Annotated in this window: 84 protein-coding genes, 1 tRNA gene and 3 pseudogenes (2 of these 88 only partly in view); 42 read left to right on the top strand and 46 right to left on the bottom strand. The window is 41.5% G+C overall.

Annotated features, from left to right (window positions below; genetic code table 11):
• The 3 genes from thrC to thrA form a co-directional block, all read right to left on the bottom strand.
• Window positions 1-942, bottom strand: the 5' portion of a protein-coding gene (thrC, locus tag K8P02_RS21665) for a threonine synthase (RefSeq protein ID WP_025867970.1). It extends 360 nt beyond the left edge of the window; 942 of the gene's 1,302 nt are visible here — the first part of the coding sequence; it begins with the start codon at window positions 940-942; its stop codon lies off the left edge, out of view.
• A 128-nt stretch (window positions 943-1,070) separates the two neighbouring features.
• Window positions 1,071-2,294 (bottom strand): cofactor-independent phosphoglycerate mutase, encoded by a 1,224-nt coding sequence (locus tag K8P02_RS21660; protein WP_025867969.1) that lies wholly within the window; start codon window positions 2,292-2,294, stop codon window positions 1,071-1,073.
• A 100-nt stretch (window positions 2,295-2,394) separates the two neighbouring features.
• The gene (gene thrA / locus K8P02_RS21655) at window positions 2,395-4,830 is read right to left on the bottom strand and encodes a bifunctional aspartate kinase/homoserine dehydrogenase I (protein ID WP_002559174.1); all 2,436 of its coding nucleotides are present in this window, start codon (window positions 4,828-4,830) and stop codon (window positions 2,395-2,397) included.
• Window positions 4,831-5,224: 394 nt separating this feature from the next.
• Here thrA and K8P02_RS21650 point away from each other — a divergent pair, with 394 nt between their 5' ends.
• The 6 genes from K8P02_RS21650 (at window position 5,225) to K8P02_RS21625 (ending at window position 11,290) form a co-directional block, all read left to right on the top strand.
• A complete protein-coding gene (locus tag K8P02_RS21650) occupies window positions 5,225-6,262 on the top strand; it encodes an asparaginase (RefSeq protein ID WP_007483874.1) in 1,038 nt (345 codons plus the stop codon).
• A 231-nt stretch (window positions 6,263-6,493) separates the two neighbouring features.
• On the top strand, window positions 6,494-7,861 hold the full coding sequence (gene radA / locus K8P02_RS21645; protein ID WP_002559172.1) for a DNA repair protein RadA: 1,368 nt from the start codon (window positions 6,494-6,496) through the stop codon (window positions 7,859-7,861).
• A 51-nt stretch (window positions 7,862-7,912) separates the two neighbouring features.
• Window positions 7,913-8,287 carry a GxxExxY protein gene (locus tag K8P02_RS21640; RefSeq protein ID WP_007483873.1) on the top strand — a complete coding sequence of 125 codons (375 nt, stop codon included), beginning with the start codon at window positions 7,913-7,915 and terminating at the stop codon, window positions 8,285-8,287.
• Between the two features lie 42 nt (window positions 8,288-8,329).
• Complete coding sequence (locus K8P02_RS21635) at window positions 8,330-9,946, top strand: NAD(P)/FAD-dependent oxidoreductase (protein ID WP_025867968.1); 1,617 nt, start codon at window positions 8,330-8,332, stop codon at window positions 9,944-9,946.
• A 17-nt stretch (window positions 9,947-9,963) separates the two neighbouring features.
• On the top strand, window positions 9,964-10,692 hold the full coding sequence (locus K8P02_RS21630) for a hypothetical protein (protein ID WP_007483871.1): 729 nt from the start codon (window positions 9,964-9,966) through the stop codon (window positions 10,690-10,692).
• 4 nt (window positions 10,693-10,696) lie between these two features.
• Window positions 10,697-11,290 carry a response regulator transcription factor gene (locus K8P02_RS21625; RefSeq protein WP_007483870.1) on the top strand — a complete coding sequence of 198 codons (594 nt, stop codon included), beginning with the start codon at window positions 10,697-10,699 and terminating at the stop codon, window positions 11,288-11,290.
• On the opposite strand, the gene K8P02_RS21620 is transcribed toward K8P02_RS21625, so the two are convergent.
• Entirely contained in the window at window positions 11,287-12,030 is a 744-nt protein-coding gene (locus tag K8P02_RS21620; protein WP_223381818.1) for a phosphatase PAP2 family protein, read from the bottom strand. The genes K8P02_RS21625 and K8P02_RS21620 overlap by 4 nt on opposite strands.
• An 820-nt stretch (window positions 12,031-12,850) precedes the next feature.
• Here K8P02_RS21620 and K8P02_RS21615 point away from each other — a divergent pair.
• The 3 genes from K8P02_RS21615 to K8P02_RS21605 all read left to right on the top strand — a co-directional run bounded on the left by K8P02_RS21615 (window position 12,851) and on the right by K8P02_RS21605 (window position 18,344).
• On the top strand, window positions 12,851-14,287 hold the full coding sequence (locus K8P02_RS21615) for a polysaccharide lyase 6 family protein (RefSeq protein ID WP_002559166.1): 1,437 nt from the start codon (window positions 12,851-12,853) through the stop codon (window positions 14,285-14,287).
• 86 nt (window positions 14,288-14,373) lie between these two features.
• Window positions 14,374-16,788: a TonB-dependent receptor gene (locus tag K8P02_RS21610; RefSeq protein ID WP_025867967.1), complete on the top strand. Its 2,415-nt coding sequence runs from the start codon at window positions 14,374-14,376 to the stop codon at window positions 16,786-16,788.
• A gap of 545 nt (window positions 16,789-17,333) precedes the next feature.
• Window positions 17,334-18,344 (top strand): IS110 family RNA-guided transposase, encoded by a 1,011-nt coding sequence (locus tag K8P02_RS21605; RefSeq protein WP_025868355.1) that lies wholly within the window; start codon window positions 17,334-17,336, stop codon window positions 18,342-18,344.
• 543 nt (window positions 18,345-18,887) lie between these two features.
• Here K8P02_RS21605 and K8P02_RS21600 read toward each other — a convergent pair.
• The 4 genes from K8P02_RS21600 to porT all read right to left on the bottom strand — a co-directional run bounded on the left by K8P02_RS21600 (window position 18,888) and on the right by porT (window position 23,505).
• Complete coding sequence (locus K8P02_RS21600) at window positions 18,888-19,820, bottom strand: hypothetical protein (RefSeq protein WP_369880925.1); 933 nt, start codon at window positions 19,818-19,820, stop codon at window positions 18,888-18,890.
• 80 nt (window positions 19,821-19,900) lie between these two features.
• Window positions 19,901-21,730 (bottom strand): peptidase U32 family protein, encoded by a 1,830-nt coding sequence (locus K8P02_RS21595; RefSeq protein WP_007483868.1) that lies wholly within the window; start codon window positions 21,728-21,730, stop codon window positions 19,901-19,903.
• Window positions 21,727-22,644, bottom strand: coding sequence for a homoserine O-acetyltransferase MetA (metA, locus tag K8P02_RS21590; protein ID WP_007483867.1), 918 nt, complete (start codon window positions 22,642-22,644; stop codon window positions 21,727-21,729). The genes K8P02_RS21595 and metA overlap by 4 nt, the downstream gene beginning before the upstream one ends.
• Window positions 22,645-22,803: 159 nt before the next feature.
• Complete coding sequence (gene porT, locus K8P02_RS21585) at window positions 22,804-23,505, bottom strand: type IX secretion/gliding motility protein PorT/SprT (protein WP_007483866.1); 702 nt, start codon at window positions 23,503-23,505, stop codon at window positions 22,804-22,806.
• Between the two features lie 153 nt (window positions 23,506-23,658).
• On the opposite strand from porT, the gene K8P02_RS21580 reads away from it, so the two are divergent.
• On the top strand, window positions 23,659-23,829 hold the full coding sequence (locus tag K8P02_RS21580) for a DUF362 domain-containing protein (RefSeq protein ID WP_002559159.1): 171 nt from the start codon (window positions 23,659-23,661) through the stop codon (window positions 23,827-23,829).
• A gap of 169 nt (window positions 23,830-23,998) precedes the next feature.
• Window positions 23,999-26,272, top strand: a complete 2,274-nt coding sequence (locus tag K8P02_RS21575; protein WP_025866821.1) for a CotH kinase family protein — start codon at window positions 23,999-24,001, stop codon at window positions 26,270-26,272.
• Window positions 26,273-26,400: 128 nt separating this feature from the next.
• Here K8P02_RS21575 and K8P02_RS21570 read toward each other — a convergent pair whose 3' ends face one another.
• The 4 genes from K8P02_RS21570 to K8P02_RS21555 form a co-directional block, all read right to left on the bottom strand.
• Complete coding sequence (locus tag K8P02_RS21570; RefSeq protein ID WP_002559157.1) at window positions 26,401-27,594, bottom strand: pyridoxal phosphate-dependent aminotransferase; 1,194 nt, start codon at window positions 27,592-27,594, stop codon at window positions 26,401-26,403.
• A gap of 82 nt (window positions 27,595-27,676) precedes the next feature.
• Window positions 27,677-28,891, bottom strand: coding sequence for a bifunctional 3,4-dihydroxy-2-butanone-4-phosphate synthase/GTP cyclohydrolase II (locus K8P02_RS21565; protein ID WP_007483864.1), 1,215 nt, complete (start codon window positions 28,889-28,891; stop codon window positions 27,677-27,679).
• An 11-nt stretch (window positions 28,892-28,902) separates the two neighbouring features.
• Window positions 28,903-30,804 (bottom strand): LptF/LptG family permease, encoded by a 1,902-nt coding sequence (locus tag K8P02_RS21560; protein WP_002559155.1) that lies wholly within the window; start codon window positions 30,802-30,804, stop codon window positions 28,903-28,905.
• Between the two features lie 79 nt (window positions 30,805-30,883).
• Entirely contained in the window at window positions 30,884-31,270 is a 387-nt protein-coding gene (locus K8P02_RS21555) for an START-like domain-containing protein (RefSeq protein ID WP_002559154.1), read from the bottom strand.
• 223 nt (window positions 31,271-31,493) lie between these two features.
• Between K8P02_RS21555 and K8P02_RS21550 the strand changes: the two genes are divergently transcribed.
• Window positions 31,494-31,567, top strand: a tRNA-Met gene (locus K8P02_RS21550).
• 255 nt (window positions 31,568-31,822) lie between these two features.
• On the opposite strand, the gene guaA is transcribed toward K8P02_RS21550, so the two are convergent.
• Entirely contained in the window at window positions 31,823-33,130 is a 1,308-nt protein-coding gene (gene guaA / locus K8P02_RS21545) for a glutamine-hydrolyzing GMP synthase (RefSeq protein WP_002559153.1), read from the bottom strand.
• A 425-nt stretch (window positions 33,131-33,555) separates the two neighbouring features.
• Between guaA and K8P02_RS21540 the strand changes: the two genes are divergently transcribed.
• The 4 genes and pseudogenes from K8P02_RS21540 to K8P02_RS21525 form a co-directional block, all read left to right on the top strand.
• Entirely contained in the window at window positions 33,556-36,378 is a 2,823-nt protein-coding gene (locus K8P02_RS21540; protein ID WP_223381816.1) for a TonB-dependent receptor, read from the top strand.
• Window positions 36,379-36,439: 61 nt separating this feature from the next.
• Window positions 36,440-37,372, top strand: coding sequence for a metallophosphoesterase (locus K8P02_RS21535; RefSeq protein ID WP_025866820.1), 933 nt, complete (start codon window positions 36,440-36,442; stop codon window positions 37,370-37,372).
• Between the two features lie 514 nt (window positions 37,373-37,886).
• On the top strand, window positions 37,887-38,285 hold the full coding sequence (locus K8P02_RS21530) for a bactofilin family protein (protein ID WP_025866819.1): 399 nt from the start codon (window positions 37,887-37,889) through the stop codon (window positions 38,283-38,285).
• A 33-nt stretch (window positions 38,286-38,318) separates the two neighbouring features.
• A pseudogene (locus tag K8P02_RS21525) lies at window positions 38,319-38,668 on the top strand (outer membrane beta-barrel protein); the annotation flags it as partial.
• 271 nt (window positions 38,669-38,939) lie between these two features.
• Here the strand turns inward: K8P02_RS21525 and K8P02_RS21520 are convergent.
• From K8P02_RS21520 to K8P02_RS21440, 17 genes are all read right to left on the bottom strand, one after another.
• Window positions 38,940-39,869 (bottom strand): hypothetical protein, encoded by a 930-nt coding sequence (locus tag K8P02_RS21520; RefSeq protein ID WP_025866818.1) that lies wholly within the window; start codon window positions 39,867-39,869, stop codon window positions 38,940-38,942.
• Between the two features lie 176 nt (window positions 39,870-40,045).
• Window positions 40,046-40,987 (bottom strand): hypothetical protein, encoded by a 942-nt coding sequence (locus tag K8P02_RS21515; protein WP_025866817.1) that lies wholly within the window; start codon window positions 40,985-40,987, stop codon window positions 40,046-40,048.
• Between the two features lie 293 nt (window positions 40,988-41,280).
• Entirely contained in the window at window positions 41,281-43,263 is a 1,983-nt protein-coding gene (locus K8P02_RS21510) for a hypothetical protein (protein WP_025866816.1), read from the bottom strand.
• Between the two features lie 26 nt (window positions 43,264-43,289).
• Window positions 43,290-44,291 carry a T9SS type A sorting domain-containing protein gene (locus tag K8P02_RS21505; RefSeq protein WP_025866815.1) on the bottom strand — a complete coding sequence of 334 codons (1,002 nt, stop codon included), beginning with the start codon at window positions 44,289-44,291 and terminating at the stop codon, window positions 43,290-43,292.
• Complete coding sequence (locus K8P02_RS21500; protein WP_195348871.1) at window positions 44,288-46,000, bottom strand: T9SS type A sorting domain-containing protein; 1,713 nt, start codon at window positions 45,998-46,000, stop codon at window positions 44,288-44,290. Before K8P02_RS21500 ends, K8P02_RS21505 begins: the two co-directional genes overlap by 4 nt.
• Window positions 46,001-46,053: 53 nt before the next feature.
• The gene (locus tag K8P02_RS21495) at window positions 46,054-46,452 is read right to left on the bottom strand and encodes a DUF3244 domain-containing protein (RefSeq protein WP_025866814.1); all 399 of its coding nucleotides are present in this window, start codon (window positions 46,450-46,452) and stop codon (window positions 46,054-46,056) included.
• Window positions 46,453-46,592: 140 nt separating this feature from the next.
• Window positions 46,593-48,284: a tetratricopeptide repeat protein gene (locus K8P02_RS21490; protein WP_025866813.1), complete on the bottom strand. Its 1,692-nt coding sequence runs from the start codon at window positions 48,282-48,284 to the stop codon at window positions 46,593-46,595.
• A 27-nt stretch (window positions 48,285-48,311) separates the two neighbouring features.
• Entirely contained in the window at window positions 48,312-50,012 is a 1,701-nt protein-coding gene (locus K8P02_RS21485; protein ID WP_025866812.1) for a T9SS type A sorting domain-containing protein, read from the bottom strand.
• Between the two features lie 55 nt (window positions 50,013-50,067).
• Window positions 50,068-50,670, bottom strand: coding sequence for a T9SS type A sorting domain-containing protein (locus tag K8P02_RS21480; RefSeq protein WP_025866811.1), 603 nt, complete (start codon window positions 50,668-50,670; stop codon window positions 50,068-50,070).
• Window positions 50,671-51,072: 402 nt separating this feature from the next.
• Entirely contained in the window at window positions 51,073-52,512 is a 1,440-nt protein-coding gene (locus K8P02_RS21475) for a HAMP domain-containing sensor histidine kinase (protein ID WP_025866810.1), read from the bottom strand.
• A gap of 57 nt (window positions 52,513-52,569) precedes the next feature.
• Complete coding sequence (locus K8P02_RS21470; protein ID WP_025866809.1) at window positions 52,570-53,697, bottom strand: sensor protein KdpD; 1,128 nt, start codon at window positions 53,695-53,697, stop codon at window positions 52,570-52,572.
• Between the two features lie 198 nt (window positions 53,698-53,895).
• The gene (locus tag K8P02_RS21465; RefSeq protein WP_025866808.1) at window positions 53,896-54,654 is read right to left on the bottom strand and encodes a TorF family putative porin; all 759 of its coding nucleotides are present in this window, start codon (window positions 54,652-54,654) and stop codon (window positions 53,896-53,898) included.
• Window positions 54,655-54,666: 12 nt separating this feature from the next.
• Entirely contained in the window at window positions 54,667-55,236 is a 570-nt protein-coding gene (locus tag K8P02_RS21460) for a K(+)-transporting ATPase subunit C (RefSeq protein ID WP_025866807.1), read from the bottom strand.
• An 11-nt stretch (window positions 55,237-55,247) separates the two neighbouring features.
• Window positions 55,248-57,296 carry a potassium-transporting ATPase subunit KdpB gene (gene kdpB, locus K8P02_RS21455; RefSeq protein WP_223381814.1) on the bottom strand — a complete coding sequence of 683 codons (2,049 nt, stop codon included), beginning with the start codon at window positions 57,294-57,296 and terminating at the stop codon, window positions 55,248-55,250.
• A 9-nt stretch (window positions 57,297-57,305) separates the two neighbouring features.
• The gene (gene kdpA / locus K8P02_RS21450; protein WP_025866806.1) at window positions 57,306-59,012 is read right to left on the bottom strand and encodes a potassium-transporting ATPase subunit KdpA; all 1,707 of its coding nucleotides are present in this window, start codon (window positions 59,010-59,012) and stop codon (window positions 57,306-57,308) included.
• A 7-nt stretch (window positions 59,013-59,019) separates the two neighbouring features.
• Window positions 59,020-59,100: a K(+)-transporting ATPase subunit F gene (gene kdpF, locus K8P02_RS21920; RefSeq protein WP_081504715.1), complete on the bottom strand. Its 81-nt coding sequence runs from the start codon at window positions 59,098-59,100 to the stop codon at window positions 59,020-59,022.
• 610 nt (window positions 59,101-59,710) lie between these two features.
• Entirely contained in the window at window positions 59,711-61,054 is a 1,344-nt protein-coding gene (locus K8P02_RS21440; RefSeq protein ID WP_025866805.1) for a sigma-54-dependent transcriptional regulator, read from the bottom strand.
• 266 nt (window positions 61,055-61,320) lie between these two features.
• Between K8P02_RS21440 and K8P02_RS21435 the strand changes: the two are divergent.
• From K8P02_RS21435 to K8P02_RS21430, 3 genes and pseudogenes are all read left to right on the top strand, one after another.
• Window positions 61,321-62,979 (top strand): annotated as a pseudogene (locus tag K8P02_RS21435) (FAD-dependent oxidoreductase); the annotation flags it as partial.
• 78 nt (window positions 62,980-63,057) lie between these two features.
• Window positions 63,058-63,780, top strand: a pseudogene (locus tag K8P02_RS21915) (DsrE/DsrF/DrsH-like family protein); the annotation flags it as partial.
• 16 nt (window positions 63,781-63,796) lie between these two features.
• Window positions 63,797-64,153, top strand: a complete 357-nt coding sequence (locus K8P02_RS21430) for a MarR family winged helix-turn-helix transcriptional regulator (protein ID WP_002559125.1) — start codon at window positions 63,797-63,799, stop codon at window positions 64,151-64,153.
• 125 nt (window positions 64,154-64,278) lie between these two features.
• On the opposite strand, the gene K8P02_RS21425 is transcribed toward K8P02_RS21430, so the two are convergent.
• The gene (locus K8P02_RS21425; RefSeq protein ID WP_025866804.1) at window positions 64,279-65,577 is read right to left on the bottom strand and encodes a S28 family serine protease; all 1,299 of its coding nucleotides are present in this window, start codon (window positions 65,575-65,577) and stop codon (window positions 64,279-64,281) included.
• Window positions 65,578-65,754: 177 nt separating this feature from the next.
• Here K8P02_RS21425 and K8P02_RS21420 point away from each other — a divergent pair, with 177 nt between their 5' ends.
• Both K8P02_RS21420 and K8P02_RS21415 read left to right on the top strand, forming a co-directional pair.
• Window positions 65,755-66,387 (top strand): DUF4136 domain-containing protein, encoded by a 633-nt coding sequence (locus K8P02_RS21420; RefSeq protein WP_007483825.1) that lies wholly within the window; start codon window positions 65,755-65,757, stop codon window positions 66,385-66,387.
• Window positions 66,388-66,405: 18 nt separating this feature from the next.
• Window positions 66,406-67,035 carry a porin family protein gene (locus K8P02_RS21415; RefSeq protein WP_002559122.1) on the top strand — a complete coding sequence of 210 codons (630 nt, stop codon included), beginning with the start codon at window positions 66,406-66,408 and terminating at the stop codon, window positions 67,033-67,035.
• 97 nt (window positions 67,036-67,132) lie between these two features.
• On the opposite strand, the gene K8P02_RS21410 is transcribed toward K8P02_RS21415, so the two are convergent.
• Genes K8P02_RS21410 through K8P02_RS21395 form a run of 4 tightly spaced genes read right to left on the bottom strand, consistent with a single transcriptional unit; the run spans window position 67,133 to window position 74,791 of the window.
• On the bottom strand, window positions 67,133-70,132 hold the full coding sequence (locus tag K8P02_RS21410; RefSeq protein WP_394373215.1) for a glycoside hydrolase family 3 N-terminal domain-containing protein: 3,000 nt from the start codon (window positions 70,130-70,132) through the stop codon (window positions 67,133-67,135).
• A 14-nt stretch (window positions 70,133-70,146) separates the two neighbouring features.
• Window positions 70,147-73,161, bottom strand: a complete 3,015-nt coding sequence (locus K8P02_RS21405) for a glycoside hydrolase family 3 N-terminal domain-containing protein (RefSeq protein WP_223381810.1) — start codon at window positions 73,159-73,161, stop codon at window positions 70,147-70,149.
• On the bottom strand, window positions 73,158-73,991 hold the full coding sequence (locus K8P02_RS21400; protein WP_182416604.1) for a bifunctional metallophosphatase/5'-nucleotidase: 834 nt from the start codon (window positions 73,989-73,991) through the stop codon (window positions 73,158-73,160). The genes K8P02_RS21405 and K8P02_RS21400 overlap by 4 nt, the downstream gene beginning before the upstream one ends.
• A gap of 32 nt (window positions 73,992-74,023) precedes the next feature.
• Window positions 74,024-74,791, bottom strand: a complete 768-nt coding sequence (locus K8P02_RS21395) for a 5'-nucleotidase C-terminal domain-containing protein (protein ID WP_025866803.1) — start codon at window positions 74,789-74,791, stop codon at window positions 74,024-74,026.
• 155 nt (window positions 74,792-74,946) lie between these two features.
• Here K8P02_RS21395 and rplS point away from each other — a divergent pair, with 155 nt between their 5' ends.
• From rplS to K8P02_RS21355, 8 genes are all read left to right on the top strand, one after another.
• Window positions 74,947-75,300: a 50S ribosomal protein L19 gene (gene rplS, locus K8P02_RS21390; RefSeq protein WP_002559117.1), complete on the top strand. Its 354-nt coding sequence runs from the start codon at window positions 74,947-74,949 to the stop codon at window positions 75,298-75,300.
• Window positions 75,301-75,486: 186 nt separating this feature from the next.
• Window positions 75,487-76,047, top strand: a complete 561-nt coding sequence (locus K8P02_RS21385; RefSeq protein WP_025866802.1) for an RNA polymerase sigma-70 factor — start codon at window positions 75,487-75,489, stop codon at window positions 76,045-76,047.
• A 263-nt stretch (window positions 76,048-76,310) separates the two neighbouring features.
• Complete coding sequence (locus tag K8P02_RS21380) at window positions 76,311-77,246, top strand: FecR family protein (RefSeq protein ID WP_025866801.1); 936 nt, start codon at window positions 76,311-76,313, stop codon at window positions 77,244-77,246.
• Between the two features lie 200 nt (window positions 77,247-77,446).
• A complete protein-coding gene (locus K8P02_RS21375; protein WP_223381807.1) occupies window positions 77,447-80,944 on the top strand; it encodes a SusC/RagA family TonB-linked outer membrane protein in 3,498 nt (1,165 codons plus the stop codon).
• 24 nt (window positions 80,945-80,968) lie between these two features.
• On the top strand, window positions 80,969-82,825 hold the full coding sequence (locus K8P02_RS21370) for a SusD/RagB family nutrient-binding outer membrane lipoprotein (protein ID WP_155921410.1): 1,857 nt from the start codon (window positions 80,969-80,971) through the stop codon (window positions 82,823-82,825).
• 31 nt (window positions 82,826-82,856) lie between these two features.
• Window positions 82,857-86,651: an endo-beta-N-acetylglucosaminidase gene (locus tag K8P02_RS21365; RefSeq protein ID WP_223381805.1), complete on the top strand. Its 3,795-nt coding sequence runs from the start codon at window positions 82,857-82,859 to the stop codon at window positions 86,649-86,651.
• An 82-nt stretch (window positions 86,652-86,733) separates the two neighbouring features.
• On the top strand, window positions 86,734-87,783 hold the full coding sequence (locus K8P02_RS21360; RefSeq protein ID WP_025866798.1) for a hypothetical protein: 1,050 nt from the start codon (window positions 86,734-86,736) through the stop codon (window positions 87,781-87,783).
• A 311-nt stretch (window positions 87,784-88,094) separates the two neighbouring features.
• Complete coding sequence (locus tag K8P02_RS21355; RefSeq protein ID WP_223381803.1) at window positions 88,095-90,392, top strand: LamG-like jellyroll fold domain-containing protein; 2,298 nt, start codon at window positions 88,095-88,097, stop codon at window positions 90,390-90,392.
• Window positions 90,393-91,056: 664 nt separating this feature from the next.
• Here the strand turns inward: K8P02_RS21355 and K8P02_RS21350 are convergent.
• Window positions 91,057-92,034, bottom strand: coding sequence for an ROK family protein (locus tag K8P02_RS21350; RefSeq protein WP_002559109.1), 978 nt, complete (start codon window positions 92,032-92,034; stop codon window positions 91,057-91,059).
• Window positions 92,035-92,210: 176 nt separating this feature from the next.
• Here K8P02_RS21350 and K8P02_RS21345 point away from each other — a divergent pair, with 176 nt between their 5' ends.
• The 6 genes from K8P02_RS21345 (at window position 92,211) to K8P02_RS21320 (ending at window position 99,842) form a co-directional block, all read left to right on the top strand.
• Window positions 92,211-92,927: an ABC transporter ATP-binding protein gene (locus K8P02_RS21345; RefSeq protein ID WP_002559108.1), complete on the top strand. Its 717-nt coding sequence runs from the start codon at window positions 92,211-92,213 to the stop codon at window positions 92,925-92,927.
• Window positions 92,928-93,059: 132 nt separating this feature from the next.
• On the top strand, window positions 93,060-94,319 hold the full coding sequence (locus tag K8P02_RS21340) for an ABC transporter permease (RefSeq protein WP_025866795.1): 1,260 nt from the start codon (window positions 93,060-93,062) through the stop codon (window positions 94,317-94,319).
• A gap of 154 nt (window positions 94,320-94,473) precedes the next feature.
• On the top strand, window positions 94,474-95,718 hold the full coding sequence (locus tag K8P02_RS21335; RefSeq protein ID WP_002559106.1) for an ABC transporter permease: 1,245 nt from the start codon (window positions 94,474-94,476) through the stop codon (window positions 95,716-95,718).
• 64 nt (window positions 95,719-95,782) lie between these two features.
• Entirely contained in the window at window positions 95,783-96,886 is a 1,104-nt protein-coding gene (locus tag K8P02_RS21330; protein ID WP_025866794.1) for an efflux RND transporter periplasmic adaptor subunit, read from the top strand.
• Between the two features lie 18 nt (window positions 96,887-96,904).
• On the top strand, window positions 96,905-98,218 hold the full coding sequence (locus K8P02_RS21325; protein ID WP_025866793.1) for a TolC family protein: 1,314 nt from the start codon (window positions 96,905-96,907) through the stop codon (window positions 98,216-98,218).
• A gap of 43 nt (window positions 98,219-98,261) precedes the next feature.
• Complete coding sequence (locus K8P02_RS21320) at window positions 98,262-99,842, top strand: ExeM/NucH family extracellular endonuclease (RefSeq protein WP_223381801.1); 1,581 nt, start codon at window positions 98,262-98,264, stop codon at window positions 99,840-99,842.
• A gap of 84 nt (window positions 99,843-99,926) precedes the next feature.
• Here the strand turns inward: K8P02_RS21320 and K8P02_RS21315 are convergent, their stop codons facing one another.
• Entirely contained in the window at window positions 99,927-100,427 is a 501-nt protein-coding gene (locus K8P02_RS21315; protein ID WP_195349811.1) for a DUF3836 domain-containing protein, read from the bottom strand.
• Window positions 100,428-100,689: 262 nt separating this feature from the next.
• Between K8P02_RS21315 and K8P02_RS21310 the strand changes: the two genes are divergently transcribed.
• From K8P02_RS21310 to K8P02_RS21300, 3 genes are read left to right on the top strand one after another with little or no spacing between them, the layout of a single operon-like run.
• Window positions 100,690-102,117: an O-antigen translocase gene (locus K8P02_RS21310; protein WP_002559100.1), complete on the top strand. Its 1,428-nt coding sequence runs from the start codon at window positions 100,690-100,692 to the stop codon at window positions 102,115-102,117.
• Between the two features lie 17 nt (window positions 102,118-102,134).
• The gene (locus K8P02_RS21305; RefSeq protein WP_025866791.1) at window positions 102,135-103,019 is read left to right on the top strand and encodes a glycosyltransferase family 2 protein; all 885 of its coding nucleotides are present in this window, start codon (window positions 102,135-102,137) and stop codon (window positions 103,017-103,019) included.
• Window positions 103,016-104,113: a glycosyltransferase gene (locus K8P02_RS21300; protein WP_007483802.1), complete on the top strand. Its 1,098-nt coding sequence runs from the start codon at window positions 103,016-103,018 to the stop codon at window positions 104,111-104,113. Before K8P02_RS21305 ends, K8P02_RS21300 begins: the two co-directional genes overlap by 4 nt.
• Before the next feature lie 20 nt (window positions 104,114-104,133).
• Here the strand turns inward: K8P02_RS21300 and K8P02_RS21295 are convergent, their stop codons facing one another.
• From K8P02_RS21295 to K8P02_RS21260, 8 genes are all read right to left on the bottom strand, one after another.
• The gene (locus K8P02_RS21295) at window positions 104,134-105,234 is read right to left on the bottom strand and encodes a DegT/DnrJ/EryC1/StrS family aminotransferase (RefSeq protein ID WP_025866790.1); all 1,101 of its coding nucleotides are present in this window, start codon (window positions 105,232-105,234) and stop codon (window positions 104,134-104,136) included.
• Complete coding sequence (locus K8P02_RS21290) at window positions 105,227-106,207, bottom strand: GNAT family N-acetyltransferase (RefSeq protein WP_025866789.1); 981 nt, start codon at window positions 106,205-106,207, stop codon at window positions 105,227-105,229. The genes K8P02_RS21295 and K8P02_RS21290 overlap by 8 nt, the downstream gene beginning before the upstream one ends.
• The gene (locus K8P02_RS21285; RefSeq protein WP_002559095.1) at window positions 106,204-106,590 is read right to left on the bottom strand and encodes a sugar 3,4-ketoisomerase; all 387 of its coding nucleotides are present in this window, start codon (window positions 106,588-106,590) and stop codon (window positions 106,204-106,206) included. The genes K8P02_RS21290 and K8P02_RS21285 overlap by 4 nt, the downstream gene beginning before the upstream one ends.
• 329 nt (window positions 106,591-106,919) lie before the next feature.
• The gene (locus K8P02_RS21280; RefSeq protein ID WP_044157973.1) at window positions 106,920-108,029 is read right to left on the bottom strand and encodes a hypothetical protein; all 1,110 of its coding nucleotides are present in this window, start codon (window positions 108,027-108,029) and stop codon (window positions 106,920-106,922) included.
• 10 nt (window positions 108,030-108,039) lie between these two features.
• Window positions 108,040-108,711: a DUF4476 domain-containing protein gene (locus K8P02_RS21275; protein WP_025866787.1), complete on the bottom strand. Its 672-nt coding sequence runs from the start codon at window positions 108,709-108,711 to the stop codon at window positions 108,040-108,042.
• The gene (gene bamE, locus K8P02_RS21270) at window positions 108,708-109,037 is read right to left on the bottom strand and encodes an outer membrane protein assembly factor BamE domain-containing protein (protein WP_025866786.1); all 330 of its coding nucleotides are present in this window, start codon (window positions 109,035-109,037) and stop codon (window positions 108,708-108,710) included. Before bamE (K8P02_RS21270) ends, K8P02_RS21275 begins: the two co-directional genes overlap by 4 nt.
• Window positions 109,038-109,082: 45 nt before the next feature.
• A complete protein-coding gene (bamE, locus tag K8P02_RS21265; RefSeq protein ID WP_025866785.1) occupies window positions 109,083-109,388 on the bottom strand; it encodes an outer membrane protein assembly factor BamE domain-containing protein in 306 nt (101 codons plus the stop codon).
• Window positions 109,389-109,511: 123 nt separating this feature from the next.
• On the bottom strand, window positions 109,512-110,345 hold the full coding sequence (locus K8P02_RS21260) for a CvfB family protein (RefSeq protein WP_025866784.1): 834 nt from the start codon (window positions 110,343-110,345) through the stop codon (window positions 109,512-109,514).
• A 568-nt stretch (window positions 110,346-110,913) separates the two neighbouring features.
• Here K8P02_RS21260 and K8P02_RS21255 point away from each other — a divergent pair.
• From K8P02_RS21255 to K8P02_RS21240, 4 genes are all read left to right on the top strand, one after another.
• Window positions 110,914-111,915, top strand: a complete 1,002-nt coding sequence (locus tag K8P02_RS21255) for a malate dehydrogenase (protein WP_223381799.1) — start codon at window positions 110,914-110,916, stop codon at window positions 111,913-111,915.
• A 105-nt stretch (window positions 111,916-112,020) separates the two neighbouring features.
• Entirely contained in the window at window positions 112,021-112,824 is an 804-nt protein-coding gene (locus K8P02_RS21250; RefSeq protein ID WP_223381798.1) for an AraC family transcriptional regulator, read from the top strand.
• A gap of 102 nt (window positions 112,825-112,926) precedes the next feature.
• Complete coding sequence (locus K8P02_RS21245) at window positions 112,927-113,298, top strand: VOC family protein (RefSeq protein ID WP_025866783.1); 372 nt, start codon at window positions 112,927-112,929, stop codon at window positions 113,296-113,298.
• Window positions 113,299-113,472: 174 nt separating this feature from the next.
• A complete protein-coding gene (locus K8P02_RS21240) occupies window positions 113,473-114,780 on the top strand; it encodes an MATE family efflux transporter (RefSeq protein WP_025866782.1) in 1,308 nt (435 codons plus the stop codon).
• A 158-nt stretch (window positions 114,781-114,938) separates the two neighbouring features.
• On the opposite strand, the gene K8P02_RS21235 is transcribed toward K8P02_RS21240, so the two are convergent.
• Window positions 114,939-115,343: the final stretch of a DMT family transporter gene (locus K8P02_RS21235; protein ID WP_223381796.1), read on the bottom strand. It continues 528 nt past the right edge of the window; 405 of the gene's 933 nt are visible here — the last part of the coding sequence; its start codon lies beyond the right edge, outside the window; its stop codon occupies window positions 114,939-114,941.

Raw genomic sequence — 115,343 nt, 5'->3', positions numbered from 1 at the left:
GGCAAAGTTACTCGGATCGCCCACATCCATGGCATTTGCAATAGTGGCAACGGATGGACGCGGATTATACTTACCCGTTTGCAGATACTGATAGAAAATATCATTCTTATTATTAGCAGCGATAAAGCGTTTCACGGGTAACCCCATCTTTTTGCCAAAGAGTCCGGCTGTGATATTACCAAAGTTACCACTGGGCACACAGATCACGGCATTATCCGCTTTCCCAGCTTTCTTCAATTGTGCATAGGCATAGAAATAATAGAACGCCTGAGGCAGAAAGCGGGCCACATTAATAGAGTTGGCACTGGTCAGTTGCATATGTTCATTCAGTTCCTTATCCATAAAGGCAGACTTCACAAGCGCCTGGCAATCATCAAAAGTACCATCCACTTCGAGAGCGGTAATATTCTGTCCTAAGGTAGTGAACTGCTTTTCCTGTATTTCACTGACTTTCCCTTTGGGATAAAGCACATAGACATGAATACCGTCTACTCCGAGGAAGCCATTGGCAACCGCACTACCGGTATCACCGGAAGTAGCCACAAGTACATTCACCTGCTTTTTACCCTCTTTACGGATAAAGTAACCCAGCAAACGTGCCATGAAGCGGCCACCTACATCTTTAAAGGCAAGCGTAGGACCGTGGAACAATTCGAGTGAATAGATATTATCTTTCACATGCACCAACGGCACATCAAAGTTCAATGTATCATAGACAATCTGTTTCAACGTATCTGCCGGAACGTCTTCTCCAAAGAAAGCATCGGCTACGCGATAGGCTATCTCCTGAAAAGTAAGCGTATCAATGGTGTCATAAAACTCCTGAGGCAGTGGTTTAATCATTTCGGGCATAAAGAGCCCTTTATCGGCAGCCAAGCCCTTCACTACAGCTTCTTCAAGAGTAGCAACAGGAGCCTGACGGTTAGTGCTGTAATATTTCATAAGTGGTATTTTAAATTTAGTTTATACTGAGTTAGTGATGAGTGATTAGTGATGAGTGATTAGTGCTGTGCAGCGTCAGTGCCATTGCGCAAGCCCACTGTCAATTGTCAACTGTCAACTGTCAATTGTCAACTCTTCACGGGTAGTGCCATAAATTCGTTAATAAATTCATCTGCCTTCATCAGCCCATACACCCCGTCACAAGCGGCCACTTCGTCATAGGTCTGCACTTCGTCCGGTGTAATGCCCGGATACCAGATAAGAAACGGAATAGGTTCGTTGGTATGGGTACGAAGTTCGCAAGGGGTAGGATGATCGGGCAATACAGCAATGGCTACCGGTTCGTCCCAATCCTTCACAGCTTCATAGATAGGGCCAACAGCACGGCTATCCAGGTTTTCAATTGTAAGAAGCTTCAACGAAATATCTCCTTCATGTCCCGCCTCATCACTGGCTTCGATATGGAGATAGACGAAGTCATCCGTCTTCAATGCTTCCAGTGCAGCTGCCACTTTGTTTTCATAATTCGTATTATAGAGTCCGGTTGCTCCTTCCACCGCAATGCGGCGAAGTCCGGCATAGTATCCGATTCCATTTATCAGATCGACCGCCGAAATAACAGCTCCTCTTTTCACTTGAGGGAAAGTATCGGAAAAAGTATCCATTTGCGGACGGTATCCCGGACTCCAGGGCCAGATACTATTGGCAGGGTCTTTGCCTTCGGCCATACGTTTCAGATTCAGCGGATGATTCTTCAGCAGTTCCTGCGACTTTAAGATCAGTTCATTAATAAGATCTGCTGTCTCCCGGGCTTCCGGCACTAACGGTTTCACCATCAATGGGCGAAAAGGCTTTAAAGGTACGTCATGAGGCGGAGTACAATCCAGCTGTTTATTTCCGTCTTTGATGACCAACAGATGACGATATTGAACACCGGTATGGAAACGTACGCGATCATTGCCTAAATGTTCCTGCAGATATTGAATCAGCACATCGGCTTCTTCAGTAGAAATATGTCCGGCGGAATGATTTTTTATATTATCTCCTTCAATACAGATGATATTGCAACGCATCGCCATCTCTCCCGGTTGGAGTTCCACACCGATACTTGCTGCCTCGAGCGGACCGCGTCCTTCATATACCTTCGGAAGATCATATCCCAATACCGACATATTGGCTACTTCACTGCCAGGATGAAAACCATCCGCTACAGTCATCAGCCGTCCATTACGCCCCATACGGGCGAGTTTATCCATATAAGGCGTTTTTGCATATTGCAGGAGCGTCTTGTCTCCCAATGACTTTACAGGCCAGTCGGCCATGCCGTCACCTAATATAATGATATGCTTCATTTTCTTAATTGACAATTGACAGTGGACAATTGACAATTAACAAACCAACTGCAACAAAGCGCAGCAACTGTCAATTGTCAATTGTCAACTGTCCACTAAATTAAACATTCGCTATACTCATAATATCCGCAAAGACTCCCGCTGCCGTCACACCTGCACCGGCACCATATCCCTGAATCATCATCGGATACTCTTTATAACGCTCTGTTGTGAGCAGGATAATATTGTTACTGCCTTCCAGTCCGTAGAACGGATGATTGGCCCCTACTTCCTGTAAGCCCACAGAAGCCTTCCCGTTTTCGAGCGTAGCAACAAAACGCCAGTGTTTATTTTCTTTCTCCAATACCTGACGACGGGCTTCAAAGTCTGCATCCAGACTCGGAACACGCTTCCAGAAATCATCCAACGATCCTTCAAAGAAATCATTCGGGACAAAAAGATTCTTCTCTACATCTTCCTGCTCCAGTTTATATCCGGCTTCACGTGCCAGAATCACCAGCTTACGAATCACATCTTTACCACTCAGGTCGATACGTGGGTCCGGTTCGGAATAACGCTCTTCCTGTGCCATCTTTATCGTACGGCTAAATGGGATATCAGCACTGATCTTATTGAATATATAGTTCAACGTACCGCTCAGCACAGCTTCAATCTTTAATATCTTGTCGCCACTATGAATCAGGTCATTGATTGTATTAATGATAGGAAGCCCTGCCCCTACGTTCGTCTCAAACAGATATTTCACACCACGCTGACGGGCTATCTGCTTCAATTCGCGATAGTTCTCGTATTTGGAGGAAGCAGCAATCTTATTGGCAGCCACTACCGACACATTGTGCAGCAACAGATCTTTATAAAGCGAGGCTACATCCGGACTGGCAGTACAATCCACAAATACAGAATTGAAAATATTCATGCCGATAATCTCATCACGAAGAGACTCAAGCGTACTTTCGGTACCTTTCGCTTCCAACTCTTCCCGGTAATTAGCCAGGTCAAAACCCTGACGGCTGAACATGGCTTTCGTAGCGTCGGCAATACCTACCACATGGAGTTTCAACCCGTTTTCTACTTTCAGCTTTTCCTGCTGACAGCGGATCTGTTCTATCAGGCTACCTCCTACCGTACCAATACCACAGATAAAGAGATTCAGCACCTGATATTCGGACAGGAAGAATGAATCATGAATCACATTCAATGATTTGCGCAATGATTTAGAGTCAACTACAAATGAAATATTTGTTTCCGAAGCTCCCTGTGCACAAGCTATCACATTAATACCATTACGTCCCAATGTACCGAACAATTTACCGGCAATACCCGGTGTGTGCTTCATGTTCTCACCCACAATTGCTACGGTAGCCAGATTTTTCTCTGCCTGAATAGGAGATATCTCACCCATTTCTATCTCTTTGGCGAACTCCTCATTCAACACTTCACAAGCCAGATCGGCGTCGGCATTACGCACACCGATGGAAGTACTGTTCTCAGAAGAAGCCTGAGACACAAGAAATACGCTGATACCATTCTTTGCCAGAGCCTTAAAGATACGATAGTTAACACCAATAACACCCACCATACCAAGACCTTGCACAGTAATCAGGCTGGTGTCATTGATAGAAGAGATACCTTTAATCGCTTTCGTTTGCGGATCGGAAACCTCTTGTTTGATAACCGTGCCCGTACCTTCGGGATTGAATGTATTCTTTATTAATATAGGTATATTCTTATGACAAACCGGGTAAATAGTAGGCGGATATACCACTTTGGCACCGAAGTTACAAAGTTCGGTAGCTTCCACATAACTCAGTTCGTTGATAGTATAAGCAGTAGAAATCACACGTGGATCGGCTGTCATGAATCCATCTACATCGGTCCATATCTCCAGGCTATCAGCATCCAGAGCAGCAGCAATGATGGCCGCTGTATAATCCGAACCACCCCGTCCAAGGTTGGTAACATCCCCCGTCACCTTGTCCGATGAAATGAATCCCGGTACCAGCGATACTTGCGGAATCACCCGGAAAGCCTCTTTCACCAATTGATGCGTCAGTTCAGTGTCAAGTGTGTGTTTGGAATGTTTTCTTTCTGTCTTTATAAAAGTGCGCGAGTCAAACCATTGGGCACCTTCAATCAGCTGCGCTACAATGATAGAAGAGAGGCGTTCGCCATAACTAACAATGGTATCCGATGTTTTTGCAGAAAGGTCTTTTATCAGATAAATACCCTGAAAAATATCTTTCAGCTCATTGAGCAGTTCACCTACCTGACGTTGCAACGAAGCCTGATATTCACCTGCGGGAACCACTTCTTTAATCATCTCCACGTGGCGATAAACAATTTCGCGGAACTCACCTTCGTAGGCCGAATCACCTACAGCGGCCATTTTAGAGGTATTAATCAACTTATCGGTAATGCCGCCCAATGCGGAAACAACTACAATAACCGGTTCTCCGGCCGACTCTACTATTCTCTTTACGCTTAAAATGCTGTTCACGGAACCTACGGATGTTCCGCCGAATTTCATTACTTTCATGCAGATACTTTATATTTTCAATGCTTCCTTTTCCGGAAACAATGGTTTATTTACAACTAAAATACTAAATTTGAATTTGCTTACTTCCTGTAAGCGTGATTCACGTAGAAACACAAATACTATCCCTCAACCCCTAAGGGTCATGGTGCACATGGATGTGACTGTATGCGGATAGTACTTCATCATAGTCATTGTTTCTCGTTACTATTTGATAAGATGTCGCAAAAGTAACAATAAAAACATTCAATCTATCACTTTTTGCGATAATTTTCTAATAAAAAGATTTTCCCTGTGGAGCAGTGACAAATTAGCGCGTTGTACTTTTCTGACATTTTGTTATAAAATATAAGATATATAATTATCTTTGCAGTATTCAATTGCATAAAATACGCTTATGAACCCTTCAAATACTTCCGTATTGTTAATATACACCGGTGGCACGATTGGAATGATAGAAAATGCCGAAACCGGAGCACTGGAGAACTTCAACTTTGAACAGTTGCAGAAGCACGTCCCCGAACTTCAGAAATCAAACTGTAGCATTGATTCTTACCAGTTTGATCCTCCAATGGACTCATCGGACATGGAACCCGAAGCATGGCGGAAGCTGGTACGAATCATTTACGATACATACGAGCGGTATAATGGTTTCGTTATCCTGCATGGTACGGACACAATGGCTTTCACAGCCTCAGCATTGAGCTTCATGCTCGAAGGATTAAGTAAACCGGTCATTCTCACAGGCTCACAACTGCCTATCGGAGTATTGCGTACAGACGGTAAGGAAAACCTGATGACGAGCATAGAAATAGCTGCTGCTCAGGACAAACATGGTAATCCACTTGTACCTGAAGTATGTATCTTCTTTGAAAATCATCTGATGCGGGGCAATCGTACTACCAAAATGAATGCTGAAAACTTCAATGCTTTCCGTTCTTTCAACTATCCGATACTGGCAGAGGTGGGAATACATATCAAATACAATTATTCTGTTATCCATACCATTCAGGAAAAGCAGGAACTGAAACCACATTATTTGCTCGACACCAACATTGCCGTATTAAAACTCTTTCCCGGCATACATGAGAATGTAGTAGCAGCCACACTTACCATCGACGGATTAAGAGCCGTGGTATTAGAAACCTATGGCTCGGGCAATGCCCCCCGTAAGCAATGGTTCCTCCGCCTGCTACGTGAAGCAAGCACACGAGGAATTGTGATAGTCAACGTCACTCAATGTAGTGCCGGAACGGTGGAAATGGAACGATATGAAACCGGTTATCATTTGTTGGAATCGGGCATTGTCAGCGGATACGACAGCACCACCGAGTCCGCTGTCACCAAACTGATGTTCCTGCTGGGACACGGCTACAGCCCTGAGGAAGTGAGAGAACGAATGGCACGCCCCCTAGCGGGAGAGATTACATTATAGCCCACTACCGTTTTCACTACAGAGGACGCAGAGGACACAGAGTTATTAAAATCTTAACGGTTGTTAGGGACTAATGATTCCAATACTTAAAACTCTGTGTCCTCTGCGCCCTCTGTGGTGAAAACGATGGTGAATTTATGACTAATATTAAATAAAACTCTGTGAGACTCTGCATTTTTCTGTGGTGAATTTATTACTTTTGTCCATCTTATAAAGTAAAGGACAAAAAGAATGGCCAAAGAGAAAACCGTATATGTATGCAGCAATTGTGGACAGGACTCTCCCAAATGGGTAGGAAAATGTCCTTCGTGTGGCGAATGGAACACCTATGTAGAAGAGATAGTCCGGAAAGAACCTACAAACCGCCGCCCCGTATCGGGCATAAATACAGCCAAAGCCAAACCTATTACTTTAAATGAAATAGAAGCAGATGACGAGCCACGTATCGACATGCACGACGAAGAGTTAAACCGTGTGTTAGGCGGTGGTCTTGTCCCAGGTTCACTGGTACTGATAGGTGGTGAACCGGGCATTGGGAAATCGACTCTTGTGCTCCAAACAGTACTACGTATGCCCGAAAGACGTGTCCTTTATATCTCCGGTGAAGAAAGCGCCCGACAATTAAAATTACGTGCCGACCGTCTGACAACTGCTTCCAGTGACTGCCTCATCGTTTGTGAGACCTCTCTGGAGCAGATCTATGTACATATCAAAAATACCAATCCCGATTTAGTCATCATAGACTCTATACAAACCATTTCTACAGAAAATATCGAATCTTCTCCCGGCAGCATTGCACAGGTACGTGAATGTTCGGCATCCATTCTCCGTTTTGCCAAAGAGACCCATACGCCGGTACTGCTTATCGGACATATCAACAAGGAAGGCAGTATTGCCGGACCAAAGGTTTTGGAACACATCGTAGATGCCGTACTTCAGTTTGAAGGCGATCAGCATTATATGTATCGTATCTTGCGAAGCATAAAAAACCGCTTTGGGAGTACAGCAGAATTAGGCATTTATGAAATGCGGCAAGACGGGCTCCGGCAAGTCAGTAACCCATCGGAATTGCTCCTTTCGCAAGACCACGAAGGTATGAGCGGAGTAGCTATTGCCTCTGCCATCGAAGGGGTACGCCCATTTTTGATTGAAACACAGGCATTGGTCAGTTCTGCTGTATATGGTAACCCGCAACGCTCTGCCACAGGGTTTGATCTTCGCCGTATGAATATGCTGTTGGCTGTACTCGAAAAACGGGTAGGCTTTAAACTGGCACAAAAAGACGTGTTTCTCAATATTGCCGGAGGGCTGAAAGTAAATGATCCCGCCATTGACCTTGCCGTTATCAGCGCTATCCTCTCCTCCAACATGGATGCATCTATCGAACCGGAAGTTTGTATGGCCGGTGAGATCGGACTATCCGGTGAAATACGCCCGGTAAACCGGATCGAACAACGCATCGGTGAAGCAGAAAAGTTAGGATTTAAACGCATTCTGTTACCTAAGCATAATCTGCAAGGAATTGATACAAAGAAAATAAAGATAGAATTGGTGCCGGTTAGGAAGGTGGAAGAAGCATTCAGGACACTATTCGGATGATTCACCACAGAGGACACAGAGGGCACAGAGTTCAATTTAGAAAACAAAGAAATGGAAGATATTAATATACTCACTAATAAGGTTCTTGGTCTTGCTTTTGAAGTACACACACAATTGGGAGCGGGATTATTGGAAAGTACATATGAAACCTGTCTATATCACGAACTTATAGAAACAAATATACAAGTAGAAAGACAAAAAAAATTGCCAATCATTTACAAGGGTATCAAACTGGACACCGACTACAGGATAGACTTATTAATTGATAAGCGGCTTATTATAGAGTTGAAAAGTGTAGAGACATTACAGCCTGTACACTCAGCTCAAATATTAACATATATGAAGCTTAGTAAGCTCAAATATGGATTATTACTGAACTTCAATGTACCAAGACTCAAAAATGGCATTAAACGTTTTATATTATAAACTAATTAAACTCTGTGACCTCTGCGTCCTCTGTGGTGAATCATGATACAAGAATACCAGTTACGTCTACTCCCCGAAATTGCTGCCAACGAGCAACGATTAAAGGAATATTTGTCCAAAGAAAAAGGATTAAGTTTAAAGAATATTACCGCTATACGTATTCTGAAACGAAGTATTGATGCGCGGCAACGTACTATTTTTATCAATCTGAAGGTACGGGCTTATATTAATGAAATGCCTGCGGATGATGAATACGAACGAACCGTATATAGTAATGTGGAAGGTAAGCCACAGGTTATTGTAGTGGGCGCAGGACCTGGCGGACTATTTGCAGCTCTGAAACTTATTGAATCAGGACTTCGCCCCATTGTAGTAGAGCGTGGAAAAAACGTACGTGAACGTAAAAAAGATCTCGCACTGATAAGCCGGGAACACGCTGTGAACCCGGAATCAAATTATAGTTTCGGAGAAGGAGGTGCAGGAGCCTATTCTGACGGAAAACTTTATACCCGAAGTAAAAAACGGGGAAATGTAGACAAAATACTAAATGTATTCTGCCAGCATGGAGCTTCTACTGCAATTCTTGCCGACGCACATCCGCATATCGGTACAGACAAACTGCCACGGGTTATTGAAAACATGCGTAATACCATTATCAATTGTGGAGGTGAAGTGCATTTTGAGACACGAATGGATGCACTGATCATCGAGAACGAGGAGGTAAAAGGCATTGAAACAAATACAGGAAAAACTTTTCTCGGTCCGGTAATACTGGCTACAGGACATTCGGCACGTGATGTATATCGCTGGCTGGCAACCAACAACGTAACGCTTGAGGCAAAAGGAATAGCTGTTGGTGTCCGTCTGGAGCATCCTGCAGAATTGATAGACCAGATACAGTATCACAATAAAAACGGTCGGGGAAAGTACTTACCTGCTGCCGAATACAGCTTCGTAACACAGGTCGAAGGACGAGGAGTATACAGTTTCTGTATGTGTCCCGGTGGTTTTATCGTTCCTGCTGCCAGCGGACCCGAACAGGTGGTAGTCAACGGAATGTCTCCTTCCAACCGTGGTTCACGATGGAGCAATTCAGGAATGGTGATAGAGGTACAACCGGAAGACTTAGACAATGGACAGTGGACAATGGACAATGGACAGTCAGCTACACAATCCAACTGTCAATTGTCAACTGTCAATTGTCAACTCCTAAAAGTGTTGCATTTTCAGGAAGAACTGGAACGGCAAGCCTGGTTACAGGGAGGAATGAAGCAAACGGCTCCGGCACAACGCATGATGGACTTTACGCGGAAGAAACTGAGCTATGATTTACCGGACTCCTCTTATAGTCCGGGATTGATATCTTCACCCTTACACTTCTGGATGCCGGAATTTATCAGTAAACGTTTGTCACAAGGCTTTCAGCAATTCGGACGGATGAGTCACGGTTTTCTTACCAACGAGGCAGTGATGATCGGAGTAGAAACACGTACTTCTTCCCCTGTGCGTATTGTACGTGACAAAGATACGCTGCAGCATGTAACAGTCCGCGGCTTATTCCCTTGTGGTGAAGGAGCAGGATATGCGGGAGGAATTGTATCTGCGGGAGTTGACGGAGAACGGTGCGCAGAAGCTGTTGCAAACTATTTAAATCATTAATTCAATAATTGAGAGTTATGAAGAACATTATTTTTTCTCTTACTATAGGAGCAATTCTCCTATTTAAATCATTGTCATTTAATTGTTATGCTCAATCCGATACCACCTTTCTATCTAAAAATGAAAACAGAAAGGTATATATCGAAAACAACAGAAAATCAGAAGTTTTTCAAAAATTACTCGACCCTACAATTCAAGAAAAAGCCTATCCGGAACTAAGACAATACGGACTGGAAGAACTGAAAGAAAGCGAGAAGATATTAAAGCAGGCTCATCCACAAACTATTACAAAACATAATTTATATGAACTACCGGAAGATTGGATCGCTCTCCATTCTTACAAAGGGAAATACTATGTTTATTCTCCATGCCAAATAGATACTCCTACAAACCGTTGGTTGACGGATTCTTGCCTTTACTATAAATACCTGGACGGTCCTTTTCCTGTAATCATTAAATCAGTGGAAAAGAAATCTGATAATCTATATGATATAAAATTATGGAATGTCATTCAACATCCGGATAACAGTCAGGCTTTGGATGAATTACAAATCCACATCATTGATAAGAAAAGAAAAATTTCTATTTGGGAATATAAAAGTTATCAAGGTGAGTCAACCTATGAACTGCTAATACCGAGGAAATCAGCACAGCATTTCGATTTAATCGTTTGTGACTGCCAAGACTTAGATAGTGAATTTGATTTTGATTCCATAGATTTTCCAAACCTTATTTTATCTCATTAAACCTATGAACCACAAACCAGAAATCGCTATCGTTGAAGCGAATACACTTACAGCACTCGGTCTGAAAATGATATTGGAAGAGATTATTCCAATGGCAATTATACGAACTTTCCATAGTTTTGGTGAGCTAACGGATGACACACCCGACATGTATGCGCACTATTTTATAGGCGCACAAGTATATGTGGAGCACAATGCCTTTTTTCTGCCCCGGAAAAAGAAAACAATTGTTCTGGCAGGAGAAAGCCACTCTCTCCAACTATCTGCCGTACGCGTACTGAACATTTATCAATCGGAAGAGCAGCTGGTGAAAGACATTCTGAAACTTCACCAACATGCTCACCACGACGGACATCCGGCTGAAGCCATACCACCAATGCCGGTTATTGAGCATGAATTGTCTGCACGGGAGATCGAGGTACTTGTATTGATAACCAAAGGGTTCATCAATAAAGAGATAGCCGATAAACTAAATATCAGTCTGACCACTGTTATCACCCATCGGAAAAACATTACAGAGAAATTGGGTATCAAATCCGTCTCCGGGCTAACAATTTATGCCGTAATGAACGGCTATGTAGAGGCTGACCGGATTTAAAAACGTACAACGATCATACCACCGTATTCCTTTGAAAAATGATTGTAATAAGGAGAAGCAGCCAGATTAACTCTGCTCTTTTTCTTATCCAATCCAAACAATTTCTTTTCAAAAGGCAGGAGCCAGTATCCGATCCGTGCACTTAATATACCAATTCCCGCACCAGCCAGAACATCATTGCACCAATGTCGTTCATTATAAAGTCGCAGGAAGGCTACCCCACAGGCAATAGTATATGCACCTATACCATAAAGCGGAGAGGAATCTTTATACTCCATCCGTACCAACTCAGCTCCCATAAAAACAGTGGCTGTATGCCCCGAAGGAAAGGAATTAAAAGCTGTTCCGTCCGGACGTTGTTCATCTACCGCCCACTTCACCGCATTGACCATAATCCCCATAGCTGCATAAGAAGTGGCAGTAATCAATACACGATCCACATAACTATGCTTAGCCTTTGCTCCCAGCAGACTTAATCCGAAGTTTGCAATAACGGGTACATATTGTATATAATCATCGGCATGAAAATAGCGTCCATTGCGCCATCCGGCAATATCATCACGCACTTCCCTATTCAGAGATCTCAACCAGGGATTGGCCACCCCAAGTGCTCCTACAGTGATGAGTGAAGCAGGTAGTATTAATTGTGAAGGACGGAAAGAATAGCCCCGTTCAGTGATTTTCAGAGAGTCTGTCGAAGCCGTTTGTGCCCACAACTGAAACGGGTATAGTAATATCATAAGAAGAAAAAACAATTTGATTTTCATCTTTTATTGTTGTAAATAAAATGAATACTGAATGTTAACTGTCGCTTTGCATTTCTGTCTCAGAAACACAACAGGTCACATCCGCTTCGGCCTTTACAACTTCAAAAAGAGGAAAGCAAAACAAGATCCGCCCCATTGCATTCCCCCGGTCATATAAAAATTCTTGGTCGTTTTTTCTATAAGAGAAATGCTAATGAGTTATTTCTAACTGTTATATGTCACTCTATCTGATCTATACCATAGGCTATGTGTTTTAAAGAGAGGTTAATAAAAAAAGTGTGTTCCCGACACTATCCAGACTATAGTTAGGTACGACCAAGTAACCTATGACCGACTGAATATATCGATGGAACACACCCTGTTTCAGGGCGCATCCACAAAGCATATTCTTTCGGTCTGTTAAATTTGGTCGTTTCACTATAGAAAGAATGACAATGCAAACACTCCGTATCTTGTTTTTTTATCTTTAAATAAAGACTCTACTTTATTCAATGTTTATCGAAAGACAAAAATAAGAATATCTTTCTTTATAGACAAACTTTATTTGTATAATCCTTATAAATCGGATACCGGAGTAAGTCCCCCTAATTTCAGATTTGCATATACCCACAATGCATATTCTGTTATTTCAATGTATATTCGGAATATTTTTTCTAAATTCCGCGATAACTCCTTACCTCATATGTATAACAAACAAATATTGAGTTATATCTTACAGAAAGCGATATAATATTGCAAGCTTGCAGCCAGAGAGTTTTGTACCTTAGCATCCTAAAATTATAGATTGATTATTATGAGAAAATTATTGTTACTGCTAGTAATTCTGAGTTGTAACCCTCTTCTGGCAAAAAAGTACTATTTCACCCCCGGGGAGAGTGAATCTTTAAAAAGAATATTAAGTGAAGGGAAATTACTCCCTGGTGACGAAGTCATTCTTAAAGACGGAGTTTTCAAAAATCTGCAGAAAGTGCTCTTTCAGGCAAAAGGAACTGTACAGGATTCAATAAAACTGAAAGCCGAGCACCCCGGAAAAACAATCATATCGGGTGCATTGGATTTTAAAGTCTATGGCGAATATCTGCAAATAGAAGGTTTGTGTTTTCTGAAAGCATGGGCATTGTCTTTCAATATGATTGATTTTCAGAAAGAAACAGGGAAGTATGCTTCACACTGCCGTTTCACCAATTGCGTGATTGATGACTGTAACGACCCCAACAAGAGCGAACAGCCTGCAACGAACGGACAGCAACCCGCCTCCGTGAGCGAATACTGGCTCGGACTCCGAGGTGAGAATAACCGGGTAGACCATTGTTACTTTGCCAACAAACGAATTGGCGGATTGGTACTGCAAGTATGGCTCGACAAAGACAATCACCTGAATAACCACCAGATAGATCACAATCTGTTCGGCACGCGTAAACCCTATGGTGGAAACGGCGCCGAGATCATTCGCATCGGGCATTCATGGTCTTCTCAACTGGAATCACGCACCGTTGTCGAAAACAATGTATTTCTGCACTGTGACGGAGAAAGTGAAATCATTTCGGTAAAATCGTGTCATAATGTACTTCGCCGAAATCTGTTTTACGAGTCAAGAGGAGGTCTGGTATGCCGGCATGGTCATTACAATGTGCTCGAATCCAACACCTTTATCGGTAACAATATAAAAGGTACAGTAGGAATCCGCATTATCAACCAGGGACATACTGTATATGATAACTATATGAGTAAACTGAATGGTTTCGGCCTGTTGGTACGTATTGGCGTCTTTGAAAAACCTACTGCTGATACAGACATAAAAAAAGAACCGCTGACCTCCTACCACCGGGTAGAAAATGTAGATATCGCCTATAACCATTTTATCAACTGCCGGGTATTGGAATTCGGTTCGGGCAAAGGAGATAAAGCACCCCGTAACCTACGTTTTGCCAACAATACCATCTACAACTCAACTCCGAATGTGAGAGTCTTTCAACCGGAAGAGGTTATGCCGGGTATTACTTTCCTGGATAATACTTATTATTTTGAAAATAAAGAGCCAATCGGGCTACCCGGATTTATGGAAGGTAAAATACCAGATACCCTCTTAGCTTTAGAGAATGAAAAAGTAGAAAAATCTATCAACGGAATAGGTCCGGTGTGGTATGCGCCCAATACTGCTGAGATAACTTATATAAGGAATAAAGCGCTTCCCGCACGGGGAGATACGGCAAGCAATGTTAATTATTAAAACGCAGATAATTTGCATAATCCTAATAAATGAGGATTGTGTAACTGATAAGTTTCCCGTTCCTTTGCAAGCAAAATAAGATTATGATGAAAAGAAACAGTATTCTAATTGCTCTAACTCTCTTGACGGCAAGTACCGCTTGGGCCGAAGAAGTACCTAAAGACACGATTAAAGTAGTAGACGTAGAAGAGGTGCTCGTTATCGCATCACCCAAAGAAAACCGCAAACTTCGCGAATTACCCACAGCCAGCACTCTCCTGTCACAGCACGACATGCAAGCCAACCAGGTAACTAATCTGAAAGGCCTGACAGCACTGGTTCCCAACCTGTTTATTCCCGACTATGGTTCAAGGCTTACATCAGCCATTTATATCCGTGGTATCGGTTCACGTATCAACACTCCTTCAGTGGGACTTTATGTAGATAACGTTCCTTATATAGACAAATCAGCCTTCGATTTCAACTATGCGGATATTGAACGTATCGATGTACTTCGTGGACCTCAGGGAACACTATACGGACGTAACACCATGGGAGGACTTATCCGTGTACACACTAAATCGCCATTCAGCTATCAGGGTACAGACCTTAGACTGAGTGCCGGAACTTATGGCAATTATAACGCATCAGTAACTCACTATCACCGTATGTCTGAGCAATTTGCTTTCTCAGTCGGAGAATTCTACGAACATGCAGATGGGTTCTTCAAAAACTCTGCCAAAAACAATAAGAAAACAGACCGTAGTAACGCCGGAGGCGGGCGTATCCGTGCTATCTATCTGCCTACGGAAAATCTGAAACTTGACTTGAATATAAACTATGAATATAGCGATCAGGGAGGATACCCCTATTTTTACACAGGAAAAGTAGACGAAAAAGAAAAGGGAAACGACCTGCGCAAAGATAAAACAGGTCTGATTTCATATAACGACGAAAGCAGTTACTATCGCAGTTTATTAAACGCCAGTGCTAACATCGAATATCAGGCACAAAACTTCACGCTCAGCGCCGTAACCGGTTATCAGCATCTAAAAGACCGCATGTTACTCGATCAGGATTTCACAGAGAAAAACATTTTTACGCTCAACCAACAACAAAGATTAAATACCATCTCCGAAGAGATTGTTATGAAATCTAAAGCCGGGCAAAACTGGCAGTGGACGAATGGCATATTTGGCTTCTACCAGTGGCTGAATACTGACGGCCCCGTTGAATTTAAAGAAGAAGGAGTAAAAGAAGTTATTGAAGATAATGCCAACAATAATTTTCCCTCTTCTCCTGGTGCTCCTACCATGAGACTTACAGTTAATAACCCTACATTAAATGTCAGTGGTAATTTTGATACCCCTACATTTAGTGCCGCCATTTATCATCAGTCCACCTACAACAACTTCCTTATAAAAGGACTTTCCATTACTGCCGGCTTGCGTCTTGATTATGAAAAAATGTCAATGAATTATACCTCTGCCAGTACTCCAATGGATTTCAATTTCAAATTCTATATGCAGATGCCTCCTCCAAGACCAACTATTGACCTTGAAGCAAAAAATATGATAGCACCGGCAAGTTTTAACGGTAAACTCTCAAATGATTACTTGCAATTACTTCCCAAGTTCGCTATTCAGTATGAATGGAAAAAGGGAAATAATGTATATGTTACCGCTTCACGTGGATATCGTTCGGGAGGATACAATGTACAGATGTTCTCCGACCTCATACAATCACAACTGAAAAACTCAATGAAAGCCGCCATGATAAGCAATGAAACATTCGCATCTATGGCAAATATGATTGAGACGATGATGCCGGATGAGGAGATCGACATAAAGGCTTCGACTACCTACAAACCCGAATACTCATGGAATTACGAAGTCGGTTCGCACCTCACCCTGTGGGAAGGACGCTTATGGGCCGATCTCGCCGCTTACTATATGGATACCAAAGACCAACAGATATCCCAGTTTGCCGAAAGTGGATTGGGACGTATCACCATCAATGCCGGAAAGAGCCGTAGCTTCGGTGCAGAAGCTTCGCTACGCGCCAGTATCACAGACGCCTTCAGTATGAATGCATCTTATGGATATACCTATGCTACCTTCACCGATTATGTAGTCAATCAGAAAGATGAAGACGGAAAATTAGTCAAGAAAAGCTATAATGGCAACTATGTCCCCTTTGTTCCCAAACATACCCTCAGCGTAGGTGCACAATACATCTTCCGTATCGCCCCACGCCACTGGCTGGACCGCGTACAGGTTAATGCAAATTACAATGCTGCCGGACGTATCTACTGGACAGAAGAAAATAATGTCAGCCAGGCATTTTACGGAACTCTGAACGGACGTGTCAGCCTGGAAAAAGGGAACGGCGTCCTTGCATTCTGGATACGTAATGCATTGGACAAAGAATATCAGGCATTTTATTTTGAATCAATGGGCAATGGATTTATGCAAAAAGGACGTCCCATGCAATTGGGAGTAGATGTACGTTGCCGCTTCTAAAACATAATCGTAATCGTCTAAAAACCAGTATTTTTAAGAGTGTACACTTTTGTTATACAAGAATGTGCACTCTTGTCATACTAAAATGTACATTCTTGCTATACTAAAGTGTACACTCTTGCATTCCTTCATTTTACTTACAAGAAATCATTACATCAAACTTGTCTAAAATACGCTGTTCATTCTCTGTGTTGTCACATCTTATACCCGATCGATATATATGTCGTAGAGAAACGTAGTGAAACTCTATGAGAATCGGGGCGTTCCTCGTAGAGTTTCGACCCGTTCCTCTACCATTATCTTTGCCATGGAAAACATAGTTCTTTATGAACGTTAATAAGAATAAATTTCTTAATATTGTCTCGTAAACAAGAAAGCCTCCATATGTCGCGTTAGCTTACTTCCTCTATTAATCTTTTAGATTATTCCTCGTATTAAGCACGACATATTTATTGAACCTAAGCCAGAGAGTATTTCGGGAGTTGGATCCCATTATCATGGTAGTAGCCGTTCAATATCGGAGACCTTCACTAAATAAAAATGTTATGGTACAAATTTATGGAATTGATTTGGGAATGTCAAGCTTTGACGTTAGTTTTTTGAGTGAATCGGGCAGTGTCCGTCATTTATCCGGTGTAAAGAACACGGTTCATGGGATCAGCAAGTTTCTTCTCTCCTTGCCTTCCTCTGCCGTTCTTTGTGCGGAACATACAGGCGTTTATGGGGACCTACTGCTTCGTCTGTGTACTTTAAACCGGACATGCCTGTGTTTTGTTCCGGGTTATCAGATAAAGCATAGTCTGGGGCTTCAGCGTGGTAAATCCGATCCTCTGGATGCCTGTCGTATCCGTGAATATGCCGAACGTTTTTATGACCTTCTCAGACCTTGTTTCTATCCTGGGGAAGAGATGTCTGAACTTCAGGAATTGTATCGTACACGCTCTCTGCTGGTGGAATCTCGTAAGCGCCTGGACACTTTAAACATAGGTGATAATTGTAAATCTTCTGTTTCCCTGGCGGCCGACCATGCACGGAGAGCTGTTCTTGCGGAGTTAAATACCCAAATATCCGGGCTTGACCATGAGATAGAAGCCCTCATACAAAACTCTTCCGAATTCAGCAGGAATTATCAGATTCTTACCTCCATTGTCGGTGTAGGACCTGTGACCAGTTGTGAGCTGATAATAAAGACAGAGAATTTTAGAAAATTAGACACGGCTAAAAAATGTGCTGCTTACGCAGGTATCGCTCCTTATCCCAAAGAATCGGGAAAGATGAAATGTGGACATAAAATATCGCCAATGGGTGACAAACAATTGAAAACACTGCTTTTCTTATGTGCACGTTCGGCAAAGGAGCATAATAAAGAAATAAGATTATACTTCCTAAAAAAGCATAAAGTGGAAAAGAAGCACTTTTTCGTAGCGATGAATAACATTGCCAATAAGTTATTGCGGCTGATTTACAGTCTGATTCAAAAGCAACAGACCTATGACAGGGATTATATACAAAGAGACCCGAGATGTGTTGTGATTTCAGATACACATAAATGCTGAAAAAGAAACAAATGGACCGTTTAGGTAGTAAATATTCAAAACAAGTAGACGGTTTTATAATACATTGATAATTAATACATTATATGAGAGATTATTTTCTCGTAGAGAATCGACTCGTTTCTCTACGACAAACGCTTCGATTCTCTACGAGAAACGGGGCATTTATCACCGAGAAATAAATGAAACATCCATAAGATATAACAATTGGTATAGTTACGAAAGTAGAGTCAGTCATTAATTGTAATGAAAAAGAAAACATAGTGAAGAAAGGACATATCTTTCGTAGTTAACATTTATTAAAGCAATATTCTGCGGAAACATTTGGTTTTAATAGAGTATACGAGAAAAAACAAGCCTACATATTTCATTGATATACAGCCATTTAACAATTCATAAAATTGTTTATTATTTTCACTATCGAAATCTATTTTCTTTCTATTTTCAAAGCCTTACAAATTATCTGAAATAATTACAAAAAAAGCCGTAAGAAGATAAATCAAGAAGCAGCAGTATAACCAGTCAGCATATTGCCACGTTGGCAAATTATTCATTTATAGCTCCACAATGCGGACAGACTCCCTTCTCCCGTAATTTCCCTCCACAACGTCCACACTGGTATTTATACCCGTTACTTTTATGCAGTTTTTTCGCAAACAGCCACACAAAGCAGAAAAGGAAAAGATAACCGATATATATATGTGTAGTCAGAATAAAAAAGAAGTAACAGAAAATACAACAGGAAGTCAATCCAAGCAAATAGAAGACAGCAGCGGCCGGAGCCAGTTGCCGGAACAGGTCATCGAGCACTGCCAGAAAGACAATAAGAAAAATCCAGATACTCAACAGGAACACCGACAAAACAAGTGGTACCTTAAAAGGTGAAAGTGTAGGGTTAAAATAGAAATGTTGCCATGTATCAGGTACAAATACCTGCATCGACTCATATATAGTGGCACTAAACGCCATCAACAGACAAAGAAAAAGCGGATAAATACTATCAATGTCATTGAAATAAACCATCTGTAGTTGCTTACGCCGAAAAGCACGAAAAAGATAAACACCCACGAACAAGGCAAAGACAATCACAAAATAAGAGGCATGAGTATCACTGAACAAATAAATAAACTGAGATATACTATCGGTAGGCACAAAAGACTTTATCAATTCCGTTTCACGCATCCATCCCTGGATTTCCTGTGAATGAGCCAGTTTTACCCATACACTATCCACACTGTCTGCCGGATGGATAGCGAACTCTGCCACTACAACACGGTCTCCCCGGTGAAGACTGACAAAAGAATCCTTCACAGGCAAACGTTCCAAAACAACAGAATCTGTTTGTACTTCCAGATTCGTGTTATAGGTGTAATGCCGTTCAAATAAATAAGTAAGAGAATCTTTCGTCTTATCGCTCATTCCCTCGGCAAAAAGATCGGGACGGGGATAATGGCAGGCTGCAAACAAAAAAAGAGTCATCACAGAGTAGCACAAAGCAACCCAAAGCTTCCTGAAACTGCTCTTCGTGTTACCATGATTCATTCTATGATACCTTGTTTTCATAATGCGGCACTCACTTTCATCTGGCAAATCTTACAATCAAATGATAGCCGGAAACGTTTTCCATCCGTCCCTACCAAGTAATAAGGTTCTTTATAGGGCGAACGTTCACGCTGGTGAACAGGACACCAACCCATACTATAACGCAAGCAATGTTTGCAAAACATAAGGACAGCCTCTTCCACCGCCTGTTTTTCATAAGCAGGCTCAATATCTTTCACCCCATGATCCTGATAGAAAGAAGCAGCACGGGTGTTCATCACATTGCCTAAATAAGAAAGCGTCTGTTGCGGATAAGCGTGTGTGGTTGGTTTTAAGACAGCCAACTCACGATGAAATGTCATTCTGCGGGCAGCTATCAGTTTATCGACCACCTGCCTGCGCAGATCGGAGAGTACAGAGGCCGGAATAAACCAATTCCCGGTAAGGTCAATATCTATCCGCATTGCCTCAAAGGGAGTATTCCCCAGTTTGGATAGCTGATTTCTGAGATTATCCTCCTGAGGGGTACGGGCAAGTTCCTTATCACGAGGCAATGTAAGCGTCACACTATTATCATCTTCATCTGTCAGGGTAAGGGAGAAACCAAAGTTATTCTCCGCCAGCAAAATAGAAACGGCAATCTTTCTTTCAGAAGACTTACGGGCAAGTACGCGTTCGAACTCCTGATCAAAATTACGATACAATACAGTCCGGGGTTTAATACGGGGCATCTCCTGCGGATACAGCTTATTGCCATCAACTCGATTGATACGAAATCCTTGTAAACGCCCCTGTTCATCAATGTAGCAAACACCATCCCCGTTATTGAAAGATTTCAGCCCGGCCACCGTAAGATAATTTCCACGAACCTCTTTCATCGTACCCATTTCCTCTCCTAATGACTTGGGAGTATCAAAAGAAAAAATATCTTTACTCCGACCCTTCAAAAAATAATGTGTAAAGCCACGGCTAAAACTCTTATCCAACTGAGGTTTAAACTCAAAACGACAGGAACCGGAAGAGGCACGGACATACTCTTTACGCCGGGAGAAAATGGTATCCAGTTTCTGACGATAGGCAGCGGTAACATTTTTCACATAAGAAACATCCTTCAACCGTCCTTCAATCTTCAAAGAGGTGACTCCGGCATCCAGCAACGCCTCCAGTTCCTCGCTTTGGTTAAGGTCTTTCAGCGAAAGTAAATGCTTATCTTTCACAATTGTCTTACCATCAGCATCGACCAGACTAAAAGGCAAACGGCAGAATTGCGCACACTCGCCACGATTGGCACTCCGGCCAAAACAGGCTTGACTAACATAACACTGACCACTATAACTGACACACAAAGCGCCATGTACAAAGACTTCAAGCGCCGTGTCAGGGCAGGCTTCGTGTATTTTACTTATCTCCCGCAAAGAAAGTTCACGGGCAAGTACTACCTGATGGAATCCCGTATCGGCAAGAAACTTAACTTTATCCGCCGTCCGGTTATCCATCTGTGTACTGGCATGCAACGGGATAGGCGGCAGGTTTAATTGCGTGATCGCCATATCTTGTACGATCAACGCATCCACTCCTATCCGATACAATTCGCCTATCATCTCTTCTGTCTCTTTCAACTCTTCTTCTTTCAGAATTGTGTTGACAGTGACATAGATACGTGCATTGTATAGATGCGCATGCTCCACAAGGGCAGCAATATCATCCAATGAGTTGACAGCAGCAGCACGGGCACCAAACTTTGGTGCACCAATATATACAGCATCCGCTCCGTGATTAATAGCCTCTATTCCACATTCCAAATTCTTGGCCGGAGCCAGAAGTTCTATTTTACGCTGCTTTATCATTTAATATCATTAATATCGTAAGGAGTTTCCTGATAAACAAAGTAGTTCAACCAGTTTGAAAATAACAAGTTGGCATGAGCACGCCAACGTACAACAGGCCCTTTCTCCGGATCATCGTCTATATAATAATTACGCGGTACATCAATCGGCAGTCCTTTTGCCAGATCCCGCCTATATTCCGTATCAAGCGTTAACGGAGAATATTCCGAATGCCCGGTTACAAAGAATTCGCGCCCTCCACGAGCCATTACCATATATACACCTGATTCATCCGATTCGGAAAGCAATGTCAATTCAGGTACTTTAACAATATCCTCTTTACGCACTTCCGTATGACGGCTGTGAGGAACATAAAAAGTATCATCAAATCCACGGAAGATAGCTTGCAACGGATCGAGAGTACGGTGCTCGAAGATACCGAACATCTTTTTATCTAAAGCATATTTAGGAACACCGTAATGGTGATACAAGCCCGCCTGAGCCGCCCAGCAAATATAAAGCGTTGAAGTGACATGGGTACGTGCCCAATCGAAGATTTCCATTATCTCATCCCAATAACTGACTTCTTCAAAGTCCATCTGCTCCACCGGGGCACCGGTAATAATCATACCGTCATACTTCTCGCCACGCATTTTATCAAAGTCCGTGTAAAAGGTCTTCATATGTTCAACAGGCGTATTCTTGGATGTATGACTCTTTATTTTCATAAAAGAGATTTCCACCTGGAGTGGTGTATTGGACAGCAGACGCACCAAGTCAGTCTCTGTGGTTATTTTCAACGGCATCAGGTTCAGAATTACAATCCGCAACGGACGTATATCCTGTTGTGTCGCACGCGAGTTGTCAATCACAAAGATATTTTCTTCCTTCAGCAATTCTATCGCAGGTAGCTTATCAGGTAAATTTAACGGCATGAGGGTATTTACTATTTACGATTTAACGATTTACGATTGCCATTCGGCAAATTCTTTGCAAAAATAACGATTTCACCACAGAGTAGCACAGAGTTTCACAGAGAAATATGTTCAAAAGAGATAAAACTCTGTGAAACTCAGTACTACTCTGTGATGAACTTATTCGAAGTAGAAAGTCAATACGATCATCCGGGACTTTACTTTATCCAGAGATTCGGTAAACTTCATCAATGATTTATCAGTAAGATCAGGGCGCTTTTTCTCCAGCAGATTGGCTAATCCGAAGCAGAATTTCAACTCCGGTATCAGCTTAAAGAAAGGAAGATATAAGTCACATCCAAGGCCAACTTCGATATAACAATCAAAAGGCTTCACCAACAACGGACGTGCATTTTTTACACTCAAATCAAAGGTAGGGCTAAGGCCAAGCATCGCATAAGGACGATAGTTATTGAACCGTTCGGCGCTGAATTTCATATCAATAGGGAATGCAAGGTAAGCCGATTTTACATTTTGAGAAACCGTTTCACCACTTGTCTGCTCACGGAACACCACTCTTTTATCACCAAAATGAAGCGTAGGAATCAGGCGGAGCGCCATGTATTTATTCAAATATAATTCTCCTAATACACCTACTGAAAATCCAGGAGAATATTCGGGTACATCGGCAAACCAAACCTGTCCGTCTTCGGTGACATAACCATTGTTTACAAACTTAAGATCCTGCATATGGATACCTGCCAGAAAACCATAATGCCAGATCCGCTGGTCGATATACGGGCGGTTCTGTACCTTACGCTTCTGGGCAGAGGCACCTGCCACCAACAGCGAAACTATGAGAAGTAATACGATTCGTTTCACAATAATAAAAACGATTTTATAGTTAAATTATTGTTTCGCTTATTTAGAAGCGGTACAAATTAAAGGATTTTAATCAAGATTGAGATCAACTAATGAATAAAACGTGTATTTTTGCCCAATAAATTAGTACTAATAATTTAAATTTTAAAGAAAATGGCTTACGTAATTAGTGACGATTGTATTGCTTGCGGAACTTGTATTGACGAGTGTCCGGTAGAAGCTATCTCTGAAGGCGATATCTACTCTATTAACCCGGATGTATGTACAGACTGTGGCACTTGTGCTGATGTTTGTCCTTCTGAAGCAATTCACCCGGCTGAATAATACAATCAGACAAAAGAACCGTGAAAGCTGCTTTCCATCTCAGGAAAGCAGCTTTTTTTATTGATACGCACATCCGCAAAAGAAAAAAGAATCACCAGCTAAGTGTTTTCCTCCCATCCGCTGTTTTATCTATATAGAGAACCTTTTATTACCTAATAACATCAATATCATGAGAAAATTACTACTACTCTCATTACTCCTTTCTTCTTCTGTCTGTGCCCAACGGGCAGACAATTACAAGCCCGATAATAAAAATGTGGTTTTCACTGAGACAAACCTTCCTATCGTGTTTATCAACACACAAGGACAAATGATTGATCGGGAAAACCGGATTACTGCCAAAATGAAAATAATAGATAACGGAGAAGGTGAACTTAATTACATGGATACCATTGCTCACCCAGATCAGAAAGCAGACTATACCGGGTATATAGATTTAAAATATCGTGGCAACTCTTCTTTTACCAACTCCGACAAGAAACCATATGCCATCCGCGCATTAGACAAACCTTTGGAAGATGGCGGCAAAAAGCAAAAAGTCTCTATGCTTGGCATGGGTAAAGATAATGACTGGGCACTATTGGCGCCATATGCGGACAAAAGTATGATCAGAGACGTGCTTGCCTTCACCCTGGCAAGACCTTTCTTTGAATATGTACCTACCGGAAAATACTGTGAAATGATCATGGATGGTACTTATTACGGAGTGTTTATTTTATCTGAAAGAGTAAGGAAGGGTAAATTTCGTTTAGATCTGCCGGATCCGGGTGATAGTGATGATGCTCTGACGGGAGGCTACCACATGGAGGTAGACAGGGATGACGAACCGGTCTATTACTCTAAGCATACTCCGGTCAATTCAAAAGGAACTCCTATTTATGGAAAGAAAATCTCTTTCCAATATAAAAACATGGATCAGGATGAGTTTAGTAATGCACAATTAAACTACATCCATGGATACATTGACGCTTTTGAAAACAGTCTGGCTGCCACCGATTATAAGAATCCGGAAACCGGATACAGAAAATATATCGACGTCACATCTTTTATAGATTATATGCTGTCAACAGAATTTTGCCACAACGTAGATGGTTATCGCCTGAGTACTAACCTATATAAATACAGAGACAGCAAAGACTCTAAATTCAAAACATCTTTGTGGGATATGAATTTAGGGTTTGGTAATGCAGACTATAGTGAAGGCTGGAGATCGGATACATGGGCATATAACTTCAATGATGTATCACCGGGTGACAATCAGTTAGTCCCGTTCTGGTGGTATAAGTTACTCAAAGACGATTCTTTTATGAAAGAGGTAAAAGAACGTTGGGAGCTGTATCGTGAAACGAGCTATTCTGACGAACACATCGAACAAACCATTGATTCATTGACCACTTTATTAAATGCTAAAGGAGCACAAGGACGCAATTCACAAGCCTGGCCAAGGTGGGGAAGATACGTATGGCCCAACAAGTACGTAGCAAAATCTTATGATGATGAAATATCTTATCTGAAAAGCTGGATAAACGAACGGCTGATTTTCATGGACAGAGCTTTGCTTGGGAAAGAACCCGAAACGCCGGAATATACCCAGCTGGTTGTTAGTTCAGGATTCAATGAAGATGTTATAGCAGAGGCACTTCCTGCCGTCAGCCATTCTACAACTTCTCTTGATAATCAGGGTTGGATTTATTATGCTTCAGCAGTTCAGGAACAGGGATCATTGCCAACTGACGGTGCTATTATTTCCAATACCGGTGTCAAATACCAGCTTGCTGCATATGACAAGAAAAATGCTGCCGTATTAAAAGAAGAGACTGTAGTAACCTTACATTTTGAGGATACTCCACAAACTGAAGCCCTGCATCTCCTATCAACCTGTACAGACGGTAGTTCCTTAATAGACGTAACCGTATATTATACAGATGCTACTCATTCCAATACCCAGACTATTTCGGTAGGCGACTGGTTCAGTGATGATCCCACAGACAAGGCTGTATACAATCTGGACAGAATTGCCCTGACCGGTGACAAACTGGACGGACGTCGTAAATTCTGTATGTTTGAACATAAAATAGCTACTAACAAAAGTAAAGTAATAGCATCTTTGAAAATCGAAAATGCAGGAAACGGGCATCCCAGTATATTTGCCGTCACAAAAGAAGGGAAAGAGTCAGGTGGAATTGTGGGAATTGGCAATATCTCCTGCGGTAATGCTGCAAGTGTATATCCCAACCCTATCACCAACGGTGAGACATTAACCATTGAAACAATCTCAGGCTCATCTATCCGATTGATTACAATACAAGGAGCTACCCTAATACAGTTAGAAGCAACAGATAATGTTACAAAATTGCCAGTCAATAACCTTTCTCAAGGTATATATCTATTAACCATCACCAATAATACAGGTAAACAGACCTTCAAAATAATAGTGAAATAAGCCCCGTTCATCCTGAATGATCAAATAAAAATAACCTGTATCAATCCAGAATCCAATGTTCTGTATCGATACAGGTTACTCTATCTTTTGTACTTGTCAACCGAATGATAAACATCCGGAATCACCTATTATTTCAGTTTAGCCAATGCTTCTTTAATACGACGAATAGATTCAACTATATTTTCGTCACTTGTGGCATAACTCATACGAATACACTCAGGAGCGCCAAAAGAAGCACCACCTACACAAGCTACATGAGCAACTTCCAATAAGTACATAGCCAAGTCATCAGAATCAGCAATAGTACGTTCGCCATCCGATTTGCCAAAGAAGTAGTCACATTTCGGGAATAAGTAAAAAGCTCCCTCAGGAACATTCACTTCAAAGCCCGGAACTTCTTTCGCTAACCTCACAATAAGGTCACGACGACGTTCGAATGCTTTACGCATCTCTTCTACCGGAGCCTGAGAACCTGTATAAGCAGCTTCTGCAGCCTTCTGAGATACAGAACAAGGTCCTGATGTATATTGTCCCTGCAGTTTATTGCAAGCTTTCACAAGCCATTCCGGTCCGGCTATAAAACCGATTCTCCATCCTGTCATTGCATAAGCTTTTGATACACCATTTACGATTACGGTACGTTCCTTCATCTCAGGGAACTGAGCAATACTCTGATGTTTGCCAATATAATTGATATGTTCGTAGATTTCGTCAGCAATAACAATTACCTGCGGATGTTTAGCCAATACAGCAGCCAATCCGGCAAGTTCTTCCTTGCTATAAACCGAACCTGTAGGGTTAGACGGTGAGCAAAGAATCAAAGCTTTGGTCTTCGGAGTAATAGCCGCTTCAAGCTGTGCAGGAGTAATCTTGAAATCCTGCTCTATACCGGCAGTAACGATAACCGGAGTACCTTCAGCCAACTTCACCATCTCAGGATAGCTAACCCAATAAGGAGCAGGTACAATCACCTCATCACCCGGATTTACCAATACAAGAACCGCATTACACACAGATTGTTTTGCACCATTAGCACAAGATATCTGAGCGGCTGTATATTCCAGACCATTCTCTTTCTTCAACTTCTCTACAATAGCGTTACGCAATGCCGGATAACCCGGAACAGGAGAATAACGTGAGAAATTATCATCTACAGCTTTCTTTGCAGCTTCTTTGATATGATCGGGAGTATTGAAATCGGGTTCTCCCACACTCAGATTAATTACATCAACGCCTTGTGCTTTGAGTTCGTTACTCTTCTGCGACATAGCAAGTGTTGCCGACGGCGACAAGCTGTTCAAACGGTCTGATAACTGATTCATTTTGTATCTATTTTATTATTGTTGATTGAAAATCGCTGCAAAATAAGCTAAAATATTTGATATATGAAAGCAAATTCCCATTTTACTTGTTAAAATGCAGCGTATGCCCCATACGTTCTTTCTTTGTTTTCAAATATCGTTCATTGTAAGGATTAGGAACTGTTTCAATAGGCACATTTTCTACTATTTCAAGCCCATACGCTTCAAGCCCCACACGCTTAATGGGATTATTGGTCATCAGACGCATTTTATGAACACCCAGTTCACGCAAAATATGCGCACCCACACCATAATCACGTTCATCGGGATCAAATCCAAGATGAATATTAGCATCTACCGTATCATACCCTTCTTCCTGAAGTTTGTAAGCTTCCATCTTATGCATCAATCCAATGCCTCGTCCTTCCTGATTCATATAAACAACTACTCCTTTTCCGGCAGCATCAATCATCTCCAGAGCTTTATGCAACTGTTCTCCACAGTCACAGCGACAAGAACCAAAAATATCTCCTGTCATGCAGGATGAATGTACACGTACAAGAATAGGTTCATCTTCGCTCCAGGTGCCTTTAAAGATGGCAACATGCTCCATTCCGTTTGATTTCTGTCGGAAAGGAATCAGGCGGAAATTTCCATATTGAGTAGGCATATTAACTTCTACCCCTTTCTCCACAAGCGATTCCATGTGCACACGATAAGCTATCAGATCTTTAATAGATATGATCTTGAGTCCGAATCGCTTAGCCACTTCCATCAACTGCGGTAAGCGTGCCATAGTGCCGTCTTCATTGATAATCTCAATCAGCGCAGCAGCAGGATAAAGCCCTGCCAACTTAGCAAGATCCACACTTGCTTCCGTATGTCCGGCACGGCGAAGCACACCACGCGAACGGGCACGCAACGGATTGACATGTCCCGGACGACCAAGATCGGTAGGCTTGGTATTAGGATCGGCCAACGCACGAATCGTAGCAGCACGATCATGCATAGATACTCCTGTAGTACACCCCGGCAACAAATCAACAGTCACAGTGAAAGGAGTCTCATAAATAGAAGTATTGGCAGTAACCTGCATATCCAACTCCAGTTCTGCACAACGCTCTTCTGTTATAGGTGCACATAACACACCACGTCCGTGCGTCATCATGAAATTTACTTTCTCCGGAGTTATCTTTTCGGCTGCGATAATAAAATCACCCTCATTTTCACGATCCTCATCGTCTACTACGATTACGAAATTACCTTCTTTAAAGTCGGCAATAGCCTCATCAATCGTATTCAATCTTATTTCTTCCATATTATATCATGCTATAAATTATTATTCTCATTAATTATAAACTGAACACTTTCATTGTTCTTTATAATCCGTTCTATATCCCGGGCAAGGCGTATACGGAAAATCCAGATACGGAAGTAGAAAAACAATCCTATCGGAACAATGATTCCTGCCAACAGATTCAACCAATAAACGTGGAACGGACGTACGTGCGCCGTTACAGGTATCACCGGATAGTTATTCAAAGCGGTCAACAAAGTGAAGGACTTAGAATTTGATAATTCTTCAACCAACGTTTCAAGGTGTTCATTGATAACTTTTATATCATCATCGTCACCAGTAGTCATCCAAAGCTTAAAATAATTAGGTGCCTTTTTCAACTGACGCTTACTTATATAAGTACGACACTCTGCCGTAAGAGCTGTCAACTCAGATGAAATCCGCGTATAATCCGGGTCGTGAATGATCACCTCCTTCTTGAATAAGTGCCGTACGCTGCGAATTCCCACAATACGCTTGAACCACGCAACGTAAGCATCGCCATTCAGCACAACAGAGTCATTATTGGATTTGTAGGTAAGAAAAGCCCCAAGCGGAGCCAAAATAGAGGAACTGAGCCACATCCCCATCCATACAACCCACTTCCCGTCACGTGCCATCTTGAACCCGCTATTATCTATCACATAATAAATAATAAACACCAATACGGATACAATGACAGGCATACCCAGCCCACCTTTACGAATAATACCTCCAAGGGGTGCACCAATGAAAAAGAACAGCAGGCAGGAGAGAGAAATTGTGATCTTCTTATGCCATTCGGTCCTGTGTCTGCGTATCTGGTAATCATTCCCATCCATCGTGTAGGTCTTAAAGCTGTAATCTCCCTGCAAGCTTTCAGCACGGCTGGTAGCCGAAGAAAGGATTTTTTGCTTCTGCATCAAAGTAGCAGCTTCAAAGAGACTGTCCACATTGTATAAGCTCATATTGGCCCTTTCTATTTTAAGTGTATCCTCTCTGGAAAGCCCCGTCGGCCGACTGTAAACGCCACCGATAGCTTCCTTATAATACTGTCGCCCGATACTGTCGCCCACATATTTCATGGAGTCAATAGAAGCCTGCAACGTCTGCATACTTTTGGTGGTCGCCTGATTACTCATGATACTTGCATCGGCCATATTAAAATCCGAATCAAATTCAATAATCGTATGTTTTTCCCGGAAAGATTCACGCCGATAAGGTACGTTTTGTGCCTTTACATTCTGACTCTTCAGATTTTCAAACAGTTCTCCACTATAAAGATGCAGGTGTAGATGTTGCTTGTCGGCAGTCATTTCCATACGTCCCGAATCCGCATAAATGATATGTGCATTCTCTGCTCCGTCTTTAAAATTATAGATCAACACATCATACAACATACCGGTTTTACGATCCTTCTTACCTACTTTAAGATTATAATCGGGAATTTCCGAATAGAAGACACCCTCCGGAATATCCAGTTCCGGTGACTTCTGTTTCATCGAAATCAACAACGTTCCCAACTTTCCCTGGGCAATAGGACCAATAACATTCTGAAAATAAAAGGAAATACCGCAAATAATACAGACAAGTATAATAAGAGGACGCATAATCTTAAGCAAAGAAATGCCCGCCGCTTTCATGGCGAGCAATTCATAACGTTCTCCAAAATTTCCGAAAGTAATAAGTGATGCCAATAGTACGGCCAGTGGAAGCGACAAAGGCACCAAAGTCAATGCCGAATAGAAGAAGAACTGAGCCATCACACTCATCTCCAACCCTTTTCCGACAAGCTCATCTACATATCTCCACAGGAACTGCATCATGAAGATGAAGAGACAGATGAAGAATGTGCCGACAAAGAGTAACAAAAAACTCTTTACAATAAATATATCTAATTTTTTTATGCGTAGCATCTTACTATTCGTTTCGTACGATTGAGATGCAAAATTAGCACAAAAAAAGGAGTGCAGAAAGTTTTTAGTTGAAAGTTAACTAAAAACCACAAGTTCTTCTCAATTTATTTACCTGAGACTCCCACAGTTCCTTCATATCATCTACCTCATCAGGTTCGGCAAAATCAACGATCTCCAACACAAAATCTCCTGTAAGTTCATTATAATTCATTTTTATCTCAAAATAATCCCGCTCGTTCTCGTCATCCAGCCAGCGGAAACGTATAAAAGAATAAGCACGTATAGCTATAATTTCAGCGTCTCGTTGTTCTGTTTTTCCCCAATGAAACTCCACAATTTTATCATTTGATACAACTTTGTCCGCAAACCAGTCCTCCAGACCGGTCGGTGTGCTGATTGCCGACCAAAGAATATTTTTAGAGGTCGCATTCAGAAGATATTCTAAACGAATTTTCTCTCTTTTCATAGTTACATTTACTTAATTTGTGTGTGCCAAGATAAATACTTTTTTCTAATTACACAGTATAAATCAAACACTTTATTTCTTTATGCTTTCATTTCTCAGTCCCAATGTATCTATTTATCGCAGATTACACATGGGTTTCTAATAGAAAAAACAGAAAAAAACGACAAATGTTTTGGAGTTTTAAAAAAAGTATCTATCTTTGCACCCGCAATCGAGAAATGATGGCGGGATAGCTCAGCTGGTTAGAGCGCATGATTCATAATCATGAGGTCCCCGGTTCAATCCCGGGTCCCGCTACTAAGTCGAAAGACTTACAGATAAGACGTTTGGAGGGCTTCCACCTCTGGGCGTTTTTTCATTTTACTATAAGCCCTTCCTTTTTCATTATTAATCCACAAAGTTATTAACAAGGTTATCAACAGGTATACTATAAAGTTACCAACAAGATAATTTTCTTATATACAATAAATTAACCTCACACCGGTAGTTATATAAAAAATATCCCCGAAAGCTATTTATCTAACTTTCGGGGGAAGATTCAATTTTATTCTTTTATTCCCATTCTATGGTCGCATTGGGTTTCGGCGACATATCATAACAAACACGATTTACATTCTTCACTTCTTTCAGAATACGGTCTGTTATTTTCATCAGAATAGGCCAATCAATCGGTTCGATAGTAGCTGTCATGGCATCCACTGTATTGACAGCACGAATAATAACTGGCCAATCAAAAGAACGGGCATTATCACGTACACCGACAGATTTGAAATCGGGCACTACTGTAAAGTATTGCCATACCTTCTTATCCAATCCGGCAATTTGGAATTCCTCACGCAAAATAGCGTCGGACTCACGTACGGCTTCCAAACGATCGCGTGTGATAGCACCCAAACAACGTACACCTAAACCGGGGCCGGGAAAAGGTTGGCGATATACCATTTCATAAGGCAAGCCCAATTCCAGGCCACAGGCACGAACTTCATCCTTGAACAGTTGACGCAAAGGTTCTACAAGTTCGAATTTAAGGTCTTCGGGCAGACCGCCTACATTATGATGAGACTTCACCATTTTAGCAGTCTTCGTTCCGCTTTCCACAATATCCGGATAAATAGTACCCTGACCTAAGAAATCGATACCGTCCAGCTTACGTGCTTCCTCTTCAAACACACGGATAAACTCACCGCCGATAATCTTACGTTTTTGCTCAGGATCTTCTACGCCTGCCAGTTTATCAAGAAAACGATCTGTAACATCTACATAAATAAGATTCGCCTTCAACTGATTACTGAATACTTCAACCACATCTTCAGATTCACCCTTACGCATCAACCCATGATTCACGTGCACACATACCAAGTTATCCCCGATTGCTTTCAGAAGCAAAGCAGCCACCACAGAACTGTCAACTCCCCCCGACAAAGCCAGTAACACTTTCTTGTTGCCTACCTGACGCTTAATCAACTCTATCTGATCATTGACGAAGTTCGTCATATTCCAGTTAGCTTCAGCCTTGCAAGTATCGAAAACGAAAGATTTTACAGCAGCCTTAATAGCTTCAATATCGTCTGTAAATTCTACCAGTTTCACTGCGCAAGTCGCTTTGTCATGACCGGCAGCCATAACGGGAATTCCCATTGTATAGATATCCGGATTTACGTCAATAGCAACACCGTCAATCACATTGTTCGGTCCGCCATTGATAATAATCCCCTTTACGTTGGGTAATGCTTTCAGTTCTTCTACTGTGATGTCGTGAGGATAAATCTCACTATACACTCCTAATGCACGGATAGCGCGAGCCAATACCGTATTCTCATGACTACCTAAGTCAAGGATAACAATCATGTCCTGTTTCATCTGATTCTGTTTTTTTAAATTATGTTATTATCAGTAGTTTCTTTAGTTTCAACTTATCTGCAAATATAGATATTTCAAAAGACGCTACAATGCCTGGCTTCTCCAAAGTTTCATTTTTCCTTTTCTACTTCCACATCCGTATCGTTAATTCAATAGAGTTGAAAACCTCAGCGATACGTTATTAACAAAGTTATCAACAGGTATACTATAAAGCCGACAACAATGCAACAAACTCACAAACAACTAATTAGCATCATATCGTATACTTTTCATAATTATTAATTCACAATATATAAACAACCAGCTTCAAATAGTACCGACACACAAACGAAACATATTTGTTACTGCATCTTCAATATCCAGCAAAGAAAATGAAATATGATCCCCCTACTTTTGCGGCATATTATTAACGCATACTAACAAATATGAAACGACTCGTTAAATTAGTCTCATTGATTCTCTTATTTTTAAACATGAGCAACAATACTTTCGCCGAAGAGAAAGTAAATGTAGTCAAGCAAGGAACAATCCGCGGACGAATCATCGATGCTTCCAAACAAACACTCCCCGGAGCATCTATCTATATTGAAAACTTACGTACGGGAGTAACAAGTGACGTCAATGGATATTACACATTTTCCAATCTGAATCCAGGTACCTACACCATAAAAATCAGTTACGTCGGCTACTCACCGGTAGAGATGAAAATTACGATTCCTGCCGGAAAGACTTTGGAAAAAGATGTTGTACTCAACGAAGGATTAGAGCTACAAGAGGTAGTAGTAGGAGGCGCTTTTCAAGGACAACGCCGGGCTATTAACTCACAAAAAAACAGCCTGGGTATCACCAACGTTGTTTCTGCCGATCAGGTGGGGAAATTCCCCGACTCAAACATCGGAGATGCACTTAAACGTATCTCAGGTATTAATGTACAATATGATCAGGGCGAAGCTCGTTTCGGACAAGTTCGCGGAACCTCTGCTGATTTAAGCTCGGTCACGATCAATGGTAATCGTATTCCTTCCGCCGAAGGCGATACACGTAATGTACAGTTAGACCTTATCCCGGCGGATATGATACAAACCATTGAAGTAAATAAAGTAGTAACCCCGGATATGGATGGAGATGCCATTGGCGGATCGATCAACCTGGTTACCAAGAATTCTCCTTACAAACGTACAATCACTGCTACTGCCGGAAGCGGTTACAACTGGATCAGTGAAAAAGCCCAACTTAACCTGGGCTTCACCTATGGTGATCGTTTTTTCAACGATAAACTGGGTATTATGCTTTCTGCTTCCTATCAAAATGCTCCCTCAGGATCTGATGATGTAGAATTTGTTTGGGATACAGATTCAAAAGGAACAATCTGCCTGACTGATTACCAGATTCGCCAATACTACGTAACCCGTGAGCGCCAAAGTTACTCGGCAGCATTCGACTGGGATATAAACGCAAATCATAAATTATTCTTCAAAGGAATATTCAACAATCGCAATGACTGGGAAAACCGGTATCGCCTTACTCTGAAAGACTTGAACAAAGACGTTAATAAGAAGAAAGAAGGCGCAGTTGCCGACAACAAGGCCTCTGTACGCCTACAGACAAAGGCTGGAAGTCCAAACAACCGTAATGCCCGCCTCGAGCGTCAGCGTACGATGGACTTCACTCTCGGTGGCGAACATCTTTTCGGCAAGTTATCCATGGACTGGAATGCCTCTTATGCCCGTGCCTCGGAAGAGCGTCCCAACGAACGTTACCTGGGATATGAACTAAAGAAACAGAATTTCGACATAGACCTGAGCGATATAAGAAGACCCTATGCTTCAGCACAAGCCGGATCGACGCTTATACTTAATAATAATTTCTCCCTACAAGAACTTACAGAGCAACAGGAAGATATTGTAGAGAAAGATCTTAAGTTTTCAATGAATTTCAAACTACCATTAGTGAAAGGATTCTATAGTAATCAGTTGCGATTCGGAGCCAAAGTAGTAGACAAGAGTAAAGACAAAGATCTGGAGTTTTATGATTATGAGCCAGTGGACGAAAAGGCTTTTAATTCAAATAGTTTTTCCAATACCAGCGAACAAAACAGAAATGGATATATGCCCGGGGAAAAATACAAAGCAGGGACATTTATCAGCAAAGAATATGTGGGAGGGCTCGACCTGAACAACAGCAGCCTGTTTAATAAAACAGAAAATCCGGAAGAGTTGGCAGGCGAATACAAAGCACGTGAAACAGTTACTGCCGGCTACCTTCGTTTCGACCAGAACTTCGGTAAAAAACTTAGTGCAATGGTAGGTCTGCGTCTTGAAAATACCCACTTGAAATACAACGGGCGCAAACTGACACTGAACGACGATGGCGATCCGGAATCATTGACTGTTACCCCGGATGTAAAAGACAGCTACCTGAACGTTTTACCTTCCGTCTTATTGAAGTACAACGTCAGTGAAGATTTCAAGATTCGCGGTTCATTCACTGAAACACTTTCACGCCCTAAATACTCAGCATTGATACCGAATGTAAATATCAACAACAAAGACAACGAATTGACACTTGGTAACCCGGAATTAAAACCGACCACTTCGTTTAACTTCGATCTGAGTGCAGATTATTATTTCAAAAGTGTAGGACTTGTCAGTATTGGTATATATTACAAAGACATCAATGACTTCATCGTAACCCAAACAGTCAGAGGATATGAGTATGAAGGCAATTCTTATGATAAATTCATGCAACCCCGCAATGCAGGAGATGCCAATTTATTGGGTGTAGAAGTAGGCTACCAACGGGATTTCGGTTTCATCGCTCCCGCCTTAAAGTGTGTTGGATTCTACGGAACCTATACCTATACACATAGCAAGGTGAACAACTTCAACTTCACCGGACGTGAAAACGAAAAAGACCTGAAACTGCCCGGATCACCGGAACATACAGCCAATGCATCTCTCTACTTTGAAAAAGGAGGACTCAACGTACGCTTATCTTACAATTTCGCATCCGATTTTATTGATGAAATGGGTGAAAGCGCTTTCTACGACCGTTATTATGACAAAGTAAACTACATGGATGTAAACGCCAGTTATACTTTTGGTAAAAAGCTTCGGACGACCTTTTATGCCGAGGCTAACAATCTGCTAAACCAACCTCTGCGTTATTACCAGGGAATATCAGAACGCACCATGCAATCAGAACATTATGGTGTAAAGGTAAATGCAGGAGTCAAAATCAATTTCTAAATCTCTATAAAAAGACGCAAAGCAAGTATCTATTAATAATCAATAAGAAACAATTTATAAAATGAAAACAAAAAGCCTTCTCGTTCTTCTGTTTATCACAATCTGTACAATAGGATATGCACAAAAGAGCGACTATTCCATCTTCGATAAAAAATTCAATTTCTATATTGCCAACGATCTGGGACGAAACGGATATTATGACCAAAAGCCAATTGCCGAACTAATGGGAACAATGGCAGAAGAAATCGGTCCTGAGTTCGTAGTTGCCACCGGAGATATTCACCATTTCGAAGGTGTACGCAGCGTCAATGACCCTCTATGGATGACAAATTACGAATTAATCTACTCGCATCCGGAGTTAATGATCGACTGGTTTCCTGTATTGGGAAATCATGAATATCGCGGTAATACCCAAGCCGTACTTGACTATAGTAATATAAGCCGCCGCTGGTCCATGCCTGCCCGCTACTACACCAAGGTATTCAATGAAGAAGGTACAACCGTCCGCGTCGTTTGGTTGGATACTACCCCCATCATTAATAAATACCGCAATGAAAAAGAGACTTATCCGGATGCCTGCAAGCAAAACAGAGAAAAACAGCTCGCCTGGGTAGACTCAGTACTGACCGCAGCCAAAGAAGACTGGGTAGTTGTAGTAGGACACCATCCTATCTACGCCGAAACTCCCAAAGATACCAGTGAACGAGACGACCTGCAGAAATATCTGGATCCCATCCTGAGAAAACATCATGTAGATATGTATATCTGCGGACACATTCATAACTTCCAGCATATCCGCGTATCAGGAAGCGATATTGACTACGTTGTCAATTCAGCCGGCTCACTGGCACGTAAAGTAAAACCGATCGAAGGAACACTGTTCTGTAGTCCGGAACCAGGTTTTTCTGTCTGTTCTATTGATAAAAAAGAATTCAACCTGCGTATGATCGATAAAAAGGGGAACGTACTTCATACAATAACCCGAAAGAAATAAATTCTACTCTTATAAAAAACACACAACTCAAGGGTACTCCATTCGTGATGAAAGGAGTACTCTTTTTATTTAAACTCAATTATAGGAAATTCAAAAATAACCGTTATCTTTGCACCTCCAAACAAGAGAATCTTTCTTTTTTCTCCCTACCCCATTCTTTATCCACAAAGTTATGAACAATGTTATCAACAGGTAGACGCTAAAGTTATCAACAAGTTAATATCCTTATTATCAAACAATTGAATTCTTCACACATCATTTATCATAATTACATATTCACAAACCCACAAACAGATTCATACCACCGCCCTTTCAAATACCTGGTAATTTTAAAAGGGCTAAAAATCTTTTCCAATTGAGATATTATCAATCCAAACATAAATGCTCTTCAATATATCCCTACACATTCCAAATAAAAATAATATTAATATTTATTATTTTACTATTTTTGCAATATCATTCGATATTTAAGCAAATAAACAATATATAGCATAAACATTAATATAAAATCGTCATGTTTGGAAAAAAGAAAGATGAAAAAAATTCCCAGATACAGTCTGAGCCCCTGAAACTGACAACTATAGCTATGGGAACAGTTATAAAAGGCACAGTTGATGTAGAAGGAAGTTTAAGAGTAGATGGTACTATAGAAGGAAATGTTTCCTGTCATAAAACCATGATATTGGGTCCACAAGGAACAATCATAGGAAATGTAACCTCTGTTTCTGCAATATTACATGGTATCCTGAAAGGAGATATACATACGGAAGAAGAATTAGTGTTGAAATCAGGATGTTCAATGAAAGGAGATATTTACACTTGCAAGTTAGAAATAGAACCGAAAGCACTCTTTAACGGTGCTTGTAAAACAATGGAAGAAAATATACAGCCACAAGGACAATCACTTGAATAATCCCAGATCAATCTGACTTCATAATCATAAGATCGGCTTGCACCAGATGTAACCTTTTTCTTTCCTAAGGATAAAGTCACCGGATTAGATGTAAACGCAAATTTCCACTATGTATTTAACTTTAAAGAAGATGGCCAGGAGTTTTCCGTTTATCCCCTTGCCGGCATCGGTATGCAAAACAATTTTTATAAAAAAACAATGTTGAAATAAAAGGGAAAGAGATTGAAATAGATCGAAGCAACTCTACTAAATTTGCTTTCAATCTGGGAGGAGGAATCACTCTTCCACTTTCCGAACACAGTTATTTGAATGCCGAAGCCAAATTTATGTTTGCCAAAGATGATAACGTAGTAATCATGTTGGGTTACGGATATAAATTCTAAAAACGTAATCATGTAGTCAAAATGTAACGGGAATTATCCTAAATCCTGAATAATTCCCGTTTGGTATATAAACCACTTTACCATCGAAAAATACAATAAATCTATAAAGACATCACCGTACTTAATTATTAATTCGCAAAGTTATCAACAACGTTATCAACAGGTTATTCTAAAGTTATTAACAGCCTAAAACCTTCATTATCATATATTTGAAATCCATACACACAGTTTATCATAATTACAGATTCACAGACCTACCAACATACTCACCTCACTGCCCTTTCAGATACTTGATAGTCTTAAAAGGAATACCCTCTTTATTGCATAGCTGAAGTATATAAATCTCTTGATTAAGTTCTTTCAAATCATCCCAATTGGTTATTTGCATCATATATTTTCCTTCTTTCGTATATATGTTTATAACAGAAGCATTTACAAAATCGCTATGTATTGTTTGTATCCCTGTTATATCACTCTCCAAGGTTATAATAACCTCATCTTCGCCATACTCATTGTAAACATGAAGCCAAACCCATGCACAATCAAATGTATTAATACCACTTCGGCACACATGGGCAACAAGGGGTTCTTCAATCGTTTGTATTTCCAAGAAAGGTGAATATTCCTCTCTAACTCCAACTTCCAAAAAATCAGAACCAACATAGCGAACCGTAAAATCAATGCTGTATGCAGTATTCGTTTCATTTACCGTTTTTATGATTTCACTATAAGATATAATGTGAGGTTTCAAATCCAACATTATATTATATGAAGCTACTGACTCTTCCCCATCAATGAAACAACTAAATACAATCTTCCCACTAATGCAATGATCTGCATCTATATCATAGAGATCTTTACTCTCAACTATAGGGATCGTAAATATATCATTTTGGGATGTAGCAATGATGGTCTCTCCACCACCTTTCAAAGGCAAAGTATAAGTCCACTGCGGCTCACTAATAAAATGATCCGTGTTATTTTCAATGCTAAAGTTATAACTTTCATAAGCAGAAGCAAATCCATCCTCTTCAATTCTTCCACATACAATCTTCAAGCCCGATTGTTCTTGAATCTCTCTTCCAGTAGGCGACATCTCTGAAAGCTGGCTATTAATCGGCAAAGATTCTGTATCGTTCTTTTGCGCAAAGAGAGTACAACTAAGACTAATTAACAGCAGCATGATAATTCGTGCTTTCATACACTTTCCTTTTTAAATTTAGTTATTTGAATTTTAGAATTATATCATAATAATTAAACACCAGCAAGTTTATCAGGCATTCCCCCCAACCTTATGATTACAAAGACCTTAAGCTATGATTAAATATCCGACTACCCAACTGATATAAACACAAACTTACAAACAGATTCACCTCACTACCCTTTCAGATACTTGATAGTCTTAAAAGGAATACCCTCTTTATTGCATAGCTGAAGTATATAAATCTCTTGATTAAGTTCTTTCAAATCATCCCAATTGGTTATCTGCATCATATATTTTCCTTCTTTCGTATATATTTTTATGACAGAAGCATTTACAAAATCGCTATGTATTGTTTGTACCCCTGTTATATCAGAATCACCTATCAAGTTCTTCAACGTTATAGTAATCTCATCTTCGCCATACTCATTGTAAACATGAAGCCAAACCCATGCATAATTAAAAGCATTAATACTACTTCGGTACACATGGGCAACAAGGGGTTCTTCAATCGTTTGCATTATCAAAGAAGGCGAATATTCTTCTCTAACTCCAACTCTCAAAAAATCAGAACCTACATAGCGAACCGTAAAATCAATACTGTATGCAGTATTCGTTTCATTTACCGTTTTTATGATTTCACTATAAGATATAATGTGAGGTTTCAAATCCAACATTATATTATATGAAGCTACAGACTCTTCCCCATCAATGATACAACTAAATACGATCCGCCCACTAATGCAATGATCTGCATCTATATCATAGAGATCTTTACTCTCAACTATAGGGATCGTAAATATATCATTTTGGGATGTAGCAATGATGGTCTCTCCACCACTTTTCAAAGGCAAAGTATAAGTCCACTGCGGCTCACTAATAGAATGATTCGTGTTATTCTCAATGCTAAAGTTATAACTTTCATAAGCAGAAGCAAATCCATCCTCTTCAATTCTTTCACATACAATCTTCAAGCCCGATTGTTCTTGAATCTCTCTTCCAGTAGGCGACATCTCTGAAAGCTGGCTATTAATCGGCAAAGATTCTGTATCGTTCTTTTGCGCAAAGAGAGTGCAACTAAGATTAACTAACAGCAGCATGATAATTCGTGCTTTCATACACTATTTCCTCTTTTAAAAATTTAGTACTGGAAAAAAACGGTCGATCCCCCCACATCCATTCACTTTTTGTCATCATCTTCCATGTATCACAAAAATAGTAGTTTTTCTCATTCTTTCACCTTTTTAACTCAAGACATACAGCCGTATGTACTATTCTGTCTAAAATGGCATCTGCAAACATTTAATACATTGATTGAAAACATTTATAATTAAAGAGTCACTGAAAAGAATATTCTTCTCCCAATGACTCTCCGTTCATATAAATCCTCCCTCAAGAACTTTATAAGAACTTATTTTATGAATTTCGTATTATAGGATTTACCATCTTCGTCTGCAACCTGCAAGCCGTAAACACCTTTACCTAATGAGTTAATATCAATATTATTATCAAGAACTTTACCTTCTTGTACTATCATCGAGGAATTCAAATCCAAGACTTTATAATCTGTTATCAACTTATTGATATTTCTCTTACGGCTATTTCTCAGTTCTAAAGATATAACATTTTTATCTACGCGTGAGCTTAAAGTATACGTTGCCGGCACTAATGGGGACACAAGCAATTGTTCACTAATAGTTTCTCCATTCTTGTTCATCGCACGCAATCTAAAAGTTGTACTATACTCTTTATCAACCGATGCAATGAAATAGCCAGCTCTTATATCCTCAACATAGAAAGTAAATGGCACTGGAGATCCTTCTTCCAACTGTTCTACCAAGATACTTTCAGTCCCCTCCACATTCTGAAATGCAATTTTCACATCAGCATAATATTCATCATCCGAAGCTCTGGTTTGTGGCATTACTTTAGAGAATGCCAACTGAGGCTTCTGAGGAAGATAGTCCAAAAGGAAATAACGAGCAAACGTAGAAGCACCGGGAATAGCCTGCCCAGGAAAATAATAGTCTATGTCAATATGAAGCAACTTACAGCGTAAATGACCATCACTTGATCGAATATAGTCCAATGCTTTCACCGGATCTATTTCAGAAGTAGAGAACTCTAACTCAGGTATCATACGATATTCCTTTTTTAATAAATCCCATGTCCCATCCTTTCGTAAAATGGACAAACTCCATCCTAACAGTGGGTGGTTAAGTTCTATATTTAGTTCCGGATAATTCCGAAATTGACTTATGTAATTATAAACATCTTCATTAGATGATTGATCTACATAATTTGATCTTATAGAATTGCGAATAGGAACCTGGTTCACACCCTTATTTGCGTTTATTGTAAAAGACAATTGCTTGCCATACTCTTCTACTTCATCCGTAGATGTAGAGGCTATATTTCCTTGCCCACCTCCACCTCCTCCAACAGCAATATCAGTATACCAACCCATAGCTTTCAGAAAAGGTCTAAACCATTTACCAATATTACGTATAGAAGTTCCTCGCGGTAAATCCGGTTGCATCAATCGTGTTTCAGTATTTGCTTCATCAGCTTTGAAAAAAGACAAAGAACGTCCATTCTCAAATATAGAGGGAGAATACAAGCCATATGAGTCTCCGTAAGAATATTCGATGATTGCATTACCTGAAGTAGCGCGATTATATGCACTTATCGGATTATATTCTTGTGAAAAGATATCAAAATCTGGCGACAATACTTTTTCATCATATAAAAGAAGGGTTTGTTTTTTAAAATCAAGAATTTTATTTGTATTATCACCATGAGGACCAAAATAAAAACCGAATGTTTTACAAATTTCACGTAATACAATCGTTACAAAATCATATTTATCTTCTTCTACAGAGTCTAAAGAATAAGAAAAAATATCATTATCACTAAAAGTTATTATTCCATCAGGTTCATCAAAATAATCCAATGAAATTTTAATTCCATCAAGCCCATTATCTCTAAATCTATACTTTATTGTAGGTTTTACAACTCGTTCAAGAAGAGCAGCACCACCTGGAGACATATTACAAGTATCAGTACGAAGAGCCGTTTTAGCTATCACATTATTTCCTCTCAATTTACCAAATTTAGCCATTATTTTAAGCGGCAATACAGTAGGCATTTGCTCCTCTAAAAGCCGACAAGCGTATTCAAAAGCACTTTTTCTTTCCAAGTTTTGTTCCCATTCTTCACCTTCATACTGAACTTGAATAACCGTTCCACCTACAACTTCACGTACTATTGGTTTAGGAAAAGTTTCCTTACGAAAAAAATCAGCACCAAAGCTAATTGACTCAATCTCATCTTCTTGTGCATAAGAAAGGGTTGCTAATCCAAACACAAAAAATAATAGTAATAGTCTATTCATAATCCATGTTTTTTATAATTAATACATCATCTATTTTTTACCATTTTGAATGTTAACCTCTTTTTAGAGTAATTGTCTTTATATGAAACAAAATAAATACCTTCCACCAGATTTGAAACATCAATATTCCTCATTGGCATCCCAACATATTTTACAAGTCGTCCTTTAGAATCATAGATAGATACAGGGAAGATAGCATCCATACCCTCTTGTACGTATAATATATCCTTTGCTGGATTTGGATAAAATGGTACATTCTCCATTTTAATAGTCGGAATGGATGTAGCTACTTTGGAATTCCACAAAGTATCTTTGCATTCAACCATTCCACTATAGTTAACTGCCCAAAATCTAAAACAGCGATCTCCATCATAAAACTCCAGAAGCCCCACTCCCTTCTCAGCGTCAATATTAGGCTCAAAATAAGAGGACAACATATTCCCCGTAAAAGAAGCATCTTGCTCAACTATATATACATACTTAGTTCTACAGGAATTAATCTGTATTGTTATATACCCATCTTCATAAATATTCCATTGTTCATCATAATCACTCCAAGTAATATCCAGTACTTTTATTTTAGGTACAGAAGGAAGCACATTTATATAAAAGATCTTATCAAGTTGTATCTTTCGTCCCTGATATTCCCCCTCAAAAGTTATTTTCCCTTGAAAATAAACAGAGCTATCATTCTCTACAGTATATCTTTTATATTCAGGTCCAGAATATTCATATGCCGACGAATCTATAATAATTCCATAATCTATAGAAGTAGCGTTCTTTATAATTACATAATTTCCTTGCTGTGCTTCAACACCAAAGCTCCATTTACAAACATCAGGAACTATATTCTCCCCGAACTTATCCACTACATGAAAAGCACAACTATCATCAAGTAATAAAGCACCGTATTTATCCAAAGATACATTATCCAACTTTACCACTGTACCTGAAAGGGCATAATCAGTTTGGGCATAGATATTAAGAGAACAAACAAAAGCCAACGTTAAAACAGAAAGTATTCTCATCGATATATCTTTTTAGTTACTACCTCTCCATCTGCATATGTAATCATCATGATATATATCCCTTTCGATAAATGATTAACATCCTCATAGTCTTTTGTTTGAAGAATAATTCTCCCTTGTATATCTCGTACTTCCATATATACAATATTTGAGTTAGCTATAGGATTTCTTATCTGAGTAGAATTATTCATTAAATTCAATTGACTTGGAATTTCAACAGTATAATATGCTTTTCCTATTTTATTACTTATCCTCAAATCAACCCAAGACGTTCCTATCATATAAATGTATTCAAAACGAAGATGGACGATATACGGAATATAAAAAAAATGAGTATCAACTATATCACTATACTCTTCAGATTTTTCCACATAAAGATAATCTGCTCCAGTATAGATAACTGTTAAATCAAGATTATAAAACTTTGATCCAGGAATTGGAGTTATAGCATCCACTTTCACCGATATAAAAGTTGGTTTAGTAGCAAGGTAAACATAAAACACTTTAAACATTTTCGTCCCATTAACTGTAGCACTCAAACTTATCCTACCTTTAATATCACCATTAATATTTCTATAATATTTTGTTAAATCATCGACTTTATCTATACTAAATTCTGAAGATTTTCCTACTTTAATAGAATCAAACATCATCTCATTGTTCAGCAATTCATACTTCCACGAATAATCTGTAATATTTCCGGAAGTTGTTTCTGCATGAAAGCCATAACTTTGAAAAGCAGAAGCCATTCCTGTAGCATCTATATTTGCTGCTATAATTTTCAGACTATTTTCCGGTTCTCTCCAACCAATCGTTTTAAGAACTTCTAATGTCTTTTCATCTATTTGTTGATTTTTATCTCCGATTCGCACATCATATGACATCAAATCACCTTCCGTATCAAAATAGCTCAAATAATTATAACCTTGAAACTCAGGTGAAGCATATAATTTTAAATTATTATTATCAGGAGTTTTATAATAGACATTATCACCTTTTACAAACGAAATAAGCTCCTGGCTCGTACGTCCATTATTGGGCATCTCATTTAAACGTACATTATTAGAATTAACAACCAAATTATCAAAGGGAGAGAAATATTTTCTCGTAAAAAAAACAATTCCTTTTGTAGAGTTATTAACAACAGAAGATCCAAATCCCAACGACATAGCAATAGCGCGCAACATTGCCGTTGTCAGATTTTTCTTATTCGTAACTTCTCCACTAAAACTATAATCCCAATCTACATCATCATTGATTTGAATTATGGCATCTTCCTCTCCAGTCCGCTTTCCATCAATTAAGAAATTTATAAAATAACTTTGAGGATATGCCTCATTGGTCCCCGACAATAAAGTGTATTTTACCTGAGCAGCAAAATCAGCAGCTTCCACTCCCATCCTTTCTCTCTCAAACCTTAGAATTATCTTTTTAGGAATATATAGTTTCTCCTCCCACAGTTGTGCGGCAGCCCTTATGCAACATTGCATTTCCTCACTCATTCCACCTCCGAACTGCACTTCAATAACTCCTCCAAAATCACTACTCAAGCGTTCTGTACGTAATAAACAAGGTTTTATTGTCTGCGCACTTACAGGAGAAGTATCCAGACGTCCTTCAAATACAAGAATTGTATCTTGTTGAGCCATCACTAAACCTATGCCTTGCAGAGTCAAAAGGCTGACTAAAATCAATAAATATTTTTTCATCGCGTCAAGTATTAGCAGAAATCATTTTTTATTGTAATCAAAATAGGAGCTATTTATTTTACTTCAAACACACCGTAAATATATCCTCCATACGAATTTGTTAGTTCTAACAAATAGACTCCAGGAAAGTAATCCTCAACAGAAATACTATATTTCTTAGGATTATTAATCAGAAGAGAATGAGAATATACAACCTGATTAGCTTTGGAAATAGTTATCGAGACATCACCTGCAAATTCCTGAAACTCGAGAGAAATAATAGAATTTTCAAGAGATGCAGTTACAGGTATAAAAGGCATGGAACGATGACCTTTATCTTCACTATCATCACCTTTCCAATGACCAGTAAAAGAAATTTGCCCCCATGGCGAAATAAAATCATCGCCATTCTCATGTGCAACAACTGTACAACTAAGACAAACTAACAATAGTAGGACAATCCGTGCTTTCATTTTCTGTTGTTTTTATGTTTCTGTTACACAAAAGTAGAACATTGGGTTCAATGAACAAAAAATAAGGCATGGACTAAATTTCAGCATATATATATCTACAAATCAATAAAATAGATATCAAACAACTTAAAATAAGTGGACTATTTGAGTTTATCACTCTGACATTTGTGCAAAAAATCTTCTACAGATTCATCTTTTGCTAACTTTAAACGCTCCTTTAAACGCATCTTAGCTTTAAATATCGTATGATTATCTTTACTATCAAAGAGAATCTTCAATTCTCTTGTAGTAAATCCTAAAAACAGAAATGTTAAAAGTTTAATATCATGCTTTGTTAATTGACTACATTCTCTCTTCAACTTGATCAGAGAGTTGCTATAAAGACAATTCACTAAATCAAATATTTTATCCCACTCTTCAGGAGTTAGTTTTTCTACAAGTACCTCCCCACTCTTTAGCATCTTAATCAATGTACTAACATCAATTTTACTACGCAATTTCTCATTTTCTGTGATCAATACTTTCATTTTTCGGGACAACTCTTCTACCTTACACTGTACACTTGTTTCATTCTTCTGTTGTTTATACGCTCCGATTTCATTCTGATAAGAGGCTATTTGCTTATTATTTTTTTCAATAACCTTTCTGGTTTGTATAACTTCTAATTTTGCACGCCCATATCTTGCATAGAAAAAATATACTATCCCAGAAAACAAAATCACAACAATCAGATAAATAATATGTAAGACCCTCTTCTCTAATTTACCCCGTAACACTTCGGTTTCAAATTCTTCCTTTTGGTATTTAGCCTGAAGCTGTACCAACGCTTCTCGTTTTCTATCATTTTCAGCTATATATAATAAGGAGTCCGATCGTCCTTTCAAAATGAGAGCTTGCTCATAATCATGATCAGCTTTAGCCAATTTTGCTAAGCATTCATAAGCTTCAGAACTGGTGAATAGATTATCACTATCCAAACAAAGTTTCAAGTACTTCTCTGCATCTTGTTTTCGCCCCATCATCTGATACAAACGTCCTAATGACATATAATGAAGCACAAACATATCTTTATCAGGCTCTTCATCGAGAATCCTCAGAAAAACCTTTTCAGCCTTTAAATATTGCTTTTCAAAACAATACATCTTTCCCAATATCTTGGAACCATTGATTTTTAACCGGACAGGATTATTCGTAAGTAATTGTAAACTTGTCATAACACACTGGTAGACACTATCCATCTCTTGCTTTAAGAAAAAAGAAGTTCCCATTGTCTGATAGGCGTAGGCCACGCCCAATGTGTCTTTCGCCTGATAATAATAGGAAATGGCTTGGTGGCAGCAGTGAATAGCTTCATCATAAAGTGATTGATCGCGATAAAAAAACGACATATCTGCAAGCATCAATCCCATTATCTTATGCTCTTTCGTCTCTTTCAAAACTCGCCGGGCTTCCCAATAGACTTTCATAGCCCGCGTGGTTTCCCGTTTTCCTTGAAGTACACGTCCATAATAATACAATGCTTTACCATATTTACTTTTATCCTTTTTCTTCTTGAAATAATCGATAGCAAAAGTAATAGAAGAGTCAGCAGACATATCCATATAATTCTTATCGCGTGCTTGAGTCAGTAACAACACATAATCTGCACGTTCCTGACCTGACAACTTATCGGGACAAGATATTTTCCTTAATAGATTTAATGCACTATCAGGGTATACTTCCATACACTGCTCCGCTTGCCGAAGAGTTACTATAACCTCTTCTGGTGCAGAGGAACAAGCAACGAAAGCTGCAATGAGAAAAGACAAAAAGAAAATGCGATTATATTTCATTCGTAAAAATGATTAAAAGTGAAGGTTTTACGGGCAGATCTTCTTCGTTACTACTTTTCCATCTGAATAGGTAATCGTCACAATATACATTCCTATCGATAGATGATTAACAGCCTCATAATTTTCTGTTTGAAGGAGAAGCCTTCCTTGCATATCCCTTACTTCAACTTGTGAAATGCTTGATTCTGCTGTGACTTCTATGATCGGATCGGGATTCAGCTGACTCGGTATTTCTACCATATAATACGCTTTTCCCACCTTGTTTTTTAATTCTATCTCAACCCAAGCCATTCCTATCATATAAACACCTTCAAAATGTAATTTAGTAAGATAAGGTTCATAGACATAAGCACTTTCTCCAAAACTACTATTTTCCTCTGTTTTAAAAGCATAAAGAAAATCAGTACCTGTATATATTAGCGCTATATCAAGATTATAAAATCGTTTTTGAGGAATTGGAGTTATAGCTACTTTCACCGATACAAAAGTAGGTTCGGTAGCAAAATACACATAGAATGTTTCAGACTTCTTTTTCCCATCGGCAGTAGTAGCAGTCAAACTGATCTTACCCTTAATATCTGCATTGATATTCTTATTATACTTCGTTACATCATCTATCTCATCTATACTGAAATCAGAAGAATCTCCTGTTTTGATAGTGACAAAATTCATTTCGTTATCCAGTAGTTCATACTTCCATGAATAATTCGCTATACTGCCTGAAGTGGTTTCGGCATGAAAATTATAGCTTTGAGAAGAAGAAGCAATACCCGTATCATCAATGCCTTCTGCTATTATCCTTAAATTACTTTCAGGTTCCTCCCAGCCAATTGTTCTGAGAACTCCCAATACTATCTCATCTATTTGCTGAATCTTATCTCCTGTCCTGGTATTGTATGACATCAAGTCACCATCAAAATATAGATAATTCAAGTAATTATAACCTTGGAACCTGCGAGAAGTATACAACCTGAAGCTTTCATTAGCAGACGTTTTACAATAAACACGCTCTTCCGACACAAATGAAGAAAGTTCCTGGCTTGCAACTCCATTATTCGGCATTTCATTCAGACGGACATTATTGGAATCAACAATCAGATTATCAAAAGGAGAGAAACATCCCTCTATAGAAAAGATAATGCCATGTGATACATCATTTACAACCGATGAACCAAAGCCTAACGAGATGGCAATGGCACGTAACATGGCTGTTGTGAAATTCTTCTTATCCACAGCCTTTCCGTTAAAACTATACTCCCAATCCGTGTCTTCATTAATCAGGATAATAGCATCCTCGTCATATACACGTTCGTCATCAGTTAAGAAATTCTGATAATAACTATTGGGATATGTTGTTTTCGCATCGGGGAATGACGTATATCTCACCTGAGCCTGAAAATCGGCAGCTTCTGCTCCCAACTCTTTTTTCTCAAACTTCAAAACTACATTTTCAGGAATATATAACTTTTCTTCCCAGAGTAGAGCGGCGGCCTTTATACAATGCTGCATTTCATCATCTATTCCGGCTCCACATACTACTTTAATCACTCCTCCAAAATCACTACTCAAACGTTCTGTTCGAGGCAAACAAGGTTTCATGATTTGCGATCCCCATGGAGTAGTATTCATATGTCCTTCGAATACTAAAATTGTATCTTGCTGAGCCATAGTTAAACCTATGCTCTGTAGTGTCAACAAACCAACCAAAACTAACAAACATTTTTTCATAGTTTTAAATATTAGAAGAAATAAACAATATTCAGTACCAGAACAATAAATGTCCTCATCGACAAATCTTCCTCGTTACTACTTTTCCATCCGAATAAGTAATCGTCACGATATACATTCCTCTCGATAGACGATTAATATTCTCATAATTTTCAGTTTGAAGAACAAGCCTTCCTTGCATATCCCTTACTTCAACCTGTGAAATACTTGATTCCATTGTTACTTCTTCTATGGAATCAGGTTTCATCTGATTGGGAATTTCAACTGTATAAGACGTTGTTCCCACATTGTTCTTTAATTCTAAAACGACCCAGACTCTTCCACCCTTGTAAATATTTTCAAAGTGAAGATGAACGATGTACGGTTCTTGATAAGAACGCGATCTAATTGCAATGCTGAACTCTTCATAGAGTTCTGCATAAAGAGATTCAGCACCACGAAATTCGGCTGTTAGGTCAAGATTATAAAAATTTGATCCGGGAATTGGAGTGATGGCATCTACAGTCACGGAGATAAAGACTGGTTTATCCGTCTCTTCCAAAGCAGTTGACCGAAATTCCTCTGATGTATTTAAATCACCTTTCATGTCACGAGACATCACAAAGCTTGTGCCCTGTAGTGTCAACAAACAAACCAAAATCAATAAATATTTTTTCATAGCTTTAAATATTAGTAAATAAGGAAACTCTATCACAACGATAACAGAAGCAGTTTGCTTCACTCCCAGACATCAATCATAAGTATATCCTCCTAATATTCCTATGATACAGAATAGCATAACATGAAAGTTACAACATAAGGCAATCTATAATTATGCCTCACTTGTAACTAAGTAAGATATCAAACTTTACAAAAGTAATAAAAATTAAAAGGAACGAGTCTTTTATCTTTGAATAATATGTAATTTTTTAAGTCAGAACAAACAGAATAATATAAGTTTCAAAGAGTTTCAATACGTTGAGAAAAGATTCTCAATATATAGAGAAAAAATTCTCAACGTATTGAGAAAAGATTCTCAATGCATTGAAACTATTTTCTCAATACATTGAAACAAACTGTATCATGCTTTCAACCGAATAACAAACCGACTACCTTTGCCCAACTCGCTCTCTACAGTCAACGTGCCGCCATGTGCTTCTACGAAATCTTTAGAGATGGAGAGTCCCAGGCCACTGCCTTGCACTTTAGTGCCGGGTACACGAAAATAGCGGTCAAAAATGCTCTGATGATAACGAGGATCGATACCTTTACCAAAATCCTGTACATAAAGCTCTATCTGGTCACCTTCTTGCTGAGCACCAATAACCACACGTCCGTTCTCTCTTGAATAACGAATGGCATTACTTAGCAGATTGGTAAGTACCCAGGCTATTTTTTCACTATCTACAAACAATTTGCCGATCTTCTCTTCCGGGTATTCCACTTCAATCTGTATATTGAACTTATCGGCCTGAACCTGGTTGGCCTTGATAGCATATTCAATCAGTTCAATGGGCTTCGTGATCTTAGGCATCATCTGGAGTTTTCCGGCTTCTACCTGAGTCATATTCAGCAGTTCGCCGGTAATCTCCAACAGGCGCTGGCTACTGTCTTTAATGCTCTTAGACAGCTGTTCCTGCTCTTCATTCAACGTACCCACACGTTTATCTTCCAGTAGTTGAAGGCTCATCATGATAGCAGAAATAGGAGTCTTCAACTCATGGGAAATGGTAGAGATAAATGTGGTTTTAGCTGAATCCAGCTCTTTAAATTCGGTGATATTCTTCAGAAGGATAACATCGCCCAACTTATGAGGTTCGTCTTTATCGGCATTGGTATTGTTGATAGGGATATAGGCAGCCTTGAAATAGCTCTCTTTATTATCTGCATAAATTTTCAATGGTTCTTTCTTATCGCCGGGGCTAACGAGTTCGCGAATCAAGCGACGGAGAAGGTCATTCTTCAAAGAAAGCTCTTCGGCAGATTGGCGGATCACGTTTTCTCTTTTCAAATTGAGCACATTCAGTGCCTCGTTGTTGATGAAAAGAATTTCACGCTCGGTATTCAATCCGATAATAGGCTCATTGATACTATTGACAATGGCTTCCAGAAACTTTTTGGCTGAAAGGATATCGGCAAGCGTACTGGCCCGATACTCAGTGAGACGTTCTGCCATACGATTAAAACTATCAGCAACTTCCCTGAATTCTTCACTGCTTTTCATATCAAGGCGCTTTTCGTAGTTATGATTGGCTATTTCAAGAATACCTTGTTTAAGCTCAAGAATAGGTCTACTAATGGAACGCGGTAACCAAAAAAGCAGAACCAGACCTGTGAGTACACAAATACCTCCTGTAACAGAGATCCATAATAAAGCCCGTTCGAGGGCAGGCAGTGCAGCAGGACTGTCGGGGTCCGTAGCAGTCAGTAGCTGTAGGTTGACAACAGATAGAGTTACCAATAAAATAATCATTCCGGCCAGTATCCCGATTCCGAAAAGCAATTTCGTTTTTATATTCATGATTTAAAGAAGTTTTTTAGTTTGTGAGTTCGTGAGTTCTTTAGTTTACTTACAAACTCATTCCACTGCAAGTATAATCAAATCTACGTTTGCTTGTGCCAGATTTGCCAAAAACTTTTTATAGGCGAACACTGCACAAAGGGCATTCGAGACACGTAAGCGGGGGCTTCCCATACAGATAGTTGTTATCTGCCTCTCACGACACGTCCGGACAATGCTTCCAAGTACATCCTTCGACTGTACCTGAACAACTTCTCCCCCCAACTCAGCTACCAATTTAAAATGATTTAATAAATGACGTTGGCTGGCAAGATCTATCCGGTCCATACTCTCACGGGGCGTCTGCACATAAAGGGCAACAAAGGTGGTATTGTAACGGGTGGCCAGACGGGCTGCTTTACGGATAATACGCCGGGGCGTCTTTTCATGGCTGCTAATACAAGCCATAAACTTTTCATGCCGGACACCCATACTCATTACAACTTCGTTCTCTACTTTTTTTTCTACACGCAACGCTACCTCTTTCAGAGCGAGTTCGCGTAACTGAAGGATATTCTCCGTTTTAAAGAAGTTATTCAAAGCTACCTGAATTTTATCCGGACGATATATCTTTCCGGCTTTCAAACGGGTTATCAGTTCCTCGGCGGTAAGGTCGATATTCACCACTTCATCTGCCTCTTGTAACACACTATCGGGAACACGTTCTTTTATTTCGATGCCGCAAATGTCCTGCACTTCTTCGTTTACACTCTCGATATGCTGAATGTTAATGGCAGAGATTACATTAATACCCTCATCGAGCAGTGTCAGTACATCCTGCCAACGTTTCTCGTTCAAACTACCTTCAACATTGGTATGTGCCAACTCATCTACAATCACGATTTCCGGGTGGATACGGATGATGGTTTCAAGGTCCATCTCTTCCAGTTCTTTCCCTTTATAAAAAATCTTCCGCCGCGGAATCAGCGGCAAGCCCTCTATGAGTGCCTCTGTCCCGGCACGCCCATGTGTTTCGATGTATCCTATCTGCACATCTACCCCGTTATCGAGTAAATCATGTGCTTCCTGAAGCATACGATAGCTCTTACCCACACCGGCAATCATCCCGATATAGACTTTAAATTTTCCCCGGCGTGACTTCTTTATCAGATCCAGGAAATGCTGTACACTCTCTTCTCTATCCATACTTCTATATATCTATTTTTCAACCCCATAAAGCTGTGTCAAAAGTCTAAAAAAGCTATCAAGCTGCAATTCAATAATGCGGATTAACGCAAATTATCGCAGATTTAATTTAATCTTTGCGTTAATTTGCGTTTTAATAATAACGAGTTTTACTTTTTACACATCCTCAAGATACTAATTAGTTATGCCAGAGTTTAGTTAGAGTTTTAAAGTAATGCCGAAAACCAAATGGGCATCTTCCATACGTGGATTCCAGATGGCTTGTGCAAAAACCGGCAGGGAAAACCGATCACTAAACCGGATGGCAGTTGTTCCTTTCAAAGCAATATTGGTCACTGCAAAACCATTGCAATTATACTGAGGAGCAGTGTAGGGAACAATGCCACACGTTACATTCAGATCTACTGTCTTCACACTGAACGGATAGTTGAGTTCCATATAAGAGGAATAATTCTGTTTCATTTCTCCCCGGTCATTCTCCTTTTTATCCTGTCCGGCAAACATCGTGTACCAGGCAATTGAAAGCGGAAACTTTTCAACCGGCAGCGTATAAGCCAATCCTGCTTCAAAGTGATGTGCTGTTTCATGGCTTTTGAATTTAAAATAATTACCCGTCCCTTGCCCGGGCCACCAAAGGTCTGCCACTGAAAGGGTCAGTCCTGTACTTCCAAAAGCATAAGCAGCGGTCAGGTCTATTTCTTTATTCGCTCTTCCTTCTGAGGCCTGACAACCATCGAAATCGGTTGATCCCCAGGCCGTCAATGAAAAGCCACCGATAGTAAAGCCTAAGGTTGGCTGGATACTGGTTCCGGTCTGATACATTCCACGCCATACATATGAACTGACTAAGTCGCCCTGTACGGTAAATTCCTGTGCCTGTGTGTTGGTGGTTGCCATTAAGCAACCAACTACAGCTACCAATGAACCTAAAAATACTTTCTTACTAAAAACCTTCATATACTACAATGTTTATTTTGCTTTTTCCAAAGCAATGTTCAGTTTCAATACATTCACTTTCTCTGTTCCAAAAAGTCCTAATAAGGGCTTTTCTATCGTTTTGTCGACAATCTCTTTTACCTGTTCCTCATGCATCCCACGTGCCTGTGCCACTCTTTTCACCTGTACATAAGCACAAGTAGGGGTGATATCCGGATCGAGTCCCGATCCACTGGCAGTTACCATCTCGGCAGGAACCTCACTACGGTTCAGGTAGGGATGATGAACGAGGAAGGTGTCAATGCGGGCTTCCAGTTCAGCCAGATATTCGGGATTCGTAGGCCCTTTGTTACTACCGGAAGAACTCGTAGCGTCATAGCCATCTCCGGCACAGGAAGGACGACCCCAGAAATAAATATCTTTTGTGAAATTCTGCCCCACATTGGCAGCACCTACCACCTTACCATCCAATGTTGCCACTTCGGCATTTCCTTTATTCGGTCCTGCCACCTGTGCAAAAAGCCATAGAATAAGGACATAAAACACTGCAAAGAATACGCAGAACGCAAGCGTTATTTTAAATGATTTCAATAAAGTTTTCATCGTCATATTATTTAAAAGAATAAACTTACTACCAAATCGATCAACTTAATCCCGATGAAAGGTACAATTACCCCTCCCAATCCGTATATCAGCAGATTACGGCGAAGCAGTGCACTGGCACCTATCGGTTTGTACTGTACTCCCTTCAAAGCAAGTGGAATCAGGATCGGAATAATGATAGCATTGAAAATTACAGCCGACAGAATAGCACTCTCCGGACTATGCAAGCCCATGATATTGAGCGCTGCCAACTCGGGGATAGCCACCATAAACAAAGCAGGTACAATTGCAAAGTATTTGGCTACGTCGTTGGCTATCGAGAATGTGGTCAGTGTACCGCGTGTCATCAGTAGCTGTTTACCGATCTCCACAATCTCAATCAGCTTGGTAGGATCATTGTCAAGGTCTACCATATTACCGGCTTCTTTGGCCGCCTGTGTACCACTATTCATTGCTACGCCCACATTGGCTTGTGCCAGTGCAGGAGCATCATTCGTTCCGTCGCCCATCATCGCCACCAGTTTGCCGGCTTCCTGTTCTCTCCGGATGTATTCCATTTTATCCTCCGGTTTGGCTTCGGCTATGAAATCGTCTACTCCCGCCTTTTCTGCAATATATTTGGCAGTCAACGGATTGTCTCCGGTCACCATAACGGTTTTCACTCCCATCTTACGCAGGCGTTCAAAACGCTCCTGAATGCCCGGTTTGATGATGTCCTGCAACTCTATCACCCCGGTAACCCGCTGATTGACGCATACCACCAGCGGTGTCCCCCCATTGCCGGAAATAGCTGCAATAGTCTCTTCCACTTCCTTCGGAAAGGTGTTCCCGGCCTTTTCTGCAATCCGGCGGATAGCGTCAAATGCCCCTTTGCGAATCTGGGTACCATCGGACAGATCAACGCCCGAACATTTCGTTTCGGCAGTAAACTTAATCATGCGCGCACCGGTTGTGTTCAGGTTCCGCATTCGCATCCCCGACTCACGTCCCAACTCTACAATCGATTTACCTTCGGGAGTTTCATCGGATAGAGAGGCCAGCAGGCAGGCTTCCACAAACGCATGTTCATCTACTCCCGGTGCCGTATGGAATTTGGTCGCTTTACGGTTACCAATGGTTATCGTACCTGTTTTATCCAATAGCAGCGTATCAATGTCTCCGGCTGTCTCAACGGCTTTACCGGATTTAGTAATCACGTTGGCACGCAACGCACGGTCCATACCGGCAATGCCAATGGCAGAAAGTAATCCTCCGATAGTAGTCGGAATGAGGCAGACAAATAGTGAAAGAATGGCAGCAATAGAAATGGTTGTGCCCGGATGATCAATGTTAGTATAATCGGCAAAAGGAATCAGTGTGATACAAACAATCACAAATACCAGCGTAAAACCTGCCAGCAAGATAGTCAAGGCAATTTCATTCGGCGTTTTCTTTCGGCTGGCACCTTCTACGAGGGCAATCATCTTATCAAGAAAACTCTCACCCGGTTGCTGAGTCACCAATACTTTAATGTTATCCGAGAGTACCTTCGTTCCGCCCGTCACCGAGCTTTTGTCTCCTCCGGCTTCTCTGATAACGGGTGCTGATTCTCCCGTTATAGCACTCTCGTCGATGGAAGCTAATCCTTCAATGATCTCACCGTCGGCAGGAATCGTATCTCCGGCTTCACAAACAAAGACATCTCCTTTCTTTAGCTTTGAACTGCTCACGGTCTGAAGTTTCTCACCTGTCATCAATTTTGCAGGAGTCTCTTCACGCGTCTTACGCAAACTATCTGCCTGTGCTTTGCCCCGTGCTTCGGCAATGGCCTCGGCAAAATTGGCAAACAACAAAGTGGCAAACAGAATAACGAATACCAGCAGATTGTATCCGAATGAACCGTAATGATCTCTACTCAGGGAGAGGATGGTAACCACCAGCATAATAACCGTTACTATCTCCACTGTAAACATAATCGGATTCATCATCATCGTTCGTGGATTCAACTTCACGAATGATTGCTTTAAACTCTCTATGACTTGCTCCTTTTGAAATAAAGAAGCCGATTTATTCTTTTTCATACTCTTTACTTATAGACTAAAATGTTCAGCAATCGTACTCAAGGCGTGTACCGGGAAGAATGACAAAGCAGCGACGATAAAAATAACTGCAAACGTCATGACGCCGAAAGTTGCTGTATCTGTTTTCAATGTGCCGGCGCTCTCGGGGATAAACTTCTTCTGAGCCAGCAAACCCGCAATAGCTACTTGCCCGATGATAGGAATGAAACGACTGAGAATAAGTACAATACCGCAGGAATAGTTCCAGAAATAAGTATTATCACCCAAGCCTTCAAAACCGGAACCGTTGTTGGCAGCCGAAGAGGTAAACTCATAAAGCTGTTCGCTCAGTCCATGGAAACTGGGATTATTGAGCCAACCTCCTTCACTCGCCACAAAATCCGGATGATGTGTATACAAATAGCTGGACAGAGCTGTACCAACAAGAATCACGAACGGATGGAGCAGAGCCACAATGGTAGCTATTTTCATTTCACGGGCCTCTACCTTCTTTCCCAGAAATTCCGGGGTACGTCCCACCATTAATCCGCTGATAAATACAGCTATTATGATAAAGGTGTAATAGTTCATCCATCCCACACCAACACCACCAAACCAGGTGTTTATCTGCATGTTCAGCATCTCGACCAACCCACTAAGCGGCATAGTAGAGTCGTGCATACTATTTACCGATCCGTTGGAAGTCACCGTAGTTGTCACGCTCCACAGAGCACCGGAGGCTGAGCCGATACGTACTTCTTTTCCTTCCATGGCTCCACCGGACTGGGCAATTCCCATTTCGTCGATACGCGGATTACCACCCATTTCCTGGCTTACGTTGATAAAGACTCCTACCAGATAGGCTGCCAGCATAACTCCAAATATGCTATATGCCAGTTTCTTACGTTTAATGTAGAATCCAAAGGCAAAGACCATTGCCATAGGAATAATCAGGATAGACCAGCATTCTACCACATTGCTCAGGAAAGTAGGATTCTCCAGGGGATGTGAAGAGTTGACTCCAAAATACCCTCCACCATTCGTACCCAGCTGCTTGATCGGTACGATAGCTGCCGTAGGCCCTTGCGAAACCATTTGCTCCTGTCCTTCCAGTGTGGTTACTTTCATCTTACCGTCAAATCCCATTGGCGTACCCTGTAAAATAAGGATAAAGCCCACAATCAATGAAAGCGGCAACAGGATACGTGTACAACTCACTACCAGCAGTTGCCAGAAGTTACCAATTGTTTTCGTGGTTTTAGCAGCCATCGCCTTCATCATACCCGCCATAGCAGCCATACCGGTTGCAGCAGTTATAAACTGGAAGAGCATAATTACGAACAACTGCGTAAAGTAAGTCAGCCCGCTTTCGCCGCTATAGTGCTGCAAGTTGCAGTTGACCATAAAACTAATACAGGTATTGAATGCCTGATCGGGTGTTTGCGGTCCGTTCCCATCAGGGTTTAAAGGAAGCCATCCCTGAGAAATCAAAAGCACCATTCCCCAGAAGAACCAGAATGCATTCAGAATCAATAATGATTTGAGGAATTGTTTCCAGTTCATCTCTTCCTGCGGACGGATGCCGCATACTTTATAAATTATTCTCTCAACAGGAGCCATGAAGTCCGACCAGCTCTTCTCTCCTTTATAAACCTTAGCGATGTACTTTCCTAACGGATAGGCAAGTACCACCATCAGGATCACCTGTAAAACTACACCTAAAATTTCTGTATTCATTGCTTCATTAAAATTTTTCCGGTTTGATGAGTACGTACATCAGATAACCGAAGATTGCGATACCTATCACAAATAGTATTGTATACATAAATCTAATTCTCCCTTTCTTTAAATCTTCTCAAACCAATCCACACATTTCCAAAAGAGCCAGAAGCAGGCAAAGCCGCTCAAGAGGCAGAAAATAAATGATACTGTAATTCCCATGTTTTTACCTTGTTTTAATTGTTACTAATAGTTTTTACCTGATTTACGATGTGCCAATTGCGTGCCAAAAGCGGAAAGAAAGTAATAAAACAATAAGTATCAACAGATTATATCACAAAGCATTTAAAAGAAGAAACAGCGCTACCCTTCCATTTTGAAAAGGATTGCACTGTTTTGAAAGAATGGAAAGCGTTGTTCCATTAAAGGGTTCGTCAGGGATGTCGTAGACAAACCTATCGAAGCTCGTAGAGGAGCGTTGTTTTACATGTACATGTAAAGCTGTACGACATGTGCATGTCGTGCTGCTCCACATGTGCATGTCATGCTGCGTTACATGTACATGTAAAACAACGTTCCCCGGTGAGAAAAACAACGCTCCTCTACGAGATAAGGAAAGTATCCCGGTGAGTAAACACACGAAGAAAGGTGAGAGTGGCATGCCCTGCCAACGCAGCCCAATTGGCACATTGGCACATCAACATATTGCCACATTATTATAGTTTATATTCCTCGATTTTACGATACAACGTGGTAAGTCCTATTTTAAGCAGACGGGCCGCTTCTGTTTTGTTCCCTTTGGTATACTCCAACACACGGGCAATATGCCGGCGCTCCATGGCAGATAATTCAAAACTCCCCGGTACAGCCTCGTCAGACTGCTCATAATGGCAATTCTGTATTTCCAGTGGAAGATCGCATACATCCAGGCACTCTCCATCGCATACAATAAGGCTACGCTCTATCACGTTACGCAGTTCGCGTATATTTCCCTTCCACATTTGCTGGCAGAGTGCTGCAAGATATGCCGGAGACATCCCGGTCACCGGATGGGAGAGCTTTTCGGAGAAACTACGCACAAAAGCCTCAGCAAGAATTCTGATATCTCCCGCTCTTTCGCGGAGGGATGGCAAGTGTACCTGGAAAACCGAAAGACGATAGAATAAATCTTCCCGGAAGCGTCCGGCAGCAATTTCCTCCGGTAAATTCCGGTTAGTGGCAGCAATGATCCGGACATTCACCCGGGTGGGTTTCGTATCACCTATCTTTATATATTCGCCGGTTTCGAGAATACGGAGTAACTTGGCCTGTAATTCAAAAGCCATTTCCCCCATTTCATCCAAAAAAATAGTTCCGTTGTTTGCCTCTTCAAAAAGCCCTTTCTTATCTTTCAATGCCCCGGTGAATGATCCGGCCCTATGACCAAACATTTCACTTTCCAGCAAATCTTTGCTGAACGAAGAACAATTGACGGCCACGAAGTTCTGCTTGCCACGCTTACTGTTATAGTGTATAGCTTGTGCAAAAACCTCTTTACCTGTTCCTGTTTCTCCGGTCAATAACACCGGCACATCAGTCACAGAAACCTTCCGGGCCAACTGAACAGCCTCTTTCAACGGTTTCGATTCACCCAGAATAGACTCGAAGGAGTACATCTGCCCCACCTTCTTTTCCAGTTTTTCAAGGCGAACATTCATGCGTGCTTTCTCTACAGCCCTGCTGATAAGAGGGATAATCTTATTGTTATCATCTCCTTTGGTGATATAATCGAATGCACCATTCTTGATGGCCTGTACGCCATCCGGGATATTTCCATGAGCTGTCAACAGGATTACCTCCGTATTGGGAGCCGCCTTTTTGATAGTTACTACCAAGTCTACACCATTCCCATCGGGAAGAAATACATCACACAAAGCTACATCGGGGGAGTGAAGCTCCAGTTGTTTTAAAGCCGATTTGCAGTCTCCGGCCTGGCACACTTCATAACCTTCTAATTCCATCATTCGCGCCAACAGGCTACGAATCTGGGTTTCATCATCGATAATAAGAATCTTACTCATGATTTCATAAGAGCGGTAAAAACAGGGTGCGCAAATATACAGCTTTTCAACAGACTGCCAAAGATTTTGGTATACCATTTGATTTCCATTTTCCTTTCATTTTGAAAGAAACCTCCATCGTTTCGAATGATAAACCAAAAGCCCTCAATGATGTATTATTCGCCCCCGGATACCTAAAATAGACTTTTTTTCCAACCATCGGTGAACTTTATCTATTTCTTTTGCGTTATTATTTCCAAAGGAAACTATTTACAAGAAAAAGAAACATGAAGATTATTATCATCGGAGGCGTAGCAGGAGGAGCAACCACTGCCGCCCGAATCAGAAGAATGGACGAGACAGCAGAGATTATTCTCCTTGAAAAAGGAAAGTACATATCCTATGCCAACTGTGGGCTACCCTATTATATAGGAGGGGTAATCGCCGAACGGGAGAAACTCTTTGTGCAAACCCCGGAGGCTTTTTCCGTACGTTTTCGTGTAGACGTACGTACAGAGAACGAGGTCATTTTCATTGACCGGAAAAGAAAGACCGTAACCGTGCGTCTCAGTAGTGAAGACACGTACGAAGAGAGTTACGACAAGCTATTGATCTCTACCGGAGCTACTCCCGTTAAACCTCCATTGCCGGGCATTGACTCTGAGGGAATTTTCACATTACGCAATGTGAAAGATACGGACCGGATAAAAGAGTATGCCAACCAGCACGCTCCCCGGAGAGCCGTAGTAATCGGTGCCGGATTCATCGGACTGGAAATGGCAGAAAACCTGCATGCACTGGGAGCCAAAGTATCTATTGTAGAGATGGCCAACCAGGTGATGACTCCCATAGACTTCTCTATGGCATCGCTCGTACATCAACACCTGATGGATAAAGGGGTAAACTTGTATCTGGAACAGGCAGTAGCTTCTTTTGAGAAGACAGGCAGAGAGATAAAGGTTGTTTTCAAAGACGGACAATCCATACCCGCAGATATTGTAATACTCTCCATCGGAGTACGCCCGGAAACAACGCTGGCACGTGCTGCCGGACTGACTATCGGAGAAGCCGGAGGTATCTCGGTCAATGACTACCTGCAAACTTCGGACGAATCGATTTATGCGATCGGAGATGCCATTGAATATCGCCACCCGATAACCGGAAAACCCTGGTTGAACTATCTCGCCGGTCCTGCCAACAGACAGGGACGTATTGTTGCTGACAATATACTGGGAGCTAAAATCAGTTATGAGGGTGCTATCGGTACTTCTATCGCCAAAGTTTTCGATCTGACCGTAGCTACTACCGGCTTACCGGGCAAACGGCTGAGGCAAGCTGAAATAGCCTATGCTTCTTCTACTACCCACTCGTCTTCGCATGCAAGTTATTATCCGGACGCTACGCAGATGAGTATCAAGATTACATTCGATAAGGAAACAGGAAAACTATACGGTGCACAGATTGTGGGTTATGACGGGGTGGACAAACGCATCGATGAATTTGCCCTGGTCATCAAGCATCAAGGCACCATCTACGACCTGATGAAACTGGAACAGGCCTATGCTCCTCCTTTCTCATCCGCCAAAGATCCGGTAGCCATTGCCGGTTATGTGGCAGAAGATATCCTGACAGGAACCGTAAAACCGGTTTACTGGCGCGACTTGCGTGACATTCGCCTGGAACATGAGTTTCTGCTGGATGTACGCACACCGGATGAATTCTCTCTGGGTTCATTGCCGGGAGCCATCAACATCCCACTGGACGAGATACGCGACCGCATAGATGAAATACCCAAAGATAAGCCGGTCTATGTGTTCTGCGCTGTAGGACTGAGAGGTTATCTCGCCTATCGCATACTCGTTCAGCACGGATACGATAAAGTCCGCAATCTGTCCGGCGGATTGAAAATATACAAAGCGGCCACTGCCCCGATCATCAGGAATGAGGGGGGTGATACTCCTGCCAGTAGGAAAGAGAGTGCGACACCCGTGTCCATTCAGGAAGAACCTGCCGTTCCTTCACGCACCGTTCAGGTAGACGCCTGTGGTATGCAATGCCCCGGCCCTATTCTGAAAATGAAAAAGACAATGGATACGCTTGTACCGGGTGAGCGCGTACAAATAACCTCCACTGATCCCGGCTTTGCCCGTGATGCAGCCGCCTGGTGTAACTCCACCGGAAACAAGCTGATATCCAAAGAGAGTGCTGCCGGAAAATCAATCATCGTTATCGAGAAAGAAGAACCCAAGGCTTGTAGTATAGTGACATCCTGTGAAGGTAAAGGAAAAACATTTATCATGTTCAGTGACGATCTTGATAAGGCATTAGCTACCTTTGTACTGGCGAACGGTGCAGCAGCAACCGGACAGAAGGTAACTATATTCTTCACTTTCTGGGGACTGAACGTCATCAAGCGTCTCAGTAAGCCTAAAGTAGAAAAAGATATCTTCGGAAAGATGTTTGGCATGATGCTGCCTTCGAGTTCCCTGAAGCTGAAACTGTCTAAAATGAGCATGGGTGGCATAGGTGGCAAAATGATGCGCTACATTATGCACAGCAAAGGGATCGACTCGCTGGAATCTCTTCGTCGTCAGGCATTGGAAAATGGTGTGGAGTTTATTGCCTGCCAGATGTCAATGGATGTAATGGGCGTGAAGAAAGAAGAGTTGCTGGATGAAGTTACAATTGGCGGCGTAGCCACCTACATGGAGCGTGCAGACAATGCTAACATCAACTTGTTTATATAAGTAAGAACATAAGAGTATGAAAACAATATGCATGATGCGCGATCTTTATAAAGCCTTAGCGGAGTTTGAAGCGCAATTCGAAAAAGAATATGACCTGTCACTCAATGAAGCAATGATACTATGTGCCTTACAGGAGGCGAAGGAAGAAATGACTTCTACTGCCCTCTCTGCCCGTACAGGTATGGCAACTTCACACACATCCAAAGTTATCAGAGCAGTGGAAGAGAAGGAATTGATAAAAAGAGCCTTAGGAAAGACAGACAAAAGGCAAATGTATTTCAGCCTGACCCCGAAAGGGAAAGAACGGCTGAAAGAACTCAACCTTGAAAAGGTAGAGGTGCCGGAGAGGCTGAAGGTAGTGATTAGTGAGTAGTGATTAACGATTAGTGATTAGTAGGCTGCGCTATCATTCTGCATAGTCAACTGTCAATTGTCAACTGTCAATTGTCAACTAAATAAGCGCAGCTTACTAATCACTACTCACTAAACCGCTAATCACTACTCACTAATCCACTCCTCTATCTGCGCTATCGCCCGAACCCTCATCGCTTCGGGTAATGTACTGATACGTGCCAGGTGGCTTCCGCCGGACTGCACAAATACATGGATATTCTTTTTCCCTTTCAGCCAGGTGACACCGGCTGCCGTCCATGGGTCATTCTGACCATAGATAAATATCATCTTCGGATCATTCTGTTTCAAGAACTTCACAATCTTCCGTCCCAGACGCTTATCAAATTTCATGTCTCCCAATTCCTCCGGAAGCATCAACCGGTGCAGGTAGTTCTTACTGCTTTTGATAGAAAGATATTTCTCAAACGGCTTTATATCATAGCCATAATAGCCCAACTCACGTGCAGCCTGCACAAAGAAGGATACGTTAGGACTGTCCTTTGTGAAATAAGAAGGTTCACTGATCTCCAGAAAATGCCGGAACACTTCATCGTCCGTATCCGTTACGGAAGGAATAGTACTCACTTCTGTCCCCCACTGCCACAACGCAAAGGAATATTCGAGCACACAATAATCATAAATCTCCTCCAACGGTGCACGGAAAACGTATCCCTTTTCAGCACAATACTTCTCAAAACGAGGCAGCAACGTACTTTTACGCTTCAACACTTCCAACTGGAAGTCTTCTATCGTCTTTCTCTCTTCTGCCGTAGATACCTGCCGTAAAAACGGTTCATGCCTTCCGTCTTCCACCCCATAACAAAGCGGAGCGACATAGGGTACCGAAACGTCTACATCATCGGGGAAGAATGCACGATACAACAACGATGTCTGCCCTCCTTTGCTGATACCGGTACTTATCCACTTCCCTGGATACAACGTTTTAAAAGCGGTAGTCACTGCATGCAAATCTTCTGCAGAGTTCTCAGCAGTCAGATATTTCCAGTCCCGAGGTTGCGGGGTAGACTCCAGAAAATAGCGGTGTTCCACAAATATCATATTGGCATTGAACAGCCGTGATAACTCCTCACGATACCCCGGACGCAACGCATAAGCAGCACCATAACCTTCAGTAACAATCACCGTTGGACGATCAAACCCGACATGTGCCACAATGACACGTTGACCGAACGAACCTTTTTCGGGACGACGATGATCCAGTGGTTGTGAGAAATACGCAACATATTTTTCAACAAATTCAGTAGTTTCCAATGGCTTCACACTATCCACGGAAGTTATGTTTTCTACTTTTCTTTGTAACGCTGTCTGTGCCGATAAATGGGTGGACAGGACAAAAAGTAAGAAAGCCAAAAGTGCTGCGTAGCAGCGGGGTAACGGTCTCATATGTATTCAGTTTTTAATTTCGTACAAAGATAGCCCCTCTAACAAAAAAGTCGGCCCATACTTTAACATTTTAACATTCACCTTTGCGAACCTTTTATAAAAGAAGTTGTTGTTTCTATCAAAAGCCTAAGGTACCAGGGCAGGATTTTTTTATTTAACCTAAACATTATAAAAGATATGAAGAGATTAATTCCTATTTTATTAGCGGTCTTTGCATTCGCTGCTTGCGAAAAAGACCCTGACATGGACAAATTGGACAATGATTATTTGGTGTATACCAACTACGACAAGAAGGCTAACTTCAAAGAGTTCACCACTTACTATTTGCCGGACAAAATTCTTGTAATCAGCGACAAAGAAGAACCAGAATATCTGGAAGGTGAAGCTGCACAAGAAATTCTTGCTGCTTATAAGAGCAATATGGATAACAGAGGCTACACGATGGCTGCTTCTAAAGAAGATGCTGACCTGGGTGTACAGGTAAGTTACATTAAGAGTACCTATTTCTTCACCGATTACGGACAACCAGAATGGTGGTGGGGATATCCAGGATACTGGGGCTCAGGCTACTGGGGTAACTGGGGTGGCGGATGGTATTATCCGTATGCTATAAACTATAGCTACAGTACCAACTCGTTCATTTCTGAAATTGTAAATCTGAATGCACCGGAAGGACCGAAAGAAAAGATTCCTGTTCTGTGGACAAGTTACATGACCGGATTGGTATATTCCAACAGTATGAACAAGGCACTTGCCGTAAAAGGTGTGAACCAGGCATTTGCACAATCACCCTATCTTACTAACAAATAATAAATAATCAGAACCGTTATGAAGACAATAAAATATATTTCATTGAGAGTGCTGGCTATAGCAGCTTTGGCTCTCGTCTTTGCCATGCCGGCAAAGGCACAATTATCAGATAATGGATACGCTAATATCGACTGGCAGTTCAATGTGCCATTGAGCAATGGATTTGCCGATGATGCCAGCGGTTGGGGTATGAACTTTGAAGGTGGTTATTTTGTAACCCCCAATTTGGGTCTCGGACTCTTCCTCAACTATCATAGCAACCATGAATATGTAGGTCGCGAAACTTTCCCGGTAAACGGCGGTAGTATGACCAGCGATCAGCAACATACTATTTTCCAGATGCCTTTTGGTGCTGCTGCACGTTATCAGTTCAACCGTGGCGGAGCATGGCAACCTTACGTTGGTGTGAAACTGGGTACTGAATATGCAAAAGTACGTTCTAACTATAATGTCTTTGAATCCAGAGATGAAAACTGGGGATTCTACGTTTCACCGGAAGTCGGATTAAACGTTTACCCATGGGCTTACGGTCCGGGCTTACACCTTGCACTGTATTATAGTTACGGAACAAACAAAGCTGATAAGGTATTGACTTATAGCGTTGACAAACTGAACAACTTCGGTTTTCGCGTCGGTCTTTCCTTCTAAAACAGAAGAAATAGTGATTAGTGAGTAGTGATTAGTGATTAGTGGCATGCGCTGTGAGTGCGCAGCCTGCTAATCACTAATCACTACTCACTAATCACTATTTTAACGCCTCATACATCGCTTCCTGTATTTGTCCACGTATGTCCAATTGCATCAACTTACGGTTTGTGGCATCAGGATACGTACGATTACTGAGAAAGACATATACTAAATCATTTTCCGGGTCCACCCAGGCACATGTTCCTGTAAATCCGGTATGACCATAAACAGAGGCGGGAGCCGATTCGGAACAGGGACTCTTGTCGGGTGATTTTGCATCCGGCTTGTCAAACCCTAATCCACGACGGCTGATTTTGGATATTTCCGTAGTAAACAACTGACACGTTTCGTTACTCAGATAACGGCGTCCGTTCAACTCTCCTCCATTCAACAGCATCTGATAAATAGAAGCTACTTCACGGGCATTTGAAAACAATCCTGCATTTCCGGAAACGCCTCCCTGGAAAGCTGCTGACTCATCGTGTACAAATCCTTGCAACACACATTTACGAAGGAATTTATCATTGGCAGAAGGCACAATCTGAGCTTTCGGGATACGCTGTAAAGGAAGATATAAAGTACGCTCCAATCCCATCGGTTCGTAAAATTCACGTGCCAGGTATTCATCCATAGGCATACCAGCCAACTGTTCGGCCAAGAAACGAAGAAGAATAAACCCAACATCACTGTAACGGTACTGCTTCGTCCCCAAAGGAGCTTCAATAATCTTCTCTTGTATCACTTTTATAAACGACTTATTGAGCCAGAGGCTATCGCATATCTGCAAAGTGTAATTGGCATTCCGGGTTCGGGACAGTGTCTCCGGCTTGAAATGAAAGTTCGGATTGGCCCAGGTGGTAACTCCCAATCGTAACGGATGTAACGCATCTTTACGGGCGGAGAACAGACGGCCTTTATAACTCTCCTTATCAATAGCCTCCGGATAGAGTACAATTCCGGCAGGCAATCCGGACTGATGTAACAACAGCTCACGAATGGTCATATCTTTCTTATTTGTGCGTTGCAGCCACGGCAGGTAGTCAGATAGTTTATCGGAAAGATTAAAACGTCCCCTATCATACAATTTCATTAAAGCCAGCAGTGTTCCGGTCGTTTTAGAAAGAGAAGCCAGATCGTACAAATCTGTAGGCCGTACTAATGCACTTCCTTTGCCTGCATGGGTTCCAAAAGCGTGGTCGTACATTGTCTTTCCGTCTTTCAGAATCACAATCTGACATCCGGGATAAGCTCCTTCCTGAATGCCCCGTTTAGCGATGGAATCAATACGCCTCAAGGCAACGGAAGACATTCCATACTCTTCCGGATTGAAATGCGTCGGCGTATGCGGAGTAATTGTAACTCCGGCACCGGTTGGAAACAGCCCTCCTAAGCTGGCAGAAAGTCGTCCATCGGCAGAAGCACGGGCGAAGAGTACATCAGCAACCTGTTGCTGTACATCGTGACCAGCAGAATGTGCCAACACTACAGATTGGGCGGCTGACACGGCACGATGTATCTGTAGCATCATCTTTCCGGGAGTGAAAAAGATATAGATTGCCGGAGCCGCTTTTTTATCAGCTGCCAAGGCAGCAAAAAAAGGTTGAAAAGGTGCCAACCGCTGTTCGGCAACAGCCACAATAACACGGCGGTACTTCGAGAGAGAATCTCTCAAAGCCTTTCCCTGTGCCTCCGTCATCTCCTTACGAAGACGAAAGCGCACAAGGGAGGTATGTTTCTCCAACTGTTTGGCAAAAATATCCGTCTCTCCCACATCGCCTACCTCCAGCAGAGCCATAGGTGGCATTTCTTTGTCGGAATGAAGAGGAAGAATATTACCTTTATTATTCAGTACTGTTATAGCAGCCAGGTTCAAACGCCGGATAAGGTCACGCGTCTGAGGTGTATTGATACGACTTCCTAATCCGGAAAGTTGAATGGTCGGTTTTCTCTTTAAACCAAGAATGTATTTATAAGTAAGTACCTTCCGGCATTTACGATCTATATCTTCACGGGATAGCTCACCACGATCCACAGCCTCAATGACTGCCGCAACCTCTGTTTTCAGATTTCTCGGAGCAAGTACCATATCATTACCCGCCTTCAATGCCTGCAAACTGACACTGGCATTACCGGACACCCCTCTCATGGCAAGTGCATCGGTAAAGATAAGACCTTTGAAGGCCAACTCTTCCGTCAGCAAACCGTACACCACATTGCGCGAAAGAGAAGAAGGCAACCCTCCCAAAGGTTCAATAACAGGTACTTGGAGATGCCCTACCATCATCCCGCTCAATCCGGCACGTATGGCTTCTTTGAAAGGATACAATTCCACGCTGTCCAACCGTTCGCGAGTGAAGGGCAGTACAGGCAATGCCTTATGAGAATCGACGTCCGTATCTCCATGCCCCGGGAAGTGTTTACAAACAGAAAGCACTCCTCCTCCTTCCAGTCCGGTGGCATAAGCAATCACTTTATCAGCCACACGTACGGGATCTTCACCAAAAGAACGATTGTTGATAACCGGATTTTTAGGATTGACATTCACATCGGCCACGGGAGCAAAGTTAACCTGCACTCCCAGTTCACGGCATTGACGAGCCATCTCACGACCGTATTCATAGATAAGACGATTGTCTTGTATGCACCCTAACACCATATTACGTGGGAAAAGCGGCGTACCGCGAAGGCGCATCGCAAGTCCCCATTCACCATCAAAAGTAATCATCAACGGCAAGCGTGCCATTCGTTGCGCCTGATTGGTGAGGATGGCCTGTGTCTGCATCTTACCACCGGAAAACAAAAGTCCTCCTACTTTATAAGTATCCACAGCATCACGCAGTAACGCCTGGTTGTGTTTTGTATCGACCGGAGCAATGGTATAAATAAAAAGCTGACCGATCTTCTCTTTCAGACTCAGACGGTTCATCACCGAATCGACCCATTGCCGGCAACGCGCATCTTGTTCCGCTTTATAAAGCAGGAGAGGTTGTACATCGTTCTGTCCATATATTGCTTTTCCGAAACATAAAAACAGAAGAATTATCAGGTATTTTCTCATATTCATCATTGGCATCATTCATTATTGCCCGACAAACCTTTAGTATCCGGCAAAGAATCATAAATGGCTTGCTGTATGTTCTGGCGTATCTTCATATTGTTAAGTTTAGCATTCCACTGATCAGGGCAAACACGGTTACTCAGAAAAACGTAGATCAATCGTTCTTCGGGATCTACCCAGACACAAGTACCCGTAGAACCGGTATGTCCATAAACCCGAGCAGGCGTTCCGGGAGCACAACTACTGGCTTTCACATCCCGGTAGTTCGGTTTATCAAAACCCAATCCGCGATGGCTGAGAACGGATGTGTATGTGGTAAACAGGCGAACGGTAGCCCCATCCAAATAACGATGTCCCTTCCACTCTCCATCATTGAGCAACATCTGATATACAGCTGCCACCTCTCCGGCTGTGGAGAATAATCCTGCATTACCGGCAATACCACCCAGACAAGCAGCCGTTTCATCCTGCACGTAACCGCAAAGGTCTTGCCTCCGCAGGTAATCGTTGGCAGCTGTTGGCATCACTTCCGATCGATCATAGTGAGTAAGCGGCGTGAACAAGGTACGTTCCAATCCCATCGGACGATAGAATTCCTTATTCAGAAACTCATTCATAGGCTGTTTGGTTATTGCCTCAACCACTTGCTGGAGTACTACGAAACCGACATCACTATATACATAGCGTTTCTGTCCCATCTCCGAACAGGCTATTGATTGCAAAACCGTACTCTTAAATGCTTTATTCAGCCACATACCTTCGGCCATATGCAACGTATGCGTTGGCGTCTGCTTCGGAGATATTAACCCTTTCTTAAACTTAAAGTCCGAACAGGCGTAAGTATATTCTCCGATACGTGTGTGGTGCCACTCGTCTACGAATCCTTGCGTGAAAGGCCCCGTAACTGTATTCTCATCTATTGCCTCCCGATAGAAACGGATATAAGGCAACAATCCGGACTCATGTAACAAAAGATCACGAATCGTTATATTCTTTTTATTGGATGATCGCAACCAGGGTAACCAGGCAGATGCCTTGTCTGTAAGTTTCAGTTTTCCCTGATCATAAAGTTTCATCACAGCGAGTAAAGTTGCGGTGGTCTTAGTCAGTGAAGCAAGGTCAAAAAGATCAGTGGGGCGCACCGCAGTCTTATCGGTATCAGAATGACTGCCAAAGCAACGATTATAAACAGGAATACCATCTTTCATCACCACCACCTGACAACCCGGGAAAGCTCCGGCAGCTAATCCTGCATTGACAAGCGAATCAACACGATGCAACCTGTATCCTTTCATACCGCAATCTTCGGGCTGTACCACAGGCTTCATTCCCGGAACAATATCACTCCCCTCACCTATTGCAAACAGATGCCCGATACGCATAGACAACCGTCCCCCGGCAGGAGCTTTGGCAAAACAAACGTCTGCAACATATCGCTGAAGATCTTCCTCAGACGAATGCGCTAAAACAACAGTAGCGGTACGTTCCAACATCGTCCGGATTGGATACATCGCCCGGTAAGAAGTGAAAAAGACACAGGTAACAGGTACCTGTAAATCCAATGTATTCAGAAGTGGGGCACATGCAGCCAATTCTTCTTTCTCCATCGTAACAGAGATAACGACACGACGAAAACGTTTCAAATCATTAGTGATCCGGTACCACTCTTCCTCTGTCATGTCTTTTGTGATCCGAAAACATTCCACCGGCGATGTATACTGAACAAAGCGGTCGATAAAGGGTTGATCGGACTTTTCCCTACCTACACACAGAATGGCCGTAGACTGATCGGCCGGCAAAGGTATTGTACTAAAATTATTGCGTAATACGGTCACTCCCGCAAAGCGCAACTTGCTCGCAAGCGCTTGTGCTTCGACTGTATGAATGCGCCCATTCAATCCATCTGCAGAGATTCTGTTTTCTTGATCCAATCCTAACAGATACTTATAAGTTAATATCTTACGGCATTTGGCTTCCACCTCATCCACACTTAAATCTCCCCGGTCAATAGCTGCCATCACCGTCTCAAGTGCTTGTTCTATATCCCTGCCCACAAGCACCATATCATTGCCCGCCCGTAGCGCTTTGGCTGTAACATCACGCTCACCGGATACGGCTTTCATTGCCAACGCATCAGTAAACACCAATCCGCGAAAGCCTAACTCTCCTTTTAAAACATCTGTCACGACACTTCGTGACAAAGAAGCAGCAGTCAACCTGTCCGGTTCCAATTCCGGTACGCGCAGGTGCCCCACCATGATACCTCCCAATCCGGCACGAATCACCTCACGAAAAGGTAACAACTCAATGCTATCCAACCGGGCACGGTTATAGTACACGGTTGGCAATGCTTTATGAGAATCTACATCCGTATCCCCATGCCCCGGAAAATGCTTACTGACAGACAGTATACCACCACTTTCCAGACCACGGGTATAAGCTAATACCCGCTCGGCTACAGCCTTCGGATCACCTCCAAACGAGCGTATGTTAATTACCGGATTCTCCGGGTTGGTATTCACATCTGCATCCGGAGCAAAATTGACGTGGACACCTAACTCGCGGAGTTCACGGGCTACCTCATGTCCATATTCTTCTATCAGTGAATTGTTTGTTATACAGCCCAATGCTGCGTTTTTAGGAAAAAGAGGTGTATCCTGCAATCGCATGGCAAGCCCCCATTCCCCATCAAAGGTTATCATTAGAGGAATCTCTGTTTCCTGCTGTGCAAGGTTAGTCAGTCTCGCCTGCCCGCCGGCTTCTCCACCGGAAAAGAGTAATCCGCCTACTTTATATTTCTTTGCCAGCCGGCGTACCAGCTTTTCGTTCTTTTTGCTCCATTCCGGACTTAGTGTATAAACAAATGTCTGACCGACCTTTTCCTTCAGACTCATCCCCGAAAGCATCTTGTCCACCCACTCCCGGCATGCATCGTCTTCCTGACGGGGAAGTAAACAGGGTACTTGTTGTGCCATCAGAGGCGCTACCGCTACCAACCACACAACAAGTATACATATCATTTTCCTCATCGTTCAAATGTCAAATCTATCTTCCCTACAAAAATACCGTTTTTACCTGTATGAGATATAGGTACACTCTCTCCGTCCAGATTCACAAAAAAAGCCGGTTCCTGCATGAAAGTATGTGAGTGCCCACCCAGTACCACATCAATATTGCGGGTTTGATGCACCAACATTTCATCTTCTTTTATTCCCATATGCGAAAGGCAGACAACAGCATCACATCCTTCTACTTCTTTCAATTTGGCAGCAATTTCATTGGCTACGGTCACAGGATCCTGAAAGGTTACTCCTTCGTATTTATCCGCCTGCACCAGTCCTTCCATTTTTGCACCAAGGCCGAATACACCTATCTTCAAGCCATCACGTTCCAATATAACATATGGTTTTACAAGCCCTTCAAGCACTGTTCCTTCCACCCCATAATTGGCACATACTATCGGGAAATCTGCCATTTTGAACAAACGCGCCATATTCTCCAACCCAAAGTCGAACTCATGATTGCCAATGGTGGCAGCGTCGTACTTCATAAGATTCAACATTTCGACTTCTACCTCACCTTTAAAAAGATTGTAGTAAGGAGTACCCTGCGAAAAGTCTCCACAGTCGAATACCAATACATTCGGATTGTCTTTACGAAACTGGTCAAGCATGGTGGCACGACGTACAAATCCACCCATTCCGGCATATTTATCGGCTGCATGTATATCTATCGGCTCTATGCGACTGTGGGTATCACTGGTTTGCAACAAAGTGAGTGTTTTAGTCTGTTGCGCAAATCCCGGAAGAAACACACACAGGAAAAACAATATAGTGACTGATATCTGATATCTTTTCATCTTCTCATAATTTGGTAGTTCGTTATTCATAATTATTTCACCGTAATTCTTCCTTCCATACGTGAAGTGATCTTTTTACCGGCTTTAGTCTGCTGCTCTACATAGTCCATAAACAGCCCGCGTAGAGTAGCACCGGGAGGACAGTCTCTTTTTTCAGCCTTTGCCAACGGTCCCATTCCGTCATTCCCATCTGCCAGATAGTCAATAGTAGCTACCGTATACAGTTTATTATCATCGATTGGCTTACCACCAATAGTACCATCAAGTAATTTACCGTCTTTAGTGATTTCAAGACGTACTCCACTTACTCCTTCACCTTTACAGGCCGCTATGGCCGCAAACAATTCTTTCAATACGCTTCCCTTTAGCGTCACTACACACAAAGAATTCTCAAAAGGCAATATCTCATAAATATTTCCACAGGTTATCTCTCCTTCAGAAAGAATATTCCGCAAACCACCCATATTCATCAGACCCATATCGGCAGGTTTACCCAAAACTTGGGTAGCAGCCCCTTTCAGCACATCCGCTACCAGATTGGATAGCAAACTTTCCGGTCCTCCCTTTTCCATTGTCATTTCGCTTGTACCTACTACACGATACATCATGCTGTCTACCGATGCCTTGTAAGGGGCTAACAGCGCCACAGCCTCTGCATCAGGATGGGTATCCCAGACCGAATCAATTGTAATCATACTTCCTTCGGTATTCACCAATTTATAAGGTGACTGACATGAAGAAAGCATCAGGAGTGCCATCAGAGCCACTCCGGAAAAGAGCTTTTCATAAGTTTGTTTCATATCTTGTTTTTTTAATCGTGCTACAAATATAGATAAAAATGTTGGTAGTGTGCTAAATAATTCGTTACTTTGCACCGCTTTCGCGCAATCGCTGTCAGGAGAGAGTTGCCTGATATGTTGCGTTGTAACGATAAAACAATTTAATAACAAGAACAATGGATTTCATTAAAATTGCAGAAGAAGCATTTGCTACCGGTAAACAACACCCAAGCTTCAAAGCAGGTGACACAGTAACTGTAGCATATCGTATTATCGAAGGTAACAAAGAACGTGTACAGTTGTACCGTGGTGTTGTTATCAAAATCTCCGGTCACGGAGACAAGAAACGTTTTACAGTACGTAAAATGTCAGGAACTATAGGTGTAGAAAGAATTTTCCCGATTGAGTCACCGGCTATCGATAGCATTGAAGTGAACAAGATAGGTAAAGTTCGTCGCGCTAAACTGTATTATCTGCGTGCACTTACCGGTAAAAAAGCAAGAATCAAAGAAAAAAGAGTTAACGGTTAATTCCGTAACCTTTCGATTCGAGATAAAAAAGAGAGAATTCTACAAAGAATTTTCTCTTTTTTATTATGTCCGTTTCTCACCTATCATAAAACTACAATCCATACTTTTTAAGCTTTTTTTTGGCTAATCCTATCACTCATCTGTTATTTTCACTACATTTGTCCACTATTAAGATTTTACCCTGATATGAATAAAAACTCAGAGCTGACCGCCTTCAACAAATTATTTTCCGACTATAAAGAGCGATTCGTTCGCTTTGCATATACGTACGTGCGGGATCAGGCTGTCGCTGAGGACTTTGTTATCGATTCTCTTATTTATTACTGGGAAAACCGTCACCGATTGGACGAAAACACGAATGTACCGGCTTATGTACTAACCACAATCAAACACAAATGCCTGAATTACCTGCAACATATCCGCCTGCACGAAGAGGTGGCCGAAAACATGGTAAATCATGCACAATGGGAACTACAAACCCGTATCGCTACATTGCAAGCCTGCGAACCTTATGAGCTTTTCACAGCAGAGGCTGAGGAAATAGTGAACCGCACCCTTGAAAGCCTACCCGAACGTACCCGCCAGATTTTTATCATGAGCCGAATGCAGAATATGACCTATCAAGAGATAGCCAGTCAACTTGACATTACAGCCAAAGGAGTCGAGTTTCACATTGCTAAAGCACTAAAAGAATTGCGTATCAGTTTGAAAGACTACATGCCAGTCTTTATCTATCTGTTTTTATAGAAAACAAATTGCTGATAAAATCAGCATCCTCGGAAACACCATTCAAAACGTATGTACATTAGGGATTTATAAAGAATTTCTTCTACCCCTGTGCTGTTTAATCGGCTATATTCTATATACCATGAATGGGTAGACGGTCTTTTCTTTCTCTTGTACTTCAATGTTATTAAAAGTTAAATAGGTGAGAGTTGCACTATGCATCCCTCTCACTTAGCTGCTGTATTATCGTAACGGCTCATAATGCCTTTAAACAAAAAAAGAATATGAATAAAGAACTATTATATACTTTCTTTCAAGGAAAAACCACATTGGATGAAGAGGTGCGTATACGAGAGTGGATGGAATCTTCTCCGGAAAACTATCGCACTTTCTTAGAAGAGAGAAAACTATTTGATGCCATGATACTGCTTGCTGACGAAAAACGCCTGCTGTCCAAACGTAACCAATTTAAGCAGTTAGTAAACACATGGGGTAAAGAAATAGGCAAAATCGCTGCCGTGGCTATTATCACCCTTGTAATGACACTTACCAGCCAATATATATTCAACAATGAAGATATGATGCCCCTGCAAAAACTCAGCGTACCGGCAGGACAGCGTATCAATATAGAATTGGCAGATGGCACGGTGGTATGGTTGAATTCACGAACCAGCATTCAATATCCCGCAGTATTCAACGGGAAAGAACGTAAAGTAAGTATTAACGGAGAAGCCTACTTCGAAGTAGCACACAACAGGAAGCAACCTTTTATTGTAGAAACTCCCAAAGGGCAGGTTGAAGTAACCGGAACAAAGTTTTATGTAGAAGCTTATTCTGATAACAATGATTTTGTGACTTCACTGATAGAAGGTTCCGTCAATGTTACTAAAGACGATAAATTGATCACACTACGCCCTTCTCAGATGGCCTATCTCCAGGATGGAAATCTCCGGATAAAAGAGATAGAGGATTATAATGTATACAGGTGGCGCGAAGGATTGATGTGTTTCAGAGACAAGACCTTTGCCGAGATTATGGAGAAATTTGAAAGACACTATGGAGTAACAATCAAGATAGAAAATAAAGAGGTACTTAATTACCGTTGCAGCGGTAAATTCCGCTATTCCGATGGTATTTCATATGCTCTGCGGGTATTGCAAAAAGATGTAAAGTTCAAATTCCACAGAGATGAGAACAGCGATATTATTCACATAAAATAAAAAGGAGAACCAGCCTATGATGTAGAAATTGCCTAATCCCCCAAAAGGAGGATACCGACAGGTCCTTCACCACACTGCCGGAATCCCTTTGAATCAACACAGTAGAAACCATATTAAATCAATGCAAAGATATGAATAAAAAGTCTATAATGGATTTTTTATCTTTTGATGAAAAACAAATTAACCATCTTCTTAAGATTATGAAAGTAACGCTTCTATTAATCTGGATTTCCATATTTTCACTCAATGCCAAAGAAGGGTATTCACAAAGCGCCCGGATTTCGTATTCAGCACGAAATACCCCTATTGAAAATATATTGAATGAGATAGAGAAACAAACAGAGTATTTATTTATTATAAACTCGCACGTTGACATTGACAAGAAAGTGTCAATTAACGCCAAAGAAATTCCTGTTTCTAAAGTTCTGGATGATTTATTTAAGGGTACAAACATCCATTATCTAATGGAGGGTTCACACATCATTCTTTCCAACAAAGTAGGAGAAACCAAAACAGACGGAATCAATCAGAATGATAAAAGAGTAACCATTTCCGGTAAAGTAACCGACAGTACAGGGGAGCCTCTAATTGGTGTCAACATCACTCTCAAAGGAACGAATGAGGGAGTAATCAGTGACATCGACGGTAACTATTCTATCCGTATTCCGGAACTTTCCGGAGAACTGACCTTCTCGTATATCGGGTATAAGGCAATGACTGTCGCTATCCGGAAGAATATGATTAACGTCACTTTAGCCGAAGACACAGAAGTTCTGGATGAAGTAGTCGTTACCGCACTTGGTATCGAAAAGAAAGCATCCTCACTTACTTATGCCACTCAAAAAGTAAACGGAGATGAGTTGACACGTGCCAAAGATGCCAACTTCATCAATGCTTTGCAGGGAAAAACAGCTGGTCTGGTAATCACACCAAACTCTACCGGTGCCGGTGGCTCTTCAAAGTTGCTTCTTCGTGGTAATACATCTATCTTAGGAAACAACCAACCGTTGATCATCCTGGATGGAGTACCTATGGCAGATCGTAGTACGGCACAGATTGAGGATGCTTTATTGTCCGGTGGCAATAGTACAGACGGAGGGGATGGTTTGTCAAACATCAATCCGGATGATATCGCTGATATTAACATCCTGAAAGGTGCGAACGCAGCTGCATTATACGGTTCAAAAGCTGCTAATGGCGTTCTTATCATTACAACTAAAAAAGGTCAGGAAGGACGTACTTCGGTGGATGTATCAAGCAGTATGCTATTTGAAACCCCGCTGGTAACTCCAAAGTTTCAAAACACATACGGTGCAAATACTGAATTTTATGATGATACCAGTCTGAACCCAAACGAAGCAATCAACAAGCGCCGTTTGAACATGTATTCATGGGGAGACCGTATCGGTCGTATGTCACAAACGGCTCTAAACGAAATACCCTATGCACGTAATAGTGCTGTAGATAATATTAGTTCATTCCTTCAGACCGGTACTAACTTCAATAATTCTATTTCCGTATCTTCCGGAGCAAAGAATTCAACTTCTTACTTCTCTTATGGTAATACAACCTCGAAAGGAATGATACCTCAGAATAAGTTTGAACGGCACAATATCACATTACGCCAAACTGTAAACCTGTTGGACAATCATGTCGAGGTCAGTTTTTCAGGAAGCTATATACATCAGACCTCTAAAAACCGTCCGGGTTCAGGTATATATGCCAATCCTTTATATGACCTGTATCTGATGCCTCGTAATGCAGATATCTCTTACTTCAAAGATCACTCTGAAACATACGGACAATTGTACTACGTCAGAGAAATAAACGGAAAGTACCCCAAAGCCAATGCCGAAGGGCCTATACAACAATGGCCCTGGTTAGACAATGAGAACCGGAACTCACCCTACTGGTATGCCAACCGCCTGCAAAAGGAGAATGTCCGTGAACGCGCATTTGCTACAATCGGGTTAAAAGTAAACATCATTGATGGCCTGACCGCATTGGCCCGTTGCAAGATAGACAGAACCAAAGATACGAACGAAACAAAAACCTATCAAGGTACCAACGCCAAAAATGTGTACAACTCCATACACGAATATAACAAAGCAACCAGTGATCAGATCTTTGCAGACTTTCTGGTTAGCTACAACAAGAAAGTAGGTGATTTTGATCTATCAGCCAATGTAGGAGGAAGTACGTTGAAAGAAGATTTCACGTCATTCGGATTCAATTACTGGATGGCAGATTCAACGAGTACACCGAATGTCTTCGATCCGAGCAATATTATCACAACCAAGCATGACGGAGCCAATGTACCGACCAGCAAATCGAAAGACCAGAATTGGGAAAATGCAGTGTATGCGACAGCATCAATCGGCTATAAAGACATGGCATTCATTGATGCTTCTGTCCGCACTGACTGGGCACGTGTATATACTCAGTTCTCAGCCTTAGGAACTCCCAACCACTATACTTACTACAGTGTGGGTGGCAATGCGTTGCTGAATTCTATATTTGGAATACAGAGCGATATACTCAACTATTCTAAAGTGCGTATATCCTACAGTGAAGTAGGAAACTCAATACCCAATTTGAGTTATGGAGGTATGTCTAAAAACTGGGGGGCACAAATCACGGAAGCCTCCGGTTACCGAACCTTCTATAACCCACTGCCGGAAACTATGCGTTCTACAGAACTCGGAGTAGAAGCCCGCTTTTTAAACAACACCATTGACTTTGACCTTACGTTTTACAATACGATCATGTTGAATCAGTGGTTGCCTAAATCAGCGGCTACAGGAGGACAAATACCTCTGAACTCCGGTAAAATCAGAAACCGCGGATTTGAAACGACTTTAGCTTATAATTTTTCAAGACTCAACGGAAAGTTCATCTGGCGTACAGCATTCAATTATTCATTCAATAAGAATGTGATTCTTAAAACTTACGGAGAGAACTTAAATAAAGTGATGGAGACGACCCCTGTATATACCGGTGGGTTGAAGATCCGCTATGAAGTAGGTAAACCATACGGCGAATTGTACGGAAGAACATTTGCCTACGGATCAGACGGGAAAATAAAAACAGATGTCAATGGTGCTCCCATGATCAGTTCTAAGTACGACTGCTATCTGGGAAATGCCAACTCCCCGCATCATCTGGGTTGGAGTAACTCACTCAATTACAAAAACTTCTCTTTTTACTTCCTGATTGACGGTAAAATAGGTGGTACGGTTATCTCTTATACGGAAGCAAGATTGGACGCATACGGACTCTCGGAAAGAAGCGGAAAAGCACGTGACGCAGGTGTCACTTATCTGTCCAAATCCTCAGTAGGAGGACAGCTTGTTATGAAGCCTGTTCAGGGAGTTGTCATGCCCGACGGACAAATAGCACCTGCTAAAGGTTATTTCCAGGCTATCGGTCTTGGTGAACCGGCTTTAAGTGAATATGCTTACTCGGCTACCAACTTCCGTTTACGGGAAGTTTCATTTGGTTACACCTTCCGTAAATTGTTTAAGTTACCTATTGACTTGAGTGCTTCTCTGGTAGCACGAAATCTGTTCTTCTTATACAAAGATTCTCCGGTTGACCCCGATGTATCCGTATCCACAGCCAATAGTTACGGTGGTATTGAAGCATTCTCATTACCTACTACCCGCAGTTACGGCCTAAACTTAAAATTATCATTCTAACCACCTCTTCAAATTATTAGAGATATGATGAAAAACAAGAAATCTATATTATTCTCTTTCCTCTTAACAATGACATTAACAGCATGTTATGACTCATTGTTAGACTATGACGGAAATGCCTCAATCATCAACAGAGAAGACGGTACTTCTTCGAGTACAGGAATCTTAGCCAACGCAGAGCTTGCTTCCGAATTTCTCCGGACAGCACAGATGAGGGTGATTGACTCACGAGAGCACAAATATCAGTATCAACGTAGCTTTATCAGCGACGACTATGCTGGTTATATGTCTGTTCCTCATAGTTTTGACGGACGTTTGAAATCGTCGTTGTCTTTTTATGCAGATTTTGCCAGCGGCCCTACCGCAAATATGCAATGGGTAGCCCAGCAGGTTGTACCGGTTATGCGTTCTTCCGATACCCTTAAAATAGCTCCTTTAGGTGCATTTGCATCTATACTATTTTCTGACGAAGCGATTCAGTATACCAACGTACACGGACCGATGCCGCTGAAAGATTACAAAGAACTGAAAGAAGACCATCCGTTGACTTACGAAAAACAAAGCGAAGTATACTCTCAGATATTCCGTGACCTGATTAAAGCCGATTCCATACTGGAAGTTTATCAAGAAGCCCCTACCAACAATCTTGACGCTCTTATCGAGAAAACTGATATGGTGACCGAACAAACCTCTGCCAGTGCTATTGTCAGAATGTGGCGGAAATATGCCAATTCTCTCATTCTGCGTATGGCCATGACTACTGTTAATGTGGAAGGATACACCTGTATGGTCAACGGAGTCCCCAAAACGGCCCGTCAACTGGGAGAAGAAGCTGTTCAGCGTGGAGTTTTGGAAGCTGGTGATAAAACGATCGGATTGATTTGCGGAAGCGGAACAGATGTCGGCTATCATCCTCTGTATAAAATAGCCAATAGCTGGGTAGACTCTCGCCTCAACGCAAGTTACCACAATATCTTAGTACGAACCCAGCACCCTATTCTCGAATTCTGGTTTGCAAAGAATGGCGGAGACATAAAGAATCAAGAACAAAAAACATTGAAAAAAGAGACTGAATATGTAAGTATTCGTTCAGGAATCACATTGGATGTAGCCGGTGTAACCTCACAAAACTATCAATACTACTCTAAATTCAACCTGAATTTTGCAGGTGAGAAACTGGCATTATTCAAAACGGAAGAAGCGCTCTTCCTACGTGCAGAAGGTGCTCTGCGAGGTTGGAGTATGGGAGGTTCGGCACAATCATTCTATGAAGCCGGAATCAAAGAATTCTTCGATAAACACTCTATGTCGGGCAGATATGATGAATATATGGCCTGGAGAGGCATGGGAGATCAGACGGTCTCTTCCACCCTGAAAAACGAAGCTATTTATCGTGACTGGTATGATGCAGACAATAATCTGCCATTATGGTCAGGGTACTATCAGCTCAACAATGCATGGTACTTCCCTGCTAACGCTGACAACAATCCCTATTACCATAATCCGGATGAGGATAAAGAACAGGCATTGCAGAAAATCATTACCCAGAAGTGGATTACGCTGTTCCCAATGTCACTGGTTGCCTGGACCGACTATCGCCGTACCGGATATCCGTTGCTCATCCCTGCCTGTCCTTATGCTTACGGATACTCTGACGGCTCATTGGAAGAACCACGTTTTAACTGGATAACAGGAGAAATCTTAACCGAAGGAGTTACTGTCCGGAGGATACCTTACAACTCCAGTGATTCGGAAATTGTAGAAGAAGTAGAACTCACCGCAAAAGAAGCGCTCAACTCTGAGACAACCGGTATCAGTATGGACGATTGGCAGGGAACACGCCTGTGGTGGGATGTAGCAAACAGAAAAAAATTACAATAAATCTTTATTAATTCACTAAATCCTAATAGTTATGATGAAATTCAGAAACCTATTTGCATCGATTGGCCTATTGGCATCCATCGGTACGATGGCTCAGAGTATTCCAACACACGACATGTACGTGGACTTCGGAATAACAGACAAGAACAAGATGATTGAAGCTCTTGACAAATGGACACCCGGCAGCTCTTTCAGTGACGATCCGGCCTATATGGATGATAATTTCTTTATCTCACGTGTTCCCCTGAAAGAACGTTTCTGGAACAATGAAACAAAAGCTAATAAAGATCTTTCAGATGTAAACAACAAAAATCTTTGCTGGTGGGCTCCTATCGGTGAAATGACCAAAAAGTGGGGGCCACTTCCCCGTTACAATTTTGAAGCAGACAACTTCAATATGTGGCAATACATCAACATCCATGGTAACTGGTCCAACTCCTGGTTCCGTGTACCGGGTGCATTCAATGACGTAGCTCACAAAAACGGTGTAAAAACAGGATGCCTCTACTTCATAGACTGGGCTGCCTCGGTAACCGAAAACAGTGAGGCCGGAAAGTTCCTCGGACAACTTTGCGCCAAAGACGGAAGCGGTAACTTTAAATATGCCCGCAAACTAATCCAATTCCTGAAATATTATGGTATAGACGGTATCGGTATCAACCCCGAAGGATATTGGTCGTCCACACTGAACGAAAATTTCTCTTCTTTCCTGGCAGAATGTCATAAAGTTGCGAAAGAAGAAAACTGGCCGTTCCATGTAGACTGGTATGCTTTCGTTTCCAACTCCGGTGGTCTTTCGGATAACGGATGTAGCCTTGGAATCGGTGAAAACGATAAATGGTTCCAGAAAAACGGAGAGCCTGTCACCGACGTATTCTTCTTGAATTATAACTGGGGAGAAAGTCAGTTGATAAAATCAGCAGAAGCAGCCAAGAGCCTGGGACGTAGTACCTTCGATGTATATGCAGGTTTCGACCAGCAAGGACGTGGTTACGGTTTGAAATGGTCAGCATTGATGAGACAACCTGTCTCAGTAGTAGTATGGGGAGCACATGACCGTAGCCAGTTGTATGCCAGTTCTACGGAAGGAGGTACTTCCGATTTGGCTATTCAGAAAGAGTATCAGACCAAACAGGAACTACTGTTTACAGGTGGTACACGTAATGTTCTGAATACTCCACCTGTAACTGATGCACAGGTAACAGCCAACTTAAGCCAATTAAAAAACTGGCACGGATATTCTAAAGCTGTTATTGAAGAGAGTGCGTTGACAGAAACTCCTTTCTTTACACGTTTCAACTTAGGCAACGGTATGTTCTTCAAGAAAGACGGAGTAACAACTTTCGATCATAAATGGTACAACATCGGTATACAAGACATGCTGCCAACCTGGCGCTGGTGGATTGACAATGGTGATGGCCAGACAGTTCCTGCCGATGCCATCCAGTGTGACTTCACTTTTGACGATGCATGGTTTGCAGGTTCCTGCCTGAAAATACATGGTGCTACCGCACATTCTGATATCCGTTTGTTCCGTACAAAATTCAATGTAGTATCCGGTGAGGATAAATTCTCCCTAACATTCAAAGTCAACAGCGGAACTGATCCTAAAATGAAATTGATGATATCCAAAGAAGGCCATGCCAATACGTTTGCTTATTATACTATTCCGGCAGAAGGTATCGCACAAGGCGAATGGACAACCATCACTGTCAACGCATCCGAATTAGGTTTACAAGCCAATGATGTTATCGGATGTATCGGATTATCTGTAGCCGGTACTGATAACAATTATGAAACACTGTTGGGGGAACTCTCATTCGTTCCTTCAGACTTCAACAAAACACCGGTACGTCCGACTATCGCCGCAACGAAAGTAATGAAACGCGTATATAACCGTGCAGATTTCAAAATTACATTTAACTCTGCATTCACCGGTGACAGAAAGCCAGAGTACGAAGGATGCCCGATCTACAATGAAGAAGTAAACACATCTTATTTCGAAATTTATGTAAAACAAAAAGATGTTACTCCATTCGTAGTGACTACTACCACTTCATGGGCTGCCTATGTTGTAGATGCTCCACTTAAAAATACCACAGATCCGACTTTCCAGATTGGTGTACGTGCTATCGGTCTGGATGGTAAAAAGGCTTCACCAATTGTATGGAGTGACGCTCTTGAAAGTGATCTTGCAGTTATCGAAACCATCAATATAGACAAAGATATCATCAAACCGGGAGAAGAATTTACCATCGGTTTTGAAGATCCTAACCATGCCGTATCCAAATTCCAGATATACAACTCACTGACAGGTGAGGAAGTAAGAGGGAATGAAGCTGCTTCTTTGTCATTCACCACATCACTGCCCGAAGAAGGTACCTATGATGTTAAAGTAACCAGCGAAGGTAAAGAGAACATGACACGCGGTTTGCTCCTCGTCTCTAAAGAAGAAACGGGACGTTTGCCGGAGGTTACAAATATCCTTGCTGACAACACTGAACCTAAGGCTGATGCTCCGGTGAAACTCACGGCAGAGATCAACGAGGGTGTAACCTACAACGGTGCCGACTGTAATGTATCACAGGCACTTTATATGAAAGAGCCTTACCAGTTGACTGTAAACAGCGGTGTACTCAGTAATTATCAAACGACATCATTCGGACTGTGGTTCAAGGTTGAGAAGTTTGAACATGCCTCTTTAGGAACACTTTTGATGACCAAAGTGAACAGAAACTATGCGGGCACGTGGACAGAAAAAGTATGGGGTGAAATGTGGACAGCAATCCGTCCATTGGACTACAGCAAATATGCAAATGCTGAAAACGAACTGTCAGTATCAGTAGACGCTCCTCCCGCAGGTACGCCCAATTATGAGCATAATGCTGAGGTAGACGGTATTACAACCGGATATTCACTAACTCCGGGAGTTTGGTATCATGTTTGTGTAGTAAAGAATGGGAAAAATGTGAAAATGTATCTGAATGGGAAAAAAGTGCTGGATGTAACATCCAGAGGTTCAGGTCCAAAAGACTGGAAAGGTGCAAACTTCTATGTAGGTGGTAACATGACCAATCTCGCCAGCTTCACCGGATGGGTAGACGAAGTGCAGATATGGGACAAAGCTCTTACCGATGCTGAAGTGCAACAATCAATGAAAGGATACAGAATTGCTCCGACCGGTTTGCAAGGCTACTTCACTTTCGAAGAGACTCAGACCGATGATGACGGCAATACTTATTTCCCCAACAAAGGAAAGAACTCCACATTGGTTAAAGGTGCTTATATGACAATCAGTTCAACTGCCAATGATAAGACAACAGATACCCCTCAGAATCAGTTATCTACCGCATTGGGTGTTCCGTCAATCACTGGTGTAAGAAAAGTTACTTTTGAATCGGCCAAATGGATTTTAGAAGGTGCATCTTTCACTCAAGATAGCAATACATCCGCTACAGCTTCTTATACCAAAGAGGGGAAATACCCGGTTAGCCTGACTCTGACCAACTCTTGGGGAACTACAACTAAAACGATCAACGACTATATCGTAGTAAAAGGGGGTGTAGGTATCGAGAACCAGATAGTAGAAGATCTGAGCATTTATCCGAATCCGTTCATGGAATACGCCAATATCCTGTTCTCACAGGAAGGTAAGTATGATGTAAGAGTATGTGACACTCAAGGTAAACTGATTACAGCCAAACAATATCATGCTGATAACAACGAAGTTTGCAAATTGAGTTTCGATGCTCCGAAGGGTGTGTACTATGTGATAATTTCAAGAGACGGTAAATGTGTCCGCTCATTCAAAGTAATAAAAGAATAATACCACCGATGTAACAGAAAGGGTGTGTCAAATTTTATCACACACCCTCTCCTTTCATTTTTTGAATCTGAAAATAACGAATATGAAACATCTTACATTAAGATTACTGTTCTACTTGGCACTCCCGTTGTTATGGGGTTGTAGTGACGACGACAACAGCCTTTCAGGGCCGTCCACCAACGGTAGTCTGATAGAATTTAACCCTACGGAAAACTACAAAGGTAGTTATGAGGTTCCTATTCAGGAATCCGGAGCCTTGCTGTTTATCAAAGTAGACGGTGTACAGCAAAGTGACGAATTCATTGTACGCAAAGCCGAAAATAACGAAGATTTGTACCTGGACTGGGGATATAAATACGCAGGAATTATTGGAGACGAATTAGGATATTACCAACGTACCTACCGTTCAGACACCATTATGGTGGGGCTCGGATTCAAAGATAACTGGACAGTAGGAGAATACGACCTGCTGTTGGTACGTGGTGATACTTACCAGAAACTGGATCGGTTTAAATTCTGCGTACTCAAAGATATCACAGTAGACCTGTCTCAGAAAGCAGCAGGTGTCATTAGAGTAGCAGCAGATGGCTGGCTCGATATTGCCACTTACGGTTCTGTTGATTCACTGGAGTTTGTCAACAAAGTCACGGGTGAGATCACAGAAAGTATAGCCTCTACGTATAAAGCCGATGATGCAGAAGAATATCTACCTATCAAATTCTCGTATGAGAAATACCCGACAGGAGAATATGAAATGTACATCAAACGCTGGGATTACGGTTTCCGCCAGAAGATATGCGAATTTGATCTCTTCCAGTATGCATTTGTAAACTCCGATCCGATTGTGAAGGCAGAAGACGGAAATTACTACATACAATTCTACATTTCTGATTTTGACGAAACGCGGGATACATATGCTATAGTAGACACACCCGATCAGTCTTATTATTATGATGATGGTAAATTATCTAAGGCAAACTGGGATCCGGAAACGCTGATTTACCGGCTTAAACTCGATGATGCCAACTGGTTTGGTCGTAAAAAAGACGGCATTTCATTTACAATGCAGTTAACCATAAAGGGGCTGGATATTACTGTGACCGGTCATAACAAACTACAGTTAAGCGAATAATACTTTAATTACAGACGCAAGGACACACTATTTGCAGAAAAGAATCCCCCACACTTCTGCAAAATGTGATGTCCTTGCTTTTTTTTGCACTTTCCACTAGGGGAACTTCCGGTTCATCTGCTTTAAAGGTATAGGGGACGAAAACGTCTCTGATTTGTATAATCTATAAATTTAAAAGTATGATGAAAAACAATCGTATTCAATCCTCCATCCGGGGTCCGGCAAATCTTTCCGTCTCAATGCGAAATACACCAGCCGGTCGTTTCGCAAGCCATTCAACAGAATAAAAAAATCAAATACATATTATTACTATGAATAAAAATACTCTTTTCACATTATTAGTTCTCTTACTAACTTCATTTATCAGCGTAAATGCAAGTGAGAATAAAGCAATAGATATCCCGGCTGCTGTATGGCAGAGCAATAAATTAACTGCATATCGTCTTGAAGTTCTCGATAACTTGCTTGGCGAACGTGGTGTCACCGATGAGCGCATAGGTAAATCTTTTACGATAGCAGCATGGGTCAATCTCAGAGCACTACCTGCAGGAGGAATGTCTTATATCATGGGACATGGTGCCCAAGGACACTTCAACCAGAATGGAAGTTTGGTACTCATGGTCAACAAAGACGGAGACTTCTACGTAAAAGGTAATAAAACAAACTATTCGTTAACCGAAAAAGCGAACATTGGTGAGTGGTTCTGCCTCGCCGTGGCTTATGATTATGATAACAACAGTATCACAGCTTACAAAAATGGAGAAATACTTGGAAGTACCATTGAGTTAGGAGATAGTAAACTGGAAATTTTCGCAGATGACCCATGTATCTTCTATGTAGGCGGAAGCTTGTACGATGGTTTCTGTGATGAATTTCAGTTCTATAATAAAGCACTGACACAAGAAGAAGCCGCCCAGGCCATGATTGATGCCTCTACCGTAAACAGCATCACCGCACTCTACAATCTGAATGAGGAAGCAGACGGCACTACCGGAGCATTTGCCAATCAGATAGAGGGAGAGAAAGCGAATATCAACGCAGTATACAATAAAATATCCGGTACAACAAAATGGCAAGGAGAGGGAGAATTCCCATATACTACCAGTACTCCCACATCTCCTACTTTGGTAGACGGACGTGCTTTCGCCGTAACTCTGGAGCAACCTGCTACCGGCGGTTCTTTCGAGATCCGGAAAGACGGAGCGGCCATTACTTCCGGCGATAAATTTGAGAATGGCACTGTACTGAGCATTGTAGCAACTCCCGATGCAGGTTATCAGGTAAGTTCTATCCTGGTGAACGGTGTGGCTATCGAAGGCACAGAGTTTACTGTATCAGTAACAACAAACGTTACTATTGAATTCACCGAAGCTGAGGTTGAATATTGTACTCCTACTTTCTCAAAAGGGCGAGAAGTGGGACACATTACATCGGCAACTACTACCGGAGCTGTCGCCAATCTGAATTACACAGACACAGGTACCGGAAATTATGATAACTATAACAAAATCGTAGACCGCTCTATGGCAGTCAGGGCCGGACAAACGATTGAAGTAACTGTGCAGGCACAAAACGGCCGTTGGGGAGTTGAACGTATTTTCGTTGACTTGAATGGTGACGGTCAATTCAGTGCCGACGAAATGGTTATCAAATACGGAGATACAAGCAACAGTAATAATAATTTGGACAATGTTGTTGCAAGTTTCACCATACCGGAAAATTTTTCGGCAAAGAAGACATTGATGCGTGTACTCTTCACCGACGGCGATACTCAGGGTGGAGATGATGCATGTGGTGCATATGTAGACGGTGGATTTTATGACTTCGAGATGCGCATAGTAGATGCAGCCTACACTGTTACTTATGCCAATGCAACCCCAGATCTGGGTACAGTCACTGTAAAAGCAGGAGAAAACGCTATCAGTAGCGGTGAGGAAATAGAAGCAGGTACCGAACTGACAATCGAAGTGGCTCCTAACGAAAGTGTGAAGATTGCTTCTTTCACTATCAACGACGAAAACCGGTTGAGTGATTTGAAAAATAATACACTAAAGATTACTGCTACAAGTTCTATTGATATCAAAGTATCATTCAAGAGCACGCAGTATACATTCAATTTGGTGAATGTTACTCCGAACTCAGGTTCAGTAGTTGCCAAAAATTATGATACTCAGGCAGAAATTGCTGATGGAGATAAAATCAATGAAGGAGACTATATCACTATCACTCTCACTCCCAACAAAGGCGAGAAAGTGATTGGTCTGAAAAACAATGAAGAGGCTGTCGACCTGAATAATGAAGTAGATGATTATGGCAACTATATGGAGTATTCATTCGAGGCGAAAGGGGATGTCAGCATTGAAGCTACATTCAGCAAACTGGTAGGAATCACATCTACCAATGCCGACCTCACTGCTTACTATGACGCAGCAAGCCAGATATTGAATATCGGAGACAATGCAACGGCAGTCATTTATGATCTGGCAGGGAATGCTGTTATGAACGTTAGCGAAAAACAAAAGAATCTCGCTGGTCTGAATAGCGGATGCTACATTGTTAAAGTAGAAGCATCCAATATAACAAAAGCATTTAAGGTAATAAAGAGGTAAATAGGTTTAAACCGGGATATCCCGGAGTTCATTGAAGTAGAGAATGTATATTAACACTGTACATTTTCTACTTCTTTTTTTAATGGCTAAACGATAGATATCAATATCCAATAGACTGTGTTATATTGATACGCTTCCCGTATCAGTAGTATTTGTAATTATTCATAAATAAACCACCATTATATCTAACTCGCATTTCGTTAACATTATTAACTCGTTTTTTTAACGTTTAAAATTCACGTTACCAAAGTGTACAATTAAGCAGAACAAGAGTGTACAAATTAGCAGGACAAAAGTGTACAATTAACACTCACTATAATGTACACTTTTGTCTGCCTTTAAATTCGAAAGCTTTATTCATTAGCAACCAGTCAATTACATTAAAAGCAAAGACTCACATTTTATCTTTTGTTTCCTTTTATAAAAGTCTTGTTATTACTTTTTCAACAACCATATATTGACCTAATAAATCATTATGATGTCTGCTCCTTTCTGATTTCCTAAAAAATAATGGAGGGGAACAAAACCTAATTATCTCTCGGTTTATTCTATATACCATAGGAGTTCTCCAAATAAATCCATACACAGAAACCAGAAGCCCCGAATGAACATTGGTTCATCCGGGGCTTCATTACCTTTATAAATAATTAATGGGACACGCTTATTACATATCTTTCAGTTCCCAAGCCAATGCACTGGCACCCAATACAGCAGCATCAGAATCTTTCAGTTCGGAAACCAGCAATTTGGTTTTTCCTTTATAGATATTAAGCAGGTTATCTTCCATGGCTTTGTGGATCGGTTTCATAATGTAATCACCCGATTTTGCCAGACCACCGAACAATACAATCGCTTCCGGACTGGAGAACGCTATGAAATCTGCGAGTGCTTCACCAAGCAAAGTACCCGTGAATTCAAAGATCTCCTGTGCCAGTTTATCACCTTGCACTGCTGCGTCATATACATCCTTAGAAGTAATGTTTTCAGCAGAAATATTACGCAAAAGGCTTGCATCTGTACGGGCAGCCAACAATTCACGTGCTGTACGAGCCACACCTGTAGCCGAGCAGTAAGTCTCCAGACAGCCTTTACGACCACAACCGCACATGCGCCCTGTACCGCGACGAACAATCACATGGCCCAGTTCACCGGCAAAACCGTCATGACCATAAACCATTTGTCCGTTGATTACGATACCGCTACCGACACCAGTTCCCAGCGTGATCATGATAAAATCCTTCATACCACGGGCAGCACCATATGTCATTTCGCCTACAGCAGCAGCATTCGCATCATTGGTCAATGCAGTAGGAATACCAAGTCGCTCTTCAAACATAGCGGCCAAAGGAATAATACCTTTCCACGGCAAGTTTGGAGCAAACTCAATTGTTCCGCTATAATAATTTCCATTAGGAGCACCGATACCGATACCTTTTATTTTTTCAACTCCACCCTGTGAAATAATAAGCGGAAGAAGATTCTTGCACACTTCATCTACATACTCTTCTACTGTAGAATAGGCCTGAGTTTTCACCGAGCCACTTGCTATAATAGTTCCACGTGCATCTACTATACCAAAGACAGAATTTGTTCCGCCTATGTCAATACCCACTACATAGGGCTTTTCCATGTTTGAATTCATGATAGTTCGTTTAAAAGGGTTAGCTTATTAAATATTTATTGCACACAAATTACGTAAAGAAGATTGATTCGGCAAAATGTTTTTGAAAAAAAGTTCACTCTGTTTGCAACTTTTCGTATCTTACGTGCGTCTAATAGATGAAATTATAAGAAAATAAAAACTAAACAAAGGAAATTGTGATATACCTTAAAGACATTAACAAGACCTACTACAACGGAGCACCTCTCCATGTACTCAAAGGTATCAACCTCGATATCAAACGGGGTGAATTTGTATCCATCATGGGGGCATCGGGCTCAGGAAAATCCACTTTACTAAATATACTGGGTATTCTGGATAATTATGATACCGGCGAATATTACCTGAACAATGTATTGATAAAGAACCTCAGCGAAACGAAAGCTGCAGAATACAGAAACCGGATGATCGGGTTTATTTTCCAATCTTTCAATCTGATCTCTTTTAAAAATGCAGTGGAAAATGTAGCCCTCCCGTTATTTTATCAGGGAGTGGGACGTAAAAAGCGTAACGCTTTAGCACTGGAATATCTCGACAAACTGGGACTGAAAGACTGGGCTCATCACATGCCAAACGAAATGAGTGGTGGACAAAAACAACGTGTGGCAATAGCACGGGCACTAATCACCCAACCACAGATAATTCTTGCCGATGAGCCCACCGGAGCATTGGACAGTAAGACTTCCGTTGAAGTGATGCAAATCCTGAAAGACCTTCACAAAACAGGAATGACCATCGTGGTAGTAACTCACGAAAGCGGTGTGGCCAACCAGACCGACAAAATAATCCATATCAAAGACGGAATCATCGAACGGATCGAGGAGAATCTTGACCACGATGCATCGCCTTTCGGACAGCACGGAATAATGAAGTAAAGATATTTACGATTGGGTGATTGACTATTTACGATTGAAAAATCTTTGTAAATCATAAAGCCAAGGGACAGTCGTAAATACAAAAGTAATTTCAATCGTCTAATTGTAAATCGTTAAATCGTAAATAAAATCATGTTTGACATTTGGCAAGAAATATACGGTACCATCAAGCGGAATAAACTTCGTACCTTCCTCACCGGATTTGCTGTGGCATGGGGGATTTTTATGCTTATCGTACTGTTAGGAGCAGGTAACGGATTGATACATGCCTTTGAGCAATCGTCTTCGGAAAGAGCACTGAACTCCATAAAAATATATCCGGGGTGGACAACCAAATCATACGAAGGACTGAAAGAGGGACGAAATATCCGGTTGGACAATAAAGACCTGGATGTGACAAAACAACAATTTCAGGAAAACGTTATCAGCGTCGGTGCAACTCTGTATCAGAGAAGTGCCAATCTCAGCTTTGGCAAAGAGTATGTCAACCTGAGTCTTACAGGCGTATTTCCCAACTTTCCGGAAGTAGAAACCGTGAAACTGTCCGAAGGAAGGTTTATCAACGAAATGGATATACAACAACGCAGAAAAGTTGTTGTTCTTAACGTCAAGACAGCCGATATACTCTTCGGGAAAACCCATACAAACCCCATCGGGCAAAATGTAAAGACCGGAGGTATCGTCTATCAGGTGATAGGACTATACAAAGATCAGGGAGACAATAGCTCAAGCGATGCCTATATCCCTTTTACTACCCTTCAGATTATTTACAACAAAGGTGATAAACTAAACAACATTGTATTTACCACCAAAAACCTGAAATCAATAGAAGACAACGAAGCCTTCGAAGCGCAATACCGTAAAGTGCTCGGAGCCAATCACCGCTTTGATCCCACAGACAACAGTGCTATCTGGATATGGAACAGGTTCACTAATTATCTGCGAAACATGGGCGCAATGAATATGCTCCGGATTGCCATCTGGGTAATAGGGATCTTTACGCTGTTAAGTGGTATTGTGGGAGTATCAAACATTATGCTGATTACCGTAAAGGAACGTACCCACGAATTCGGTATCCGCAAGGCCTTAGGAGCCAAACCGGGATCTATCTTATGGCTTATCATCGTAGAGAGTATTGCTATAACAACTTTCTTCGGATACATAGGTATGGTAGCGGGTATTGCCGTAACGGAATGGATGGACAGTGCTTTCGGAAACCAGCAAATGGACAACGGTATGTGGTCGGAGACAGTATTCTCTAACCCGACAGTGGACCTGAGCATTGCCATACAAGCAACTCTGACGCTGGTAGTTGCAGGAACACTGGCAGGATTTTTCCCCGCACGCAAAGCGGTTAGTATCAGCCCGATTGAGGCACTGAGAGCGGATTAATAATATTTTCGATTGGACGATTTATAATTTACGATTAAAGGTCCTTCGTAGCTTAACAGAAATTCGAGATAAACAAATGAGGCATGAGGGAAACAGAATATTCTTTTGTCGTTTAGCTCATACCAAATAATATAGCACTTAGTAAATAATAAAGATGCGAATAGACATGGACACGTGTGAGGAAATCCTCATCACGATAACAAGAAACAAAACCCGAAGCCTGCTTACGGCATTCGGTGTATTTTGGGGTATTTTCATGCTTGTGGCACTCATTGGCGGCGGACAGGGTATGCAAAATGCAATGCAGGTACAATTTGAGGGGTTTGCTACCAACTCAGGATTTGCCTGGCCCCAACGTACAGGTGAGGCTTACAAAGGATTTAGTAAAGGACGTTGGTGGAGTATGAACATCGATGATATTGAACGGATACGCGAAAATGTAGAAGGTATCGAGCTTATCACTCCTTCCATTGCCCGCTGGGGGGCTAAATCCGTACACGAAGACAAAAAGTTCGACTGTATCGTAAAAGGTCTGCACCCCGAATATGAAAATATCGAAGCACAGGATATTGCACTCGGACGATTTATAAACGATGTGGATATCCGCGAAGCACGTAAAGTGTGCGTCATCGGAAAGCGCGTATACGAAAGCCTGTTCACCCCGGGAACTGACCCGCTGGGGAAATACATACGTGTAGACGGAATTTACTATCGCGTTATCGGCATGTCGGTAGCAGAAGGGAATATCAATATTCAGGGACAGTCGTCAGAATCGGTTATACTACCCTTCACAACCATGCAACGGGCCTATAACTTAGGACGTAACATAGAACTGGCCTGCTTCACGGTGAAACCCGGACTGAAAGTGACCGATATACAACCGGAAGTAGAACGTATCATTAAAGAAGCACACTTTATATCGCCGGACGACAAACAAGCAATCATGGTATTGAACACAGAAGCCATGTTTTCAATGATGGACAACCTATTCACAGGAATACGCATTCTTATCTGGATGGTAGGACTGGGTACACTGCTGGCAGGAGCAATCGGGGTATCGAATATTATGATGGTGACTGTTCGCGAACGAACCACCGAAATCGGTATTCGCCGTGCCATTGGTGCACGCCCCAAAGATATTCTCCAGCAGATTCTCTCCGAAAGTATGGTACTGACCACCGTAGCCGGAATGATGGGAATTTCATTTGCCGTGCTGGTACTTCAGGTTATGGATCTTACAATTACCAGTGACAGCGGAAGGTCTTTCGGCTTTCAGGTGACATTCGGCTTAGCCGTAGGTACTTGTCTGCTACTTGTCACGCTGGGCATGCTGGCAGGACTGGCACCTGCTTACCGGGCAATGGCAATAAAACCGATAGAAGCTATCAGGGACGAATAACAGATACGCGCCCCAAAGAAAAGTGAAAAACAAGAATAAAATAAAAATCAAAAATAAAACTAAAATGAAAAAGTTTCTGAAAATCACATTGTTAGTACTTCTGGCAGCCGGTATTATAGGGACATTTGTATTCCTGTGGATGAAATCAAAACCCAAAGTTGTTGTATACGAAACCGTAACAGCAGAGGTGGCCGACCTTCAAAAAACAACCGTAGCTACGGGAAAAGTAGAGCCACGTGATGAAATTCTTATCAAACCACAGATCTCCGGTATCATTGACGAAGTGTATAAAGAAGCCGGACAAAGTATCCGTAAAGGTGAAGTGATTGCCAAAGTAAAGGTCATTCCGGAACTGGGACAGGTAAACTCTGCCGAAAGTCGTGTGCGTCTGGCAGAAATCAATGAGAAACAGGCACAAACAGACTTTGACCGTATTGAGAAACTATTCAAAGACAAGCTGATCAGCCGAGAAGACTTTGAAAAAAGCGAAGTAGCACTGAAACAAAGCCATGTAGAAGTGCAGACAGCCAAAGATGCTCTCGAAATCATCAAGGAGGGTATCACCAAAAACAGTGCTTCACTCTCCAGCACACTGATTCGCTCTACAATAGACGGACTGATCCTGGACGTTCCGGTAAAGGCTGGTAATTCGGTTATCATGAGTAATACATTCAATGACGGAACGACTATTGCTACGGTGGCCAACATGAATGACCTGATCTTCAAAGGCAAGATAGACGAAACGGAAGTAGGCCGTATCCACGAAGGTATGCCCGTAAAACTGACTATCGGTGCATTGCAGAACCTGACATTCGACGCTACACTGGAATACATTTCACCCAAAGGTGTGGAAGAAAACGGGGCCAATCAGTTTGAGATAAAAGCAGCGGTATCCGTTCCGGACAGTGTACAAATCCGTTCGGGCTACTCGGCCAACGCAGAGATTGTGCTTCAACGTGCCCAGCAGGCATTAGCGGTGCCCGAAAGCGTGATTGAATTCAGTGGTGACTCTACATTTGTATATATAATGACAGATTCCATACCAGAACAGAAATTCCAGCGCAAATCGGTTATAGCCGGTATGAGTGATGGTATCAAGATTGAAATTAAAAGTGGCGTAACAGCCAAAGACAAAATCCGTGGAGCGGAAAAGAAAGATAAGAAGTAAAATCAATAACAGGAAATTATGAAAAAAGGACTTATTATATTCTCTCTTACCACACTCTGTGCCACCAGTCAGGCTCAGGAGGGGTGGACGCTACGCCAATGCATTGACTATGCCATCGAGCACAATATAGAAATTCAGCAAACAGCTAATGCTGCCGAGCAAAGTGCTATAGAGGCAAATACGGCAAAGTGGGCAAGGTTACCGAATTTGAGTGGCTCGGCAAGTCAGAGCTGGAGTTGGGGACGTTCGACTTCACCGGTAGACAATACGTATAGTGACATCAACAGTGGTAGTACACAATTCGGTCTTAGTACCAATGTCCCACTATTTACCGGACTGCAACTACCCAATCAGTATGCCCTTAGCAAACTGAATTTCAAAGCTGCTATTGAAGATCTGAATAAGGCAAAAGAGGATATTGCTATTAATGTGACATCTTCTTATCTACAGGTTTTATTTAATATGGAACTCAATAAAGTAGCAGCCAGCCAAGTTGAACTCAGTAAAGAACAATGTAAACGTATCACCCGCCTGGCAGAAGTAGGAAAAGCGTCGGCAGCTGAAGTAGCTGAAGCTAAAGCACGAGTAGCACAAGATGAAATGAGTTTAGTACAAGCTGAAAACAATTACCAATTGGCTTTACTAAATTTGAGCCAATTACTGGAACTGTCTACTCCCAAAGGATTTTCACTCGCACAACCAGATACTCTTGTAGACTTCACCCCACTGACCCCACCGGATGATATATATACAGAAGCATTGAGTAATAAACCGGGTATCCGGGCTGCACAACTTCGTTTGGAAGGTAGTGAAAAGAGCATACGCATCGCGCAAAGTAACTACTACCCACAACTTTCTTTCGGAGCAAATTTGGGAACGAATTTCTATACACTAAACGGATCTGCCGAGCACAGTTTCGGATCTCAGTTGAAAAACAATCTGAATAAAGGCATCGGATTCAATTTGAGTATACCACTGTTTAACCGTTTGGCTACCCGCAATCGTGTTCGTAGTGCCCGGCTACAGCAAACCAACCTCGCCCTGAAACTTGATAACACTAAAAAGGTGCTTTATAAAGAGATTCAACAAGCATGGTACAACGCAGTAGCTGCCGAAAGTAAATTTAACAGTAGTACAGCGGCCGTTGCTGCCAACGAAGAGTCTTTCCGCCTGATGAGCGAAAAGTTCGACAACGGGAAAGCTACTTTCGTTGAATACAACGAAGCCAAACAGAATCTGACAAAATCGCTGTCGGACAAGATACAGGCAAAATATGATTATCTGTTCCGTACCAAGATTCTCGACTTCTACAAAGGAAAGGCTATTGAGTAACCAATAATATCAGTATCTTTGCTTCATAAACAAAAAACTGTCTATGAAGCAAAGGTTATTCCTATTACTGATTTTCCTGCCGGTCGCTCTGCTTGGTCAACAAAAGGTTATCTTCCCGGATGATTTTAATACAAGCCTGAATGGAAAGGATGTAACCATTACCAATCCGCTCATTATCACCGATACCCGAAAATTAAGTTCTAACGGTATATTGGTTTTAGCCGCCGAACGCATACAGTCTGCCACAGAAGAACATGAACCTGGGATAGAAATGTATACTCAATGGCAAAAAGACTTCCCTAAGCGCATACTATCCCTTAAAGTAGATAAAACAGCTTTTTACCGTACCGGACAACAAACCACCAACCTTACAGGAACGGTATCTGTCAGTAACGGCACTTATACAATTATCCCCAAAATAGCTCCTTCTTTCGCAGGTAATGAACGTACCACTCAACCCCGGGAAGTAACAGTACCACACAATCTGAAAATCGCCAGTTTCAATCTGAACTTCTACATTGCAAATTCGTCTCTGTGGAATCCGGACTACGGTGCAGCCAGCCAGAATGAATTCACACGCCAACGTACTAAAATACTTGCAGCTCTCAAAGCAATAAATGCAGACATATACGCACTCTGCGAAGTTGGTGAAGGAAAAACGGCCGTGCAGGACATTGTGGAAGGATTGAATGACATAGCCGGAACAAACCGGTATGCTTATACCGACAACGGGGATACGAAAGAAAGTACGTATACTAAAAATGTATTTGTTTACAACACGGATAAGGTAGAACCTTATAAAGAAGTCCTCACCATTGGTTCATATCTCAAACTCCGTCATGTGGCACAGGCCTTCAACCTGAAAGAGAACCAGGAAAGACTGATTATCTCATTGAATCATTTTAAGTCGAAATCGTCTGGTAGCGGCACCGATGCCGATCAATATGACGGACAGGGGAAATCAAATAATCAACGAAAAGCAGAAGCCCACACATTGGTCAACGAACTGAATGCACTAACCAATTATTACGAAGATCCGGATATACTGATACTGGGGGATTTGAATGCATACTCCAGAGAAGACCCGATACGGATACTTACAAATGCTTCTTTAGTGAACTTACTGGAACATTTCTCTCCGCAGGATTATAGCTATGTCTACAATGGAGCTATCGGTTATCTGGATCACTCCATAGCCTCTGCCAGCATGAGTAAGCAAGTAGTAGATGCAACGCCCTGGCATATCAATGCAGATGAACAAAGTAAATTTGGTTATAAAAATGCCGTAAACTATTCGCCGGATCCCTATCGCAGTTCTGACCATGACCCTATCATTACCACTTTAATGCTGGACCGTGCTACGGGTATTTATACTCCGGGGAACGGATATAAAAACAGAATTCAGATATCCGGCAACCCACATGACGGATATCTCACTCTGCAAAGCGAACGTATAGACAAAGTAGAAGTACTTAGCATCAACGGACAAATACTTTTCACAAATACACCTGCCGTAGCAGGTAATTATTTCATTCTACCAACCAGCGGACTCACGGGTGGTTTTTATATCATTCGTGTTTACTGCAATAATTATTGCATTACAGATAAAATTGTACTTCCATAAAAGAAAGTATACACTGAAAAACGAAGCTCCACGTTACCAAGAAAGTAACGCGGAGCTTCGTTTTTATTTTTATTACAAATATTTTTAATAAGCAAATGCTATCAGATTTGAATTATCGTCAACTCTGTTTACCACATTCATTGTCCAGTCGCTCTCTGATTTACTCCACTTATAGTTCATATAGGCAACCGGCATATTTTGCTCATTCAACTCATAAACCGTTTTCTCTACTGAATCAATATACGCTCTGCGACTCTCATTCCAACGTGCATATTCCATTGTGATTTCATTGTTGGCGTACAAATAAGTAATTTTAAAATACGGAGTCCATTTGTCATGACTACCATCCCACTTAAATGCCTCTTTTGCAGTCATTCTACTCTGATCATCATAAGAAAAATCATATTTCATATGACGATAAAGCGAACCATCCATACGATAGATAACCTTCGACGTAACTAAGTCACCCTCTTTAATTTCATTCGTTACAAAGTTCGTATCCTGTGCTTTTAACTCTGCATTTACGACACCTGTAATTGTCATTACTACTAAAACAATCATTCTGAAAAATACTGTAGTCTTCATAATCGTATATTTTTTATTAGTTAATTTTTTTTCCTGTTTATATATTAGACGTATTGACTTATTCAAAGGTTGCATCACTTTCTGTTTTTTTTCGTTTTCTATTTGATAACCGCCTTCGTATATCTAAATGCAAGAGGTGTGCCAGAACAATAAAATACTGATAACCAACAGTATAAAATAAATCCTTAGTGTACGAAAATGAACACATGTACGCTTATATGCGGACAGTGTACTATTTTTAATTATCTTTGCCTATTGTTTTATGGAACAACAAAAAGAATATAGAAGCATCGTAAAAGCTACAGCCCTCTTCGGAGGCGTACAGGCTTTTCAGGTTCTGCTTACTTTGGTACGTACCAAAGTGGTGGCATTGCTTCTTGGTGTAGACGGTGTAGGTCTGTTAGGAATGTTCAACAATGCCATAAGCATGGTACAAAGTATAACGGGGTTAGGTATCAATCAGGGAGGTGTCAAAAGCCTCTCCTCTGCCGAAGATCCCCGTAAAGCTGCACAAATAGCAACTCTAATCCGGCAAATGAGCTTATATGCTGGCTTACTCGGTGCAGTGGTGGTGCTTGCACTTTCTCCCTGGCTATCACAATGGAGTTTCGGAACCCGGGACTTTACAGGAGCATATATGTGGCTCGCCTGTACCATCTTATTTGATACGCTGACCAAAGGAGAACTTGCTATATTTCAAGGATTCCGACGCCTCCGTATTCTGGCACAAGCCAATCTACTGGGTGCATCTGCAGGACTTCTTATTTCACTACCTATTTATTATATATGGAAAACGGATGGCGTTGTGGTTGCTATTATACTCTCTTCCATTTGTGGTTACTTTGCTACACTGCTGTTCCGCGACAAACAAAAAGTGCCACCTTTATCTGTTCGTCAGGAAGGTAAAAGTATCATCACAATCGGAGCCATGCTTACCATCAGCGGTTTTGCCAGTACATTGGTCAGCTATCTATTCAATATCTACCTTAGAAGTCACGGTGGATTGGAGGACGTGGGTATCTACCAGTCCGGGTTCGGACTGATAGACAAATACATCGGGCTTATCTTTGTGGCAATGAGTACCGACTACTACCCCCGACTGGCAGCTGTTCATAATCAAAACACGAAACTCAGTTCCATAATGAATCAGCAGACCGTAGTATCACTGCTGATACTGTGTCCGGTTATCACAATCTTTCTGCCAACAGCACCACTAATTGTCCGCCTGCTACTTACCAAGTCGTTCCTACCAGTCATTCCTTTTCTGTCATGGGCCATCTTAGGTATGATCTTTAAAGTGGTTTCTACCAGTATGGGATATATACTTATCGTTAAAGGAGCACACCGGTTATTTCTTGGTACTGAATTATTTTCATGGAGCACTATACTAATAACCAATATCATAGGATATACTGTATGGGGAATTGAAGGAATAGGGATTGCTTTTTTATTCAGTTATGTCTGCTATCTGACAGTGGTGGGAATTTCCTGCAGAAAAATCTTCAAGATTGTATTTAACCGGGAAGTATTATACCTATTTCTCTTTACCAGTACATTAGCTATAGCCAGTTTTATTTCTGTACGCTATCTGGTACCTGTCAATCCTTGGTATGGTTATGCAATATGTGTGTTATTAATCACATTTTCCTTATGGATTGCCATAAAAAGACTATGGCAGCATATTAAATAAATCACTATTTTTGCATAATGAAGCCATTACTAAGTATAATCATCCCTTTTTATGGAACGGCAGATAAAAAAATGCTGGAACGTTGTATTGCTTCCATCCGCAATCAAGGTATGGAAACAGAGGACTACGAAATACTCATTGAAGATGATAATGGCAAAGGATTGGGTGGAGCACGTAACATTGGTATTGGTAAAGCCCGGGGAGAATATCTGTTATTTATAGATGCGGATGACTATCTATTTCCGGGAATGCTGGCACAATGTATGGTTCTGCTAACACAACATCCGGATATGATATCCTTTGGTTTTCAACAAGTCTCACACTCCAATGAAACAGTTAGAAGTAAAGAAGAAGCCACATCCAAAACCTATCCGACAGGAGCTGCATTTATGAATGAACATAATTTCATGGGTACAGCCTGGAGACATCTTTTTCTAAAAGAATGGCTTCTCAAACATCGGCTCGTATTCCCTGAAAATGCCTATCATGAAGATGAAGCATTCGTGGCCAAAGCTTATTTCCATGCCGGAACTACTATCATAACAAACTTGACAGTATATGCCTATTATCAGTGCCCCCATTCTATTTTGCACAAACAGGATGTAACCAACCGTACTCAACGGATACAGAATTTCCGGCAAATACTGACAGATCTGAAAAAATATCTGAAAGAGACAGCTGCAGAAGCTTCTCCACAGCAACAACGGGCGCTACAAAGGAGAATTCATTTCCTCACGATTGACTATATATTACAATTAATACACAACCATTATCCACTTTTGGGATATCCTGCGGCTCTAAAAGAGTTAAAGAAACATCAGTTTCTTCCATTACCAAATGAAAAATACTCATGGAAATACTCTATAGCCCGAATACCCCTCAATCTTTTTGCACTGCTATGAAAATACTACTTCTCGGTGAATTCAGCAATATCCATTGGACCTTAGCAGAAGGACTCCGCATATTAGGACATGAAGTGTGTGTTGTCTCAGACGGCAACCACTGGAAAAATTATAAACGGGATATCTCTCTGTTGCGCCCAACAGACGGTAAAATAGATGGAGTCAAATATCTGGCAAAGGTTTTATTATTGCTTCCTAAATTAAAGGGATATGATATCGTACAAATCGTCAATCCCTGTTTTCTGCATCTGAAACCGGAAAAGAGCCTACCCATCTATCGTTTTTTACGGAAACATAATAAGAAGATATTCTTAGGTGCTTTTGGTACAGACCATTACTACGTAAAAACTTGTATGGAAACGAATGTATTCAAATATTCTGATTTCAAATCTCAGGACAAATTCAGAGACACGCCTGTCAACCGTAAAATAATAAAAGAATGCCTGTATGGCGGAACAGCACGTGCCAACAAAGAAATAGCTCAAACCTGTAATGGCATCATAGCCTGCCTATGGGAGTATTATGTATCTTATACTTCATACTTCCCGGATAAATTAACGTTCATCCCACTACCGATTGACTATTCTGACATTGTTAGCCGGGTACGGCCCGAACCCGAAAAAGTGAACTTTTTTATCGGTATTCAATCCGCACGAAGTGATATCAAAGGCACAGATATTATGTATCCCGTTCTCAAGGAAGTACAAAAAAAATATCCGGACCGATGCTATATTACAGAAGCTATCGATGCTCCCTATGATACCTATCAACGGTTAATGGATGACGCTGACGTACAATTAGATCAGTTATATTCATATACTCCTTCTATGAACTCTTTGTTAGCTATGACAAAAGGGGTTATCGTAGTAGGAGGCGGAGAAGAAGAAAATTATGAAATAATAAACGAGAAAGAACTACGTCCTATTATTAATGTATATCCCTCCGAAGAAGATATTTTCCGGAAACTGGAATTCATCGTGCAACATAAAGAGCAGATTCCAATACTATCAGCGCAAAGTATTGAATACGTAAGAAAACATCATGACTATGTAAAAGTTGCACAACAGTATGCAGACTTCTGGAAAACACATTAATCCCCAGAATACGAACAGATTTATTCAAACTTATTGATTGCCGCAATCACATAGGCCACTTCTTCAACCGTCATCAGGGGAGACATGGGCAAGCTCAATTCTTCACGATGTATTTGCTCCGTCACCGGCAATGAAAGAGCAGCATATTCAGTCAAGGCCTCTTGTTTGTGCGGAGGAATCGGATAATGTATCTGTGTTTGTATTCCTTCCTCCGCAAGGAAAGTCTGCAACCTGTCACGGCAAGATGAAAAGATAGGGAAAATATGAAATACATGCTGCTGCCAGTCATCGACCCGTGGCAAGGTTAATTGCGTATTCTGAATATGCGTCATGTATTGAGAGGCAATCAGGCGACGACGTTCATTGTCAGCATCGAGACGCGACAGTTTCAGACGCAATACGGCGGCCTGAAGTTCATCCAGGCGACTGTTTATACCTTTATAAAGGTGGACATACTTTGCAGAAGAGCCATAATTGGCGATAGAACGAACCATCGCAGCAAGCGACTCATCATTGGTAGTCACTGCACCACCATCTCCCAATGCACCCAGGTTCTTTGCCGGATAGAAACTGAATCCGGCTGCATCTCCAAGGCTACCGGTACGTTTCCCGTTATAAATGGCACCATGAGCTTGTGCCGCATCCTCCACAACTTTGAGATTATGACGTCTTGCTATATCTTTAATAGGCTGCATATCAGCACATCTTCCGTATAGATGTACAGGAAGTATAGCTTTGGTTCGGGAGGTAATCAGGGATTCTATTTTTTCGGAAGCTATATTGCATGACAACAAAGAAGGTTCACAAAAAACCGGTCTCATTCCGGCACGGATCACCCCCAATATAGAGGCAATGTAAGTATTGGCAGGAACAATCACCTCATCACCGGGCTGCATTTCTCCCAACTCGCAGTAAGCCATAAAGATAAGAGTCAATGCATCCAATCCGTTACCCACACCTACACAACAGGTTGTACCACAATAATCAGCAAAAGCTTTTTCAAAAAGATGGTTTTCTTCTCCCTGTAAATACCAGCCGGAACGAAGCACACGAAGCATAACATCCGACATCTCCGGCTCGAAAGAGTTGCTAATACGCTGTAAATCGAAATATTTAATCATCATCCCCAGAGTCTAAACAAAGTTCATATGTATCATACATAACTGCACGCCCACCAAATCCTTCTTTCTGGAATATTAATCCCTCATTCAGATAACGTCCTCCATCTTCTACAGAAACTCCAAAATCAAAATAACGTTTCTCTGTATAAATTTGGTTTATCAAGCAGTCAAACAAAAGATCAAGTGCTCCCATATCCCGCCCTCTATCAGTAGAAGCAATATACTGGACATGAGCTACTTCACCAGAGATATACATCACACATCCTCCTACCGTTTCGTCTTTATCGAGTACCCGATAAAGTTTTATTTCTTCCGGGAACAAACGATTAAGACGTACAATCTCCTCTAACGAATGTACCGGTAATCGATCATGACGTTGTTGCAGATTCTGCTCCAGAACAGGCCAGAAAGCATTAAAAGCGTCATCCTGGTAAATGCTTAATCCACTCGTATGGGCAAGCTTCAGTTTTCGACGCCGAAGTGTACTGAAAGGACAGCCTCCAGCAGGCATTACAACCGAAGAGATCTTCCGCTCTGTCAGCCGGGCATTCAAGCGAAACAGGGCATACAAATCCTCTCCAGCAGGATATTTATGATATATAAAAGGAATAGTACGATAAACAATCCGCTTTACTCCGAAGGTTTCTTTCAGATAACGGCACAAAAGATAAAATGCCTCCAACACCACACTCGCACTTGCCTGATAAGCAAGAACAAACCCGCCATAGGTCAATCCGCCATGCGTACAGTAAGTATCATCCTCTATATTTCCCGGTAATAAAGCGAGCAATCGCCCTCCTTTATAAAACATCAGAGAATAATCGGTGAAACGATCTGCATGATAATCCATATAATCACGCATAAACAAGAACGTACCATTTCTGGAGGCAGCCACAAAACTATCCCAAACTATCTTTTGATCCGACGTATAACGGACAACGCTCAACTGTAAGTCTCGGATAGCAAGTGTCATTTCTTTATATATTCCAGGAATTCGTCGTATGAATTAATATAATTATCAAGGCAGTAGGGATGAGAAGCCAGAACAAGAACAACAGCATCCGGTGAAAAATTACTCATGACCTTCCACATTCCCGGCGGAATTAATAAGCCTTCGGAAGGAGAAGACAAATGATAGTGTTTACGTCCCGTTATATCTTCTGTCCAGATATCAAAGCTACCGCTGACAGCCACAAGATATTCGGACAACTCCGTATTGGCATGTTGCCCACGTTCTTGTCCTTCGGGTACATTATGTATCCAAAACACACGTTCAACAGGAAAAGGTATATCCTGTCCTACCTCAAGAAGGGTCAGACTCCCCCGTTTATCTGTAAATGTCTTTAAACGTTCCATAACTTTATAGAATAACGATATTTAGTGGATATTATTATAAGTGGTACTTCAAATTTAATTCATACTATGCCAGTGTTTTATTGAAACGCAAATGATCGCAGATTTTCGCAGATTAGATGGCTTGCTGCACTTAAGAGACGATATTCTTTGCGTAAATTTGCGATAATCTGCGTTTCAATGATACAATCATTTAATTAGGATACGGTACTTACGAATAATAGTTTATAGTTAACTTTGCAGCCAGAAAATCAAGCCCTAACAAGAAAAAACTCCTCTTTCCATTATTACATAGGAAAAGAGGAGTTGATTGATAAGAACTTCCCAATAATTTATCTTCTTGAACTACTTCCCCGTTCAGAAGAGCTGGAAGAAGAACTTCTGCTACTTGAAGATGATCTGGAAGAAGAACTGCGTCCGGACTGTCCACTGGAAACCGAACTACTACGACTACTACTTGGGGAAGTAGTTTCCCGGTTAGTTGAAGAACTACTTCTGCGACTACTGTTTCCGGAGTTTGTACTACTGTGGCTTGTACTGCTATTTACCCTGCTACTGCTGCCTGAAGTATTATTGTCTCTTCTACTACCTGATGTACTTTCACGATTTGAAGATGAAGAACTACTACTTGGCCGCGTAGTAGGCCGAGAGGTAGAACTTGGCTTCGTTTCAGAATTTCCCGGACGGGTTGACGTCCCCGGAGTAGTACTTGGACGAGTTGTACCAGTACTTGGACGGGTAGTTGTACCGGTGCTCGGACGGGTAGTCGTACCAGTGCTCGGACGGGTAGTTGTGCCAGTACTTGGACGGGTTCCGGGTCTGGAAGAAGGCCTTGTACTTGTATTCGGACGAATATTCACCGATCCGAAGTCCGAACGACGATTAGTATGGTACACCCGACCATTTCTCACACTATAGTTTCCACGATAATAACTATGGTTATAGCGCCCACGATAATAACTTACATTATGAAAATGTGTCCGGTAATGTCCTCCGGAATAACTACGATAATGAGGTGGTTTCGGGAAGTAGAAGTGGTTATGGTTCGTATATGTGATATACACACGGAAGTTCCACCCACCTGTATTAGCATATATCGGACGATAAAAATAATCGCGCCCCAAAAACCTTCGATACTGTGAGTCACTCAACACCCAACGCAAATCGTCATTACGCACATCCAGATAATTGTAATAATCATCCAGTGCCCATTCGTATCCGCGTATTACATCGTCCATCAAATAGCGAATGGAATAGATAAAATCAAAATTGATTTCATAAACATCATTATACTGTTGCGTATTCAGGTTTAGTTCATACGCCATCTTATCAGTCAGGAAGCGCGTCTCTTTGCGTACCCTGCTATTACTCATAGCCGCCATACTCATACTGTTCATGGCAGTTATCCCGATGGCAAATAATAGTATAATCAATCGTTTCATAATCGGTATATTATTTTATATTATTATTTTGGTGATATCTTTTTATAAAGTCATTTACTTCTTTCTTATCCGAACTAAATGTCAGTTTGTCCAGTGCCCGGAAGAAGTTTGCCTTATCAGCAATTTTCGGATATATCTTTATAAGAAATGGTTTCCTTTCGCTATCAAACCTGCAAAATTCCAACAAGCGGATACACTGATCGGTAGTAAAATAAGAACTCATTAAAGCATTGTCGAATAAAGCATTGCGGTCGGATTCAAAAGGTTGATTTCTCAATGAATTTATAAACTGTTCAAAGGAATCATCGCTCATTACCGGTTCCCATGGATTAAAATCGTCCGGTCTATGTCCAGGTCGGTCAGGCCTGTGCCCCGGATGATTTGTACCTTCAATAACAATCTCTTTCACTCTCATGCTTGAACAATAAACACGTTCATCCAGCAATAAGTTTTCTCTATTAAACTGTTCTCCGCGACGGGCAGCATACACCTGTACACGGTAACTGCCTCCGTCCAGGTTGGCAACAAAGCAACTGAATGTAGGTTTACATACCTGCCGTCCATCAATAAACACAACCACTTGTTCCCGAGGACTTTCAATAGAAATACCATTCAGAGAAAAAGCTTTTACTGAAACCACTGCCAGCAGAAAACAAAAACCAAGTATCAATTTACGTATCATATCTTTTCTATTTTATTTTTATCTATCCGGGTATGGCAATCACTCTCTTTCTCCAGGTAGGATTTCATTTCCGTCACCTTCCCGTCTACAAAATATACCTTAACTACAGACCAACCGGAAAACACGAAGACCCGAAACTCCCACTCCTCCCCTTTGTCATTAAAAGTCCTGTAAGAAGGTGAACCGAGTACATCTGTTACCTGTTCCAGCGTCATCCCTTTACGAATACTCAGTAACTGTTCGTTTGTAAAGCCTGCTTGAGAAGAGATGCAGCTGCCAAGCAATATCATTATCAACAAGATGCCAAAAGTATGTATCTTTTTCATAATCTGTATGGTTTAAGTGAAACTTTTCTCATGAAAACATATCTTTTAATGTATATGTGGTACCGGCGCCGGATGTGTGTACACTTCCCGGACAAATGTATTCATGCCTGATACCCTTCCTTCATCAAACGTAATCACGGTAATTTTAGTTTCTCCCCCAATAACAGACAGGCTGTGATACTCCCATTCTTCCATTCCTCTATCAAAACGACGGTAATCCGGTGTGCCAAAAATCTTTGAGATCTCCTGTCGGCTCATTCCTTCCTGTACCTTCATGATCTTGTTCATAGAACCGCAACCTGCACTTATCACTAAAAGCAATAACATCAATAAAACATGTATCTTTTTCATACCCTATACATTTAAGTAATTCAACTTTTGTGTTTTCTTATACCACAAAAATAGGGTGAGGAAACTCCCCACCCTAATGATTATCTATATTCGTGTATAGGGATTCCCCTATCATGGTTAGGATTATGCCAATCGGATTCCATCTTCCTCCAGAACGATCAGACGTTTCTTATATAAATCGCCAACAGCTTTTTTAAAAGTTTTCTTACTCACTTCAAAGGCTTCGTAGATGTCCTCTGCAGGGCTTTTATCCGTCAATGAAATCCGACCTCCTTTATCCTTTATATATTGGAATAATGCTTGTGAGAAATCACCTACTTTCTCGAAGCCTGGTTTCTGAAGTATCAGATCTATTTTCCCGTCCTCGCGAACCTGTTTCACATAAGCCTTCAGTTCCATTCCTGTTTTCAAAGGCTGAAATATTTCACTGTCATAAAGCAAACCACCAAACTTATTCTCAATAATGGCCTTAAATCCAAGATCCGTTTTTTGCCAGATAAGAATATTAACTTCTTCTCCCGACTGATACGCTGCTTTCTCTTTGGAAAGATAACGATCTACCTTTGCAGAAGCCACAATGCGATAACTTTCATCATCGAGATGAGCATGGATAATGTATTTATTGCCTACCTGCATTTTCATCTTCTGTTCACTGAAAGGCACAAACAAGTCTTTCATCAATCCCCAGTTGAGGAATGCGCCAAACTGATTAATCCATGCCACTTCCAAACAAGCAAACTCCCCCACCTGCACCAGTGGAGTCAATGTAGTAGCAATCAGCCTTTCTTCATTATCGAGATAGAGAAATACATTCAGTACATCTCCTATTTGACAATTTTCGGGAACATAACGAGTAGGCAGCAAAATTTCACCTTCCTCGCCTCCGTCAAGATACATTCCGAAATCGACCTCTTTTACAACCTCAAGCTGGTTGAATTTTCCTAATTCAATGCGCATAATATTTAGTAGTTAGAATTTAGTAGTAAGTAGTCAAGTAGTTGAAATGATTTAGTAACCAATAATAGCTAACAGCACAATCTACCACCTGCTACTTAACCACTCACTACTAAATCCCTACTACAATTTTCTGCAAAGATAGTTCATTTAGCCGACATCTTTCCCTCCGATATAACTTTTCCAGGGTAATCGCGCTAAATTTTTGCTCATTATTGTACGGTTTTGAATGTATTTCACCACAGAACACGGAGTTCCACAGAGTTTAAATCTTTATTGAAACGCAGATGATCGCAGATTTTCGCAAAGGGAAACAAATGTATGATAAAGAACTACAGTCTTTAAACCTGCGTTTATCCTGTGTTAATCCGCGTTTTATCAGATAAATAGTACTCTGTGCTACTCTGTGGTGAGTTCATTTCTAAACGATATTGAGCAAAATTAGTACGGTTACCCTATAACTTTTCATTATCAGCCAGAACTTTTTTCAATGAACATTCTGGCGATTAAGTCGTTATCTTTGTAGCGTCAACATAAAAACCGCCTATTCATTTATAAAAAATATGAGATTATGGAATTCTTAACCAACGAGAAATTAACGATTGTAGGAGCCGCCGGAATGATTGGCTCAAATATGGCTCAGACTGCCATGATGATGAAACTTACTCCTAACATCTGCCTGTATGACCCGTATGCACCCGCACTGGAAGGTGTGGCCGAAGAGTTATATCACTGTGGATTTGAAAATGTCAACCTCACCTATACTTCTGATATCAAGGAGGCACTGACGGGAGCAGCTTATATCGTTTCATCCGGTGGTGCTGCCCGTAAAACTGGTATGACACGTGAAGATCTTTTAAAGGGAAATGCAGAGATTGCCGCCCAATTTGGTAAAGATATCCGCCAATACTGCCCTAATGTGAAACATGTGGTAGTAGTGTTCAATCCGGCAGATATTACAGGATTGATCACGTTGCTTTATTCCGGTCTGAAACCCTCACAGGTATCTACACTTGCAGCATTGGATAGCACCCGTCTGCAAAACGAATTGGTAAAGTTCTTCAAAATACCCGCTTCCAAAATACAGAACTGCCGTACATACGGTGGTCATGGCGAACAAATGGCAGTATTTGCATCCACTACTACCGTAGATGGTGATACATTGACCAACTGGATTGGTACCACCCACCTGCCCCAAACAGAATGGGAAGCTATCAAGCAACGCGTTATTCAGGGTGGTAAGCACATCATCGACCTGCGCGGACGTTCTTCGTTCCAAAGTCCGGCCTATCTTTCTATTGAAATGATCGCCGCAGCTATGGGAGGACAACCTTTCCGTTGGCCAGCCGGAACGTATGTATCCGACGGAAAATTCAACCACATCATGATGGCAATGGAAACGTCTATCACGAAAGATGGCGTTAGCTATAAAGAAGTACAGGGTACCCCTACCGAACAGCAAGAACTGGAAAACAGTTATAAACATCTGTGCAAACTTCGTGATGAGGTCATTGAAATGGGGATTATCCCGGCAATAAAAGATTGGCACAGCCTGAACCCTAATATCAAGTAGGCTTATTTTCTCAAAAGGATTGAATGTCTCTTTTTTACAATCAGAAGAAAAAGCAAAGAAGTATTTTTGCACGTTCTGCATTTATAAAATATCTTTGTTCACAGTATGGAAACATTCAGCCTTATTAAGCCTTGTGCCGCACTAACTCCGTTTATCAAGTATTACTGGATATTACGGATTGATATCTCCGCACCCGTCACGGAACGAACTATTCCTGTCGGGTGCGTTCATTTAACTTTCCATCGGGGTAAACAATTGTTTTCGCCTACCACCCGACAACTACAGCCACAGGCTTTCATCTGCGGACAATCTAATACTTACGTCGATGTGGCCTCTACCGGAAATATTGATATGATCACTGTTGTATTTCAGCCTTATGCACCGAAACTCTTTTTCCGGTTACCTGTCAGAGAAACATATGGGATGAATGTTTCAATAGAAGATATCGGAGACATCGCATTGGCAGACCTGGCTAAACGAGTCGCAGAGACACCGGATGATACCCAATGTATAGAACAAATAGAGCACTTTCTGCTCCAACACTTCTATTCTTCCGCTGAATATAACATAAAGAGAATAGAGGCTACCATACAAGAAATAAACCAGTGTGCCCAACCTGCCATTCACAGGCTGGCCCAAACAGCCTGTCTCAGCGATAAGCAGTTTAACAGAGTCTTCCATGAATATGTAGGCACTACACCTAAAGAGTTTATCCGTATTGTCCGTTTACAACGGGCTTTGTACACATTGCAAACACAGCCGGACATCAATTTTGCCCAACTGGCCTATGAATGCGGATATTATGACCAATCCCATCTTATTAAAGAATTTAAAGCTTTTTCCGGCTATACGCCGGGAGAGTATCTGGCACTTTGTGCACCTTACTCCGATTACTTCTCCACACTCTAAAAGATAGAATGTCCTTTTTTTCCTATCATACGCCGACTGCCGTTCCTACTTTTGCAGTGTCTTTGCAAAGCAAATTAATTAATCATTAAAAAACAGAAAACTATGAGTAAGTTGATTTCATTTTTTGAGATTCCGGCAAGCGACTTCAACCGGGCGGTAAAGTTCTACGAGACAATCTTTGGCATCAAGATGCCGGTAGCAGAGTGTGAAACAGAAAAGATGGCATTCTTTGTTGAAGAAGGTGAAGAGCAGAGTGTGGGAGCGATCTCTTATGCAGAAGGATTCAATCCCTCGGAACACGGGGTTCTGATTCACTTCAATTGTGAAAATATAGAGCTTATGACAACAGCAATCACACGTAACGGTGGGAAAATAATCATCCCAAAGACAAAGATCGAGGCCGAAGGACGAGGTTGGTTCGCCGTTTTTGCCGATTGTGAAGGAAATCGCATCGGATTGTATGCCGGAAAATAAGTTTTTTACTATCTTTGCCATATCATCCATTTAAGAAATATCAGTTTGTTTAACTCATGAAATGGCAAATTTGCAGATAGCTACGCTTCGGATGAAATAATAGAGAGTTATTTTATTCATTCCGTGGGGATGACTTTTCAGTCATCCTCCTAACGTGTTATTTGCAATTAAATCATGAATTTTACTTATAAACAAATTTGGCTCATCAACTTTCCTGTGATGATGAGCTTACTGATGGAACAACTCATCAATCTTACCGACACTATTTTCCTGGGCCATGTGGGCGAAGTCGAATTGGGTGCCTCGGCACTGGCAGGAATGTATTACATCGCAATCTATATGCTCGGCTTCGGCTTCAGCCTGGGACTGCAAGTGATGATTGCACGAAGAAACGGAGAAGGGAATCTCCAAAAAACAGGGGAAACATTCCGGCAGGGAATGTTCTTTCTGACCACGCTGTCGATACTGACATTCACATTCTCCAAACTCTTTTCCCCGGTACTGCTACGAACAGTGATTTCATCAGATCAGATTTATCTGACCGTTATCCAATACATTAGCTGGCGGGATTATAGTTTTTTATCCGTATTTCCCATATTAGCATACAGGGCATTCTATGTAGGGATTACAAAAACAAGAGTGTTAACGATTAACTCCATTCTGTTAGTATCAACGAATACACTGCTCAACTATCTGCTCATCTTCGGCATAGGTGGATTCCCGCGTCTTGGAATAGCAGGAGCTGCTATAGCCTCATCGGTAGCAGAAGCGGTAACACTGATCTATCTGGTGGTATATACACACTTTAAGGTGGATAAAAAGAAATATGGCTGGAGATGTTCGTTCAATTTCCCGTTACTCAGACAGTTGTTTCAGCTTTCAAGCTGGACAATGATCCGGTCGTTCTTCTGTATTGCTCCGTGGTTTCTGTTTTTCATAGCCATCGAGCATTTAGGAGAGAGGCAACTCGCAGCAGGAAATATAGTAAGAAGTGTCTCAGTAATCCTGTTCGTTATTGTCAACTCATTCGCCACAACCGGGATCTCACTGGTCAGCAATCTGATCGGAGCAGGACAAACGGAAAGTGTAATGGCGGTATGCTGGAAAACGGTAAAACTGAGTTATGCGGTAGGAACTCCGTTTATACTGGTAGCAATACTGATGTACAATCAGATTTTAGGGATTTATACAAACAGTAAAGAGGTAGTTGAAACAGCCATCCCACCATTCCTGCTGATGCTATCTACCTATTTTCTTGCTACGCCAGCCTATACATTTTGCAATGCAATCATTGGAACCGGAAAGACAAAAACGGCCTTTGTTTTCCAAATGATAACAATTACCATTTATCTCGGATATCTGTATGGATTAGCTTCCTGTGAGTTACCATTAGTAATTTACTGGACGGCGGAACAATTGTATGTACTATTACTATTAGGATTGGCTTTGAATTATTTGAAAAAAGGAAGCTGGAAACGATAAGTCTTTCAAAGCAAGTATCTAAGAACATTGCCTCTACGTGGCAGAGGCAATGTCTCTATATAATAAAGACATGATCCCATACAATAAAGGCGTAGTCTGCATGCAGGTCATATATCTGCTGCATGCAGACTACGCCTATACTGATTATCCCCCTGTTACTACTTATGTGCCGGCGTAGCCATAGGGGTACTTTTATCTTTACTTTCAGCCACCTCTACCAGATAAACTCCAACACAGATAAAGAGAATCGCAAAGGTCTGAGTCCAGCTAAAACGATCTTGTCCCAGAATCAAAGAAGCAACAGTAGCCACAATCAATATCAAATAACCATAAATGGCAACCACCGTTGTTTTCAGATATTTCAAACCGATAGGTAACAGCATGTAACTGATTGTGGTAGGGAATATTAGTACAAACATCAATACGGCAAACGGTAACCAATGGAAAGGTAACGAAAATACAGGAGCATCGAACCCTGTAATCATTGATACAATAAGCCCGGATACTGCCGAACCGCTAAAAGTATACTTCAACATTGTAATAGGACCCACAGCAGAAAGAAT

This window comes from Bacteroides nordii (assembly GCF_019930665.1).
GTDB lineage: Bacteria > Bacteroidota > Bacteroidia > Bacteroidales > Bacteroidaceae > Bacteroides > Bacteroides nordii.
Note: the sequence above shows the minus strand (reverse complement) of the source record. Positions and strands in the feature narration are given on the sequence as shown.

Excerpts from the sequence above, each read along its gene's own strand:
- K8P02_RS21350 (WP_002559109.1), bottom strand. The coding sequence starts at position 92,034 with ATGAATTCAAACATGGAAAAGCCCTATGTAGTGGGTATTGACATAGGC.
- K8P02_RS21305 (WP_025866791.1), top strand. The coding sequence starts at position 102,135 with ATGAAGCCATTACTAAGTATAATCATCCCTTTTTATGGAACGGCAGAT.
- K8P02_RS21355 (WP_223381803.1), top strand. The coding sequence starts at position 88,095 with ATGAATAAAAATACTCTTTTCACATTATTAGTTCTCTTACTAACTTCA.
- metA (WP_007483867.1), bottom strand. The coding sequence starts at position 22,644 with ATGCCGTTAAATTTACCTGATAAGCTACCTGCGATAGAATTGCTGAAG.
- bamE (WP_025866786.1), bottom strand. The coding sequence starts at position 109,037 with ATGAAAAAGATACATACTTTTGGCATCTTGTTGATAATGATATTGCTT.
- K8P02_RS21660 (WP_025867969.1), bottom strand. The coding sequence starts at position 2,294 with ATGAAGCATATCATTATATTAGGTGACGGCATGGCCGACTGGCCTGTA.
- K8P02_RS21495 (WP_025866814.1), bottom strand. The coding sequence starts at position 46,452 with ATGAAAGCACGGATTGTCCTACTATTGTTAGTTTGTCTTAGTTGTACA.
- K8P02_RS21320 (WP_223381801.1), top strand. The coding sequence starts at position 98,262 with ATGAAGCAAAGGTTATTCCTATTACTGATTTTCCTGCCGGTCGCTCTG.
- K8P02_RS21250 (WP_223381798.1), top strand. The coding sequence starts at position 112,021 with ATGGAAACATTCAGCCTTATTAAGCCTTGTGCCGCACTAACTCCGTTT.
- K8P02_RS21635 (WP_025867968.1), top strand. The coding sequence starts at position 8,330 with ATGATACAAGAATACCAGTTACGTCTACTCCCCGAAATTGCTGCCAAC.
- K8P02_RS21575 (WP_025866821.1), top strand. The coding sequence starts at position 23,999 with ATGAGAAAATTACTACTACTCTCATTACTCCTTTCTTCTTCTGTCTGT.
- kdpF (WP_081504715.1), bottom strand. The coding sequence starts at position 59,100 with ATGTATACAATACTATTTGTGATAGGTATCGCAATCTTCGGTTATCTG.
- K8P02_RS21330 (WP_025866794.1), top strand. The coding sequence starts at position 95,783 with ATGAAAAAGTTTCTGAAAATCACATTGTTAGTACTTCTGGCAGCCGGT.
- K8P02_RS21280 (WP_044157973.1), bottom strand. The coding sequence starts at position 108,029 with ATGAAACGATTGATTATACTATTATTTGCCATCGGGATAACTGCCATG.
- K8P02_RS21370 (WP_155921410.1), top strand. The coding sequence starts at position 80,969 with ATGATGAAAAACAAGAAATCTATATTATTCTCTTTCCTCTTAACAATG.
- K8P02_RS21650 (WP_007483874.1), top strand. The coding sequence starts at position 5,225 with ATGAACCCTTCAAATACTTCCGTATTGTTAATATACACCGGTGGCACG.
- K8P02_RS21570 (WP_002559157.1), bottom strand. The coding sequence starts at position 27,594 with ATGAATCAGTTATCAGACCGTTTGAACAGCTTGTCGCCGTCGGCAACA.
- K8P02_RS21480 (WP_025866811.1), bottom strand. The coding sequence starts at position 50,670 with ATGAAAAAATATTTATTGATTTTGGTTTGTTTGTTGACACTACAGGGC.
- K8P02_RS21395 (WP_025866803.1), bottom strand. The coding sequence starts at position 74,791 with ATGAAACAAACTTATGAAAAGCTCTTTTCCGGAGTGGCTCTGATGGCA.
- K8P02_RS21460 (WP_025866807.1), bottom strand. The coding sequence starts at position 55,236 with ATGAAAACTTTATTGAAATCATTTAAAATAACGCTTGCGTTCTGCGTA.
- bamE (WP_025866785.1), bottom strand. The coding sequence starts at position 109,388 with ATGAAAAAGATACATGTTTTATTGATGTTATTGCTTTTAGTGATAAGT.
- K8P02_RS21565 (WP_007483864.1), bottom strand. The coding sequence starts at position 28,891 with ATGGAAGAAATAAGATTGAATACGATTGATGAGGCTATTGCCGACTTT.
- K8P02_RS21385 (WP_025866802.1), top strand. The coding sequence starts at position 75,487 with ATGAATAAAAACTCAGAGCTGACCGCCTTCAACAAATTATTTTCCGAC.
- K8P02_RS21540 (WP_223381816.1), top strand. The coding sequence starts at position 33,556 with ATGAAACGACTCGTTAAATTAGTCTCATTGATTCTCTTATTTTTAAAC.
- K8P02_RS21415 (WP_002559122.1), top strand. The coding sequence starts at position 66,406 with ATGAAGACAATAAAATATATTTCATTGAGAGTGCTGGCTATAGCAGCT.
- K8P02_RS21515 (WP_025866817.1), bottom strand. The coding sequence starts at position 40,987 with ATGAAAGCACGAATTATCATGCTGCTGTTAGTTAATCTTAGTTGCACT.
- K8P02_RS21630 (WP_007483871.1), top strand. The coding sequence starts at position 9,964 with ATGAAGAACATTATTTTTTCTCTTACTATAGGAGCAATTCTCCTATTT.
- K8P02_RS21580 (WP_002559159.1), top strand. The coding sequence starts at position 23,659 with ATGGCTTACGTAATTAGTGACGATTGTATTGCTTGCGGAACTTGTATT.
- rplS (WP_002559117.1), top strand. The coding sequence starts at position 74,947 with ATGGATTTCATTAAAATTGCAGAAGAAGCATTTGCTACCGGTAAACAA.
- K8P02_RS21555 (WP_002559154.1), bottom strand. The coding sequence starts at position 31,270 with ATGAAAAGAGAGAAAATTCGTTTAGAATATCTTCTGAATGCGACCTCT.
- K8P02_RS21295 (WP_025866790.1), bottom strand. The coding sequence starts at position 105,234 with ATGATTAAATATTTCGATTTACAGCGTATTAGCAACTCTTTCGAGCCG.
- K8P02_RS21425 (WP_025866804.1), bottom strand. The coding sequence starts at position 65,577 with ATGAGACCGTTACCCCGCTGCTACGCAGCACTTTTGGCTTTCTTACTT.
- K8P02_RS21240 (WP_025866782.1), top strand. The coding sequence starts at position 113,473 with ATGAATTTTACTTATAAACAAATTTGGCTCATCAACTTTCCTGTGATG.
- K8P02_RS21505 (WP_025866815.1), bottom strand. The coding sequence starts at position 44,291 with ATGAGAATACTTTCTGTTTTAACGTTGGCTTTTGTTTGTTCTCTTAAT.
- K8P02_RS21405 (WP_223381810.1), bottom strand. The coding sequence starts at position 73,161 with ATGAGGAAAATGATATGTATACTTGTTGTGTGGTTGGTAGCGGTAGCG.
- K8P02_RS21275 (WP_025866787.1), bottom strand. The coding sequence starts at position 108,711 with ATGATACGTAAATTGATACTTGGTTTTTGTTTTCTGCTGGCAGTGGTT.
- kdpA (WP_025866806.1), bottom strand. The coding sequence starts at position 59,012 with ATGAATACAGAAATTTTAGGTGTAGTTTTACAGGTGATCCTGATGGTG.
- K8P02_RS21510 (WP_025866816.1), bottom strand. The coding sequence starts at position 43,263 with ATGAATAGACTATTACTATTATTTTTTGTGTTTGGATTAGCAACCCTT.
- K8P02_RS21335 (WP_002559106.1), top strand. The coding sequence starts at position 94,474 with ATGCGAATAGACATGGACACGTGTGAGGAAATCCTCATCACGATAACA.
- K8P02_RS21615 (WP_002559166.1), top strand. The coding sequence starts at position 12,851 with ATGAGAAAATTATTGTTACTGCTAGTAATTCTGAGTTGTAACCCTCTT.
- K8P02_RS21560 (WP_002559155.1), bottom strand. The coding sequence starts at position 30,804 with ATGCTACGCATAAAAAAATTAGATATATTTATTGTAAAGAGTTTTTTG.
- K8P02_RS21595 (WP_007483868.1), bottom strand. The coding sequence starts at position 21,730 with ATGATAAAGCAGCGTAAAATAGAACTTCTGGCTCCGGCCAAGAATTTG.
- K8P02_RS21410 (WP_394373215.1), bottom strand. The coding sequence starts at position 70,132 with ATGAGAAAATACCTGATAATTCTTCTGTTTTTATGTTTCGGAAAAGCA.
- K8P02_RS21610 (WP_025867967.1), top strand. The coding sequence starts at position 14,374 with ATGAAAAGAAACAGTATTCTAATTGCTCTAACTCTCTTGACGGCAAGT.
- K8P02_RS21365 (WP_223381805.1), top strand. The coding sequence starts at position 82,857 with ATGATGAAATTCAGAAACCTATTTGCATCGATTGGCCTATTGGCATCC.
- K8P02_RS21600 (WP_369880925.1), bottom strand. The coding sequence starts at position 19,820 with ATGACTCTTTTTTTGTTTGCAGCCTGCCATTATCCCCGTCCCGATCTT.
- K8P02_RS21490 (WP_025866813.1), bottom strand. The coding sequence starts at position 48,284 with ATGAAATATAATCGCATTTTCTTTTTGTCTTTTCTCATTGCAGCTTTC.
- K8P02_RS21245 (WP_025866783.1), top strand. The coding sequence starts at position 112,927 with ATGAGTAAGTTGATTTCATTTTTTGAGATTCCGGCAAGCGACTTCAAC.
- K8P02_RS21475 (WP_025866810.1), bottom strand. The coding sequence starts at position 52,512 with ATGAATATAAAAACGAAATTGCTTTTCGGAATCGGGATACTGGCCGGA.
- K8P02_RS21520 (WP_025866818.1), bottom strand. The coding sequence starts at position 39,869 with ATGAAAGCACGAATTATCATGCTGCTGTTAATTAGTCTTAGTTGTACT.
- K8P02_RS21255 (WP_223381799.1), top strand. The coding sequence starts at position 110,914 with ATGGAATTCTTAACCAACGAGAAATTAACGATTGTAGGAGCCGCCGGA.
- K8P02_RS21535 (WP_025866820.1), top strand. The coding sequence starts at position 36,440 with ATGAAAACAAAAAGCCTTCTCGTTCTTCTGTTTATCACAATCTGTACA.
- guaA (WP_002559153.1), bottom strand. The coding sequence starts at position 33,130 with ATGAAACAGGACATGATTGTTATCCTTGACTTAGGTAGTCATGAGAAT.
- radA (WP_002559172.1), top strand. The coding sequence starts at position 6,494 with ATGGCCAAAGAGAAAACCGTATATGTATGCAGCAATTGTGGACAGGAC.
- K8P02_RS21290 (WP_025866789.1), bottom strand. The coding sequence starts at position 106,207 with ATGACACTTGCTATCCGAGACTTACAGTTGAGCGTTGTCCGTTATACG.
- K8P02_RS21640 (WP_007483873.1), top strand. The coding sequence starts at position 7,913 with ATGGAAGATATTAATATACTCACTAATAAGGTTCTTGGTCTTGCTTTT.
- K8P02_RS21300 (WP_007483802.1), top strand. The coding sequence starts at position 103,016 with ATGAAAATACTACTTCTCGGTGAATTCAGCAATATCCATTGGACCTTA.
- K8P02_RS21440 (WP_025866805.1), bottom strand. The coding sequence starts at position 61,054 with ATGAGTAAGATTCTTATTATCGATGATGAAACCCAGATTCGTAGCCTG.
- K8P02_RS21530 (WP_025866819.1), top strand. The coding sequence starts at position 37,887 with ATGTTTGGAAAAAAGAAAGATGAAAAAAATTCCCAGATACAGTCTGAG.
- K8P02_RS21315 (WP_195349811.1), bottom strand. The coding sequence starts at position 100,427 with ATGAAGACTACAGTATTTTTCAGAATGATTGTTTTAGTAGTAATGACA.
- K8P02_RS21465 (WP_025866808.1), bottom strand. The coding sequence starts at position 54,654 with ATGAAGGTTTTTAGTAAGAAAGTATTTTTAGGTTCATTGGTAGCTGTA.
- thrA (WP_002559174.1), bottom strand. The coding sequence starts at position 4,830 with ATGAAAGTAATGAAATTCGGCGGAACATCCGTAGGTTCCGTGAACAGC.
- K8P02_RS21605 (WP_025868355.1), top strand. The coding sequence starts at position 17,334 with ATGGTACAAATTTATGGAATTGATTTGGGAATGTCAAGCTTTGACGTT.
- K8P02_RS21375 (WP_223381807.1), top strand. The coding sequence starts at position 77,447 with ATGAAAGTAACGCTTCTATTAATCTGGATTTCCATATTTTCACTCAAT.
- K8P02_RS21500 (WP_195348871.1), bottom strand. The coding sequence starts at position 46,000 with ATGAAAAAATATTTATTGATTTTAGTCAGCCTTTTGACTCTGCAAGGC.
- K8P02_RS21420 (WP_007483825.1), top strand. The coding sequence starts at position 65,755 with ATGAAGAGATTAATTCCTATTTTATTAGCGGTCTTTGCATTCGCTGCT.
- K8P02_RS21430 (WP_002559125.1), top strand. The coding sequence starts at position 63,797 with ATGAAAACAATATGCATGATGCGCGATCTTTATAAAGCCTTAGCGGAG.
- K8P02_RS21625 (WP_007483870.1), top strand. The coding sequence starts at position 10,697 with ATGAACCACAAACCAGAAATCGCTATCGTTGAAGCGAATACACTTACA.
- K8P02_RS21620 (WP_223381818.1), bottom strand. The coding sequence starts at position 12,030 with ATGATATTACTATACCCGTTTCAGTTGTGGGCACAAACGGCTTCGACA.
- K8P02_RS21260 (WP_025866784.1), bottom strand. The coding sequence starts at position 110,345 with ATGCGCATTGAATTAGGAAAATTCAACCAGCTTGAGGTTGTAAAAGAG.
- K8P02_RS21400 (WP_182416604.1), bottom strand. The coding sequence starts at position 73,991 with ATGAAAAGATATCAGATATCAGTCACTATATTGTTTTTCCTGTGTGTG.
- K8P02_RS21380 (WP_025866801.1), top strand. The coding sequence starts at position 76,311 with ATGAATAAAGAACTATTATATACTTTCTTTCAAGGAAAAACCACATTG.
- K8P02_RS21325 (WP_025866793.1), top strand. The coding sequence starts at position 96,905 with ATGAAAAAAGGACTTATTATATTCTCTCTTACCACACTCTGTGCCACC.
- K8P02_RS21310 (WP_002559100.1), top strand. The coding sequence starts at position 100,690 with ATGGAACAACAAAAAGAATATAGAAGCATCGTAAAAGCTACAGCCCTC.
- K8P02_RS21470 (WP_025866809.1), bottom strand. The coding sequence starts at position 53,697 with ATGGATAGAGAAGAGAGTGTACAGCATTTCCTGGATCTGATAAAGAAG.
- K8P02_RS21485 (WP_025866812.1), bottom strand. The coding sequence starts at position 50,012 with ATGAAAAAATGTTTGTTAGTTTTGGTTGGTTTGTTGACACTACAGAGC.
- K8P02_RS21360 (WP_025866798.1), top strand. The coding sequence starts at position 86,734 with ATGAAACATCTTACATTAAGATTACTGTTCTACTTGGCACTCCCGTTG.
- K8P02_RS21285 (WP_002559095.1), bottom strand. The coding sequence starts at position 106,590 with ATGGAACGTTTAAAGACATTTACAGATAAACGGGGGAGTCTGACCCTT.
- K8P02_RS21340 (WP_025866795.1), top strand. The coding sequence starts at position 93,060 with ATGTTTGACATTTGGCAAGAAATATACGGTACCATCAAGCGGAATAAA.
- kdpB (WP_223381814.1), bottom strand. The coding sequence starts at position 57,296 with ATGAAAAAGAATAAATCGGCTTCTTTATTTCAAAAGGAGCAAGTCATA.